Source organism: Amycolatopsis sp. MtRt-6 (genome assembly GCF_017308975.1).
In the GTDB taxonomy this organism is placed as follows: domain Bacteria; phylum Actinomycetota; class Actinomycetes; order Mycobacteriales; family Pseudonocardiaceae; genus Amycolatopsis.
The window spans coordinates 1-109247 of record NZ_JADWPD010000002.1 but is presented as its reverse complement, the minus strand read 5'-3'; the positions used below and the strand labels follow the sequence as shown (position 1 = coordinate 109247).

The 109247-nt window shown below is 71.5% G+C and carries 125 protein-coding genes and 1 tRNA gene (1 of these 126 running past the window's edge); 78 read left to right on the top strand and 48 right to left on the bottom strand.

Annotated elements, in window-relative coordinates; genetic code table 11:
- Window positions 1-119, top strand: partial view of a hypothetical protein gene (locus tag I4Q55_RS04180; protein ID WP_206784665.1) — the 3' portion only. The gene continues 412 nt to the left of window position 1, outside the view; the window shows 119 of its 531 coding nt (coding positions 413-531); its start codon lies off the left edge, out of view; its stop codon occupies window positions 117-119.
- On the opposite strand, the gene I4Q55_RS04175 is transcribed toward I4Q55_RS04180, so the two are convergent.
- Window positions 120-806: a Crp/Fnr family transcriptional regulator gene (locus tag I4Q55_RS04175; RefSeq protein ID WP_206784664.1), complete on the bottom strand. Its 687-nt coding sequence runs from the start codon at window positions 804-806 to the stop codon at window positions 120-122.
- Window positions 807-939: 133 nt separating this feature from the next.
- Between I4Q55_RS04175 and I4Q55_RS04170 the strand changes: the two genes are divergently transcribed.
- The 4 genes from I4Q55_RS04170 to I4Q55_RS04155 are packed head-to-tail and all read left to right on the top strand — an operon-like array spanning window position 940 to window position 5185.
- Entirely contained in the window at window positions 940-2613 is a 1674-nt protein-coding gene (locus I4Q55_RS04170) for a peptide-N4-asparagine amidase (RefSeq protein WP_374194444.1), read from the top strand.
- A gap of 9 nt (window positions 2614-2622) precedes the next feature.
- Entirely contained in the window at window positions 2623-3198 is a 576-nt protein-coding gene (locus I4Q55_RS04165; RefSeq protein ID WP_206784663.1) for a hypothetical protein, read from the top strand.
- Window positions 3199-3209: 11 nt separating this feature from the next.
- Window positions 3210-3854, top strand: coding sequence for a class I SAM-dependent methyltransferase (locus I4Q55_RS04160; RefSeq protein WP_206784662.1), 645 nt, complete (start codon window positions 3210-3212; stop codon window positions 3852-3854).
- A 53-nt stretch (window positions 3855-3907) separates the two neighbouring features.
- Entirely contained in the window at window positions 3908-5185 is a 1278-nt protein-coding gene (locus I4Q55_RS04155) for a cytochrome P450 (protein WP_206784661.1), read from the top strand.
- Window positions 5186-5187: 2 nt separating this feature from the next.
- On the opposite strand, the gene I4Q55_RS04150 is transcribed toward I4Q55_RS04155, so the two are convergent.
- Together I4Q55_RS04150 and I4Q55_RS04145 are read right to left on the bottom strand one after the other, a co-directional pair.
- On the bottom strand, window positions 5188-5814 hold the full coding sequence (locus I4Q55_RS04150) for an alpha-ketoglutarate-dependent dioxygenase AlkB (protein ID WP_206784660.1): 627 nt from the start codon (window positions 5812-5814) through the stop codon (window positions 5188-5190).
- A 57-nt stretch (window positions 5815-5871) separates the two neighbouring features.
- Window positions 5872-6447, bottom strand: coding sequence for a dihydrofolate reductase family protein (locus tag I4Q55_RS04145; RefSeq protein WP_206784659.1), 576 nt, complete (start codon window positions 6445-6447; stop codon window positions 5872-5874).
- Window positions 6448-6687: 240 nt separating this feature from the next.
- On the opposite strand from I4Q55_RS04145, the gene I4Q55_RS04140 reads away from it, so the two are divergent.
- Window positions 6688-7266: a hypothetical protein gene (locus I4Q55_RS04140; protein WP_206785012.1), complete on the top strand. Its 579-nt coding sequence runs from the start codon at window positions 6688-6690 to the stop codon at window positions 7264-7266.
- Window positions 7267-7286: 20 nt separating this feature from the next.
- Here I4Q55_RS04140 and I4Q55_RS04135 read toward each other — a convergent pair whose 3' ends face one another.
- Window positions 7287-8222, bottom strand: coding sequence for an RluA family pseudouridine synthase (locus tag I4Q55_RS04135; RefSeq protein WP_206784658.1), 936 nt, complete (start codon window positions 8220-8222; stop codon window positions 7287-7289).
- A gap of 15 nt (window positions 8223-8237) precedes the next feature.
- Complete coding sequence (locus I4Q55_RS04130; protein WP_206785011.1) at window positions 8238-8615, bottom strand: DUF5313 domain-containing protein; 378 nt, start codon at window positions 8613-8615, stop codon at window positions 8238-8240.
- Between the two features lie 85 nt (window positions 8616-8700).
- On the opposite strand from I4Q55_RS04130, the gene I4Q55_RS04125 reads away from it, so the two are divergent.
- Complete coding sequence (locus I4Q55_RS04125; protein WP_206784657.1) at window positions 8701-9138, top strand: MarR family winged helix-turn-helix transcriptional regulator; 438 nt, start codon at window positions 8701-8703, stop codon at window positions 9136-9138.
- Between the two features lie 53 nt (window positions 9139-9191).
- Window positions 9192-10073, top strand: coding sequence for a TIGR03854 family LLM class F420-dependent oxidoreductase (locus tag I4Q55_RS04120; RefSeq protein ID WP_206784656.1), 882 nt, complete (start codon window positions 9192-9194; stop codon window positions 10071-10073).
- Here the strand turns inward: I4Q55_RS04120 and I4Q55_RS04115 are convergent.
- Together I4Q55_RS04115 and I4Q55_RS04110 are read right to left on the bottom strand one after the other, a co-directional pair.
- A complete protein-coding gene (locus I4Q55_RS04115) occupies window positions 10070-10849 on the bottom strand; it encodes a hypothetical protein (RefSeq protein ID WP_242545290.1) in 780 nt (259 codons plus the stop codon). The genes I4Q55_RS04120 and I4Q55_RS04115 overlap by 4 nt on opposite strands.
- A gap of 62 nt (window positions 10850-10911) precedes the next feature.
- Window positions 10912-12420 carry an MDR family MFS transporter gene (locus tag I4Q55_RS04110; RefSeq protein WP_206785009.1) on the bottom strand — a complete coding sequence of 503 codons (1509 nt, stop codon included), beginning with the start codon at window positions 12418-12420 and terminating at the stop codon, window positions 10912-10914.
- Between the two features lie 121 nt (window positions 12421-12541).
- Between I4Q55_RS04110 and I4Q55_RS04105 the strand changes: the two genes are divergently transcribed.
- The gene (locus tag I4Q55_RS04105; RefSeq protein ID WP_206784655.1) at window positions 12542-13702 is read left to right on the top strand and encodes a DUF1015 family protein; all 1161 of its coding nucleotides are present in this window, start codon (window positions 12542-12544) and stop codon (window positions 13700-13702) included.
- Here the strand turns inward: I4Q55_RS04105 and I4Q55_RS04100 are convergent.
- Window positions 13699-14622 carry a squalene cyclase gene (locus tag I4Q55_RS04100; RefSeq protein WP_206784654.1) on the bottom strand — a complete coding sequence of 308 codons (924 nt, stop codon included), beginning with the start codon at window positions 14620-14622 and terminating at the stop codon, window positions 13699-13701. The two genes, I4Q55_RS04105 and I4Q55_RS04100, sit on opposite strands and share 4 nt — an antisense overlap.
- Window positions 14622-15128, bottom strand: a complete 507-nt coding sequence (locus I4Q55_RS04095; RefSeq protein WP_206784653.1) for a DinB family protein — start codon at window positions 15126-15128, stop codon at window positions 14622-14624. Before I4Q55_RS04095 ends, I4Q55_RS04100 begins: the two co-directional genes overlap by 1 nt.
- 55 nt (window positions 15129-15183) lie before the next feature.
- On the opposite strand from I4Q55_RS04095, the gene I4Q55_RS04090 reads away from it, so the two are divergent.
- Window positions 15184-16263, top strand: a complete 1080-nt coding sequence (locus I4Q55_RS04090; protein WP_206784652.1) for an ATP-dependent DNA ligase — start codon at window positions 15184-15186, stop codon at window positions 16261-16263.
- Entirely contained in the window at window positions 16260-17264 is a 1005-nt protein-coding gene (gene ligD, locus I4Q55_RS04085; protein WP_206784651.1) for a non-homologous end-joining DNA ligase, read from the top strand. Before I4Q55_RS04090 ends, ligD begins: the two co-directional genes overlap by 4 nt.
- On the opposite strand, the gene I4Q55_RS04080 is transcribed toward ligD, so the two are convergent.
- On the bottom strand, window positions 17265-18392 hold the full coding sequence (locus I4Q55_RS04080) for an MFS transporter (protein ID WP_206784650.1): 1128 nt from the start codon (window positions 18390-18392) through the stop codon (window positions 17265-17267). It lies immediately after the preceding gene.
- Window positions 18393-18482: 90 nt separating this feature from the next.
- Here I4Q55_RS04080 and I4Q55_RS04075 point away from each other — a divergent pair, with 90 nt between their 5' ends.
- Complete coding sequence (locus I4Q55_RS04075; protein WP_206784649.1) at window positions 18483-19031, top strand: TetR/AcrR family transcriptional regulator; 549 nt, start codon at window positions 18483-18485, stop codon at window positions 19029-19031.
- On the opposite strand, the gene I4Q55_RS04070 is transcribed toward I4Q55_RS04075, so the two are convergent.
- Window positions 19028-19282 (bottom strand): hypothetical protein, encoded by a 255-nt coding sequence (locus I4Q55_RS04070; protein WP_206784648.1) that lies wholly within the window; start codon window positions 19280-19282, stop codon window positions 19028-19030. The two genes, I4Q55_RS04075 and I4Q55_RS04070, sit on opposite strands and share 4 nt — an antisense overlap.
- Window positions 19283-19352: 70 nt before the next feature.
- Window positions 19353-20381, bottom strand: a complete 1029-nt coding sequence (locus tag I4Q55_RS04065; RefSeq protein ID WP_206784647.1) for a GTP-binding protein — start codon at window positions 20379-20381, stop codon at window positions 19353-19355.
- Window positions 20382-20810: 429 nt separating this feature from the next.
- Between I4Q55_RS04065 and I4Q55_RS04060 the strand changes: the two genes are divergently transcribed.
- The 3 genes from I4Q55_RS04060 to I4Q55_RS04050 all read left to right on the top strand — a co-directional run bounded on the left by I4Q55_RS04060 (window position 20811) and on the right by I4Q55_RS04050 (window position 23936).
- Complete coding sequence (locus I4Q55_RS04060) at window positions 20811-21938, top strand: nitric oxide synthase oxygenase (RefSeq protein ID WP_374194443.1); 1128 nt, start codon at window positions 20811-20813, stop codon at window positions 21936-21938.
- A gap of 117 nt (window positions 21939-22055) precedes the next feature.
- Window positions 22056-22562 carry a flavodoxin domain-containing protein gene (locus tag I4Q55_RS04055; RefSeq protein WP_206784646.1) on the top strand — a complete coding sequence of 169 codons (507 nt, stop codon included), beginning with the start codon at window positions 22056-22058 and terminating at the stop codon, window positions 22560-22562.
- Between the two features lie 171 nt (window positions 22563-22733).
- Window positions 22734-23936: an MFS transporter gene (locus I4Q55_RS04050; protein ID WP_242545350.1), complete on the top strand. Its 1203-nt coding sequence runs from the start codon at window positions 22734-22736 to the stop codon at window positions 23934-23936.
- 1 nt (window position 23937) lies between these two features.
- On the opposite strand, the gene I4Q55_RS04045 is transcribed toward I4Q55_RS04050, so the two are convergent.
- Complete coding sequence (locus I4Q55_RS04045) at window positions 23938-24597, bottom strand: response regulator transcription factor (RefSeq protein WP_206784644.1); 660 nt, start codon at window positions 24595-24597, stop codon at window positions 23938-23940.
- Window positions 24598-24606: 9 nt separating this feature from the next.
- On the bottom strand, window positions 24607-25806 hold the full coding sequence (locus tag I4Q55_RS04040) for a sensor histidine kinase (RefSeq protein WP_206784643.1): 1200 nt from the start codon (window positions 25804-25806) through the stop codon (window positions 24607-24609).
- 169 nt (window positions 25807-25975) lie between these two features.
- Between I4Q55_RS04040 and I4Q55_RS04035 the strand changes: the two genes are divergently transcribed.
- The gene (locus tag I4Q55_RS04035; RefSeq protein ID WP_206784642.1) at window positions 25976-26578 is read left to right on the top strand and encodes an MmpS family transport accessory protein; all 603 of its coding nucleotides are present in this window, start codon (window positions 25976-25978) and stop codon (window positions 26576-26578) included.
- Window positions 26579-26629: 51 nt separating this feature from the next.
- Here I4Q55_RS04035 and I4Q55_RS04030 read toward each other — a convergent pair whose 3' ends face one another.
- Both I4Q55_RS04030 and I4Q55_RS04025 read right to left on the bottom strand, forming a co-directional pair.
- A complete protein-coding gene (locus tag I4Q55_RS04030) occupies window positions 26630-28123 on the bottom strand; it encodes an exo-alpha-sialidase (protein ID WP_206784641.1) in 1494 nt (497 codons plus the stop codon).
- Between the two features lie 113 nt (window positions 28124-28236).
- Window positions 28237-29205, bottom strand: coding sequence for a YeiH family protein (locus I4Q55_RS04025; protein ID WP_206784640.1), 969 nt, complete (start codon window positions 29203-29205; stop codon window positions 28237-28239).
- A 70-nt stretch (window positions 29206-29275) separates the two neighbouring features.
- Between I4Q55_RS04025 and I4Q55_RS04020 the strand changes: the two genes are divergently transcribed.
- The 3 genes from I4Q55_RS04020 to I4Q55_RS04005 all read left to right on the top strand — a co-directional run bounded on the left by I4Q55_RS04020 (window position 29276) and on the right by I4Q55_RS04005 (window position 33044).
- The gene (locus I4Q55_RS04020; protein WP_206784639.1) at window positions 29276-30175 is read left to right on the top strand and encodes a LysR family transcriptional regulator; all 900 of its coding nucleotides are present in this window, start codon (window positions 29276-29278) and stop codon (window positions 30173-30175) included.
- Window positions 30176-31141: 966 nt separating this feature from the next.
- The gene (locus I4Q55_RS04010) at window positions 31142-31951 is read left to right on the top strand and encodes a PadR family transcriptional regulator (protein WP_206784637.1); all 810 of its coding nucleotides are present in this window, start codon (window positions 31142-31144) and stop codon (window positions 31949-31951) included.
- Between the two features lie 61 nt (window positions 31952-32012).
- Complete coding sequence (locus I4Q55_RS04005; protein ID WP_206784636.1) at window positions 32013-33044, top strand: trans-aconitate 2-methyltransferase; 1032 nt, start codon at window positions 32013-32015, stop codon at window positions 33042-33044.
- Window position 33045: 1 nt separating this feature from the next.
- Here the strand turns inward: I4Q55_RS04005 and I4Q55_RS04000 are convergent, their stop codons facing one another.
- Entirely contained in the window at window positions 33046-34368 is a 1323-nt protein-coding gene (locus I4Q55_RS04000) for a M14 family zinc carboxypeptidase (RefSeq protein WP_206784635.1), read from the bottom strand.
- A 178-nt stretch (window positions 34369-34546) separates the two neighbouring features.
- Entirely contained in the window at window positions 34547-36520 is a 1974-nt protein-coding gene (locus I4Q55_RS03995; protein WP_206784634.1) for a M6 family metalloprotease domain-containing protein, read from the bottom strand.
- Between the two features lie 384 nt (window positions 36521-36904).
- On the opposite strand from I4Q55_RS03995, the gene I4Q55_RS03990 reads away from it, so the two are divergent.
- The 14 genes from I4Q55_RS03990 to I4Q55_RS03925 all read left to right on the top strand — a co-directional run bounded on the left by I4Q55_RS03990 (window position 36905) and on the right by I4Q55_RS03925 (window position 48851).
- Window positions 36905-37555, top strand: coding sequence for an L-threonylcarbamoyladenylate synthase (locus I4Q55_RS03990; protein WP_091317420.1), 651 nt, complete (start codon window positions 36905-36907; stop codon window positions 37553-37555).
- Window positions 37556-37629: 74 nt separating this feature from the next.
- Window positions 37630-38787, top strand: a complete 1158-nt coding sequence (locus I4Q55_RS03985; RefSeq protein WP_206784633.1) for a glycosyltransferase family 4 protein — start codon at window positions 37630-37632, stop codon at window positions 38785-38787.
- Between the two features lie 49 nt (window positions 38788-38836).
- A complete protein-coding gene (locus tag I4Q55_RS03980) occupies window positions 38837-39280 on the top strand; it encodes a hypothetical protein (RefSeq protein WP_086840678.1) in 444 nt (147 codons plus the stop codon).
- Window positions 39281-39823: 543 nt separating this feature from the next.
- Window positions 39824-40609, top strand: coding sequence for a F0F1 ATP synthase subunit A (gene atpB, locus I4Q55_RS03975; RefSeq protein ID WP_206784632.1), 786 nt, complete (start codon window positions 39824-39826; stop codon window positions 40607-40609).
- Between the two features lie 55 nt (window positions 40610-40664).
- Window positions 40665-40922 (top strand): ATP F0F1 synthase subunit C, encoded by a 258-nt coding sequence (locus I4Q55_RS03970; RefSeq protein WP_043777226.1) that lies wholly within the window; start codon window positions 40665-40667, stop codon window positions 40920-40922.
- 30 nt (window positions 40923-40952) lie between these two features.
- Complete coding sequence (locus I4Q55_RS03965) at window positions 40953-41513, top strand: F0F1 ATP synthase subunit B (protein WP_206784631.1); 561 nt, start codon at window positions 40953-40955, stop codon at window positions 41511-41513.
- Between the two features lie 6 nt (window positions 41514-41519).
- Complete coding sequence (locus I4Q55_RS03960) at window positions 41520-42344, top strand: F0F1 ATP synthase subunit delta (protein ID WP_206784630.1); 825 nt, start codon at window positions 41520-41522, stop codon at window positions 42342-42344.
- A 57-nt stretch (window positions 42345-42401) separates the two neighbouring features.
- Entirely contained in the window at window positions 42402-44039 is a 1638-nt protein-coding gene (gene atpA / locus I4Q55_RS03955; protein WP_206784629.1) for a F0F1 ATP synthase subunit alpha, read from the top strand.
- Window positions 44040-44050: 11 nt separating this feature from the next.
- Window positions 44051-44989, top strand: a complete 939-nt coding sequence (locus tag I4Q55_RS03950) for a F0F1 ATP synthase subunit gamma (RefSeq protein WP_206784628.1) — start codon at window positions 44051-44053, stop codon at window positions 44987-44989.
- Window positions 44989-46416: a F0F1 ATP synthase subunit beta gene (atpD, locus tag I4Q55_RS03945; RefSeq protein ID WP_086840690.1), complete on the top strand. Its 1428-nt coding sequence runs from the start codon at window positions 44989-44991 to the stop codon at window positions 46414-46416. Before I4Q55_RS03950 ends, atpD begins: the two co-directional genes overlap by 1 nt.
- 114 nt (window positions 46417-46530) lie before the next feature.
- Window positions 46531-46896 carry a F0F1 ATP synthase subunit epsilon gene (locus I4Q55_RS03940; RefSeq protein WP_003102658.1) on the top strand — a complete coding sequence of 122 codons (366 nt, stop codon included), beginning with the start codon at window positions 46531-46533 and terminating at the stop codon, window positions 46894-46896.
- A gap of 25 nt (window positions 46897-46921) precedes the next feature.
- A complete protein-coding gene (locus I4Q55_RS03935; RefSeq protein WP_003102655.1) occupies window positions 46922-47356 on the top strand; it encodes a DUF2550 domain-containing protein in 435 nt (144 codons plus the stop codon).
- 104 nt (window positions 47357-47460) lie between these two features.
- On the top strand, window positions 47461-48699 hold the full coding sequence (aroA, locus tag I4Q55_RS03930) for a 3-phosphoshikimate 1-carboxyvinyltransferase (protein ID WP_206784627.1): 1239 nt from the start codon (window positions 47461-47463) through the stop codon (window positions 48697-48699).
- Window positions 48699-48851, top strand: coding sequence for a hypothetical protein (locus I4Q55_RS03925; protein ID WP_206784626.1), 153 nt, complete (start codon window positions 48699-48701; stop codon window positions 48849-48851). The genes aroA and I4Q55_RS03925 overlap by 1 nt, the downstream gene beginning before the upstream one ends.
- Here the strand turns inward: I4Q55_RS03925 and I4Q55_RS03920 are convergent.
- On the bottom strand, window positions 48848-49420 hold the full coding sequence (locus I4Q55_RS03920) for a cob(I)yrinic acid a,c-diamide adenosyltransferase (RefSeq protein WP_206784625.1): 573 nt from the start codon (window positions 49418-49420) through the stop codon (window positions 48848-48850). The genes I4Q55_RS03925 and I4Q55_RS03920 overlap by 4 nt on opposite strands.
- A 61-nt stretch (window positions 49421-49481) precedes the next feature.
- Between I4Q55_RS03920 and murA the strand changes: the two genes are divergently transcribed.
- Window positions 49482-50756 (top strand): UDP-N-acetylglucosamine 1-carboxyvinyltransferase, encoded by a 1275-nt coding sequence (gene murA / locus I4Q55_RS03915; protein ID WP_206784624.1) that lies wholly within the window; start codon window positions 49482-49484, stop codon window positions 50754-50756.
- Between the two features lie 63 nt (window positions 50757-50819).
- Here the strand turns inward: murA and I4Q55_RS03910 are convergent, their stop codons facing one another.
- Window positions 50820-51410, bottom strand: a complete 591-nt coding sequence (locus I4Q55_RS03910) for a TetR/AcrR family transcriptional regulator (protein ID WP_206784623.1) — start codon at window positions 51408-51410, stop codon at window positions 50820-50822.
- Window positions 51411-51508: 98 nt separating this feature from the next.
- Between I4Q55_RS03910 and I4Q55_RS03905 the strand changes: the two genes are divergently transcribed.
- Genes I4Q55_RS03905 through I4Q55_RS03895 form a run of 3 tightly spaced genes read left to right on the top strand, consistent with a single transcriptional unit; the run spans window position 51509 to window position 53920 of the window.
- Window positions 51509-51922: a nuclear transport factor 2 family protein gene (locus tag I4Q55_RS03905; protein WP_206784622.1), complete on the top strand. Its 414-nt coding sequence runs from the start codon at window positions 51509-51511 to the stop codon at window positions 51920-51922.
- On the top strand, window positions 51915-52733 hold the full coding sequence (locus I4Q55_RS03900) for an NAD(P)H-binding protein (RefSeq protein ID WP_206784621.1): 819 nt from the start codon (window positions 51915-51917) through the stop codon (window positions 52731-52733). Before I4Q55_RS03905 ends, I4Q55_RS03900 begins: the two co-directional genes overlap by 8 nt.
- Window positions 52730-53920 carry a S9 family peptidase gene (locus I4Q55_RS03895; RefSeq protein ID WP_206784620.1) on the top strand — a complete coding sequence of 397 codons (1191 nt, stop codon included), beginning with the start codon at window positions 52730-52732 and terminating at the stop codon, window positions 53918-53920. Before I4Q55_RS03900 ends, I4Q55_RS03895 begins: the two co-directional genes overlap by 4 nt.
- Here I4Q55_RS03895 and I4Q55_RS03890 read toward each other — a convergent pair.
- On the bottom strand, window positions 53917-54540 hold the full coding sequence (locus I4Q55_RS03890) for a LysE family translocator (protein WP_206784619.1): 624 nt from the start codon (window positions 54538-54540) through the stop codon (window positions 53917-53919). The two genes, I4Q55_RS03895 and I4Q55_RS03890, sit on opposite strands and share 4 nt — an antisense overlap.
- Window positions 54540-55166, bottom strand: a complete 627-nt coding sequence (locus I4Q55_RS03885) for a LysE family translocator (RefSeq protein WP_206784618.1) — start codon at window positions 55164-55166, stop codon at window positions 54540-54542. The genes I4Q55_RS03890 and I4Q55_RS03885 overlap by 1 nt, the downstream gene beginning before the upstream one ends.
- Window positions 55167-55324: 158 nt before the next feature.
- Here I4Q55_RS03885 and I4Q55_RS03880 point away from each other — a divergent pair, with 158 nt between their 5' ends.
- The 4 genes from I4Q55_RS03880 (at window position 55325) to I4Q55_RS03865 (ending at window position 59118) form a co-directional block, all read left to right on the top strand.
- On the top strand, window positions 55325-55846 hold the full coding sequence (locus I4Q55_RS03880) for a PH domain-containing protein (RefSeq protein ID WP_206784617.1): 522 nt from the start codon (window positions 55325-55327) through the stop codon (window positions 55844-55846).
- Between the two features lie 134 nt (window positions 55847-55980).
- Complete coding sequence (locus tag I4Q55_RS03875) at window positions 55981-56124, top strand: hypothetical protein (protein ID WP_206784616.1); 144 nt, start codon at window positions 55981-55983, stop codon at window positions 56122-56124.
- 164 nt (window positions 56125-56288) lie between these two features.
- Window positions 56289-58307, top strand: coding sequence for a protein meaA (locus I4Q55_RS03870; protein ID WP_206784615.1), 2019 nt, complete (start codon window positions 56289-56291; stop codon window positions 58305-58307).
- Between the two features lie 37 nt (window positions 58308-58344).
- Window positions 58345-59118, top strand: a complete 774-nt coding sequence (locus tag I4Q55_RS03865; RefSeq protein WP_206784614.1) for an enoyl-CoA hydratase-related protein — start codon at window positions 58345-58347, stop codon at window positions 59116-59118.
- On the opposite strand, the gene I4Q55_RS03860 is transcribed toward I4Q55_RS03865, so the two are convergent.
- A complete protein-coding gene (locus tag I4Q55_RS03860; RefSeq protein WP_206784613.1) occupies window positions 59119-59664 on the bottom strand; it encodes an NUDIX hydrolase in 546 nt (181 codons plus the stop codon).
- 36 nt (window positions 59665-59700) lie between these two features.
- Here I4Q55_RS03860 and nucS point away from each other — a divergent pair, with 36 nt between their 5' ends.
- The 10 genes from nucS to I4Q55_RS03810 all read left to right on the top strand — a co-directional run bounded on the left by nucS (window position 59701) and on the right by I4Q55_RS03810 (window position 69219).
- Window positions 59701-60360 carry an endonuclease NucS gene (gene nucS / locus I4Q55_RS03855; RefSeq protein ID WP_206784612.1) on the top strand — a complete coding sequence of 220 codons (660 nt, stop codon included), beginning with the start codon at window positions 59701-59703 and terminating at the stop codon, window positions 60358-60360.
- A 1-nt stretch (window position 60361) separates the two neighbouring features.
- On the top strand, window positions 60362-60577 hold the full coding sequence (locus tag I4Q55_RS03850; RefSeq protein ID WP_307793103.1) for a DUF1653 domain-containing protein: 216 nt from the start codon (window positions 60362-60364) through the stop codon (window positions 60575-60577).
- A 383-nt stretch (window positions 60578-60960) separates the two neighbouring features.
- Window positions 60961-61737 (top strand): hypothetical protein, encoded by a 777-nt coding sequence (locus tag I4Q55_RS03845; protein ID WP_206784611.1) that lies wholly within the window; start codon window positions 60961-60963, stop codon window positions 61735-61737.
- Between the two features lie 199 nt (window positions 61738-61936).
- Window positions 61937-63634 (top strand): sodium:solute symporter family protein, encoded by a 1698-nt coding sequence (locus tag I4Q55_RS03840; protein WP_206784610.1) that lies wholly within the window; start codon window positions 61937-61939, stop codon window positions 63632-63634.
- Window positions 63635-63643: 9 nt separating this feature from the next.
- Window positions 63644-63928 (top strand): hypothetical protein, encoded by a 285-nt coding sequence (locus I4Q55_RS03835; RefSeq protein WP_206784609.1) that lies wholly within the window; start codon window positions 63644-63646, stop codon window positions 63926-63928.
- 47 nt (window positions 63929-63975) lie between these two features.
- Window positions 63976-64968 carry a DUF3558 domain-containing protein gene (locus I4Q55_RS03830; protein WP_307793102.1) on the top strand — a complete coding sequence of 331 codons (993 nt, stop codon included), beginning with the start codon at window positions 63976-63978 and terminating at the stop codon, window positions 64966-64968.
- Between the two features lie 67 nt (window positions 64969-65035).
- A complete protein-coding gene (gene dhaK / locus I4Q55_RS03825; protein WP_206784607.1) occupies window positions 65036-66037 on the top strand; it encodes a dihydroxyacetone kinase subunit DhaK in 1002 nt (333 codons plus the stop codon).
- Window positions 66037-66666, top strand: a complete 630-nt coding sequence (dhaL, locus tag I4Q55_RS03820) for a dihydroxyacetone kinase subunit DhaL (RefSeq protein ID WP_206784606.1) — start codon at window positions 66037-66039, stop codon at window positions 66664-66666. Before dhaK ends, dhaL begins: the two co-directional genes overlap by 1 nt.
- Entirely contained in the window at window positions 66663-67334 is a 672-nt protein-coding gene (gene dhaM / locus I4Q55_RS03815; protein WP_206784605.1) for a dihydroxyacetone kinase phosphoryl donor subunit DhaM, read from the top strand. Before dhaL ends, dhaM begins: the two co-directional genes overlap by 4 nt.
- A 118-nt stretch (window positions 67335-67452) precedes the next feature.
- Window positions 67453-69219, top strand: coding sequence for a 3-hydroxyacyl-CoA dehydrogenase family protein (locus I4Q55_RS03810; protein ID WP_206784604.1), 1767 nt, complete (start codon window positions 67453-67455; stop codon window positions 69217-69219).
- Here I4Q55_RS03810 and tsaA read toward each other — a convergent pair whose 3' ends face one another.
- The 3 genes from tsaA to I4Q55_RS03795 are packed head-to-tail and all read right to left on the bottom strand — an operon-like array spanning window position 69220 to window position 70891.
- Window positions 69220-69630, bottom strand: coding sequence for a tRNA (N6-threonylcarbamoyladenosine(37)-N6)-methyltransferase TrmO (gene tsaA / locus I4Q55_RS03805; RefSeq protein WP_307793101.1), 411 nt, complete (start codon window positions 69628-69630; stop codon window positions 69220-69222).
- The gene (locus I4Q55_RS03800) at window positions 69627-70055 is read right to left on the bottom strand and encodes a nucleoside deaminase (protein ID WP_206784603.1); all 429 of its coding nucleotides are present in this window, start codon (window positions 70053-70055) and stop codon (window positions 69627-69629) included. Before I4Q55_RS03800 ends, tsaA begins: the two co-directional genes overlap by 4 nt.
- Window positions 70052-70891 (bottom strand): LLM class flavin-dependent oxidoreductase, encoded by an 840-nt coding sequence (locus I4Q55_RS03795; RefSeq protein WP_206784602.1) that lies wholly within the window; start codon window positions 70889-70891, stop codon window positions 70052-70054. The genes I4Q55_RS03800 and I4Q55_RS03795 overlap by 4 nt, the downstream gene beginning before the upstream one ends.
- 93 nt (window positions 70892-70984) lie before the next feature.
- Here I4Q55_RS03795 and I4Q55_RS03790 point away from each other — a divergent pair, with 93 nt between their 5' ends.
- Together I4Q55_RS03790 and I4Q55_RS03785 are read left to right on the top strand one after the other, a co-directional pair.
- Complete coding sequence (locus tag I4Q55_RS03790; RefSeq protein ID WP_206784601.1) at window positions 70985-71449, top strand: Lrp/AsnC family transcriptional regulator; 465 nt, start codon at window positions 70985-70987, stop codon at window positions 71447-71449.
- A complete protein-coding gene (locus I4Q55_RS03785) occupies window positions 71433-71957 on the top strand; it encodes an adenylate kinase (protein ID WP_206784600.1) in 525 nt (174 codons plus the stop codon). The genes I4Q55_RS03790 and I4Q55_RS03785 overlap by 17 nt, the downstream gene beginning before the upstream one ends.
- A 2-nt stretch (window positions 71958-71959) precedes the next feature.
- Here the strand turns inward: I4Q55_RS03785 and I4Q55_RS03780 are convergent, their stop codons facing one another.
- Window positions 71960-72436: an Lrp/AsnC family transcriptional regulator gene (locus I4Q55_RS03780; RefSeq protein ID WP_086840754.1), complete on the bottom strand. Its 477-nt coding sequence runs from the start codon at window positions 72434-72436 to the stop codon at window positions 71960-71962.
- A 58-nt stretch (window positions 72437-72494) separates the two neighbouring features.
- Between I4Q55_RS03780 and I4Q55_RS03775 the strand changes: the two genes are divergently transcribed.
- Complete coding sequence (locus I4Q55_RS03775) at window positions 72495-73613, top strand: PLP-dependent aspartate aminotransferase family protein (RefSeq protein WP_206784599.1); 1119 nt, start codon at window positions 72495-72497, stop codon at window positions 73611-73613.
- Here I4Q55_RS03775 and I4Q55_RS03770 read toward each other — a convergent pair.
- The gene (locus tag I4Q55_RS03770; RefSeq protein WP_206784598.1) at window positions 73610-73819 is read right to left on the bottom strand and encodes a zinc ribbon domain-containing protein; all 210 of its coding nucleotides are present in this window, start codon (window positions 73817-73819) and stop codon (window positions 73610-73612) included. The two genes, I4Q55_RS03775 and I4Q55_RS03770, sit on opposite strands and share 4 nt — an antisense overlap.
- 45 nt (window positions 73820-73864) lie before the next feature.
- Between I4Q55_RS03770 and I4Q55_RS03765 the strand changes: the two genes are divergently transcribed.
- The 3 genes from I4Q55_RS03765 (at window position 73865) to I4Q55_RS03755 (ending at window position 76706) form a co-directional block, all read left to right on the top strand.
- A complete protein-coding gene (locus I4Q55_RS03765; RefSeq protein ID WP_206784597.1) occupies window positions 73865-74989 on the top strand; it encodes an alkaline phosphatase family protein in 1125 nt (374 codons plus the stop codon).
- Window positions 74990-75111: 122 nt separating this feature from the next.
- Window positions 75112-76212: an NAD/NADP-dependent octopine/nopaline dehydrogenase family protein gene (locus tag I4Q55_RS03760; RefSeq protein WP_206784596.1), complete on the top strand. Its 1101-nt coding sequence runs from the start codon at window positions 75112-75114 to the stop codon at window positions 76210-76212.
- A 188-nt stretch (window positions 76213-76400) separates the two neighbouring features.
- Window positions 76401-76706, top strand: coding sequence for a hypothetical protein (locus I4Q55_RS03755; RefSeq protein WP_206784595.1), 306 nt, complete (start codon window positions 76401-76403; stop codon window positions 76704-76706).
- A gap of 36 nt (window positions 76707-76742) precedes the next feature.
- On the opposite strand, the gene I4Q55_RS03750 is transcribed toward I4Q55_RS03755, so the two are convergent.
- Window positions 76743-77282 carry a GNAT family N-acetyltransferase gene (locus I4Q55_RS03750; RefSeq protein ID WP_206784594.1) on the bottom strand — a complete coding sequence of 180 codons (540 nt, stop codon included), beginning with the start codon at window positions 77280-77282 and terminating at the stop codon, window positions 76743-76745.
- On the opposite strand from I4Q55_RS03750, the gene I4Q55_RS03745 reads away from it, so the two are divergent.
- Window positions 77281-78042 carry an alpha/beta fold hydrolase gene (locus I4Q55_RS03745; protein WP_206784593.1) on the top strand — a complete coding sequence of 254 codons (762 nt, stop codon included), beginning with the start codon at window positions 77281-77283 and terminating at the stop codon, window positions 78040-78042. The two genes, I4Q55_RS03750 and I4Q55_RS03745, sit on opposite strands and share 2 nt — an antisense overlap.
- Here the strand turns inward: I4Q55_RS03745 and I4Q55_RS03740 are convergent.
- The gene (locus tag I4Q55_RS03740; protein WP_206784592.1) at window positions 78030-78842 is read right to left on the bottom strand and encodes a phosphotransferase family protein; all 813 of its coding nucleotides are present in this window, start codon (window positions 78840-78842) and stop codon (window positions 78030-78032) included. The genes I4Q55_RS03745 and I4Q55_RS03740 overlap by 13 nt on opposite strands.
- 135 nt (window positions 78843-78977) lie before the next feature.
- Here I4Q55_RS03740 and ctaD point away from each other — a divergent pair, with 135 nt between their 5' ends.
- The 4 genes from ctaD (at window position 78978) to I4Q55_RS03720 (ending at window position 83310) form a co-directional block, all read left to right on the top strand.
- Window positions 78978-80765 (top strand): cytochrome c oxidase subunit I, encoded by a 1788-nt coding sequence (gene ctaD / locus I4Q55_RS03735; protein WP_206784591.1) that lies wholly within the window; start codon window positions 78978-78980, stop codon window positions 80763-80765.
- 118 nt (window positions 80766-80883) lie between these two features.
- Window positions 80884-82113 (top strand): phosphoserine phosphatase SerB, encoded by a 1230-nt coding sequence (gene serB / locus I4Q55_RS03730; RefSeq protein ID WP_206784590.1) that lies wholly within the window; start codon window positions 80884-80886, stop codon window positions 82111-82113.
- Window positions 82110-82889: a peptidyl-tRNA hydrolase gene (locus I4Q55_RS03725; RefSeq protein ID WP_206784589.1), complete on the top strand. Its 780-nt coding sequence runs from the start codon at window positions 82110-82112 to the stop codon at window positions 82887-82889. Before serB ends, I4Q55_RS03725 begins: the two co-directional genes overlap by 4 nt.
- Before the next feature lie 16 nt (window positions 82890-82905).
- Window positions 82906-83310 (top strand): OsmC family protein, encoded by a 405-nt coding sequence (locus I4Q55_RS03720; protein WP_206784588.1) that lies wholly within the window; start codon window positions 82906-82908, stop codon window positions 83308-83310.
- Here I4Q55_RS03720 and I4Q55_RS03715 read toward each other — a convergent pair.
- The 3 genes from I4Q55_RS03715 to I4Q55_RS03705 form a co-directional block, all read right to left on the bottom strand.
- On the bottom strand, window positions 83307-83648 hold the full coding sequence (locus I4Q55_RS03715; RefSeq protein ID WP_086864223.1) for a hypothetical protein: 342 nt from the start codon (window positions 83646-83648) through the stop codon (window positions 83307-83309). The genes I4Q55_RS03720 and I4Q55_RS03715 overlap by 4 nt on opposite strands.
- Window positions 83649-83706: 58 nt before the next feature.
- Window positions 83707-85755: an ATP-dependent DNA helicase gene (locus tag I4Q55_RS03710; protein ID WP_206784587.1), complete on the bottom strand. Its 2049-nt coding sequence runs from the start codon at window positions 85753-85755 to the stop codon at window positions 83707-83709.
- 137 nt (window positions 85756-85892) lie between these two features.
- Window positions 85893-86480: a biotin transporter BioY gene (locus I4Q55_RS03705; protein WP_206784586.1), complete on the bottom strand. Its 588-nt coding sequence runs from the start codon at window positions 86478-86480 to the stop codon at window positions 85893-85895.
- Window positions 86481-86690: 210 nt separating this feature from the next.
- On the opposite strand from I4Q55_RS03705, the gene I4Q55_RS03700 reads away from it, so the two are divergent.
- Window positions 86691-87308 carry a choice-of-anchor P family protein gene (locus I4Q55_RS03700; RefSeq protein WP_206785005.1) on the top strand — a complete coding sequence of 206 codons (618 nt, stop codon included), beginning with the start codon at window positions 86691-86693 and terminating at the stop codon, window positions 87306-87308.
- Window positions 87309-87405: 97 nt separating this feature from the next.
- Here the strand turns inward: I4Q55_RS03700 and I4Q55_RS03695 are convergent, their stop codons facing one another.
- Genes I4Q55_RS03695 through I4Q55_RS03685 form a run of 3 tightly spaced genes read right to left on the bottom strand, consistent with a single transcriptional unit; the run spans window position 87406 to window position 89957 of the window.
- Window positions 87406-88050 carry a bifunctional 4-hydroxy-2-oxoglutarate aldolase/2-dehydro-3-deoxy-phosphogluconate aldolase gene (locus tag I4Q55_RS03695; RefSeq protein WP_206784585.1) on the bottom strand — a complete coding sequence of 215 codons (645 nt, stop codon included), beginning with the start codon at window positions 88048-88050 and terminating at the stop codon, window positions 87406-87408.
- Window positions 88047-88625, bottom strand: a complete 579-nt coding sequence (locus tag I4Q55_RS03690; RefSeq protein ID WP_206784584.1) for an isochorismatase family protein — start codon at window positions 88623-88625, stop codon at window positions 88047-88049. Before I4Q55_RS03690 ends, I4Q55_RS03695 begins: the two co-directional genes overlap by 4 nt.
- 30 nt (window positions 88626-88655) lie before the next feature.
- Entirely contained in the window at window positions 88656-89957 is a 1302-nt protein-coding gene (locus I4Q55_RS03685; protein ID WP_206784583.1) for a nicotinate phosphoribosyltransferase, read from the bottom strand.
- A 74-nt stretch (window positions 89958-90031) separates the two neighbouring features.
- Here I4Q55_RS03685 and clpS point away from each other — a divergent pair, with 74 nt between their 5' ends.
- The 7 genes from clpS (at window position 90032) to I4Q55_RS03650 (ending at window position 94341) form a co-directional block, all read left to right on the top strand.
- Window positions 90032-90331 (top strand): ATP-dependent Clp protease adapter ClpS, encoded by a 300-nt coding sequence (clpS, locus tag I4Q55_RS03680; RefSeq protein WP_004560461.1) that lies wholly within the window; start codon window positions 90032-90034, stop codon window positions 90329-90331.
- On the top strand, window positions 90328-90885 hold the full coding sequence (locus tag I4Q55_RS03675) for a DUF2017 domain-containing protein (protein WP_043776746.1): 558 nt from the start codon (window positions 90328-90330) through the stop codon (window positions 90883-90885). The genes clpS and I4Q55_RS03675 overlap by 4 nt, the downstream gene beginning before the upstream one ends.
- On the top strand, window positions 90882-91847 hold the full coding sequence (locus I4Q55_RS03670) for a P1 family peptidase (protein ID WP_206784582.1): 966 nt from the start codon (window positions 90882-90884) through the stop codon (window positions 91845-91847). The genes I4Q55_RS03675 and I4Q55_RS03670 overlap by 4 nt, the downstream gene beginning before the upstream one ends.
- A 63-nt stretch (window positions 91848-91910) precedes the next feature.
- Entirely contained in the window at window positions 91911-92318 is a 408-nt protein-coding gene (locus tag I4Q55_RS03665; protein WP_206784581.1) for a Mov34/MPN/PAD-1 family protein, read from the top strand.
- A 66-nt stretch (window positions 92319-92384) separates the two neighbouring features.
- On the top strand, window positions 92385-92657 hold the full coding sequence (locus tag I4Q55_RS03660; protein ID WP_020640924.1) for a MoaD/ThiS family protein: 273 nt from the start codon (window positions 92385-92387) through the stop codon (window positions 92655-92657).
- A 3-nt stretch (window positions 92658-92660) separates the two neighbouring features.
- Complete coding sequence (locus I4Q55_RS03655) at window positions 92661-93611, top strand: PLP-dependent cysteine synthase family protein (protein WP_206784580.1); 951 nt, start codon at window positions 92661-92663, stop codon at window positions 93609-93611.
- A gap of 13 nt (window positions 93612-93624) precedes the next feature.
- Complete coding sequence (locus tag I4Q55_RS03650; RefSeq protein ID WP_206784579.1) at window positions 93625-94341, top strand: aspartate/glutamate racemase family protein; 717 nt, start codon at window positions 93625-93627, stop codon at window positions 94339-94341.
- A gap of 2 nt (window positions 94342-94343) precedes the next feature.
- Here I4Q55_RS03650 and I4Q55_RS03645 read toward each other — a convergent pair whose 3' ends face one another.
- A complete protein-coding gene (locus I4Q55_RS03645; protein ID WP_374194442.1) occupies window positions 94344-95186 on the bottom strand; it encodes an arylamine N-acetyltransferase in 843 nt (280 codons plus the stop codon).
- Window positions 95187-95278: 92 nt separating this feature from the next.
- Here I4Q55_RS03645 and I4Q55_RS03640 point away from each other — a divergent pair, with 92 nt between their 5' ends.
- From I4Q55_RS03640 to rdgB, 5 genes are read left to right on the top strand one after another with little or no spacing between them, the layout of a single operon-like run.
- Window positions 95279-95908 (top strand): rhomboid family intramembrane serine protease, encoded by a 630-nt coding sequence (locus I4Q55_RS03640; RefSeq protein WP_206784578.1) that lies wholly within the window; start codon window positions 95279-95281, stop codon window positions 95906-95908.
- Window positions 95905-96711, top strand: a complete 807-nt coding sequence (gene murI, locus I4Q55_RS03635; protein WP_206784577.1) for a glutamate racemase — start codon at window positions 95905-95907, stop codon at window positions 96709-96711. The genes I4Q55_RS03640 and murI overlap by 4 nt, the downstream gene beginning before the upstream one ends.
- A 29-nt stretch (window positions 96712-96740) precedes the next feature.
- Complete coding sequence (locus I4Q55_RS03630; RefSeq protein WP_206784576.1) at window positions 96741-97508, top strand: MBL fold metallo-hydrolase; 768 nt, start codon at window positions 96741-96743, stop codon at window positions 97506-97508.
- Window positions 97509-97532: 24 nt separating this feature from the next.
- On the top strand, window positions 97533-98309 hold the full coding sequence (rph, locus tag I4Q55_RS03625; protein ID WP_093948149.1) for a ribonuclease PH: 777 nt from the start codon (window positions 97533-97535) through the stop codon (window positions 98307-98309).
- Window positions 98306-98914, top strand: a complete 609-nt coding sequence (gene rdgB / locus I4Q55_RS03620) for an RdgB/HAM1 family non-canonical purine NTP pyrophosphatase (protein WP_206784575.1) — start codon at window positions 98306-98308, stop codon at window positions 98912-98914. Before rph ends, rdgB begins: the two co-directional genes overlap by 4 nt.
- Here the strand turns inward: rdgB and I4Q55_RS03615 are convergent.
- From I4Q55_RS03615 to I4Q55_RS03590, 6 genes are all read right to left on the bottom strand, one after another.
- The gene (locus tag I4Q55_RS03615) at window positions 98911-99375 is read right to left on the bottom strand and encodes a VOC family protein (protein ID WP_206784574.1); all 465 of its coding nucleotides are present in this window, start codon (window positions 99373-99375) and stop codon (window positions 98911-98913) included. The two genes, rdgB and I4Q55_RS03615, sit on opposite strands and share 4 nt — an antisense overlap.
- Window positions 99376-99408: 33 nt before the next feature.
- Complete coding sequence (gene bcp / locus I4Q55_RS03610; protein WP_206784573.1) at window positions 99409-99882, bottom strand: thioredoxin-dependent thiol peroxidase; 474 nt, start codon at window positions 99880-99882, stop codon at window positions 99409-99411.
- A 23-nt stretch (window positions 99883-99905) separates the two neighbouring features.
- Entirely contained in the window at window positions 99906-100451 is a 546-nt protein-coding gene (locus I4Q55_RS03605) for a hypothetical protein (protein ID WP_206784572.1), read from the bottom strand.
- 191 nt (window positions 100452-100642) lie between these two features.
- Window positions 100643-100825: a hypothetical protein gene (locus tag I4Q55_RS03600; protein ID WP_176175272.1), complete on the bottom strand. Its 183-nt coding sequence runs from the start codon at window positions 100823-100825 to the stop codon at window positions 100643-100645.
- A 130-nt stretch (window positions 100826-100955) separates the two neighbouring features.
- Window positions 100956-101843, bottom strand: coding sequence for a hypothetical protein (locus I4Q55_RS03595; protein WP_206784571.1), 888 nt, complete (start codon window positions 101841-101843; stop codon window positions 100956-100958).
- Between the two features lie 50 nt (window positions 101844-101893).
- Window positions 101894-102841, bottom strand: coding sequence for a saccharopine dehydrogenase NADP-binding domain-containing protein (locus I4Q55_RS03590; protein ID WP_206784570.1), 948 nt, complete (start codon window positions 102839-102841; stop codon window positions 101894-101896).
- Between the two features lie 70 nt (window positions 102842-102911).
- Here I4Q55_RS03590 and I4Q55_RS03585 point away from each other — a divergent pair, with 70 nt between their 5' ends.
- A complete protein-coding gene (locus tag I4Q55_RS03585; protein WP_206784569.1) occupies window positions 102912-103829 on the top strand; it encodes a helix-turn-helix domain-containing protein in 918 nt (305 codons plus the stop codon).
- 6 nt (window positions 103830-103835) lie between these two features.
- On the opposite strand, the gene I4Q55_RS03580 is transcribed toward I4Q55_RS03585, so the two are convergent.
- Window positions 103836-103909: transfer RNA gene (locus tag I4Q55_RS03580), tRNA-Leu, on the bottom strand.
- Window positions 103910-104027: 118 nt separating this feature from the next.
- On the opposite strand from I4Q55_RS03580, the gene I4Q55_RS03575 reads away from it, so the two are divergent.
- Complete coding sequence (locus I4Q55_RS03575) at window positions 104028-104249, top strand: DUF3618 domain-containing protein (RefSeq protein WP_004559246.1); 222 nt, start codon at window positions 104028-104030, stop codon at window positions 104247-104249.
- Window positions 104250-104253: 4 nt separating this feature from the next.
- Here I4Q55_RS03575 and I4Q55_RS03570 read toward each other — a convergent pair whose 3' ends face one another.
- Both I4Q55_RS03570 and I4Q55_RS03565 read right to left on the bottom strand, forming a co-directional pair.
- Entirely contained in the window at window positions 104254-104676 is a 423-nt protein-coding gene (locus I4Q55_RS03570) for a hypothetical protein (protein ID WP_206785003.1), read from the bottom strand.
- Between the two features lie 204 nt (window positions 104677-104880).
- Entirely contained in the window at window positions 104881-105438 is a 558-nt protein-coding gene (locus I4Q55_RS03565) for a TetR/AcrR family transcriptional regulator (protein WP_206785002.1), read from the bottom strand.
- Between the two features lie 113 nt (window positions 105439-105551).
- Between I4Q55_RS03565 and I4Q55_RS03560 the strand changes: the two genes are divergently transcribed.
- A complete protein-coding gene (locus I4Q55_RS03560; protein WP_206784568.1) occupies window positions 105552-107009 on the top strand; it encodes an NAD(P)/FAD-dependent oxidoreductase in 1458 nt (485 codons plus the stop codon).
- A gap of 41 nt (window positions 107010-107050) precedes the next feature.
- Here the strand turns inward: I4Q55_RS03560 and I4Q55_RS03555 are convergent, their stop codons facing one another.
- Together I4Q55_RS03555 and I4Q55_RS03550 are read right to left on the bottom strand one after the other, a co-directional pair.
- Window positions 107051-107521, bottom strand: coding sequence for a helix-turn-helix domain-containing protein (locus I4Q55_RS03555; RefSeq protein WP_206784567.1), 471 nt, complete (start codon window positions 107519-107521; stop codon window positions 107051-107053).
- Between the two features lie 179 nt (window positions 107522-107700).
- On the bottom strand, window positions 107701-109247 hold a 1547-nt coding region (locus I4Q55_RS03550), incomplete at its 5' end, for an LCP family protein (RefSeq protein WP_242545285.1).

The following is a 109247-nucleotide window of genomic DNA, read 5'->3' as shown; positions in this document are numbered from 1 at the left end:
CGCGGCTCCTGGCGGACCTGGCGATGGTCAAGCACCGCCACGTCCGGCGGGCCCTGGCCGGCACCGCCGTCCTGTTCCTGTGCGGTCCGCTGCTGCTCGTGGTCAACGCGCTCGCTTGATCACCCGTCGGCAACGGCTTCCAGCCGCGCGCGGTCGATCACGGTGATCCGCCGGTAGCCGGTGCCGACGAGACCGGCGTGCCGGAACCCGGCGAGCGCGCGATGCACCGTCGGCTCGGCGGCGCCAACCAGGCCGGCGAGCTCGGGCTGGGTGAGGTCCACGCCGATTTCGACACCGGCGCAGGCGGCCGAGCCGTACGCGGCGGCGAGCTCGAGTAGCACCCTCGCGAGCCGGATCCGCACTTCGCGGCTTCCGAAATCGACCCGGCGCCGGGTGGCCCAGCGCAGCTTGCCGGCCACGCTGCTGCCGACCGCGAGGGCCACGTCGGGGTGGCTGGTGAGGAAGCGGCGGAACTCGGGCTGGGGGACGAGCCGGGCGCGGACCCGCCCGGCACAGGTGACCGTCGCGACCCGGGGTTGCCCGTCCATGCTCGCGAGCTCACCGATCAGCTCGCCGGCGGCACGGATCGCGAGCAACGCCAGGTGGCCTTCGGGCGTCGTGGCCGTCACCTTGACGAATCCGGTCACCAACACAAAGGCGTGGGCGGTCGGTTCGCCCTCCCGGAGCAGCACTTTGCCCGGGGAGTACTCGCGCAACGTGCCCAGGCCGAGCAGGCCGGTTCTCGACGTTTCCGGCAGCTTCGCCAGGAAGCTACCCGGGGGAAATTCTCCGGTCAGGCTGCTCACGCCGACCTCCCTCGCCCGCCGAGCATGCTACGGACGTGGGTGGCCGGGACCAAGGGTTCAGGCCCGGGTGACCGGGCTTTGTCCGCTGGATGTCCAGCCGTTCGTCGGGGATCCGCAGGGATAGGGTGGCCGCGTGCGGAATCGACTGGTGTTGATCGGTGCGATCCTTTCGTCCCTGGTGCTGACGTGGGTGTTCGCCGGGGCGGTCGCCTCGGCTTCGCCCGTGGTGGAAGGCGATACGGACAATCCCGTCGCCATCGCGCCCGGGGTCACGCGGCCGGACACGCCGCACTGCAGCGTCACGCTGGCCGACGGCTTCCGCTCCAACGCCGCCGACGGCAGCCCGCAGTACTACGAAGGCACGCTGGCGCCGCCGAAGGCCTGCCCCGGGCCGTGGGCGAAGGTCGTCATGGACCAGACCGTCACCGTGAGCGGGCGGCAGTACGACCGGATCGGCGACCTGCGGATCGGCGGCACCGAGGTGTGGTGGGGCACGACCCAGGAGCCCAGCGGCGAAGGCCGCCGCGCGATCACCTACCACTTCGACAAGGACCTCACGCCCTACAGCGCGCTGCTGCGCACCCCGCAGCCCTTCCACGGCGGTGTCGAGAACTACACCTCGCCGATCTACACCGGCGTCTACGCCCAGACCGTGACGCTCACCTACTACCAGGCCGACCGCACGCACCCCGCGCCCGAGACGCCCGGCCACGTCGCCGGGTTCGGGCACGCCGACGCGACGCCGGCCGCGCCCACCGTGCACTTCACTGCCCGGGACCTGCCGCGCAACATCACCCGCGCCTACCTCGAGGTGACGCTCGAAGGGCACGGCTGCGACGAGCAGTGGTTCGACGACGTCCCGGACGAGGTCGCCGCGAAGTACCCGGCGGCCGGTCTCTGCGGGAAGGGCCCGTACCGCGAAGCGAATTTCGCGATCGACGGGACTGCCGCCGGGAGCGCGTTCACCTTTCCGCACATCTACTCCGGCGGGATCGTGCCGCAGCTGTGGCGGCCGATCGTGGCGATCGACACCTTCAGCCTGCACGCCGAAACCTACGACGTGACGCCGTTCGCGGGCCGGCTCGTCGACGGCGGTACCCATGATCTCTCCTTCTCCTTCCCGGACATCGGCGGTGAGTTCACCGTCGTCCCGACGTTACTGCTCTACACCGACAAAAACGCCGCGCGGACGTCCGGCGCCCTGACCCGGCACGACGTCGCCGCGGCGCCGGCCCGGCAGACGACGGTCAAGGACATCGCCGGCGGCGTGAACGTCATGGTCACCGCGAAGCGCGACGACGTGACGGCCGGCTACGTCGACACCTCCGCCGGCCGCGTGTACACGCGCGTCGAGCGCACCCGCGACTACCGCAACAGCGACGACGTCACCGGCGGCGGCTTCACCCAGCACGTCGTGCAGGCCGACTCCGGCCAGCAGACGTCGGTGTCCACAGTGGACGGCCACGTGCGCTCGGCGGCCCGGCACACCTGGTCGTACCCGCTGACGACCGACGCGACCGCGAACGTCACCGACGACCAGAACCTGCGGATCTCGGGGTCGGTGGAGATGACCCAGGTCCTCGGCGACTTCACCGGCGACGGCCGGAACTGGCGGCCGGTGCGCGCTTCGCGCGAGTGGCTGGCCTCATCCGGCGTGCTGGCCCGCACGAACGGGGTGAACACCGAGGCCGACGGCCGCTCGAAGACCCTGTTCACCGGCTCGGACGACCTGGGGCGGCCGTACCTCCACTACGTCGCGACCGAGCACGGGCTGATCACGGAGAACCGGGAGCTGCCGCCGCACTAGTCTTCCGGCATGGCTTCCGGTCAGGTTTCGGTCTGGGTACCGATCGTCGTGGGGATCATCGGCCTGGTCGGGGTCGTCACCGGCCAGCTGATCAACAGCCGCCGGGAAGACCGGCGGTGGGAGCGGGAGGCCGCGCGGGAGGAGCTGCGGCACCGGCGGGAGACCGAACGGCTGGCCGCCGAGCGCGCGCACGCGATGACGCTGCACTGGTCGCAGGAGCGCAGGGACGCTTACGCCGGTCTGCTCAAGGAGTCCGACGAGTGCCTGCGCGCTTTGCTCGAGTGGGTGGAGGCGCTGGACCGCAAGAAGCCGACCGGCGAGATCGAGGCACGCTTGAGCGAGCACGCGCGCGCCCTCAGGTCCTTCCACGCGGCCGTCGACATCCTCGGCTCGCCCGGTATCCGCGAGATGGCCGAGGAGCTGGTGCTGACCACCGTCGGCGCGCGGATCACCATCACCTCCGACGGGGTGGACGGCAGCTCCCGGGACTCGGCCCTGCGCAAGGCCGACCGCGCCAGGGACGCGTTCCTCGGTGAAGTCCGTGCGGAACTCGGCGTCGACACGCCGGCCGGGACGCGGCGATAGGGTCCGGGCCCATGACCGAACCCGCCTTCGTGACCGAGACCCGGCTCGCCTACGACACCGTCGCCGACTCCTACGCCGAGGAGCTGCGGGACCTGCTGGACGCCAGCCCGTGGGACCGGGCGGTGCTGAGCACGTTCGCCGAACTGGTCGGGAAAACCGGGCCGGTCGGTGATCTCGGCTGCGGCCCGGGCCGGTTGACCGGGTACCTGGCCTCGCTCGGACTGGACGTCTTCGGCGTGGATCTCTCGCCCGGCATGGTCGAGGTGGCCCGGCGGACGCACCCGGGGCTGCGCTTCGAGGTCGGCTCGATGGCCGCCCTCGACATCGGCGACGGTGCCCTGGCGGGGGCGGTGGCGTGGTACTCGCTGATCCACACGCCGCCGGCGAATCTGCCGCCGGTGGTGGCCGAGCTGGCGCGGGTGCTGGCGCCCGGCGGCCGCCTGCTGACCGGGTTCCAGGTCGGCGACGAGCGCCGCCGCATCACGCGCGGCTACGGCCACGACGTCTCCTTCGACGCGTACCGGTTGCAGCCGGACTTCGTGGCCGAGCTGTGCGTCGCCGCCGGGCTGGTCGTCGAGGCGCGGGTGGTCCGGGAACCGCAGCCGCCGTACGAGAAGGTGCCCCAGGCGTACCTGCTGGCTCGCAAGCCGGGGTGAACCCCGTCTCGCTGCCCGTCACCCGATCGGGCTAGTGCGGTAGTGTCGGTGCCATGGGGAGTCTCCGCTCACGGGTCCTGGGCTGGGTCGGCCGGCGTTACCTCGCCCGGCAGTCGAAAAAGGGATTCGACCTCGAGAAGATGTCGGCCATCCTGCCCGATTCGGCGCTGCTGCCGCTGAAGCGGGACGGCCTCGACCCGGTACCGGACATGGCCGCACGGCGGAGCGAGGCGCCGATCGGCAAGCTCGACCTGCCGTTCGGGATGAACGCCTGGCTCGTCACCGGCTACGACGAGGCGAAGGCCGTCCTCGGGAAGGCCGCCGGGTTCTCCAGTGACTTCGGCAACCTCGTCGGCAACGCCGGCGTGACCGCCGACCAGAACCCGGGCGGGCTCGGCTTCGCGGACCCGCCGGTGCACACGCGGCTGCGGAAGCTGCTCACGCCGGAGTTCACCATGCGCCGGCTGAGCCGGCTGGCCCCGCGCATCGACGAGATCGTCGCCGAGCAGCTCGACGCGATGGCCGCCGCCGACGGCCCGGTCGACCTGTGGCAGGCGTTCGCGCTGCCGATCCCGTCGCTGACCATCTGCGAGCTGCTCGGCGTTTCCTATGAGGACCGCGAGGACTTCCAGCGGCTGAGCACCGCCCGCTTCGACCTCTTCGGCGGCGCGGGCGCGTCGCTCGGCGCGATGTCGGAATCGCTGACCTACCTGCTCGACATCGTCAAGAAGCAGCGCGAACAGCCCGGCGACGGCCTGCTCGGCATGCTGATCAAGGAACACGGCGACGAGATCGACGACCGCGAGCTGGCCGGCCTGGCCGACGGCGTGCTCACCGGCGGCCTGGAGACGACGGCGAGCATGCTGGCACTCGGCGCGCTGGTGCTGCTGCGCGACGAGAAGGCGATGGCCGCCGTCCGCGGCGACGACGAGTCCGTGCACCGCTTCGTCGAGGAACTGCTGCGCTACCTGACGGTGGTGCAGATGGCGTTCCCGCGGTTCGCCAAGGAGGACATGGACATCGGCGGCGTCCACATCGCCGAGGGCGACATCGTGCTGGTGTCGCTGTCGGCCGCGGACCGCGACCCGAAGCTGGGTCCGGACATGGAGAAGTTCGACGCGACCCGCGAGCCGACGTCGCACCTGGCGTTCAGCTACGGCATCCACCGCTGCATCGGCGCGGAGCTGGCCCGCATGGAGCTGCGCACGGCGTACCCGGCCCTGATCCGCCGCTTCCCGAACCTGCGGCTCGCGGTGCCGGAGGACGAGCTGTCCTTCCGCAAAGTGTCCATTGTGTACGGTCTGGATGAGCTTCCGGTGCTGGTGGACTGACCTCAGCGCACCCCGCGCGGCCGGAACTGGATGCTGATCCGCGGTCCGGCCGCCCGGTTCGTCTTCGGGACCGCGTGCTCCCACGTGCGCTGGCACGAGCCGCCCAGCACGATGAGGTCGCCGTGGCCGAGGGCGTACCGGTGTGACTCGCCGCCGCCGCGGGGGCGCAGTGCCAGGTGGCGGGCCGTGCCCACCGAAAGGATCGCGACCATCGTGTCCTCGGTGCTGCCGCGGCCGATCGTGTCGCCGTGCCAGGCGACGCTGTCGCGGCCGTCGCGGTAGTAGCACAGGCCCGCCGTGCGGAACGGCTCGCCGAGTTCGCCGGCGTAGTGCTCGCTCAGCGCCGTGCGGGCGTCGGCCAGCACGGGATGGGGGAGCGGTTCCGCTTCGCGGTAGAAGCACAGCAGCCGCGGGACGTCGACCACCCGGTCGTACATCTTCCGCCGCTCCGCCTGCCAGGGGACGCCGGTGACGAGGTCGGCGAACACCTCGTCGGCGCCGGCGAGCCAGCCCGGCTGCACGTCGACCCACGCGCCGGAGCCGAGTTCGGTCCGGCGCGGGGCCAGGGCGTGCAGCGTGACGGGGCCGGACTCGCCGAACAGCGAGGCCTGCAGTGCCGGGGTCGTCATGGCCCCGACCGTACACGATGTTCGAACAGATGTTCTACGTGAAACAATGCCCAGTGGTCAGTGCTTGACTTCGTAGACCAGCTTCTGGATCCCGTTGCCGTACGCCTCGCTCTCGAGGAGCTTCAGGTTCTGCTTGTCCTTGTCGGTGTCGCTGAACAGCCGCTTGCCGGCGCCGAGCAGGACCGGGAAGACGAGCAGGTGGTAGCGGTCGATCAGGCCCGCGTCGGCCAGGGCGCGGTTCAGGGTGGCGCTGCCGTGGACACTGATCGGGCCGCCCTCGGTCTCCTTCAGTGCCGCGACTTCGTCGAGTGAACGGAGGATGGTGATCTCGCCCCACGTGTCCACGAGGTCCTCGGCCTTGAGCGTGGTCGACACGACGTACTTCGGCATCGCGTTGTACCCGGCGAACTCTTCGGTCATGTTCGGCCACACCGGCGCGAACGCCTCGTAGCTGACCCGGCCCAGCAGCAGTGCCGTCGCTTCCTCCTGCTCGCTGTTCTTGATCGCGTAGGCGGCCGGGTCGAACTCGATGTCCCTGAACGTCCAGCCCGAGCTGCGGTGGCCCGGTTCCCCGCCGGGCGCCTCGACGACGCCGTCGAGCGAAACGAACGAGGTGGAGATCAGGGTGCGCATGCGGTGCTCCTCGGTGGTCGATCCTGGTTCTGCAAGTCTGTCGAACGGGGCAAGCCGGATTCGACACGGCGTCCGGGAAAACTTCCGACGCACCGCGCGGACGCCAGGTGGGTCTTGCCCGGCGCGGCCGGGGCTCGTACAGTCGGTCCCACGCCGGATAAAGGTCTGGACCTTTTGCCGAGCCACCGCCGCCTCGAGTGACACAGGAGGTTGACGGTGCGCAGACTTCACGGTGCGGGCGTGCTCGCGGCGGTGGCACTGGGGCTCGCGGTGCTCACCCCGGCGGCGGACGCCCAGGTCGGCACGGGTCCGTGGACCCCGGAATCGCCGGGCTACTCCGAGCAGGAGCGGGGGTGCGGCCAGATCTCCGGGCTGACCTTCCAGCTCACCTGCTCGACCGGTAGCGGCGACCAGCGCGCGGAACGCCGCTACACCACCTACACCGGCGGCACCCACCAGTTCGAGGGCTCCTTCAAGATCACCAGCATGACCGGCTCCCGGATCAGCCTCAAGCAGACGTTCCGGGACGGCTCCAACGCGGGGCCGTACTTCATGCTGGCCGTCGAGAAGGGCGGCCGGCTGTACGCGGTGGAGGGCGGGGCGACGCTGGGCAGCGGCGCGACCGTCGGCACGTCGGTCCGGGTCAACACGATCAACCAGGTCGGCAGCTCGCACAAGGTGTACCTCAACGGCTCGCTGAAGCAGACGATCCCGAGCGCGAGCGGCAGCTACTACGACAAGTTCGGCAGCTACCGCACGGCGAGCGGCGCGGGACCGGTCACGGTGCAGTGGAGCGGCGTCAGGTTCTGGCGCAAGTGAGGCAGGGGGCGTCCCCGGAGTCACGCCGGGGACGCCGCCCAGGCCTCGGGGTCGTGCCAGGCGGTCAGCCGCCGCCCGCTGGTGAACCGGCGGTGCGCGCCGGTCAGCGGGTCGTCGAAGTCGAGGACCTTGGCCAGCAGCTGCAACGGCTTCGTGAAGTCGCCCAGCGGTTTCTCGCGCAGCCGCGGGTAGAAGTCGTCGCCGAGGATCGGGACCCCGAGGCCGCTCAGGTGCACGCGCAGCTGGTGGGTCCGGCCGGTCGACGGGACCAGCCGGTACCGGCCCAGGCCCCCGCGGTGTTCGAGCAGCTCGACGTAGGTCTCGGCGTTCGGTTCGCCCGGCACCTCCTGGGCGGCCAGCACCCCGCGGTCCTTGACGATCCGGCTGCGGACGGTCCGGGGGAGTGCGAGCGACGGGTCGTGCGGCGCGATCGCCTCGTACTCCTTGTGCACCCGGCGGTCGCGGAACAGCGTCTGGTACCTGCCGCGCAGCTCGGGCGTGATCACGAACATGACCAGCCCCGCGGTGACGCGGTCCAGCCGGTGCGCCGGCGACAGGTGCGGCAGGTCGAGCTCGCGGCGCAGCCGCACGAGCGCCGTCTCCAGGATGTGCTGCCCGCGCGGGATGGTCGCGAGGAAGTGCGGCTTGTCGACGACGAGCAGGTGCTCGTCGCGGTGCACGACGTCGATCGCGAACGGCACCGGCACCTCGTCGGGCAGGTCGCGGTGGAACCAGATGAACGAGCCGGGCGCGTACGGCGTGTCGACGCCGAGCGGGCCGTCGGTGCCGTGGATGCGTTCTTCGCGCAGCATCTGTTCGAGGCGATCGGGCGTGACACGCGGGAGCCGGTCGACGAGGTGCGCCAGCAGCGTGGGCCATTCGCCGTCGGGCAGCTTGAGCCGGGCGGGGTCGAGCCCGTGGCGGGGCGGGATCGGCGGGCGGAGCTTGCGTCTCATCGTCCCCGACTCTAACTAACCCTCCGACGGCGTCCGGTAGCGCGCGAGGTAGCGGGCGGTCGCCTCGGCGTTCTTCGCTTCGGCGGCCTCGGCGCGGATGCGGCGTCCGGTGCCGTGCGGGAAGCCCTGCCGGCCGAGCCGGTGCTCGACGCTCTCCTCCATGTACGCGCACGAGTAGAAGTACGCGACCAGGGCGGCCATCAGGACCAGCGAGAGCCGCAGCCAGATCGAACCGGGCAGCAGCAGCCACACGGCGCACAGCGGCAGGATGCCGATCGACCGCTGGAGCACGTACCGCGCGCGCCAGTGCTTCGACGTCGCGTCGTGCAACGCCCAGTCGTTGTGGCGTTCGGGGAGCCGCACGCCCACCGCGTAGCCGAACCAGCGGAGCACACTCGGTCGTTCCATGGCTTCGACAGTACACTAATGCTTAGTACGCTAATCATTAGCGCGAGCGACGACACAGTAGGATCGGGACATGATCGACCTGGGTGAGGACCCCCTGAAGCTGGACCGGCAGGTGTGCTTCGCGCTGTCGGTGGCTTCGCGCAGCGTGATCGCGATCTACCGGCCGCTGCTGGAGCCGTACGGCCTGACCCACCCGCAGTACCTGGTGATGCTCGCGCTGTGGGAGCGGTCGCCGCGCTCGGTGAAGGACCTCGGCGCGGCTCTGCGGCACGAACCGGCGACGCTGTCGCCGCTGCTCAAGCGGCTGGAGGCGCTCGGGTACGTCACCCGCACCCGCAGCCGCTCGGACGAACGCCGGTTGACGGTCGAGCTGACGGAATCGGGCCGGGCGCTGCGGGCCGAGGCGGAGAAGATCCCGTACAAGGTGGTCGAGACGCTCGGCATGGACGTCGCCGAGCTGGAAGCCCTGCACGGCGTGCTGACCCGGGTCATCGACGCGACGGCCTGAGGAATTCCCGGCCGCCCGGCGCGTTGCTCCCGGAGAGCATTCCGGGAGGAACCGTGCTGAAGATCAGGCTGGGCGTCGCGCCCGCGGCCGGCGCCGGGCCGGCGGAGTTCGCCGGGCTGGCGCCCCGGCTGGAGGAAGCCGGCGTCGACTCGCTGTGGCTGTCCGAGCTGGTCTACTCGCCCGAGGTCGACCCGATGATCGGCATGGCGCACGCGCTGGCGCGGACGGCGAAGCTGAAGGTCGGCACCGGCGTCGCGATCCTGCCGGGCCGGCACCCGGTGCTGGTCGCCAAGCAGCTGCGCACCCTGGCCGGGCTCGCGCCCAAGCGGGTCCTGCCGGTGTTCGGCCTCCGCCCGGCCCGCGCGGCCGAAACCGGCCTGTTCCCGGTGCCGCCGGGTCGCCGCGCGGCGGTGTTCGACGAGTCGCTCGTGCTGCTGCGCCGGCTCCTGGAGGAGGACGAGGTCTCCTTCGACGGCGAGTTCTTCCAGGTCGACGGCGTCCGCCTCGGCCCGCGGCCGCCGAAGCGCCTCGACGTCTGGCTGGGCGGATCAGCCCCGGCGGCCCTGCGCCGCACCGGCCGGCTCGCGGACGGCTGGCTGGGCAGCTTCCACACGCCGGCGCAGGCCCGCGACGCCCGCCTCGCCATCCAGCGGGCCGCGGCGGAGGCGGGGCGCGAGATCGAAGAGGACCACTTCGGCCTCAGCCTGGTCGTGGCGGATCACGGGATCCCGGACGAACTCGCGGCCGTGGCGGCCCGCCGGAATCCGGACGCACCGGTGACGGACCTGGTGGCGACGAGCTGGCCGGCGGCCCGCCGGCTCGTGGAGCAGCACATCGAAGCCGGCCTGTCGAAGTTCGTGATCCGCCCCGGCCACGCCGATTTCGACGGCTTCCTGGAGAAGTTCCAGGCGGAACTGGTGCCGCTGCAGAACTAGGGGCGCAGGTCGCCGTGGACCTGGCCGATCTGGAAGGCGGTGCCGCGCACCGTGCCGTTGATGGTGTTCGTCGTGCTTCCCGGGGCCGGCGGCGGGACCTCGGCCTCGGCCAGGTCCGCCGCGTAGCCGCCGCCGGCCCCGTGGCGTAGCAGGTCGCCGCTCGGGTTCGGGGTGTAGAGGTAGACGGTGCCGCGGTACTCCTTGATCCGCACCTCCGCCGGGACGACCTTCGACGCGGGCAGCGTCGCGTACCGGCCGGCCAGCACGTCGTCGAAGATCCGCTGGGACAGCGCCACCGCGAGGAAAGTTTCGTCGGGGTCGGAGCGCTCGAGCGCCGCGCGCACCGGGGTGGCGTCGAGCAGCCGGTGCGTCGTGATCACGGTACTGCCGATGGCGGCCGCCGAGGTCGTGCCCGGCGCCGGTTCGAGGATCGGGCCGACGTTCAGGGCGGCCCGCATCCGCAGGCGCACCGACCGCGCGACCGACCGCAGGCGCGCGTCCCGCTCGGCGAGCACGGCCTGGAGCTCGTCGAAGAACCGCGTCACCACGGCGGGCAGGAACCGCGGGTCGAAGCCGAGCCCGTAGCCGTCGCCGGTGCCGTGCGGGAACAGGGCGGTTTCCCAGACTTCCCGCAGCCCGGCGCGGGCGAAGGCCTGGGAGAGCACGTCGGGGATGGCGGCGGACACCGTCGCCTGCGTGGCGCTGGGGTTGCTGCCGAACCCCACGGTGTCGACCCCCAGCAGGGCGCGGTACGGCGGGAGCTCGTCGATGGTCAAAGCCGGGCCTTCCTGGTTGCCGGTGGCCCCTGATTCTGACGGACGGGCCGCGCTTCCGGGGCTCAGAACTCCAGCTGCTCGGTCTTCCGCGGCATCAGCAACAGCGCCCCCACCGACAGCACGGCCACGGCCAAGAGCCCCAGGAACACGTAGTGCGTGGCATCCGCCAGCGCCCCGCGCACGAACACCGCCGCCGGGGAGTCGTCCGTGTGCCCGCCGAGCACCAGGCTCGTCGCGTCCACCGAAGGCGGCAGCGGCCCGGCCTCCGCCGGCGGGTTGGCGAACCGCGAAGCCAGCGTCGCGTTCGCGATCGCCCCGAACACCGCCGCCCCGACCGCGCTGCCCAGCGACCTGCTGAACAGGTTCGTCGCCGTCACCACGCCGCGGCGGTCCCAGCCGACCACCGACTGGATCGCCACCAACGTCGGGCTGGCCGCCAGGCCCAGCCCGACCCCGAGGACGAACGCCGCGAACGCCGCCGCCCAGAGGGACGACTTCGCGCCCAGCATGGCCACGAGGACGCCGCCCGCGATGATGAACACACTGCCGATCAACGCCGTGTCGCGGAAGCCGATGCGGAGGTAGATCCTGCCCGCCAGGGAGGCCGAAATCGGCCAGCCCACCGTCAGCGCCGCCACCGCGAAGCCCGCCACCAGCGCGCCCGCGCCGAGCACGCCCTGCGCGTACGTCGGCAGGTACGACGTCAGTCCCATCAGGACCGCGCCGACCACCAGCGCCACCAGATTGCCGCCCACCAGGACGCGCCGGGTGAACACCCACAGCGGCAGCACCGGCTCCGCCGCGCGCTTCTCCACCAGCACGAACGCCACCAGCAGCGCCGCGCCGGCGACGAAGATCGCCACGCTCGGCAGCGAGCCCCACGCCCACGCGACGCCGCCTTCGAGCAGCCCGAGGATGATCAGGGAGCAGCCGATCGTCAACAGCGCAGCGCCGAGGTAGTCGACCTTGTGCGGCTTGCGCTCCACGCGCTCGGTGAACCCCCGGAACAGCATCCACGCCGCGATCGCGCCGAGCGGCAGGTTGATGAAGAAGATCCAGCGCCAGTCGAGGTACTCGGCGAACAGGCCGCCGAGCGTCGGGCCGACCACCGAAGCCGCGCCCCAGACGCTGGCCACGTAGCCCTGCACGCGCGCGCGTTCCTCCACCGTGTACAGGTCGCCGATGATCGTCATCGACATCGGCTGGATCGCGCCGGCGCCGATGCCCTGGACCGCCCGGGCCGCGATCAGCACCGGCATGCTCCACGCCACGCCGCACAGGACCGAGCCGACCAGGAACGCCGCGATGCCGAAGAACATCACCGGCCGCCGGCCGAGTACGTCGGCGAACTTGCCGTAGAGCGGCACCGTCACGGCCTGGGTGAGCAGGTAGATCGAGAACAGCCACGGGAACTGCGCGAACCCGCCGAGGTCCTGCACCACCGACGGCACGGCGGTCGCGATGATCGTGCTGTCCAGCGCGACCAGCGCCGTGCTGAGCATGACCGCGATCAGCACCGGGCCGCGCTCGGATCGGAAGCCGACCCCCTTCGTGGCGGCGGACGTCGTCATCGGCGGGGTGCTCCTCGGAACGGTCATGACCGGAGTCAACTACTTTGCAGTCCTAAGCATTCCACCCTGGGCGTACCGGCCCCAGCGAATTTCCCGGCATCCGTGGCGGAAGATGGTCAAGATGAGCGACTGGATCCGGCCGATCGGGCGGGGCTGGGTGGTCCGCGACGCGGTCCCCGGCCCCGACGTCGACGAGTTCGCCGAGCCCGAGCGCGTGGTCGCGGCGCTGGCCGCGCCCGGTGCCGCGGACAGCCTCCTGGCCGTGCAGCACCCCGCCCGCACGCCCGCCGCTCTGGCCCGCGGTCTGGACCTGACGGCCGCCGTCCCGGTCGCCCGCGCCGTGCTCGAACGGCTGCGCAAGCGGTTCTACCGGCCAATCCGCGACGTCGTCGCGCCCTACCGGATCGAAGGGCCGGACGGCGTGGCGCTCGGCCTGCTCTGCCTGGTCGACCCGGCGGCGGTGACCGATGACGGCGCGGCGCGCGTCCGCCACACCGAGGACGTCTACCCCGACGTCGTCGCCGAACGGGCCGCCGTGCTCGCCGGGCTGGGCTGCGCGACCAGCGCGGCGCTGCTCGTCCCGGCCGCCGGCGGCCCGGAGCTGACCGAGCAGGTCGAACAGGCCTGCGCCGGCCTCGGCCTGCCCGATCTGTCCACTTCGGACGCGGCCGGGCGGCGGCACGACCTGTGGGTGGTGCCCGAAGGACCGCTGCAGAGCCGGCTGCTGGCCGCGGTCGCCGGCACGGACCTGCTGGTCGCCGACGGCAACCACCGCGTGGCCGCCGCGGCGGCGGCCGGCCACGGCGCGCTGCTCGCCCTGGTCACCGCGGGCCCGGCTTTGCGGATCGGCGCGATCCACCGCGTGCTCACCGGCACCGGCCTCGGCCCGGAGGACCTGGTGACGCGCTGGTGCGCGGCCGGCCTGGACGTCCGCTACGACGACCACGCCGTGCCGGTGCCGGGCGAGGTCGTGGTGCGCGCCGGCCCGGCCGTGCTGCGGGTGCCGCTCCCGGCCCCGGACGGGCCCTGGCCGGTGATCGACCACGAGGTCGTCGAGCAGGTCCTGTTCGCCCGCGCGCTCGGCGTGGACCCGGACGGGCCGTGCGTCCGCCCGCTCCCGGCCGGGCGCCCGCTGCCGCCGGACGCCGACGCCGTGGTGCTGCTGGCCCCGGTGAGCTACGCCGATGTCCTGGCCGTGCACTCGGCCGGGCGCCGGATGCCGCGGAAGGCCACCTACTTCACGCCGAAGCCGCGCAGCGGGCTCGTGCTGGCCGGGCTCTAGCGGGCGTCCCACCAGGTCAGGACCCGGGTGGCGAACAGCGTCAGCCACTTCGACGGCTGCCCGGCGCCGGCGTCGACCGCGAACCACACCCGGCCGGCGTCCGTCCGCCGCTGCAGCCACGTGCCGTCCGGCTGCCGGGCGGCGCGGACCAGGCCGATCGCCTCGCTCAGCCGATCGTCCGGGCGGCCGGCGTCGCGGAAGTACGCGGCCGCGTTCAGCACGTCGTAGCGCCAGCGGAACGGGTAGCCGAACTCGCGCACCCACGGCCCGATCGGCTCGCCCGTGGACCGGCGGCGGAACAGCCCGCGTTCCAGCAGGTATTCCTCGCCGGAGAGGTGTGCTTCCCGGGACGCCGGGGTGCCGCCGGTCGCGGTTTCGTACGCGAGCAGGCCCTTGAGCGCGTTGAGCGTCGAATGGACCGACGAGCGGGTCGAGCCCTCGACCCACGCGCAGTTCCAGCCGCCGTCGGGGAGCCGGTGCTCGACGAACCAGTCCGCGATGCCGGCGACGTCCGCGCCGAGCCACACCCCGTTGGCCAGGGTCCAGGCGTTGATGCAGCAGTCGACTTCGCCGTCCCAGTACGGCAGGTCGTCGTACTCCCAGCGGCAGTTCCGGGCGAGCAGTTCGGCCGTGCCGCGCAGGACCGCGGCGTCGAGACCCCATTCACGCAGGGCGTTCAGCGACCACGTCGTCGCCGTCCACGGCTGGTCTTCGTCCCCGCGGAAGCCTGCCGGGAAGTACGCGCCGCCGGCCCAGCGGCCGTCGGGGTCCTGTGCGGCCAGCAGGCGGGCGCCGAACCCTTCGGTGGCGACCCGTGCCCGGGTCGCTTCCCAGACCTCCGGCGGCTCGCCCGTCAGGTCGCGCTCCACCTGCCAGCGCAGCGCCGGATCGGCGTCGCGCAGCCAGGCGAGCACGTCCATCAGGCCCCCGTGACGCCGTCGATCGCCTCGCGCAGGAAGTCCGCGTGGCCGTTGTGGCGGGCGTACTCGTGGATCATGTGCAGCATCACCAGCCGCAGCGAGACGTCTTCGCCCCAGCGCGCCTGGTGGCCGGTGACGTCCAGGGACTCGGCCGCTTCTTCGATCGTGCGCGATTGTTCGACCTCGGCCTGCCACGCCGCGAAGGCCTCCGACCGCGTCGAGGAGCTCGCGTCGTAGGCGGCCTGGAAGTCGCCCTCAGTCGACCACACCAGCGGGATGTCCTCGGCGTTGATCACCCGGCGGAACCACGTGCGTTCGACCTCCGCCATGTGCCGGACCAGCCCGAGCAGGGACAACGTCGACGGCGGGCTCGACGCCCGGCGGAGGTCCTCGTCGGACAGTCCGTCGCACTTCATCGCGAGGGTGGCGCGGTGGAAGTCGAGGAAGGTGCGCAGCATTTCGCGCTCGCCCCCGGTGAGGGGCGGTGCGGGGCGTTCGGTGGTCACGCGGGAGTGTCTATCACGCCGAGAATTTGTCGTACCCGTGTTTTAAGCTCGCGCCGTGGACTTGCCCGTCATGCCGCCGGTGCGGCCGATGCTCGCGAAAGCGGTGCACGACGTCCCTCGTGCCCCGGGGCTGCTGTACGAGCCCAAGTGGGACGGGTTCCGCTGCATCGTGTTCCGCGACGGGGACGAGATCGAGCTCGGCTCCCGCAACGACCGCCCGCTGACCCGCTACTTCCCGGAGCTGGTGGAGTTGCTGGCCGCCGCGCTGCCGCCCCGCTGCGTCGTCGACGGCGAGATCGTGCTGGTCACGCCGGCCGGGCTCGACTTCGAGACGTTGATGCTGCGGCTGCACCCGGCGACTTCGCGCGTGCGCAAGCTGGCCGAGGAGACGCCGGCCAGCTTCATCGCCTTCGACCTGCTCGCCCTCGGCGACACCGACCTCACCGAGCAGCCCTTCCGGGAGCGGCGCAAGCGGCTCGAAGGCGTGCTGAGCAGTGCCGCCGAAGGGCTGCAGCGCGTCCACCTGACCCCGCTGAGCGAAGATCCGGCCCAGGCCGAGGACTGGTTCACCCGCTTCGAGGGCGCGGGCTTCGACGGCGTCATGGCCAAGCCCGGCGACCTGCCGTACGAGCAGGACAAGCGGGTGATGCTGAAGGTCAAGCACGAGCGCACGGCCGACTGCGTGGTCACCGGGTTCCGCTGGCACAAGGACGGCGTCGGCGTCGGTTCGCTGCTGCTCGGGCTGTTCGACGACGAGGGCGTGCTGCACCACGTCGGCGTGGCCAGCAGTTTCACCAAGGCGCGGCGGGCCGAGCTGGTCGAGGAACTGGCACCGCTGCGGGAAAACGCGCTCGAGAACCACCCGTGGCGCTCCTGGGCCGAGTCCGAGCCCGCGCCCGGCCGGCAACCGGGCGCGAACAGCCGGTGGGCTCCGCAGAAGGACCTCTCGTGGGAGCCGCTGCGTCCGGAATGGGTGGCGGAGGTCCGCTACGAGCACCTGGAGGGCGGCCGGTTCCGGCACGGCGGGCGGCTGGTCCGGTTCCGGCCCGACCGCACGCCGGAGTCGTGCACGTACGCCCAGCTCGACGAGGCGCCGCCCGCCGAGCTGGCGAAACTGTTCGGGGAGGCACGGTGAGCGCGGCGGTCCTGCTCGACGTCGACGGCGTCGAGGTCAAGATCAGCAGTCCGGACAAGGTCTACTTCCCCGAGCACGGCGAGACGAAGCTCGACCTCGTCGAGTACTACCGGGCGATCTCCGGGCCGCTGCTGGCCCGGCTCGGCGGGCGCCCGCTGATGCTGGAGCGCTACCCGGACGGCGCCGGCGGCAAGAACTGGTTCCAGAAACGCGTGCCCAAGGGCGCGCCGCCGTGGCTGACCACCACCGTCGTCTCGACGCCGAACGGCACGACGAGCGACGCGCTGGTGGCCAAGGACCTGGCCCACATCCTCTGGGCGGTGAACCTCGGCTGCCTGGGCTTCCACGTCTGGCCCTACCTCGCCGACACGCCCGAGGTCACCGACGAGCTGCGTGTCGACCTCGACCCGTCGCCCGGGATCGGCTTCGACGAGCTGCGCGAAGCCGCGGTGCTGACCAAGGAGTTCCTGGCCGAGCACGGCATCGAGGGGCACCTGAAGACGTCGGGTTCACGGGGGCTGCACCTGTACGTGATGCTGGAGCCGCGCTGGGACAGCTTCCAGGTGCGAGCCGCCGCCGTCGCGCTGGCGCGGGCGCTCGAACGGCGGCACCCGAAGAAGATCACCGCGCAGTGGTGGAAGGAAGAACGCGGCGCGCGCGTGTTCGTCGACTTCAACCAGAACGCCCCGCACAAGACCGTGTTCGGCACCTGGTGCGTGCGCCCGCGCGTCGGCGGCCAGGTGTCCACGCCGATCGGCTGGGACGAGGTGGACACCGTCGAGCCCGACACGCTGACACTGAGCACGGTGCCCGCGCGCGTCGCGGAGCGAGGCGATCCGTGGGCCGGCGCGGGGGAGCGGCCGCAGTCGATCGAGCCGCTGCTGGAGATGTCCGAACGGGACATGGCGGCCGGCCTGATGGACGCGCCCTGGCCGCCGGTGTACCCGAAGATGCCCAACGAGCCGCCGCGGGTCGCGCCGAGCCGCGCGAAGAAGGCGTGATCAGGGCGGGCCGAGGCGGGGGTGGAGCTGGGTCCAGGCGGTGAGGGCGACCAGCGCGGTCAGCCCGAACACCGCCGCGGACCCGATCCCGGCGGCGGCCGCGCCGGCCAGGGGTGAGGCCACGGTCTGGCCGGCGCCGAGCCCGGCGAACGACCACGTGATGCCGCGGGCGGGCCGGTCGGGGAACAGGCGGGCCGCCCAGAGGATGCACAGCCCGGTCAGCGCCATGTAGGTGACGCCGAACAGCGCGCCGGAGAGCAGGGCGACGGGCACGCCCGGGTGCGGCAGCGCGAGGAGCGCGATGCCCGCGGCCGCGAGGGTCCACGTCGCCAGGTTGACCGCGCGCAGGCCTGCCCGTCCGGCTGCCCGGCCCGCCAGGCCGCCGAGCAGCCCGGCCACGCCGATCGCGGCCCAGCACCAGGTCGCGGCCACCGGGCCCAACCCGGTTTCGGCGAGCCGGGAGGTGGAGAACGTCCAGTACGGCGCGCTCGTCACGCCGATGAGGACGGAGTTGACCAGGAGCGGAACCATCCCGCGGACCGGGCCGGCGGCGTCGGGCACGCCGGGCGATCGTGGCAGCGCCCGCCACGCGATCAGCGTCACCACCACGCCGAGGGCGGCGAACGCCGCCCAGATGGCCGGCCAGCCGAACGCCAGCAGGGGAGTGAACGCCGACGCGGCCAGCCCGAGGCCGGTCCCGGTGTTGGCCCAGGTCTGCGCCCGGTCGCGGGTGCGCGCCCCGACCGTCTCGCCGATCAGCTGCGCCACGCCCGGGGAGACAAGTCCGGCGCCGGAGCCCGCGACGGTGATCCCGGCGCCGAACACCACGACGTGCGGGGCCAGTGCCATCAGGCCGAGGCCGAGCGTGGCCGCCGCCGCGGCCAGCAGCACGGTGCCGCGCGCCGACCGCGCGGACGTCCGCGGGGCGAGCAGCAGCCCGAGGCCGTACCCCGCGGTGGAGAGGCCGCCGAGCACGCCGACACCGACCGTCGTCAGCCCGAACGTCTCGCTGAACCGCGGCACGAACGGCCCGTACGCGTAGCGCGCGAACCCGTAGCAGAGGGCGATCACCACCGCGCCGAGCGCGGCCGTGGACCACCAGCTGTCCGTCTTCGTCCGCGTCACCATCACCTCCACCAAACAGACAGGTCTGTATGGTGTCAAGTGAGGCTGGAATCATCGCAGGTAACCGGCCATACCGATCTGTTCGGAGGTGTCGTGGCGCGAACCCGTCCCGGCGATGCGGGCGCGAAGGTGCTCAAGGCCGCGTCGGCGTTGTTCTACCGCGACGGCATCCACGCCGTGGGGGTCGACACGGTGGCGGCCGAAGCCGGGGTGACGAAGGCGGCCCTCTACGGCAACTTCGGGTCCAAAAGCGGGCTGGTGGTCGCGTACCTGCGCGAACGCGACCGGCGCTGGCAGGAGGAGATCGACCGGATCACCGCCGCGCACTCCGATCCGCGGGCGCGGGTGCTGGCGGTGTTCGACGCCTACGAAGCCTGGCTCGCGCGCGACGGCTACCGTGGCTGTGCCTTCCTGAACGCGACTTCGGAGTTCCCCGATCCGGCCGACCCGGTCCGCGAAGTGGTCCGGCACCACAAGACCGCGTTGCACGGCTACCTGCGGGCACAGCTCCGGAACAGCGAACCCGGGCTCGCCGACGAGCTGATGCTCCTGCTGGAAGGCGCCGCGGTCACGTCGGTCGTCGTCCAGAGCCCCCAGCCGTTCGACACGGCGAAGCGGCTCGCGCGGACGTTGACCGCCTAGACCCGCAGGTCGAGGGCGAGCTGGCCCCGGTCCTCGCCGACGCCGGACAGCGTGGCGAGGCACGCCGGGCACGGCGTCACCTCGGACGTGGCCGGGTCCAGCAGCTTCCAGCTGCGGGACTCCCGCTCACCGCAGGCCGAACGCCGGTAGCGCAGGTCGCCGGAGCGGGTCATCAGGTGGGCCAGCGGAACGTCTTCGGGCAGCACGCCGACCAGGTACCAGCGTGGCGCGCTCACCGCGGTGGTCGTCATGGCGGTCAGTGTCCGTCGCGCCGGCCGGACCGGCGCCGCATTTGCCGATCTTCGGCGTGGCGGGACGCGGTCAGGCCTCGTCGGGCAGGTAACGCAGGACGTGCAGCAGGCCGCGCTCGTCCACGGTGCCCGGGTCCTCGGCGAGGCAGCGGCCCAGGTCGGCGAGCACGGCGTCGGTGTCGATACCGGCGCCGATCAGCACCAGCTCGGTCCGCCGCGGCTCGCCCGGCGGCCAGGCCGATCGCTCCAGCTGCACGAACCCGCCGACGGTGTGCAGGTGGAAGCGCGCTTTCGGGCCGGTGGGACCGAAGTCGGCCTGCCCCTTCATCCGGTAAAGTCCGGCCGGCCGCCGCTCGAGGAACTCGACGAAGGCCCGCGGCGCGAGCGGCGTTTCGGCGGTGAAGGTGACCGTCTGGTACTCGGCGTGCAGGTGGTGCGCGTGGTCGTGGTGGTCGTCCTCGCGCAGGTCGTCGAACGACAGCTGCCCGGCCCGCTCGCCGCGGGGTTCCGGGTCGAAGAACAGCCGCGGGTCGACCCGGCCGTGCTCGGTGACCAGCAGCGGGCGGCCGGGCGCCAGCTCTTCGACGGTCGCGGTGAGCTTCGCGAGCGCCTCGGCGGGCACCCGGTCGGCCTTGTTCAGCACCACGAGGTCGGCCAGCCGCAGGTGGTCGGCCAGTTCCGGGTGGCGCTCGCGCGCGGCCTCGAACTCCGCGGCGTCGACGACCTCGGCCAGCCCGCCGTAGCGGATGTCCGGGTTCTCGCTGGCGATCATCAGCCGGATGAGGTCGCGGGGCTCGGCGATGCCGCTGGCTTCGACGACGATGACGTCGATGCCCGCCTCGGCGCTCGACAGCCGCCCGAGCATCGCGTCCAGCCCGCTCGCGTCGACCGCGCAGCAGAGGCAGCCGTTGCCGAGCGAGACCATCGTGTCGACCTGGCCGGCGACGGCGAGCGCGTCGACGTTCACCTGGCCGAAGTCGTTGACGACGACGCCGACCCGGGCGCCCTCGCGGTTGGCGAGCAGGTGGTTGAGCAGCGTCGTCTTGCCCGCGCCGAGGAACCCGGCGACGAGGACCACGGGGATCCGCCTGGCCTTCACGAAACGTCCTCCTCTGCCGGTCACCGCGACTCTAACGCGGGCGCGCGTACCCGGGCGGCCGCCCCCGGTGAAGGCCGTTCGGCGAATGCCCACGAAAAGACGTATGCCGCCACCCGGAAAAGGATCACGGTGCTTTTGCGGCGCGGCGTGATCGATTGACGGAAAACGCGCTGCGCCATGTCCGAATAACGCTTGGTGACAGTTGTTTTTTCAGCTCGACCCGGTGTGCCCTGGCATTCCGGGATCGCCGGGACGTCGTTCCCGACTGGTGGAGTCCACCTCGCGAAACGTGGGGTATCCTCCCCCGTCTGGCCGGAGTTCCCAGGGCAGTGGGGACTTCCGGCCGGCAGTGTCGACGGCGACCTTCGGAGGAACGGTGGACCTTTTCGTCGGGATGCAGATCGCGATTTCGGAGAGTGGGGAAACGCGGTGACCGTTACCCCCGACCGGGTGACGCCCCCGCTGCCGGTTTACCCCCAGCGCGTCTCGGAGGAGCAGAGCGTCGATTCCGCGGAAGCGGAGGAATTCCTGGACCGGATGTTCGCCGAAGGCGCCGCGGAAGCGGGCGAGCGGTTCGAGACCCGCCTGGCGCGGGTGCGCGCCGAAATCATGGAAACCGGGACGTACCGGCACACCCCCGCCGAGCTGGCGTACGGCGCGCGCGTCGCGTGGCGCAACTCGGCGCGCTGCATCGGCCGGCTGTACTGGCGCAGCCTGCGGATCCGCGATCGCCGCCGGGTCACCGGCGCGGCCGCGATCGCCGGCGAGTGTGTCGCCCACCTGCGCCAGGCGACGCGGGGTGGCCGCATCCGGCCGACGGTCACCGTCTTCGCGCCCGACACCCCGGCGGTGCCGGGACCGCGCATCCACAACGAGCAGCTCATCCGGTACGCCGGGTACCGCTTCGAGGACGGCTCCGTCCTCGGCGACCCGCGGTACGCCGAGTTCACCGAGCAGGTGCGAAGACTCGGCTGGCGGCCGCCGGAGCGAAGAGGCTCCTTCGACGTCCTGCCGCTGCTGATCGAGGCCGAGCCCGGCGAGCCGCGGCTGTTCACGGTGCCGCCGGACGCCGTCCTGGAGGTGCCGCTGACCCACCCGGACCACCGCTGGTTCGCCGGGCTGGGGCTGCGCTGGCACGCCGTGCCGGCGATCAGCAACATGCCGCTGGAGATCGGTGGCGTCACCTACCCGGCCGCGCCGTTCAACGGCTGGTACCTCGGCACCGAGGTCGGCGCCCGCAACCTGGCCGACGAGCAGCGGTACGACCTGCTGCCGGTGATCGCCCAGCTGATGGGCCTCGACACCGCGTCCGAGCGCACGCTGTGGCGGGACCGGGCGCTGGTGGAGCTGACGCTGGCCGTGCAGCACTCCTTCGACGCGGCCGGCGTCACGATGGCCGACCACCACACGGAGTCGCACCGGTTCCTGTCCCACCTGGAGCGTGAGGAGCGGGCCGGGCGCCGGTGCCCCGCGGAGTGGAGCTGGATCGTGCCGCCGTTGTCCGGCGGGCAGACCGCCGTTTTCCACCGCTACTACGACGAACCGGACCCATCATAGCGACCCGCGTTCCTGCCGCCGCCGTGAGAACCGCGGAGAGTAGCGTGGAAGCGCCCGTTCGGCGGATCGTGCGCGACCCACGGGGCAGTCCGGTCCGCGAGGGCCAACAATGGACGCATGACCGCAGTCCTCGTCGCCTACGCCGGGCGCCACGGCGGAACCCGGCAGATCGCCGAGGTCATCGCCGCCGAGCTCGGTGAAGCGGGCCTCACCGTCGACGTGCGCGACGCCGCCGACGTGGCCGGCGTCGAGCACTACGCCGCGGTCGTCGTCGGCAGTGCGCTGTACTACCACCGGTGGCGGCCGGAAGCCGTCCGGCTGCTGGAGCGCAACGCCCGGGCACTCGCCGAGCGTCCGGTGTGGTTGTTCCACAGCGGACCGTGCGGCCCCGGCGCGGCCACGCACCAGGTCAGCCTGCCGGCGAACGTGGCACTGCTGGCCGCGCGCGTCGACGCCGAGCGCACGGCCACCTTCGGCGGCAGGCTCGACCCGGCGACCGTGCGCGGCCTGATCCCGAAGCTGCTCGCGTCGGGCCGGCGGGCCGGCGACTTCCGCGACTGGGACCGGATCCGGGCCTGGGCCCGGGACGTCGGCCGCCGGGTCCGCACCCGCGTCGCGCTCTGATCCCTTGCCCGCCCGGGGTGGTGGGTGCTAAACCGGGCCCGAGGTCTTCCCGTGGGAAACCGACGGAACGGGGCGAACGTGACGGAACGGCAGCCGAATCGGACGACGCGGAAGAAAGCGCTTACATCGGACCAGCGCAACGCGTTCCTCGCGGCGCTGCTCGGCTGGAGCATGGACTCGTTCGACTACTTCCTCGTCGTGTTCGTCCTGGCGGACATCGCGAAGGACGCCTCGTTCGGCGCGACGGCGACGCAGCTGGCGTTCATCACGACGGCGACGCTGGTGATGCGCCCGGTCGGCGCGCTCCTGTTCGGCCTGTGGGCCGACCGCGTCGGCCGCCGGATCCCGCTGATGGCCGACGTCGTGCTGTATTCGGTGGCCGGCCTGCTGTGCGCGTTCGCGCCGAACTTCACGGTGCTCCTGGTGCTGCGGTTCGTGTACGGCATCGGCATGGGCGGCGAGTGGGGCCTGGGCGCGGCGCTGGCGATGGAGAAGATCCCGCCGGAGCGCCGCGGGTTCTTCTCGGGCCTGCTGCAGGTCGGCTATTCGATCGGCTACCTGCTCGCGGCGCTGGCGTACCTGCTGTTCCACTCGGCGCTGGACCTGCCGTGGCGCTGGATCTTCGTGCTGAGCATCTTCCCGGCGCTGATCAGCCTGCTGATCCGCGCCCGCGTCCGCGAGTCGGAGGTGTGGGAGGCGGCGCGCGAGAAGCTGAAGGTGACCCGCACGTCGGTCACGGACATCCTGCTGAACCCCAAGGTGATCCGCCGCTTCGGGTACCTGATCCTGCTGATGACGGCGTTCAACTGGATGAGCCACGGCACCCAGGACGTCTACCCGAGCTTCCTGAAGGCCCACGACAACGGCGGCGCGGGCCTGAGCGCGGCGACGAGCACGTGGATAGCGGTGCTGTACAACATCGGAGCCATCATCGGCGGCCTGACGTTCGGGGCGTTGTCGGAGCGGCTGGGCCGCCGCCGCACCATCGTGACGGCGGCGGTGCTGGGCTTGCCGGTGATCCCGATCTTCGCGTTCGACCACGGGGCGGGGATGCTGGCGCTGGGGTCGTTCCTGATGCAGATCATGGTGCAGGGGGCGTGGGGCGTGATCCCGGCGCACCTGACGGAGATGTCCCCGGACGCCATCCGCGGCTTCTACCCGGGAGTGACGTACCAGCTGGGCAACCTGCTGGCGGCGCTGAACCTGCCGATCCAGCAGGCGATCGCGGAGTCCCACGGCTACACCTCGGCTCTGGTGTGGACGGTGGTCCCGGGACTGGTCGCGGTGGCGGTGCTGACGGCGATCGGGAAGGAGGCGAAGGGCATCCGGTTCGGCGAGTCCGCGGTGGCCACCGCGCCGGCGGGGTCGAAGTAGCTCACGGCGTCACGAGCGCCGCTTCGTAGGCGAAGATCGTCAGCTGCACCCGGTTCGACACGTCGAGCTTCGCGAACGTCCGCGTGATGTGCGTCTTCACCGTGGCCTCGCTCAAGAACAGCTCCGCCGCGATCTCCGCGTTCGGCTTGCCCTGGGCCACCGCCGTCACGATCTGGCGTTCGCGGTCGCTCAGCAGCTCAAGCCTCGCCTGGGCCCGGGCTCGCCGCGGGTTGGCCCGCGCCGCCACGAACTGGCCGATCAGCTGCTTCGTCGTCCGCGGTGACAACATCGCGTCGCCGTTCGCCACCACGCGGACGCCGTCGATGATCTCCTGCGGGGAGCCTTCCTTCAGCAGGAATCCGCTTGCTCCGGCCGCCAGTGCCTCGAACACGTACTCGTCCAGGTCGAACGTCGTCAGGATCAGGACCTTCGGCGGCCGCGGCTGGGCCAGCACCGCCGCCGTCGCGACCAGGCCGTTCATCCGGCGCATGCGGATGTCCATGATGACCACGTCCGGCGCGTGGCGGGCGACCTGCTGGACCGCTTCGTCGCCGTCGCCGGCTTCGGCCACCACCCGCAGATCGGGCGTGCTGCCCAGGATCATCGACAGTCCGGTGCGGACCAGCGGGTCGTCGTCGACGAGCAGTACGCGCACGCTCACCCGCCCATGCTAGGGCGCCGGTGTCACCCACGGCAGCCAGGCCCGCAACGCGAACGTCCGCTCGTCGACCGGGCCCGCCGACAGGGAGCCGCCGAGCAGGGAAACCCGCTCGTTGACGCCGGTGAGCCCGGTGCCCGACCCCGGTGACGGCACCGGGGTCGGCGGCAGCGGGTTGAACACCTCCAGCGACAGCCCGGCGCCCGGGCCGCCGCGGACCAGCACCTCCGCCGGTGCTCCCGGGGCGTGCCGCAGGACGTTGGTCAGCGCCTCCTGGAGGATCCGGTAGGCCGCTGTGCCGAGCGGGGGCGGGGCCGTCGACGCCTGGTCGAGCAGGATCGTCACGTTGACCGCCAGACCCGCCTGGCGCGCGCCGGTGACGAGCTCGGGGATGTCGGACAGCGCCGGCTGGGGCGGCTCCGCGGGCCCGCCGGGCGCGCGGTCGGCGAAGCCCGAGCCACGCAGGACGCCGATCACCTGCCGCAGGTCGTCGAGCGACTGCCGCGCGGTGGTCCGCACCGTCTTGGCCGCTTCCGCCGCATCCGGTGTGGTGCCTGCCGTGACCTCCAAAGCGCCTGCCTGCAACGAAAGCAGGGACAGCCGGTGCCCGAGGACGTCGTGCATCTCGCGGGCGATCCGCGCCTGCTCCTCCCGGCGCGCCATCTGGTCGCGCAGCGCCTCCTGCTCGGCGATCCGGCGGCGCGTCTCGGCGAGGCTGTGCCGGACGATCCCGACGGTGAGCGGGACGGCGGTGAACAGCAGCGCGGTCACCACCACCCCGACGAGCTTGGCCGCGGTGCTTCCGGTCGACAGCCAGGCTTCGGCGATCGACGCCCCCGCGAAGCGGCTGGCATCGTTCCAGACCGCGACGCCGGTCGCCGCGAACACCAGCGTCGCCGCGCTCCACCGCCACCAGCCGACGTACCGGGCCGTGAACGCGGCGAGGGCGATCAGCGCCGCCATCGCGTCGCCGGTCAGCAGCAGCGGCGGCACCAGCGCGATGCCGGTCACGAGCAGCGGCCAGCGATGCCGCCAGACCAGCATCACCGCGGCGCCGACCCCGGCGAACCAGCCGAACAGCCCCAGCACCGGGATGTCCGTGGTGGTGCTCCCGGGCACGGCGCTGGCCAGAGAGATGTTGACCGTGCTGCTCAGCACGCCCGCCGCGACGGCGAGCACGGTGTACATCGTGCGAAGCACGGACTGTCCCATGAGGAAAGCCTACGAGGCGGCATCCGCGCGACCATCAGCCCTTCCGCTCGGAGACCCCGCCGCCGGTGACGACTTTCGTCGTAACAGCTCAAGGCTTGCGGATGACGCGGGCCGCCCCGCGGCGCTGGTTTCCTTCTCGCCGTCAAGCAGAGGTGAAAGGAAAACCCCGATGACCGACTACACCCCGATCCAGCAGTACCCGGCCCCCCAGGCTGCTCCGCCGCGCAACGGCCTGGGCACGGCCGGCTTCGTCCTCGGCCTGGTCGGGCTGGTGTTCTCGCCGATCCCGTTCGTCGGCGTGGTCGCGTGGCCGCTGGTCGTGCTGGGCCTGATCCTGTCCGCGGTCGGCCTGGCGCGGGTGCGCGCCGGAAAGGCGACCAACAAGGGGCTTTCGATCGCGGGCATCATCGTTTCGGTGCTCGGGCTGGTCGTGAGCATCCTGTGGGTGGTGGTGATCGGCAGCGCGATCAGCGACGTCAAGGAGCAGGCCGACCAGAAGCACACCATCGTCTACTCGGTGAGCGGGACGGCGAAGACCGCCGACATCGACTACAGCACCTTCGAGCAGGCGGCCTCGGTCAAGAGCGAGGCCGGCGCGGCCGTGCCGTGGACCAAGACGGTCGAGGCCACCGGCATCTACGTCGGGGCGTTCACCGCGACCACCGGCGAGAACGGCGGCTCGGTGACCTGCAAGGTCGTCGTGGACGGCAAGGAGGTCAAGACGGCGACCGCGTCCGGGGAGTACGCGGTGGCCAGCTGCACCGGCTTCTGACGCCCACGCCGCCGAACAGGGACCCGCCCACGGGGCGGGTCCCTGTTCGGTTCAGCCGCAGTGCTCGAACTCGCTGTTGTAGGCCTGGCCGCCGGCCGAGCCGCCCCACTTCACGCACTTGTTCGCCGCCGTGGCCTTGACCGGGCCGGCGAAGTAGGAGAACGAACCCGAGTCCGTCTGCCGCGCCGAGCCCTGGACCTCCAGGTAGCTCGAGGTCGCGGTGGCCGTCCCGGCGGAGGCGTTCTTCATGGTGCTGACGCAGTTCTGGCCGTTGGCCGCGTTGTACGACAGGTAGACCGTGCCGGCCGCGCCGCCGGTGCCCAGCGGGGCGGAGTCGATGACGCTGTAGCCGCCACCGCAGGCCGGGGCGCCGAGCGCGGCCTCGCTGACCGAGGCGTACCGGATCGTGTCGTTCGCGTGGAACTCCGGGCCGGCCTCGAACAGCACGCCGACCGACGACTGCGACAGCTGGACCATGTCGGAGTACGCCGCGTCCTGGCCCCACACGAGCAGGCTGCCCGCGGTGCCGGTCCAGTTGGCGCCCTCGTCGAAGGACGAGTGGATCCGCAGCTCCTTGCGCCGGTCGCAGACGGACGGGGCCGCGAAGACGATGCGGTTGTACTTGCCGCCGGTGTCGGTCGCGCTCATCCGCGCCGTCGAGCCCTCGACGGTCGGCGCGACGAGGTCGGTGGCGTAGGTGAACTTCTGGCTGAAGGTCTCGGCGCCGTCCGAGCTGATCGCGAAGGCGCGGTTGCGCGTGCCGCCCTCGAGGCACTTGTTGCCGTCGTTGGCCTGGTTGCGCGCGGCCGCGTAGACCCGGCCGTCCAGCAGCTCCGTGACGCTGATCTCCTGCGGGTTCAGCGCACTCGTCGTCGGCTTGTCGGTGGCGCCGAGGTGCCAGGTACTGCCCTGGTCGTCGCTGTAGATCAGCGCGCCGATGTTCGAGTAGCTCATCCCGGCGACGAGCCGGCCCTTGTGCGCGCCGCGCGTCAGCACGATCCCGTGCGAGGGCCCGGTGGCCAGCCAGCCCGGCGCCGACGAGAAGCCGAGCTCCGTGGTCAGCGTCTTCGGCGCGCCCCACGTCTTCCCGTTGTCCTCGCTGATGGACACGCGCGGGATCCGGCCGCAGTCGGGACTGGTGAAGCACTGCATGGTCGACAGCAGCACGATCCGGTTGCTGCCCGGGATGACGATCGGCGCGGGGTTGCCCTTCACGTCACCGAACGCGGTGATGACGGTGTTCAGCGCGCCCCACGTCTTGCCGCCGTCGGTCGAGCGCTTCATGACGAGGTCGATCTTGCCGAGGTCGTTGCAGAAGGTGGCGCCGCCGTTGCGGCCCTCGGCGAAGGCGAGCAGGTCGCCGTTGTTGGCCTTGACGATGGTCGGGATGCGGTAACAGTCGTGGCCCTCGGTGTTCTTGGTGAACACCAGCGTGCTGGCCACGTCGGCCTGGGCGGTCGCGGCGCCGACGGCCGCCGGGACGGCCAGGGCGGCGCACCCCAGCAGCCCGGCCAGCAGCCCCTGGGCGAGTCGGGTGATCTTCACGGTTCGAGCTCCCTACGGATTCGTTCTTCGTCTCGCCAGCAGCGTCGACACGATCCGTACAAGAGCCGTACAACCGCTCGTATAACGAACTATACGTGAACGGGAGGAGGATTTCAGGTGAACGCGGCCAGGGTCCCGAATCCGGTCGCCAGCACGAGAAGCGTCGACAGGAGACCGAGGAGCAGGGCGCGCCCGCCGCCGCGCAGCAACGCGCCGAGCCGGACGGCGCAGCCGAGGCCGAACAGCGCGCCCGCGAGCAGGAGCGTCGACACCGTCTTCGCGACGTCGAGTACGAACGCCGGGACCAGGCCGGTGCTCCGGACGGCGACCATCGCGAGGAAGCCGAGCACGAACAGCGGGACGAGCGGAGCCCGCCCGTCGCGGCGGCCGCGTTGGGTGGCGCCGACGAGCGCGACCACCGGGGCGAGCAGGACGACCCGGCTCAGCTTCACCACGACGGCGATCCCGACCGCGGCGGCGCCCGCGGGCCCGGCCGCCGCGACGACCTGGGCGACCTCGTGCACCGAGATGCCGGCCCAGCTGCCGGTCCGCGTGGCGTCGAGGCCGAGCGTGTGGGCGAGCAGGGGGAGCGCGGCCAAGGCGACGCTGCCGTAGCAGGTGACGAGCGCGACGGCGGTGGCGACGTCTTCGTCGTCGCGCTCGATCACGCCCTCCACGGCGGCGATCGCCGAGGCGCCGCAGATCGAGAAGCCGGTGGCGACCAGCAGCGCGAGCCCGCGCGGCACCCGGACCAGCCGGGCGAGGCCGAGCGTACCGAGGAAGGTGACCGCGACGGTCAGCACGACCGCGGCCAGCGTGCCGGGGCCGAGCGCGAGCACGCTGGGGACGGCGAGCTGCAGCCCGAGCAGGACGACACCCGCGCGCAGCAGGCGTTTCGTGAGGCGGGCGATGGCCTGGCGGTGCTCGCCGGTCAGGACGGGCGTGCTGCCGGCGGCCACGCCCAGCACCACGGCGACGGTGAGGGCGCCGGCCACCGGCCACACCGAGCTGAGCGCGTACGCCGCGGCGACGCCGAGCCCCGTGATCGCGAAGCCGGAAGTTCTCGCCGTCGTCAGTGCCATGCCGCCAGCGTCGCCGGGCCGGCGTCTTCGCGGTAGCCGCCGGTTCGCGGGGAGGTCATAGACTGAGGCTATGACCGGACCGGATCTGGACTCGCTGCGCCTGCTGGTGCTCGTCGACGACCTCGGCAGCATCGGCCAGGCGGCCGGGGCGCTCGGCATCGCCCAGCCGTCGGCGAGCAAACGGCTGTCTACTTTGGAACGCCAGCTGGGACTGTCCCTGGTGGACCGCACCCGGCGCGGCTCGGCGCTGACCCCGGACGGCCGGGTGATCGCGGGCTGGGCCCACCGGGTGCTGACCGAAGTGGACGGACTGCGCACGGGAGCGGAGGCCCTGCGCACCCAGCGCGGCGCCCAGCTGCGGGTGGCGGCGAGCATGACGCTCGCCGAGCACTTCGTCCCGGCCTGGATCGGGGAGGTCAAGCGGACCGGGCCGGACACCTACGTCGGGCTCGAGGTGGTGAACTCCGAGCAGGTCGCCGACCTGGTCGCGCGCGGCCGGGTCGACCTGGGGTTCGTCGAGTCGCCAGGGCCGTGGCCGGGCCTGGCGACGCGCCGCGTCGCCGCCGACCGGCTCGTGGTGGTGGTCCCGGCGGGGCACGTCTGGGCCCGGCGCCGTCGTCCGCTGACGGCCGCGGAGCTGGCCGCGACCCCGCTGGTGGTGCGCGAGCCGGGCTCGGGAACGCGCGAGACGGTCGAGGCGGCGTTGCGCCGGGCCGGCGCGGGGCCGGTGACGCCGCTGCTGGAGCTGGGCTCGGCGTCGGCGGTCCGCAACGCGGTGATCGCCGGGGCGGGCCCGGCGGTGATCAGCGAACTCGACGTGGTCCGCGAGGTGGCGGGCCGCCGGTTGGTCCCGGTCCCGGTGGCGGGCGTCGAGCTGGGCCGGGTGTTGCGCGCGGTGTGGCCGGCGGGCCGGCGTCTGACGGGCCCGGCGGCGGAGCTGCTGACGCTGGCGGTGAAGTCCGGTTCCTAGTGCGCCGGGAGGCCGGCCGTGGCCGGGACCACCTGGCACGGCTCGGCAGCCGCCGGTGGAAAGATCGTCACCTCGGGCCGGGAGTGGTCCGGCGCTCGGTTCCGGCCCGCCACGATCTCGAATGCTGCTCGAAGGCCGCGGGTGTTCAGGGCGGGGTCAAGGGTGCTAGGTGGCTGTGACTGCGAGTTTCATGCCGGACTGGCAATCCCCCGGGACGGTGCTGATAAAGTAATTGTTTCCCTTTCTGAGGGTGACGCGGTCGTTCCCGCTCCGCAAGATCTTTGTTCCCTTCGGGGCCGAGCAAGATTTGTATCCAGGAGCGCTCACCAGGCCCACGTTGTGAGCGTCGGCGCTGTAGTTGAACACGAGTACATCGCCTGCCCTGAAACGCTTCCCCCTTGGCCACGAAGACACGTTGAAAGACCAGCCGCTTCGGTCGCCGACGGTGTACACGGCACTGACCGCAACCTGGTCCGCAGGAGTCGCACCCGACCGTGCCTGAGCGTCGGCGGAGCTGACCCCTCCGCCTTGATGGGCCAGGGCAACTGCGGCGGCGCCCAGCATGGCGGACGCACTGCGGACAGATGTGAACACGACGCCTCCTGCTGGAAAAGATCTGCGTTGTCACGCAGTCGCAGTGTCCTCCTGCCGGTAGTGACTTACCATCGGATCGACTGGATTCACTCGATGGAGAGTGCCGTCTGATTTCACCCTTCTCGGTAAACCTCCACCTTTTCCGGGAGCTGGAGGACGGCTTCTCCCACGGTTCGTCAAGATCGGCAATCGCCGCGTCGCGGGCATCCTGTCGGCTCAGTGTGCGTACCTGCGGCGGTGAAGTACCGCAGGGACGGCCTCCGCGCGGCGGCGGCCCGACGGCCGGGCACCACTTCGGGTGACGGCCGCCTTGCCGTCGATCGAGCGGCGATATATCGTGCGAGTGTCGCCGATACGATTTGGGAGGACATCATGGAGATGAGCGCGGGAGCGGGCCGGATCTTCGCCGGGTTCGGGCACCACGGCCTGGGGCACGCCGGGCACGACGAGCTGCCGGACGCTCGGCACGCCGGGTTCGGACATGGCCACTTCGGGCGTGAGCACGGCGTGCCGGGTCACGAGGACTGGGAAGACGGGCCCGAGCTGGCGCGCGGCTTCCCGCCACCACCGCCCCGTCCGCCGCACCCGCCGCAGCCCCCGGGGGGACCGGGTGCCTTCGGCTTCCCGGGCGGCCCGGGTTCATTCGGCGGGCCGGGCGGCTGGTTCGGCGGCGGCGGAGCGTTCCAGCGGGTACGCGAGTTCCGCGGCGGCGGCCGCCCACCGGCTCGTCCGGTGCGGCCGGCGGTGCTGGCGCTGCTGGCCGAGGAGCCGATGCACGGCTACCAGCTGATGCAGGAGATCCGCCGCCGCACGCGCGACCGCTGGCGGCCCAGCCCGGGCTCGGTGTACCCGATCCTGCAGCAGCTGGAGGACGAAGGCCTGGTCCACACGGTCGAGACGGCCGGTCGCCGGGTCGCGGAACTGACCGACGCGGGCCGCGAGCACGTGGCGGGCCGCGAGGAGGAGTTCGCCGCCCTGTGGGAGGAACCCGCGGAGGAGCCGGGCGCCGACCGCTTCGCGGCGCTGTGGCACGCGCTGGGCGAGCTGTCCGGGGCGGCCGCGCAGGTGGGGTACAGCGGGAACGAGGCCCAGGTCGCGGAGGTGAAGAAGATCCTGGCGGACGCCCGCCGCCGGGTGTACGCGGTGCTGGCCGACGCGGGCCTGGAGGAAGAGGACGCCTGACGGCGGGCCACCGGCTGGATCGTCCACATCGGACGGTCCAGCCGGCGGGTATCCTTCCGCCATGCAGGAGAAGGACTTCGCCGCCCACCTGACCGCCACCATGACCGGCAGCGCCCTCACCATGCTCCTCGGTGTCGGCCACCGCACCGGCCTGCTCGCCGCCGCCGCGCGGGGGCCCGCCACCAGTGCCGGCCTCGCCGAACGCGCGCAACTCCGAGAACGCTACGTCCGCGAATGGCTCGGCGCCATGGTCACCGGCGGCATCTTCACCTACGACGGCCGCGAATACACCCTCCCGCCCGAACACGCCAAGTTCCTGCTGGGCGAAACCGCGGCGAACCTGATGCCGTCACTGCTGACCCTGTCCGCCTTCACGGGCATCCTGCCCGACCTCGAACGCGCGTTCGGCGAAGGCGGCGGCGTCCCGAGATCGGCCTACGGCCCCCACCTCGAAACCCTCGGCGCGAAAACCGGCGACAGCTGGAAGCACATCTACCGCGAGCACCTCGTCGACGGCTTCTTCGGCGCCGTCCCCGGCCTGAAGGAACGGCTGGCCGCCGGCGCGCGCGTCCTCGACCTCGGCTGCGGTACGGGGAACGCCATCGCCGTCGCCGCCCGCGCCTTTCCCGCCTCCCGCTTCACCGGCCTGGACATCAACGCGAGTGTCGTCGAACAGGCGCGAGAACACGGCCTCCCCAACACGGACTTCATCGTCGGGGACGCCGCCGAGCTGACCGCCGATCCGCCCTACGACGTCATCACCGCCTTCGACGCGATCCACGACCAGGACCGCCCGGACGTCGTGCTGCGGCGGATCCACGGCGCGCTTGCCCCGGACGGGCTGTTCTTCATGGTGGACACCAACTTCTCCAGCCACCTCGAACAGAACATCGGGAACCCGCTGGCGGCCCTCACCTACTCGATCAGCCTGATGTACTGCACGACGACGTCGCTGGCCGAAGGCGGCGCCGCGCTGGGTGCCGTGTGGGGCACCGAAAAGGCGTCGGAAATGCTCGCGGACGCGGGGTTCCGGCACGTCGACGTGCTCGAATCCCCGCGTCCACAGAACTGCATCTACGTCTGCCGGCCGTGACTCACTGCTGGTACGGCGCCGCCGCGGCCTTGGCGGCGGTGATGAACGCGCCCTTGTTCTTCGGCCAGAACGTGCTGTCCACGCAGGTGTAGCGCGGCAGGAACCCGCCGCACGTGCCGCTCGAGCTGCCGACCTCGAACGTCACGCTGGCGACGCCGAGCTCGCCGTAGGTGAAGTCGTCCGTGGTGCCGGTCGTGTCGTAGCCGACAGTCTCCTTGTTGGTGCCGACGAGGTAGCCGTTCGACGCCGCCATCTTCGCGCCGTACTTGCGGTACTGCGCGTCGTTCGGCGAGGTCGCCTGCGTGAAGCCCCACGGGATGATGATGTCGTTGCCGTAGCTGTGCAGCGTGATCATCGTGCCCGTGGCGGTCGACGGCGCCGGGTCGTTGTTGCCCGTGCCGCGCTGGTCCGGGAAGATCGCGCGGGCCAGCTTCTCCAGCGCCTGCACCTCGGGCTCGGAACCCGCGCTCACGCCCTGGTAGGTCTCGGAGCAGGCGGAGTTGGAGTCGCCGCCCCACTTGAACGTCGAGTTCCGGTTGAGGTCGACGCCGATGCTCGTGCCGGTGCAGCTGCCCCGGGAGTTGTTCGCGTTCTTGCGCTGCAGCTTCGGCGAGTTCCCGCCGGAGGCGACGATGTCGACGCCGTCGGGGTTGGCGATCGGCACCACCCACACCTCGGTGGTGTCCAAGATGGACTTCGCGGTCGCGTCGGTGGCGTAGCCGTCGGCGAGGTAATCGATCCAGCGCCAGGCGAGCTCGCCGGTCGACAGCTCACGGGCGTGGATCTGGCCCAGCAGGAGGAACTTCGGCTTCTTCGACGTCGTCGAGAGCGTGCAGTCGCCGGCCTGCTTCTTCGTCAGGCAGACGGCCTGGATGTCGTGGCCGCCCTGGCCCTTCGTCTTCTTCCACGACTGGCCGATCGTGTACTTCGTGGCCAGGTCGGGGTGCGCCGAGGCGACCTGAGCGAGGTGGTTCTCGTGCGCGGTGACGGTCCGGTACCCGCCGTAGTAGGTGTCCGCCGCCAGCCTGTTCGTGTCGGCGGGCAGTGCCTTGTAGACGGTGTCGAAGAACGAGGGCCGGTAGCCGAGCGCCCGCAGCTTCGCGGCGACAGCCCGCCCGCCGACGACGTTGACGCTGACGGCGTCGTCCCCTTCCTCGACGTCGAACCCGGCTTCGGTCAGCGCGTGCGCCTGCGCGGCGGTGGCCGGAACGCGCCAGAACACCGGCGTGTCCACGGCCGCCGCGGTGGCGGTGCCACCGAGCAGGGAGGTGAGCAGGACCCCGGTCGCCGCGAGGGCGAGCCGGGACAGGGACCTTGACGCCATCGGGTGATCTCCTCACGCAGCACGGATGGAGTCCGGTCGGAACCCGTGGTCACCGTACCGGCACGCACAGTGTGTCGGCCCGCCGCAATCGGGCCACACCCCCGAAAGTCGCGAAACCGGTCGAGCGCCCCAATGTGGCCTTCGGTGCGTTCAACGCACCGAAGGCCACCTTGGGGCGCTAGAAGCCGAACGCCGTGCAGCTCGCCGTCGCGGTCTTCGACGGGTCGCTCACCGAGGTCGCCGTCAGCTTCACCCTTGCCGCCAGGTCGCCGCCCTGGCTGCGCTTCGCGTAGGCCGGCACCTTCGCGTGGCCGCCGAACTTCGCCGTTGCCAGCTCGTTCGGGAGCCTGACCTCCCAGCCGCGGGCGTCCGTCGACACGCTCAAGCGGTACGTGTCCGTGTCGTACGGGGCCTTCGCGCCGCGGGCCGAGCCCGTGTTGAGCAGGCCGAAGTCGCAGGTGGCGAGGCCGCCGCGGGCGATGGCCGGGAGGGCCGGGGTCAGGGCCGCGCCGCGGGACTGGCTGCCCGCGCCGTCCAGGGACGCCACCGTCACCGTGTACGACAGGATGCCGCGGCGGTCCCTCGCCAGATCCGTGATCAGGAAGCGCAGGCGGTTCGCCTCGTCGGTGTACTCGTATGGGCTCGCCGCTTCGGTGCCCGCCTTGAACAGGGCGTCGTTGAGCTGGCGGTAGTCACCGATGGTGATCTTCACCGGCGTCCCGTCCGGCTTCGTGTAGTCGGTGATGCCGATGTCCTGCGGGTTCGCGTCGATCACCCAGTCGAACGGGGCGTTGTCCTTGTTCTTCGTCTTCGTGATCAGCACGCCCGAATCGGGCGTGAACGAGTCCGCGCCCATCCGGTCGACGACCTCGACCGTGTAGTTGTCGTAGCCGCCGCCGTCGCAGAACGGGTCCGTCGCCCGGTCGCACTTCGGCGCCTTGTCGCCGCCGGTGAGCTTGATGTTCAGGCCGGTGAACGCGCCCGGCTGCGCTTCGGTCTCGCGCGCGGTGAGCCGGACCGACACCGGGCCGGTCGACGCGAGCTCGTCGCGGTCGAGCTGCAGCACGTCCGCCGGGTCGATGATGCCGAGCTTCAGCTTGTTGCGCAGCTGGTGCTGGGCGCCCATCGAGCTGCCCTGCGTCGCCGGGATCTGCCAGCGCGTGTGCGGGCCGCCCGGCCCGTTGAACGTGCCGCGCGACAGCATGTCCCACGGCCCGCTGTAGGAGCGCGACGGCGGGTTCCCGAACGGGTTGTTGTAGTTGTCGCCGATGCCCAGGATGTGGCTGAACTCGTGGGCGTAGGTCGACTGCCCGGAGCTTTCGGCCTGCACCGAGCTGCCGTTCTGGGCGTTGGGCCAGATGCTGGCGGCCGACGCCCACGACGTCCACGGCACGTACCGCGTCGCCGCGTAGTTGGGCAGGTCGTGGTTCGGCGGGCCGAAGGCGTCGGGCACGTTCTCCTTCGTCCCGAACTTCATCTCGCCGAACTCCTGCCAGGTCGCGCTCTCGTCCTGGCCGGCGGAGAGGTAGAAGACGAAGTCGAACTGGTTCGCGGTGTCGCCGACGTCCGCGCGCCAGGCGTCGCCGGCGTCCTTGCGGATGTCGCGGGTGCAGTTCGCGCCGGGCGGGCAGGCGTTCGGCTGGAACTCCATGCCGTACTCGTAGGACTTCCCCGGCATCCGGTACGGCCCGAACGCGGTCAGCTGCACGCCGAACCGGCCGCCGGAGTCCTCCATCCAGTACTCGTTGATCGTGTGGCCGTTGTTGAGGGCGATGGGCTTGTTGAGGAAGTCCTCGTAGTACTGCGCGACGTCGTCGCGCGGGATGTTCGCGGCGGTGGGCGCGGGGTTGCCGAAGACGGTCGAGCGCGCGGGCCGCGTGACGACGAAGTCCTGGTCCGGGTAGTCGGCGAGGACGACGGCGCCCTTGAAGGTGCGCTGGGTCGGCTTGAGGTTCGGATCGGCCCAGTTCGTGCCGGGGATCTTCCGGTAGTCGGACCAGGTCATGTGGTCCTGGTTCTCCCAGCGGGCGGCGTCGATCGGGGCGGGCCAGCCACGGGTCAGCGGTTCCGCGGCGGCGGTCCCGGTCCCGACCCCGGTCAGGACGGTGACGGCGGCGAGCAGGGCGAGCGCTTTCGGGGTTCTGGGGCGCATGTGCGGCTCCTTCACTGGGAACCCACGGGGGTGGTGGTTCCCGAAGATCGACCGTATTGAGCCGCACTGCCGGAGTTCTGCCACGGCGGGAGGTTTACCCGCTTGCCCCACAACGAAAGTCTGGCCGGTTGTCAGTGCCGGGCGTCCGTTCCTGACGCCCGGCGAGGTGACCGGGTGGTGCACGGCGGTCGGGCCGGGCGTTGTGGACAAGTCCGGCGGCAGGCGCCGGGAGCGCCGGGAACTGTCGGTGGTCGCCGGTAGCGTGGAAGACGGGGGGCGCCCCCGAGGCGCCAAGCCGCGTTGGACCAAGCCGCGCCGAGCCGAGCCGAGCCGGGTGTGACGCGGCGAACGCCCCCGCAACCGGCGGGACTACCCTTGGCCCCCATGAGCGTGGTCTACGACTGCAGCAAGCGGGAGACCCGGGCCGACGGGCTCGCCGCCGCGGCCGGGGCCGTCCGGTCCAGCCGGCTGGTCGTCCTGCCGACCGACACCGTGTACGGCATCGGTGCCGATGCCTTCGACGCCGGTGCCGTCCAGGCGCTGCTGCGCGCCAAGAACCGCGGGCCGGACATGCCCGTCGGCGTGCTCGTCGGCTCCTGGTCCACTGTGGACGGCCTGGTGCTCGGCGTTCCGCCGCAGGCGCGCGCGCTCATCGAAGCCTTCTGGCCCGGCGACCTCTCCATCGTGCTGCCGCACGCGCCCAGCCTGCAGTGGAACCTCGGCGACGCCCGCGGCACCGTCATGCTCCGGATGCCGCTGCACCCCGTCGCCCTCGAGCTCCTTCGGGACGTCGGGCCGATGGCCGTCTCGAGTGCGAACGTCTCCGGGCGGCCGCCCGCCAGCACCGCGCAGGAGGCGCAGGAACAGCTCGGGGACTCCGTCGCGGTGTACCTCGACGGCGGGTCGAGCGGCGCGCCCGTCGCGTCGAGCATCGTGGACCTCACCGGCACCGAACCCGTCGTGCTGCGCGAGGGCGCGGTGGGCAAGGAAGCCATCGCGGAGGTGCTGGGTGTGCCCGCGGAATCGTTGGCGTGAAGCCGGATCACGACAAAAACCGCGGCACGATAGCGTGTCGCGGGTGACCCCGACCCCGCGAGCGTGACGTCCCCGTGCCGCCCACATCCGGTCTCCTCCCCATCCGGGAATACATCCTCGTCGCGCTGACCGCGACGGCCGTGACCTACCTGCTCACCGGCGTCGTCCGGCGGGTCGCGATCCGCGTCGGCGCGATCGCCAACCCCCGTGCCCGCGACGTCCACGTGGCCCCGATCCCGCGGATGGGCGGGGTCGGCATCTACCTCGGCGTCGCCGGCGCGATGGGCCTCGCCCACCAGCTGCCCGCGCTGTCGCACGGCTTCGACGCCTCCTTCGACTCGGTCGGCGTGCTGTTGGCGGCCGGTGTGATTTCCCTGATCGGCGCGCTCGACGACCGGTTCGAGCTGGACGCCTGGACGAAGCTGGCCGGCCAGGTCATGTGCGCCGGGATCCTCGTCATCTTCGGTGTGCAGTGGGTGTCGTTCTGGGTGCCGTGGGGCGGCACCGGCGGCTCGTTCGGCTCGGTGCTCGTGCTCGACAAGAACCAGGGCGCGCTGCTCACCGTCGTGATGGTCGTGGTCATGGTCAACGCGATGAACTTCGTCGACGGCCTCGACGGGCTGGCCGGCGGCCTCGGCTTCATCGCGGCCGCCGCCACGTGCTCGTTCTCCCTCGGCCTGCTCGACAGCTCCGGCGGCGACGTCGGCACCTACCCGCCCGCGCTGATCGCGGCCACCCTCGCCGGAGCCTGTCTGGGCTTCCTGCCCTACAACTTCCAGCCCGCGAAGATATTCATGGGCGACTCGGGCTCGATGATGATCGGCCTGATGCTCGCAGGCGCCACGACGTCGGCGTCCGGGCGTGTGCCGTACACGCAGTTCAGCGCCAAGGACGCCATCGCGCTGCTCTCGCCGCTCGTGGTCGTCGCGGCGGTGCTGTTCGTGCCGATGCTCGACCTGATCATGGCGGTGGTCCGCCGCACCCGCCGCGGCGAAAGCCCGTTCGCGGCCGACAAGATGCACCTCCACCACCGGCTGCTCGAGATCGGCCACTCCCAGCGCCGCGCGGTCATGCTGATCTACCTGTGGGCGGGTCTCCTCGCCTTCGGCGCGGTGTCGGTGACGCTGTTCGACGACGCCGCGGCGCTCTGGTTCATCGGGATCGGCCTGGTCTTCGCGGCGGTGGTCTCGGTCGTCCCGCGGCTGCGCTCGCGCAACCAGCCGGGCACCTGACCCGCCGGTGTCTCTACACTCGGGGTGGTAACCGAGCAGGGAGCCAGGTGTGAGCGAAGCCGAAACGCACGAGCAGGAGAACCCGCACGCCAAGGTGGTGCTGCAGGCGGCCCGCGCGATGACGAAGGCCTCGCTGCTGGTGACCCCGCCCGCGGTCCTGGTGTGCATCGCCCTGTTCAGCATCCTCAACGGCCTGCCCGGCTTCCTGGGCTCGCTCGTCGGCGGGGTGCTCGCGATGCTGGCGTCGCTGTCGACGCTGGGCATGATGAAGTTCAGCGCGGGGCAGGACCCGATGTTCGTCATGGTCATCGCCCTCGGCGGGTACGTCGTGAAGGTCGTACTGCTGTTCGGGGCGCTGACGCTGCTGAAGGGCGTCACCGCGCTGCACCCGATGTCGCTCGGCATCACGATGATCGTGGCGATCATGCTCGCCGCCGCGGCCGAGTTCGCCGCCTTCCGCAAGACGAAGATCCCGACGATCATCCCGTCCTGACGTCGTCCGTTTTGTCGTGGGCTTCCGTTACTCTTCGTGAACCGGGCTGCGGCCAGCTGAGTGTGACCGGGGCCACAAAAGTGCGCTTTCGTGCGCGGCTGCGAACAGTGACCGGGACCCCGCCGAGGCCGGTGCCTGCGACGTTCCGGACGCGGTCCCGGCTCGCGCCGGACCTGGGTCCCGGGACGACCCGGGACCTAAGTCCTGGGCTGATCGGTTGGTTAGGAGTACGCCTGTCCGGCACTGATTGACCTGCTGGTATGGTCCGCGTCAAGGGTGGCGGCCTCGACCGCGCACTCCCTCAGACGAACCGCGATCAGCAGTGTGGCGACCGTGTAGTTCCGCCTTCCGGCCGCTGGTCCGAAGTAGACCGCAGGGCAGTGTTCACACGAGACAACCCCGTGTGCAGAACGTGAAGCCGTGTTCGTCGCACAGTGGGGCAGCCGCCTCCGACGTCCCGATACGTATCGGGTACGTTAAGTCCAGATCGTGACGATTCCCCCGGCGGAGTGAACGCCGGCCGGGAGAACCGGAAGGAGCCCAGTGGGCGCGCTGGTATTGGCCGAGGGTGCGACGTTCGCGCCGCCCGGCGCCGAAAGCTTCATCTTGCCGCCGATTTTCGGCGCGGTCACCAAGCCGATGCTGCTCGTCGTGCTTTCGGTTGTCATCATCGCGGCGTACTTCCTGCTGGCGACTCGCAAGCTGCAGGTCGTCCCGGGCAAGGGGCAGTTCGTCGCCGAGTCGATCTACGACTTCAGCCGCAACAACATCGCGCGTGAGCAGATCGGCTCCAAAGACTTCAAGCCGTTCGTGCCGCTCGTTTTCGCATTGTTCACCTTCATCCTGGTGAACAACCTCTACGGGATCATCCCGCTCCTGCAGTTCCCGACCATGGCGCGGTTCGGTTTCCCGCTCGCCCTGGCGGTCCTCGTGGTTTACCCGGTGTACCACTACGTGGGCTTCAAACGGCACGGTTTCAAGGGGTACTTCAAGAAGGAACTCGCGCCGCCGGGTGTGCCCAAGCCGGTTCTGCCGCTGTTCGCGCTGATCGAGTTCGCGGAGAAGTTCCTCCTCAACCCGCTCACGCTCGCCATCCGTGTTTTCGCCGCCATGTTCGCGGGTCACCTGATCCTGGCGGTGTTCACCCTCGGCGGCACCTTCCTGCTGACCGAGACCTCGAGCTGGGCGCTGAAGCCGGTTTCCGTGGTGGCGTGGCTGTTCGCCATCGCGATGACGTTCCTCGAGGCCTTCATCCAGGTGCTGCAGGCCTACATCTTCGCCCTGCTGTCGGCCGGGTACATCGGCGCCGCGCTGGCGTCGGAGCACTGAGAACACAAGCCCCCGATCCACGCGAGCGCGTGGACCGAAGTGAAGGGAAATGCACGTGAGCAACATCGTTCTGGCCCAGGCCGCGGAGCAGGCCGTCAACATCAACCCCGGTCTCGCCGCCATCGGTTACGGCCTGGGCGCGATCGGCCCGGGCATCGGTGTGGGTCTGATCTTCGCCGCCGTCATCAACGGCACCGCGCGTCAGCCGGAGGCGCAGGGCAAGCTGCAGGGCATCGGCTTCTCGACCTTCGTTCTGACCGAGGTGCTCGCCCTGATCGGCATCGTCATCTACTTCATCGCCTCCGCAGGCTGAGTCGACGCTCATCTCGCTTAAGGAGACGCCGTGCTGAACAGTGCCTTGGTCCTCGCCGCAGAGGGCAAAGTTCACAACCCGATCATCCCCGACATCTCGGAGCTGATCCTCGGCATCGTCGCCTTCCTGATCCTGCTGTTCATCCTCAAGAAGTACGTCGTCCCTCGCTTCGAGGCCGCGTACGAAGAGCGTGCGCAGAAGATCGAGGGAGGCATCGAGAAGGCCGAGCGGGCCCAGGCCGAGGCCGAAGAGGCGCTGGCCAAGTACAAGGCCCAGCTGGCCGAGGCCCGTACCGAAGCCGCGAAGATCCGCGACGACGCCCGGCTCGAAGCCGAGCAGATCAAGGCGGAGCTGCGGGCCGAGGCGGAGGCCGAGTCCCAGCGCATCGTCGCCCAGGGCCAGGCCCAGCTGCAGGCCCAGAAGGCGCAGATCATCGCGGAGCTGCGGGCCGACATGGGCCGCAACGCCGTCGAGCTCGCCAGCCGGATCGTCGGCGAGTCGCTCGAGGACGAGGCGCGCCGCCGCGGCACCGTCGACCGGTTCCTGGCGGAGCTGGAGACCGCCGGTGCCTCCAACGGAGCGGGGAAGTAACCAGAGATGACGCTGCATGCTGCGAGCCGTGAAGCGCTCGGCCTCGCCGAGGAACGCCTCGGCGAGGTTCTGGCGGACGCGGGAGCCGACGCCGCCACGGTCGGCGACGAGCTGCTCTCGGTCGTCGACCTGCTGGACCGGGAAATCGGCCTGCGCCGGGCAGTGAGCGACGCCTCGGCGACGTCGGAGGCGCGCACCGCGCTGGTGCGCCGGCTGTTCGACGGCAAGCTGTCCGAACCGGCCCTGAAGGTGCTCGACGCCGTGGCGGGCAGCCGCTGGTCCAGCCCCCGCGAGCTGACCGACGGCCTCGAGTCGCTCGGCCGCTCGGCCCTGCTCACCTCGGCGGAGAAGACCGGGAATGTCGACACCGTCGAGTCCCAGCTCTTCCAGGTCGCGCGGGTCGTGGCCAACCACCCCGAGCTCGAGAAGGCGCTGTCGGACCTGACTGGTTCCGCCGACGCGAAGCGCACGCTGGTGCGCGGGCTGTTCGCCGACAAGGTGGACGTGGTCACCGAGACCCTCGTCGAGCAGGTCGTGCGCCGGGCCAAGGGCCGCGGCGTCGGCATCGGGCTCGACAAGCTGGTGAAGCTGGCCGCGGAGCGGCGTCAGCGCTCGGTGGCCTACGTGACCAGCGCGAACGCCCTGTCCGACGAGCAGGTCGCCCAGCTGGGCGCGAAGCTCGACGCCCTCTACGGGCGGCCGATCGCCCTGCACGTCGAGGTCGACCCCCGGCTCGGCGGCGGTCTCGTCGTCCGCGTCGGCGACGAGGTCATCGACGGGAGCGCGGCGGGGCAGCTCGCGGCGTTGCGCAGGCGGCTGGCCCGGGCATAGCCCCAGGTCACACAAGACTTTGCATACTGGCAAGAACGAAGCGAGAGCGGGAAAGACATGGCCGAGCTGACGATCTCCTCGGATGAGATCCGTAGCGCGATCGAGAACTACGTCTCGAGTTACGCCCCGGACGTGAGCCGGGAAGAAGTTGGCACCGTGGTGGACGCCGGTGACGGCATCGCCCACGTCGAGGGCCTGCCCTCGGCCATGGCCAACGAGCTGCTCGAGTTCCCCGGCGGCGTCCTGGGCGTCGCCCTGAACCTGGACGCGCGCTCCATCGGTGCCGCGATCCTCGGTGACTTCGAAAGCATCGAAGAGGGCCAGCAGGTCAAGCGCACCGGCCAGGTCCTGTCGGTGCCGGTCGGCGACGGCTACCTCGGCCGCGTCGTCAACCCGCTGGGCCAGCCGATCGACGGCCTCGGCGACATCGAGACCACCGAGCGCCGCGCGCTGGAGCTGAAGGCCGCCTCGGTGGTCGAGCGCCAGCCGGTGTCGGAGCCGCTGCAGACCGGCATCACCGCCATCGACGCGATGACGCCGATCGGGCGCGGCCAGCGCCAGCTGATCATCGGTGACCGCAAGACGGGCAAGACCGCCGTCGCCGTGGACACGATCATCAACCAGAAGGCCAACTGGGAGACCGGCGACCCGAAGAAGCAGGTCCGCTGCATCTACGTCGCGGTCGGCCAGAAGGGCTCCACGATCGCCGCCGTGAAGAAGTCCCTCGAGGACGCCGGCGCGCTGGAGTACACCACCATCGTCGCGGCCCCCGCGTCCGACTCGGCCGGCTTCAAGTGGATCGCGCCGTACACCGGCTCGGCCATCGGCCAGCACTGGATGTACGAGGGCAAGCACGTCCTCATCGTGTTCGACGACCTGACCAAGCAGGCCGACGCCTACCGCGCGATCTCGCTGCTGCTGCGCCGCCCGCCGGGCCGCGAGGCGTTCCCCGGCGACGTCTTCTACTTGCACTCCCGCCTGCTGGAGCGCTGCGCGAAGCTGTCGGACGAGCTGGGCGCCGGCTCGCTCACCGGTCTCCCGATCATCGAGACCAAGGCGAACGACGTGTCGGCCTACATCCCGACGAACGTCATCTCGATCACCGACGGCCAGTGCTTCTTCCAGTCGGACCTGTTCAACGCCGGTCAGCGCCCGGCCATCGACGTGGGTATCTCGGTGTCCCGCGTGGGTGGTGCCGCGCAGGTCAAGGCGATGAAGTCGGTCTCCGGTTCGCTCCGGATCGACCTGTCGCAGTACCGCGAGCTGGAGGCCTTCGCGGCCTTCGCCTCGGACCTCGACGACGCGTCGAAGGCGCAGCTCGAGCGCGGTGCCCGCCTGTACGAGGTGCTCAAGCAGCCGCAGTACTCGCCGATCCCGGTCGAGGAGCAGGTCTGCACGGTGTGGCTGGGCACGAACGGCCACTACGACTCGGTCCCGACCGAGGACGTCCGCCGCTTCAACCACGAGTTCCTGGACTCGGCCCGCCGCAAGCACGACGACATCCTGGGCGCGATCCGCGACTCCGGGAAGTTCGAGGACGAGACGGCCGACAAGCTGGTCGCCGCGGTGAACGAGTTCAAGAAGGAGTTCACCACCTCCGAGGGCAAGCCGCTCGAGGAGAACGCGGACGCCATGGAAGCCGACAAGGTCGGGCAGGAGACCGTCAAGGTCAACAAGCCCGCGCCGAAGAAGTGAGCTGGTAGCTCATGGCCGCACAACTCCGGGAACTCCGGTCGCGCATCAAGGCGACCAAGTCGATCGGCAAGATCACCAAGGCGATGGAGCTCATCGCCACCGCGCGCATCACCAAGGCGCGGGCTCGGGTCGCCGCTTCCCGGCCGTACGCGGACGAGATCACCAAGGTGCTCTCGGCGCTGGCCGGCGCGGCCACCACGCTCGACCACCCCATGCTGGTCGAGCGCCCGAACCCGAAGCGGGCCGCCGTCCTGGTCGTGACCAGTGACAAGGGCCAGTGCGGTGGGTACAACTCCAACGTGCTGCGCGCGACCGAAGAGCTGCTCGCCCTCCTTCGCGAGGAGGGCAAGGAGCCGCAGGTCTACGTCACCGGCAGCAAGGGGCTGAACTACTACCGGTTCCGGGGCCGCGAGGTCGTGGACGGCTGGACGGGCTTCTCCGACCAGCCGGGCTACGCGAACGCGGTCGCGGCCGGCGACGCCCTGGTCGAGTCGTTCATGCGGGGCGTCGACGACGAGGACGGCAACGCCGACGGCATCACGGGTGTCGACGAGATCCACATCGTCTACACCGAGTTCGTGTCGATGCTGACGCAGCGGCCGACGGCCAAGCGCGTCGCGCCGCTCGAGGTCGAGTACTCCGAAGGCGAAGAGGAGAAGCCCGCCGGGCTGCTCCCCAGCTACGAGTTCGAGCCGAGTGCCGACAAGCTGCTGGACGCGATCCTGCCGAAGTACATCAACACGCGGCTCTACGCGGCCCTCCTCGAGTCCGCGGCGTCCGAGCTGGCCGCCCGCCGGACGGCGATGAAGGCCGCGTCGGACAACGCGAACGAGCTGGTCGGCAACCTGACGCGGGAGATGAACCAGGCTCGCCAGGCGCAGATCACCCAGGAGATCTCCGAAATCGTCGGTGGCGCGAACGCGCTCACCGCAGCAGGAAGTGATGATTGATGACCAGTACTGAAGCCCCGCGCGCCAAGGGGCGCATCGTGTCGGTGACCGGTCCGGTCGTCGACGTCGAGTTCCCGCGCGGTTCCGTGCCCGACCAGTTCAACGCGCTCAAGGTCGAGATCGAGTTCGAGCAGCTGCGCAAGACGGTCACCCTCGAGGTCGCCTCCCACCTGGGTGACAACCTCGTCCGCACCATCTCCCTGCAGCCGCAGGACGGCCTGGTGCGCGGCGCCGAGGTCACCGACACCGGCGGCCCGATCACGGTCCCGGTCGGCGACAAGGTCAAGGGCCACGTCTACAACGCCCTCGGCGAGTGCCTCGACGAGCCCGGCTACGGCGAGGACCTCGAGCGCTGGGGCATCCACCGCAGCGCCCCGTCCTTCGACCAGCTCGAAGGCAAGACCGAGATGCTGGAGACCGGCCTCAAGGTCGTCGACCTGCTCACCCCGTACGTCCAGGGTGGCAAGATCGGCCTGTTCGGCGGTGCCGGCGTCGGCAAGACGGTGCTCATCAAGGAGATGATCACCCGCGTCGCCCGGAACTTCGGTGGTACCTCGGTGTTCGCCGGCGTCGGCGAGCGCACCCGTGAGGGCAACGACCTCTTCCTGGAGATGTCCGAGGACGGCGTCATCAACGACACCGCCCTCATCTTCGGCCAGATGGACGAGCCGCCGGGCACGCGTATGCGCGTCGCGCTGTCCGCGCTGACCATGGCGGAGTACTTCCGCGACGTCCAGAACCAGGACGTGCTGCTGTTCATCGACAACATCTTCCGGTTCACCCAGGCCGGCTCGGAGGTGTCGACCCTGCTGGGCCGCATGCCGTCCGCCGTGGGTTACCAGCCGACGCTGGCCGACGAGATGGGGCAGCTGCAGGAGCGGATCACCTCGACCCGTGGCCGTTCGATCACCTCGATGCAGGCGATCTACGTCCCCGCGGACGACTACACCGACCCGGCCCCGGCCGCGACGTTCGCCCACCTGGACGCCACCACCGAGCTCTCCCGGTCGGTGTTCCAGAAGGGCATCTTCCCGGCGGTGGACCCGCTGGCGTCGACGTCGACGATCCTCGACCCGGCCATCGTCGGCGAGGACCACTACCGCGTCGCCTCCGAGGTCATCCGGATCCTGCAGAAGTACAAGGAGCTGCAGGACATCATCGCGATCCTCGGTATGGACGAGCTCTCGGAAGAGGACAAGCTGACCGTTCAGCGCGCGCGCCGCATCGAGCGGTTCCTGTCGCAGAACATGCTGGTCGCCGAGGCGTTCACGCAGATCCCGGGCTCGACGGTGCCGCTGTCGGAGACGATCGAGTCGTTCGACCGCATCACCAAGGGTGACTTCGACCACTACCCCGAGCAGGCGTTCCTGGGCATCGGTGGCCTCGAGGACCTCGAGAAGAAGTACAAGGAAATCACCAAGAAGTGATTTTCCGGGAGCGGCGGGGGCAGTGTCCTATATGGACCAGCGCCCCCGCCGTTCTCATAGCAGGGGACAGACCTATTACACTCGGTGGTAACACCCCGAGCGAAGGAGTGCTACGTGGCTGAGATGTCCGTGGAGCTGGTGGCCGTCGAGCGCCGTCTCTGGTCGGGTACTGCCACTTTCGTGGTGGCCCAGACCACCGAGGGTGAGATCGGCATCATGGCCGGTCACGAACCCGTGCTCGGGCAGCTGGTCGAGGGTGGCGTGGTCAAGGTGACGACCACCGACGGCGAGACGGTCTGCGCGGCCGTCCACGGCGGGTTCCTCTCCGTGACCGGCACCGGGGTGAGCATCCTCGCCGAGAGCGCCGAGCTCTCCGACGAGATCGACGTCGAGGCGGCCAAGGCGGCCCTGACCGGGGACGACGAGACCGAGCGGGCGAGGGCCTCGGCCCAGCTCCGCGCAGCGGGTCAGTCGGCCTGAGCGCGAGACGGGCAGGAGCCGGGCCGTGAAGATCACCGTGGTCGTAGTCGGGCTCCTGATCGTGCTCGCGGTGCTGGCCGCCTGGTACGGCCAGCGGTGGATCCGGATGCGCCGCGGTGGCGGCGTGAGCGTCGCGCTGCGGTGGCGTCCGGACAACCCGCGGTCCAGCTGGCACCTGGGGCTGGGCCGCTACGAGGGCGACGAGTTCGTCTGGTACCGGGTGTGGAGCCTGCGCACCGGCGCCGACCGCGTCTTCCAGCGGGAAAGCATGCAGATCGCCGACCGCCGCGACCCGTCCGGCACCGAGGCCTACGCCGTGCCCGAGGGTTCGACGGTCCTGCGCTGCGAGTCGGAGACCCAGGAAGCGATCGAGATCGCGATGGGTCCGGGCGCGTTGACGGGCTTCCTCTCCTGGCTCGAGTCCGCCCCGCCCGGGCGGCGCCTTCCGCGCGCTTCTTGAACCCTATGGATAACTGTCTCAAACTTGGGACAGTTATCCATAGGGTCTTGGATGCCTCCGACTGGGGCCCGATGGCCGAGATCTCGCCGCATTAAACTCACTGCGTGACCCTCGTCGAGATCCCCGGCTCCAAGTCCGTCACCGCCCGCGGCCTGTTCCTGGCCGCCGCCGCGCACGGCACCACGACCCTCGGCCGTCCGCTGCACTCGGATGACACCGAGGGCTTTGCCGAGGGCCTGGTCAAGCTCGGCTACCGCGTCGACCGGCAGCCGGACGCGTGGACCATCGAGGGCCGGCCGTCGGGGCCCGGCGTTGCCGAAGCCGACGTCTTCTGCCGGGACGGCGCCACGACGGCCCGGTTCCTGCCCGCGCTGGCCGCGGCCGGCACCGGGACGTTCCGCTTCGACGCGTCCGGCCAGATGCGCCGCCGTCCGCTCGGGCCGCTGACCGACGCCCTGCAGGAACTGGGTGTCGACCTCGAGTTCGGCGGCGAGCCGGGGCATCACCCGCTGACCGTCCGCGCGAACGGCGTCAAGGGTGGGGAGCTGACCCTCGACGCGGGGTTGTCGTCGCAGTTCCTGACCGCGTTGCTGCTGCTCGGGCCGCTGACCGCGGAGGGCCTGCGGATCACGGTGACCGACCTCGTGTCGGTGCCGTACGTCGAGATCACGCTGGAGATGATGCGCCGCTTCGGCGTCGACGTCCGCCGCGAGGGGCAGACGTTCGTGGTCCCGCCCCAGCCGTACCGCGCGTGCGAGTACCCGGTGGAGCCGGACGCGTCGACAGCGAGCTACTTCCTGGCCGCGGCGGCGGTCACCGGCCGCACGGTGACCATCCCGGGCCTCGGCTCCGACGCCCTGCAGGGCGACGTGCGCTTCGCCGACGTCCTGCGTGAGATGGGCGCGCACGTGGAGCTGACGCCGGACTCGGTGACGGTCGCGGGCCCGTCGGGCGGCCTGCGCGGGATCACAGTCAACATGCGTGACATCTCGGACACGGTCCCGACCCTGGCGGCGATCGCGCCGTTCGCTTCGGGCCCGGTGCGCATCGAAGACGTCTACAACACGCGCATCAAGGAGTGCGACCGGCTCGACGCGTGCGAGGAGAACCTGCGCGCGATGGGCATCGAGGTCGTCACCGGCCGCGACTGGATCGAGATCCAGCCGGGCCGGCCGACGGGCACCCTGGTGGCGTGCCGCCGCGACCACCGGATCGCGATGGCGTTCAGCATCACGGGCTTGCTGATCGACGGCATCACGCTGGATGATCCGGAGTGCGTGAAGAAGACCTTCCCCGGCTTCCACCAGGCACTGGGGACCCTGCGGGAGAGCTGGGGGATCTGATGACCGAAGAAAACCGCTTCGCGAAACTGCCGGAGCGCGTGAAGCCGGAGGACATGGTCACGACCCAGGCCGTGGACCCGGCGTTCGACGGGACACCGGACGTCGACCTGGAGCGCCACTGGGCGGCGCAGGAGCAGGGCCGGCTCGGCTAGGGCTGCCCGCCCGGCTGCCACAGGACGTCGCCGTCCGGGTTGGCCAGCCGGGCCAGGATGAACAGCAGGTCCGACAGCCGGTTCAGGTACTTCACCGCGATCGGGTTGGTCGCCTCGGGCTCGGCCTCGTGCAGGGCCCAGGCCGACCGCTCGGCCCGGCGCGCCACCGTCCGCGCCTGGTGGAGGAACGCCGCCCCCGGCGTGCCGCCCGGCAGGATGAACGACGTCAGCTTCGGCAGGCGCTCGTTGAACTCGTCGCACCAGCCTTCGAGCCGCTCGACGTACTTCTCGGTGATCCGCAGCGGCGGGTACGGCGGGTCGTCGGAAATCGGCAGGCAGAGGTCGGCGCCGACGTCGAAGAGGTCGTTCTGGACCGTGCGCAGTACGTCCGTGACCTCGGCGGGCAACGAGCCCATCGCGATCGCCAGGCCGAGCACCGAGTTCGCCTCGTCGGTGTCCGCGTACGCGCCCAGCCGCGGAGACGTCTTCGGCACGCGGGACCCGTCGCCGAGCGCGGTCGTGCCGTTGTCGCCGACCTTCGTGTACACGCGGTTGATGCGAACGACCATGGATCCACCATAGCGGCCCCCGCCCGGGCCGAATCCGGGCGAGAGGGCATGATTGGCGGCCATGAGCGAGCACTTCGACGTGCATGGCGGAGCCCGGCTGGTCGGCGAGGTCGACGTGGTCGGCGCCAAGAACAGCGTGCTGAAGCTGATGGCCGCGGCCCTGCTGGCCGAGGGCACCACGACCATCACGAACTGCCCGCAGATCCTCGACGTCCCGCTGATGGGCGACGTGCTGCGGAGCGTCGGCTGCGAGGTCGTCATCGAGGGCGACACGGCCACCATCACGACGCCGGCCGAGCTGTCGCACCGCGCGGACTCGGCGGCGATGGGCAAGCTGCGCGCGTCCGTCTGCGTGCTGGGGCCGCTGGTCGGCCGGCTGAAGCAGGCTGTCGTGGCGCTGCCGGGCGGCGACGCGATCGGCTCGCGCCCGCTGGACATGCACCAGAACGGCCTGCGCAAGCTGGGCGCGACGAGCACGATCGAGCACGGCTGCGTCGTCGCGAAGGCCGAGACGCTGGTCGGCGCGCAGATCTGGCTGGACTTCCCGAGCGTCGGCGCGACCGAGAACATCCTGATGGCGGCCGTGCTGGCCGAGGGCACCACGGTCATCGACAACTGCGCGCGCGAGCCGGAGATCGTCGACATCTGCACGATGCTGACCGAGATGGGCGCGAAGATCGAAGGCGCCGGCACGTCGACTCTGACGGTGCACGGCGTGGAGCAGCTGCACCCGACGACGCACAGCGTGATCGGCGACCGGATCGTGGGCGCGACCTGGGCGTTCGCCGCTTCGATGACCCGCGGCGACATCACCGTGCGCGGGGTCAACCCGCACCACCTCGACCTGGTGCTGAACAAGCTGCAGCTGGCCGGCGCGGACGTCGAGACGTTCGGAGACAAGGGTTTCCGCGTGGTCCAGCCCGAGCGCCCGAAGGCCGTCGACTGGGTGACGCTGCCGTACCCCGGCTTCGCGACCGACCTGCAGCCGTTCGCGGTGGCGCTGTCGGCGGTGTCGGAAGGCACGTCGATGATCACGGAGAACGTCTACGAGGCGCGCTTCCGCTTCATCGAGGAGATGGTCAGGCTGTCGGGCGACGCCCGCACGGACGGCCACCACGCGGTGGTCCGCGGCGTCGAGAAGCTGTCGAGCGCACCGGTCTGGGCATCGGACATCCGCGCCGGCGCCGGGCTGGTGCTCGCGGGTCTGTGCGCGGACGGTGTCACCGAGGTCTGGGACGTCTTCCACATCGACCGCGGCTACCCGCACTTCGTCGAGAACCTGAACCGCCTGGGCGCGAACATCCAGCGCGTCGCGGGTGAGCCGGACAGGAGCTGATCACACCCGCTTTGGGGGGTCCGGGTGGCGGAGCCCCCGGCCCGGGGCGGAGCCCCGGTTGTTTCAGCCCTGCGCGCCCAGTGCGCGCAGGGCGTATGCCACCAGCCGGTCCAGGTAGTCCGGTTCGGCTTCGGCCTGCCGGACCACCAGGCGCCAGTAGATCGGCGCCGCCAGGACGTCCAGCGCCATCTCCATGTCGAGGTCCTCGGGCAGCTCGCCGCGGGTGATGGCCCGGCGCAGCATGGCCTCGCCGACCTCCCGTCGCGGCCCGCCGATGTTCTCGCGCGTGCTGCGCCCGCGGTCCGGATTTCGCGCGTCCTCGGCGACCAGGTCCGGCAGGATCCGCGAGAACAGCGGGTGCGTCAGCCAGTCGATCAGCGCCTGCATCGTCTCCCGCAGGTCGCCGCGCAGTGAGCCGGTGTCCGCCTCCGCCGCGCGCGTCACGCTGAACTCCGTGACGACCGCGGCGATCATTTCGTCCTTCGACCGCCAGCGCCGGTAGAGCGCGCTCTTGCCGACCCCGGCGCGCTTGGCCACCGCTTCCATGGACAGCCGCCCGTAGCCCTGTTCGGCGAGTTCGTGCAGGACGGCGTCGGTGATCGCCTGCGTGACCTCGGGCTGCAGGACCGCGGCGCCGGTGGGGGTGCGTGCCATGGAGCGCAGTCTAGCGGGTGGACGAGACGGTCCCGTCCCGTCTATGGTGGCTTACGTCGGGACGGTACCGTCTCGTCCAACCGTCGAAGGGGGCCGCGATGCGCGACTTCGCCGAGCACGCGCTCGATCTGCTGCTGAAGCACGACATGGCCGGGTTCGCCGGGCTCTGGGCCGAGGACGGCGTCCTCGAGTTCCCGTTCGCCGGCCCGGGCTACCCGAAGCGCGTCGAAGGGCGCGACGCGATCCGTGAGTACCTGCGCGACTACCCGAACCTGCTGGACATCCGGGAAGTCACCGCGAAGACCGTGCACGAGACCGCCGACCCGGGCGTGGTCGTCGTCGAGTTCACCGTCGCCGGGGTCGTGGTGGCGTCGCGGAAGCCGTACGAGCTGTCGTACATCGCCGTGATCACCGTCGAGGACGGCCGGATCCGCCACTACCGCGACTACTGGAGCCCGCTGGCCGCCGCGAAGGTCCTCGGCGGCGAACTGACGGCGGCGTTCGGTGGCTGACGCCCTGGTCCTCGGTGGCACCGGCACGACCGGCCGCCGGGTCGTCGCGGGCCTGCGCACGGCAGGATTCACCGCCCGGGCGGCCACACGGAAGCCGGCAGAACCCGGTCAGGTCCGCTTCGACTGGGCGGACTCCTCGACCCACGCGGACGCGCTGCGCGGGGCTTCGGCGGTCTACCTGCTGGCGCCGGTCGGTGAGGCTTCGCCCGCCGGCTCGGTCGCGCCCTTCCTGGACGACGCCTTCGCGGCCGGTGTCCGCCGGGTCGTCCTGCTCAGCTCGTCGGCCGTCGCCGACGACACCCCGGGCCTGGGCGACTTGCAACGGCTGGTGCGCACGGCACCGGAGTGGGCCGTGCTGAAGCCGTCCTGGTTCATGCAGAACTTCGCCGGCGAGCACCTGGTCGCCCAGGGCGTCCGGAACGGCGAGATCGTCACGGCCACCGGCGACGCCCGGGTCGCGTTCGTCGACGCGGGCGACATCGCGGCGGTCGCCGTCCGCGCGCTGACCGACCCCGTGCCGCACAACACCGAGCACGTCCTGACCGGACCGGCCGCCTTGAGCTACACCGAAGCGGCCTCGATCGTGTCCGCGCACCTCGGCCGCCCGGTACGGCACCGCGCGGTGAGCACCGCCGAGTTCGCCGCGTTGCTGACGTCGTCCGGGCTGCCCGAGCCGTTCGCGGCGGTGCTCGCCGCCCTCGACGAGGACATTCGCCGCGGCGCCGAAGACCGCGTCACGCCGACCGTCGAGCAGGTCACCGGGCGGCCGGCCCGTTCGTTCGAAACCTTTGTGCGGGAGGAGATCCGATGAAGCAGCTGATGTTCGAAGACGACCCGCAGTTCTGGTTCGAGACCCTGCGCCTGTTCGGCCACGCGGCCTACGGCGGCTCCGACTTCGGCGAGGTCCTCGCGGCGGCGTCGACGGTGACGCCGGGGGACTACGACAGCTGGCACGACGCCTACCGCGCGTTGGCCGACCGGCTGTACGCCGAGGCGGCCGACGCGGGGCCGGTCACCGCACGCGACCTGCTGCTGCGCGCGTCGACGTACTACTTCTCGTCGGAGTTCTTCCTCCACGGCGACCCGGCGGACCCACGCATCGCGGCGGCGTACGACCGGAGCGTCGAGTGCTTCCAGCGCGCGGAGGTGGCCGAGCCGGTCGAAATCCCTTATGAAGGAACGGTTCTGCACGGCTACCTCTACCGCGCGCCAGGCGACGGCCCGAAGCCGTTGCTGATCATGCACAACGGTTTCGACGGCAGCGCGGAAGAGTGCCACTACCTCGGCGCAGGGGCGGGCGCCGCGCACGGCTACCACGTCCTGACGTTCGACGGCCCGGGCCAGCCGAGCGCGATCCGCCACGAGAAGCTCGTGTTCCGGCCGGACTGGGAGCACGTGGTGACGCCGGTGGTGGACTTCGCGCTGGCGCTCGGCGGAGTCGACCCGGCGCGCATCGCGCTGCTCGGCGTGAGCCTGGGCGGCATGCTGGCCCCGCGCGCGGCGGCGTTCGAGCGCCGGCTGGCGGCGGTGGTGGCGGTGGACGGCGTGTACGACGCGGGTGCGGCGGTGACCGGGCTGTTGCCGTGGCCGCGACAGGAGATCCTGGCCCGCGCCCGGGCCGAGCGCGACGAGGAGTTCGACGCCCTGCTCGCGGCGGGCCGCGAGGCGAGCCCGACGCTGCGCTGGGCGTGCGACCACGGCCGGTACGTGCTGGGCGCGGCGACCGATCGCGAGTTCATCGCGAAGTACCTGGAGTACACGCTGGCGGACGGCGTGGCGGAGAAGATCGCCTGCCCGGTCCTGGTCTGCGAAGCGGCGGACGACCTGTTCTTCGGCGGCGACCAGGAGACCGAGCCCCGGCGGCTGTACGCGCACTTGACGGCACCGAAGACACTGCTGACGTTCACGGCGGAGGAGGGCGCGGACGCGCACTGCCACGTCGGCGCCCAGCGGCTCGCCGCGGGCCGGATCTACGACTGGCTGGACCGCACGCTCTAGCCTTCGAGGGCGAGCACCGCGCCGAAGCCCACGAGCGCGGTGCCCGTCGCGCCGTCCATCACCCGCCGTACCTTGCGCTGCCGCAACCAGCCCCGCACCCGGTGTACGAAGAACAGCAGCACCACCTGCCACACCACGCCCAGGGCCGCCACCGTGTACGCCAGCAGCAGCGAGTCCCCGAGCGTCGACGACGGCGTCAGGAACTGCGGCAGCACCGACAGGTACAGCACGATCACCTTCGGGTTGGTGATGTTGGACAGGAACCCTTCGCGGAACCGCCGCCCACGGGACGCGCGGGCCTTGCGGACGTCGTCGAGAGCTTCGTAGTTCCCGCGCCAAGCACCGCGCAGCGCCTGGATCCCCAGGAAGACCAGGTACGCCGCGCCGAGCCACTTCACCGTCTCGAACACCGGGCGGTAGCGGGTGATCACCGCCCCCAGGCCGAGCGCCGCCGCCGTGCCCTGCAGGAAGTTCGCGACCGTGATGCCCGCGCACGCCCAGCCGCCACCGCGGGCGCCGCCGGTCAGGGCGTTCTTCAGCACCACCATGGTGTCCGGGCCCGGCATCATCGCCAGGAACGCCATCATCCCGGCGAAACCCGCGTACGTGCTCCAGGTCATCAGGATTCCAGGGCCAGGGCGGCGCCGAAGCCGACCAGGGCGGTGCCGGTGACGCCGTCCAGGGTGCGCCGGACCCGGCGGCGCTCCAGCCACGCGCGGACGCGGTGCACGAACACCAGCAGCACCACCAGCCACAGCACACCGAGCACGGCGACGGTGTAGGCCAGCGCGAGCGCGTCCCACGTCGTCGTGCGCGCCGGGTCGAGGAACTGCGGCAGCACCGACAGATACAGCACCAGCACCTTCGGGTTGGTGATGTTGGAGAGGAAGCCCTCGCGGAACCGCCGGAAGCCGCCGCCGCGGCGTCGCTGGGCCTCCTCGACCGCCTGGTAGTCACCGCGGAACGCGCCGCGCAGCGCCTGGACACCGAGGTACACGAGGTAAGCCGCGCCGGCCCACTTGAGCGCGGTGAACACCGGCTGCGACCGGGCGATGAGGACGCCGAGCCCCAGCGCCGCGGCACTGCCCTGCACGGCGTTGCCGGCGAAGATGCCGAGCGACGCGAGCAGCCCGCCCCGGAACCCGCCGGACAGCGCGTTCTTGAGCATCACCATCGTGTCGGGCCCCGGCGCGACGACGATCAGGACCACGATGACCAGATAACTGCCGTACGAACTCCACGTCACGGCTTTCCACGCTAACGGACGGACCGGGCGTGGTCTCGCGGATTTCGGTCACAGCGCCCCACACGCGACTTGGTGCGCCGCGCGATCAACCACGCACAGAGGGTGTCCGACCACGTGCGCCGCGCGCGGGAGACGCTCCGGCAGAGTAGTGTTCGGCCATGTCAGCAGGCGAAATCGATCTTCTGCCCGGTGAACGCGTGCTCTGGGCGGGAGAGCCGGTCCAGCGCCCGCTCTACGTCGCCGCGGACGGGGTGATCGCCCCGGCCGGGCTCGTCCTCGCCGCCGCCGCGCTCTGGTTCCTGCTCACGCGCGAGCCGAGCGGACCCACGATGGTCGCCGCCGTTGTCGTGCTGGTGGCCGGCCTCTACGGCGCGGTCGGCCGCTCGATCCTCCGGTACCTCGCGCTCGGGCGCACGACCTACGCCGTGACGGACAGCCGGATCATCGCGCGGTCGGGCCTGTTCCGGCAGAAGGAACGCTCCAGCGAGCTGGCCGGTCTGCCGGCGCCGGTGCTCAAGGCGGGCCCGTCCCGCACCGGGACCATCGCCTTCGGCGGGTCGGGTTCGGTGACGCTGATCGGCATCGGCGAGCCCAAGCGGGTCCGCGACCTGCTCACCAAGGCCATCGACGAGGCCAAGGCGCGCCAGGCCCCGCCGGAAGCGAACAGCTCCGCCGCCTGAAGGCAACCGGCACGGCCCTCCCGAGCGTCACCCGGCAAACAGGACTGGGGAGGCCGCCGTGGACATGCCGAGGAGCGCCCTGCTGCCGGGTGAGCGGTTGCTGTGGTCGGGACGGCCGCAGCGGCGTCGGCACGGTGACCTTCGGGGAGCCGGAGGGGCTCCTCGGCGTCATCGGTGGCGCGCGGACGAAGTCCCCGCAGGTCACGATCGTGCTGGCGGCGGTGCCGGAGGCCGAGCGGGTCCGCGACCTGATCGCGCGGGCGCAGAGCGCCGCCTGAGCCGGCACCGGGGCACCCCGGGCGGCCCGCGCGCGCGTGGCTGTGCGATCTGATCGGCCGCGAGCAGGCCGCGGGCTGACGTCACCCGGACGTGGCCGATTCCACTGCCCACCTATGTTACCGGTCGGTACACTCGACGAAACGTCCACCGCCGGAGGTGTCCAGTGCCGTATCCAACGGACCGCGAGCGAGACCGACCGTGGGTGATGCGAACCTACGCGGGGCACTCCTCCGCGGCCGCGTCGAACGAGCTCTACCGGCGCAACCTCGCGAAGGGGCAGACCGGCCTCTCGGTGGCGTTCGACCTGCCGACCCAGACCGGCTACGACCCGGACCACCAGCTCTCCCGCGGCGAGGTCGGCAAGGTCGGCGTGCCGGTGTCGCACATCGGCGACATGCGGCTGCTCTTCGACGGCATCCCGCTCGCCGAAGCCAACACGTCGATGACCATCAACGCGCCGGCCATGTGGCTGCTCGCGCTGTACGTCTCCGTGGCGCGCGAGCAGGCCGAGGCCGAGGGCCGGGACGTCGACGAGGTCCTCGCCAAGCTCGCCGGCACCACGCAGAACGACATCATCAAGGAGTACCTGTCCCGCGGGACCTACATCTTCCCGCCGGGGCCGAGCCTGCGGCTGATCACCGACGTGATCGCGTGGACCGTGCACCACGTGCCGAAGTGGAACCCGATCAACATCTGCAGCTACCACCTGCAGGAAGCCGGGGCGACGCCGACGCAGGAGGTCGCGTACGCGCTGTGCACCGCGATCGCCGTGCTCGACGCCGTCCGCGACTCGGGGCAGGTCGACGCGGCCGACATGGCGAAGGTCGTCGCGCGGATCTCCTTCTTCGTCAACGCCGGTGTCCGGTTCGTCGAGGAGATGTCCAAGATGCGCGCGTTCACCGCGCTCTGGGACGAGCTCACGCGCGACCGTTACGGCGTCACGGATCCGAAGGCCCGCCGGCTGCGCTACGGCGTCCAGGTGAACTCGCTCGGGCTGACCGAGGCCCAGCCGGAGAACAACGTCCAGCGGATCGTGCTGGAGATGCTCGCGGTGTCGCTCTCCCGCGGCGCCCGCGCCCGCGCGATCCAGCTGCCGGCGTGGAACGAGGCCCTCGGCCTGCCGCGGCCGTGGGACCAGCAGTGGGCGCTGCGGATGCAGCAGGTGCTCGCCTTCGAGACGGACCTGCTGGAGTACGAGGACATCTTCGACGGCTCGCACGTCATCCAGGCCAAGGTCGACGAGATCATGGCCGGCGCCCGCGAGGAGATCGCCCGCGTGCAGGACCTCGGCGGCGCGGTCGCCGCGGTCGAGAGCGGGTACATGAAGTCGCAGCTGGTCGCCTCGCTGGCCGAGTACCGCCGCGAGATGGAGAACGGCGAACGGATCCTGGTCGGCGTCAACAAGTTCGGGACGACCGAGCCGTCACCGCTGCAGGCCGAAGGCGCGAAGGCGATCGAAACGATCGACCCCGCCGTCGAGAAGGCCGCCGTCGCCGCCATCGAGGACTGGCGCGCCCGGCGTGACAACGACGCCGTCGAGCGGTCGCTGGCCGCGCTGAAGGAGCGGGCGCAGACCACGGAAAACCTCTTCGAGGCCACTGTGGACTGTGCGCGGGCCGGCGTGACCACCGGCGAGTGGGCCGGCGCGCTGCGCGAGGTGTTCGGCGAATACCGGGCGCCCACCGGCGTTTCCGCCTCCGCGGTCGCCGGCACGGGCGACCCCGAGCTGGAGCGGGTGCGCACGCGCGTCCGGGAAACCGAGGCGGAGCTGGGCGAGCGGCTGCGGATCCTGGTCGGCAAGCCGGGCCTGGACGGGCACTCCAACGGCGCCGAGCAGGTCGCCGTCCGGGCGCGCGACGTCGGCTTCGAGGTCGTCTACCAGGGCATCCGGCTGACGCCCGAGCAGATCGTCGCGGCCGCGGTGCAGGAAGGCGTGCACGTCGTCGGGCTCTCCGTGCTGTCCGGCTCGCACCTCGAGGTCGTCCCGCACGTCGTCGACGGCCTGCGTGCCGCCGGCGCGGGCGACGTGCCGGTGATCGTCGGCGGCATCATCCCGCCGGACGACGCCGCGCTGCTCACCGAACGCGGCATCGCCCGGGTGTTCACGCCGAAGGACTACGAGCTCACCGGGATCATGGACGGCATCGTCAGCCTGATCCGGGAGCGGAACGGCCTCGGCTGAGCTCCACTGGCCCGCTCCGAGGGGCTACCGTCGGGGCATGACCGAGTACGAGCACATCCTGGTCAAGCGCGACGGCGACACCGTCACGATCACCATGAACCGGGCGGCCCGGCGCAATTCGCTCTCCGCGGACCACCTCGCCGAGCTGCTCGCCGCGTTCCACGAGGCGGGGACCTCCGACGCGACCGGTGTCGTGCTGGCCGGCGACGGCCCGGTGTTCTCCGCCGGCCACGACTTCGCCGACGTCGCCGCGCGGGACCTGACCGGCGTGCGCGAGCTGCTGACCCTGTGCACCGACCTGATGAAGACGATGGAGTCGATCCCGCAGGTCGTCATCGCGCGGGTGCACGGCCTGGCCACCGCGGCGGGCTGCCAGCTGGTGGCGTCGTGCGACCTGGCCGTGGCGGCCGAGTCGGCGGGCTTCGCGCTGCCGGGCGGCAAGGGCGGCTGGTTCTGCCACACGCCGGCGGTCCCCGTGGCGCGCTCGATCGGCCGCAAGCGGCTGATGGAGCTGGCGCTGACCGGCGACGTCGTCGACGCGGCGACCGCGCTCGACTGGGGTCTGGTCAACCGGGTCGTGCCCGATGAGCGGCTCGACGACGCCGTCGCCGAGCTGCTGGCCCGGGCTACCCGCGGCAGCCGCGCCAGCAAGTCGATGGGCAAGGTGACGCTCTACGCCCAGCTCGACCGGCCCGAGGCCGACGCGTACGCGATCGCGCTGGAGGTCATGGCGGCGGCGTCCCAGCTGCCCGGCGCCCGCGAAGGCATGGCGGCGTTCCTGGAGAAGCGCAAGCCCTCCTGGCCCGACTGATCAGCCCTGGGTGCGCTCGTACAGCATGAGCTGCGCCCACGCGGCGATCGACTGCGCGTCGGTGATCTCGCCGGCGAGGATCATCTTCTCGACGTCCGCGCGCGCGAACCACGCGCTGCGCATGTCCTGCTCCTCGTGCTCGCGCTCGGGCTCGCCCTCGGTGATGTCCGTGGCGAGGAACACCCAGCCGCGCTGGCTGCTCATGCCGGCGGCGACGTCGAGCCTGCCCAGCGGCACCATCGAGCCGGCCCGCAACCCGGTCTCCTCGCGCAGTTCCCGCACGGCGAGCTCGTCCGGCGGCACGTCGGCCAGGTCCGGCGCGGTGCCCTGCGGGAACTCCCAGCGCCGCTCACCGAGCGGGTAGCGGAACTGCTCGACCAGCCGGAACCGGTCGCCGTCCTGGGCGACGACCAGCGCGTACGCCGGCTTGTCGATCACGCCGTAGATGCCCGCCGAGCCGTCGGAGCGGCGGATTTCGTCCTCCCGCACGGTCATCCAGTTGTTCCGGTACACCTCGCGGGACGCGACACGCTGAATGGGGTCCACCCGTCCAGTATCCCGAACCTGTCCTACCCTCCTCGGGTGCGTCTCGTGATCGCGCGGTGCCAGGTCGACTACGCCGGCCGGCTGACCGCCCACCTGCCGATGGCCACCCGCCTGCTGCTCGTCAAGTCCGACGGCTCGGTGTCGGTGCACTCCGACGACCGTGCGTACAAGCCGTTGAACTGGATGAGCCCACCCTGCTGGCTGATCGAGGACGGCAACCTCTGGATCGTCGAAAACAAGCAGGGCGAGAAGCTGGTGATCTCGATCGAGGAGGTCTTCCACGACTACTCGCAGGCCCTGGGCGCGGAACCGGGCCTGCAGAAGGACGGCGTCGAAGCGCACCTGCAGGAACTGCTGGCCGAGCACATCAAGACCCTCGGCGACGGCTACACGCTGGTCCGCCGCGAATTCCCCACGGCGATCGGCCCGGTCGACATCATGGCCCGCGACGCCGAAGGCCGTTCGGTGGCGGTCGAGATCAAGCGCCGCGGCGAAATCGACGGCGTCGAGCAGCTCACGCGCTACCTGGAGCTGCTCAACCGCGACCCGCTGCTGGCGCCGGTGCAGGGCGTGTTCGCGGCCCAGATCATCAAGCCGCAGGCCCGCACGCTGGCCGAGGACCGCGGCATCCGCTGCCTGACCCTGGACTACGACGAGCTGCGCGGCATCGAGTCCGACGAGTTCCGGCTGTTCTGACGTGTCCGACGTGGAGCCCGGGCGGTACGTCCACCACAAGGGCGCGGAGTACGAGGTGGTGGGCGTCGCCCGGCACAGCGAGACCGAAGAGGAGCTCGTGGTGTACCGGGCGCTCTACGGCGAGCACGGGCTGTGGGTGCGGCCGAAGGCGATGTTCGTCGAGACCGTCGAGACACCCGGCGGCCGCGTGCCGCGCTTCCGCCGGGTGGCGGACTGACGCGGGTCGTTGAAAAATTGACCCCTCAGCTGCCCGAAGGGGCGGTATCCGGGGCGATACCGAATCGATGCCGAAATCGACGTATCTGATTCGATGATTCTCGCTCCGCCAGGAAATCGTTAACCCGATAGGCCCGTGCGCAGTGGGCGGTTACTTTTTCAACGCCTTTTATGCGCTGTTCGGGTGAGTTCGGGTTCTTATTCGAACGTGCTGTGCCACACTCGATTCGAGGGGTTCCGCCGGTGCGTCCGGCGTGGCCGGAGGGTGGTGCGCTCGGCCGTCACTTTTTCGTCGTGCCAACGTTTCAATCCGCCTTCGAGCTCGGGGTGTGCATGCCATCCGGCCGGTGTGCGCGCATTTTGGCCTGCACGAAGGAGGAAGTCATGCGTTATCGCCCACTCGGTTCCGATCCGGCCGACCCGCGCCTGGGCCGGTTCATTCCGGACGACTGGCGGCACGTGGAAAGGTATCCGCTCGGCGCGCTCGCCGACGACGACAAGCCCACCCGCGCGCCGGTCGTGATCGGGGTCAACTGGTACTCGGCGTTCGACCAGCCGGAACAGGACGAGACGTCCGGCGAGTTCTTCATCGCGAAGGCCGGCGTCAAGCACCTCGGCCGGATCCGCGGCGGCCACGCCGTCTGCCTCGAGCCGGGCGGCACCCCGGACACCGACGCCTGGTACGCGTTCTACGACCAGGGCCGCGAAGGCGCCTGCGTCGGCTTCGCCTGGTCGCGCTGCATGTCGATCTTCAACGGCAGCGAGTACTCGGCCCGCTGGCTCTGGGACCAGGCCAAGAAGCGCGACGAGTGGCCCGAGACCAACCCCGGCGACGAGAACGGCACGTCGTGCCGCGCCGCGGCCGAAGTGCTCAAGGACACCGGGCACGTCCTGTGGGACGAGTCCTACGCCGACGACGACTGGCGCACCCGCGAGAAGTACACCGCCGAGGCCAAGCAGGGCATCAAGGCGTTCCGCTGGGCGAAGTCCGTCGACGACGTGCACTCGGTGCTCGCCAACCCGCGGGCCGACGAACTCGGCGCCGTGCCGATCCTCAACTCGTGGGGCCCGGGCTACCCGCACCGGACCTACCTGCCCGACGAGGTGCTGGCCCACCTGATCGACGAGGACGGTGAGATCGCCGTACCGACCGACCGCTGATCGTCAGCCGCTCCCGCGGCGCGTGAAACGAGGGCGCGTCTCCCCTGGTCCAGACCGGGGGAGCGCGCCCTTCGGCCATTGTGGACGAGTCGGCGTGCCGACCCTGAATCCATGCAGTACTGTCCGGATCTGACGGGATGCTGGTGATTCCTGTCGGTTGTTGTCCTGTTTGCAGAAGGAACTGCCGGAGGTGGGTCGGGTGCTCGTACTGGCCGATGCGAACCTGCGACTCGACGCGAGCGCGATCGACTACATCGAGCTGGCGTTCTATTTCGCGCTCGTGCTCGGCATCGGGTACCTGGCGCGGCGGCAGGTGTCGAGCAGCCTCGACTTCTTCCTGTCCGGCCGGTCGCTGCCCGCCTGGGTCACCGGCCTCGCGTTCATCTCGGCGAACCTCGGCGCGGTCGAGGTCATGGGCATGTCGGCCAACGGCGCCCAGTACGGCCTGCCGACCGTGCACTACTTCTGGATCGGCGCCATCCCGGCGATGCTGTTCCTCGGCATCGTGATGATGCCCTTCTACTACGGCTCCAAGGTCCGCAGCGTCCCGGAGTTCATGCGGCGGCGCTTCGGCAGGCCGGCCCACCTGGTCAACGGCGTCAGCTTCGCCGCCGCCCAGATCCTCATCGCGGGCGCGAACCTCTTCCTGCTGGCCAGCGTGGTGAACCTGCTGCTGGGCTGGCCGCTGTGGGTGTCGATCATCGTCGCCGCCGCCATCGTGCTCTCCTACACCGCGCTCGGCGGCCTCTCCGCCGCGATCTACAACGAGGTCCTGCAGTTCTTCGTCATCGTCATCGCGCTGGTGCCGCTGACGATCGTCGGCCTGGTCAAGGTCGGTGGCTGGGAGGGCCTGGTCGACAAGGTGACCAACAGCCCCGGTGGCTCCGCGCAGCTGCACTCGTGGCCCGGTGACAACCTGACCGGCTTCGGCAACAGCCTGCTTTCGGTGCTGGGCATCGTCTTCGGCCTCGGCTTCGTGCTCTCCTTCGGTTACTGGACGACGAACTTCGTCGAGGTCCAGCGCGCGATGGCGTCGAAGAGCATGTCCGCCGCGCGGCGCACGCCCATCATCGGCGCGTTCCCGAAGATGCTGGTCCCGTTCATCGTGATCATCCCCGGCATGATCGCCGCGGTCACCGTGTCCGAGTACGTCCGGGACAAGCAGGTGCTGCTCGACGGCGGCACGGCCGAAAGCGGCGTCACCTTCAACAACGCGCTCCTGCTGCTGATGCGCGACCTGCTGCCGAACGGCATGCTCGGCATCGCCATCGCCGGTCTGCTGGCGTCCTTCATGGCCGGCATGGCGGCGAACCTGAGCTCGTTCAACACGGTCTTCACGTACGACATCTGGCAGACGTACGTGAAGAAGGACAAGCCGGACCACTACTACCTGAACCTCGGCCGCGTGGTGACTTCGCTCGGCACGATCGCGGCGATCGGCACGGCGTTCATCGCGTCGAACTCCGGCAACATCCTGAACTACCTGCAGGACCTGTTCTCCTTCTTCAACGCGCCGCTGTTCGCGACGTTCATCCTGGGCATGTTCTGGAAGCGGATGACGCCGCACGCCGGCTGGGTCGGCCTGGTGCTCGGCACCGGCTCCGCCATCACCGTCTGGGGTCTCTCGCAGGCCGGAGTGCTCGGCCTCACCGGGCAGGGCATCAGCTTCGTCGCCGCCGGGACCGCGTTCGTCGTCGACATCGTGGCGAGCGTCGTGGTGTCGCTGGCGACCAAGCCGAAACCGGACGAGGAACTGGTCGGGCTCGTCTACTCGCTGACCCCGCGGGAGTCGCTGAAGCACGACGACACCGGCGAGAACGCGGGCTGGTACCGCAAGCCGGGCCTGCTCGCGGGCATCGTGCTCGTCCTGACCATCGCCCTGAACATCATCTTCTAGGAGGTCGGAATGGCTACCGAGTCGCAGCCGCGCGCGCACAAGGCAGGCGCCTTCGACATCCGGCTGATCATCGCCCTGCTGATCGGCGTCTACGGCGTCATCCTGACCGTCATGGGCATCGGCTTCACCTCCGACGAGGAGATCGCGAAGGCCGCCGGCGTGAACATCAACCTGTGGGCCGGGATCGGCATGCTGGTGGTCACCGCGCTGTTCGTCCTGTGGGCCGTGCTCCGCCCGCTCGTCGTGCCGGCCGAGCCCGAGACCGGCGACACACCGCCGGCAGCGGGCGAATAGCCGGGTTGTCCGGACAGCGGCGCTCGGCTGCCGCTACCGTGCATCGCGTGTTCCCAGACGTTCGGCGCCGCCGTCTCCCGAAGCTGTTCCTGCTGGTCACCGCCCTCGCGCTGCCGCTGACGGCCTGCGGGCAGGACCTCGGCAAGTCCAACTTCGCCCGGACGACGGTGCCCGCGGCGGCCGGCTCCGGCCAGGTCGCCGACGGCCCCATCACCGACGCCGCCGTGGCGGTGGACGTGCTCCGCACGATCCAGCCGTGCCAGTTCCTGACCAAGGCCGCCCTCGGCGCGCTGGGCCTCGGCACGGTCGATGACGACCCGTCGCCGTCTTCGATCGCCTTCGACACCTGCAGCAACAAGGTGAAGGACCCCGGCGGCAAGGAGATCCGGCTCGAGCTGGAGATCGGCAGCACGGTGGTGCCGCGGGCCGACAAGACCACCGGGGTGGCCGGCGGTCTGCCGCTGCGCGTGAACAAGACCGGCGACACCGACTGCACGGTCGCGGTGATGACGGCGCTGAAGCCGGATTCCGCGCTCGCGGTGTCGGTCACCTACGCCGGTGACCCCTGCCGTCCCGGGCAGACGTTCGCCGAGGCGGTCGTCCAGAAGCTGCACAGCTCGCCGGAGAAGTACTCGACCCCCGCGGGCACCGTGCTGACCGCCGATCCGTGCGCGATGGCCGACACTTCGGCGGTGACCGCGGTGGTGCCGTCCGCCAAGCCCGCGGCCTCGGGCCTGCACTCGTGCGAGTGGAAGGACCGGGGCCCGTCGGTGTCGGTCGCGTTCCGGCCGGGCCTGCCCCCGTTGGTCGGCGACGGCAACTCCAAGGTGGACCTCGGCGGCGGCGTGACCGCCTTCCAGAAGCAGGCGACCGGGGGTTCGGCCCGCTGCAAGGTCGAGTGGCAGCACCGGCCGTGGCAGGGCGACGACGTCGAACTGGCCCAGGTGGACTACCAGGGCTATGTCGGCAACGACGCCGATCCGTGCGGCAAGGCGGTGACCGTCGCGAAGAACGTCGTCACCAAGCTCCCCAAACCTTGATCTGGCGGCGCGCCGCGCGGAGAGGTAGGAAGGGGGCACCCCACCCGCCGATGCGCCGGAGGCTGCCGTGAAGAAGATCATCAACGATCCGGCGAACGTGGTCGCCGAGTCGCTGCGGGGACTCGCCGCCGCGCACGCCGACATCCTTCGCGTCCAGTACGACCCGGATGTCGTGATCAGAGCCGGCGCGCCGGTCGCCGGCAAGGTCGCCGTCATCTCCGGCGGCGGGTCCGGGCACGAGCCGCTGCACGGCGGCTTCGTCGGCCACGGCATGCTCGCCGCCGCCGTGCCCGGTGCGGTGTTCACCTCGCCGACGCCGGACGCGGTGCAGGCCGCCGTCACCGCGACCACCGGCGAGGCGGGTGCCCTGCTCATCGTCAAGAACTACACCGGCGACGTGCTCAACTTCGAGACGGCCGCCGAGCTGGCCGCCGCCGAGGGCCTCGAGGTGCGCAGCGTCGTGATCGACGACGACGTGGCGGTCAAGGACTCGACGTACACCGCGGGCCGCCGCGGGGTCGGCGGCACGGTGCTGCTGGAGAAGATCACCGGCGCCGCCGCCGAGCGCGGCGACTCGCTCGACGCCGTGACCGCGCTGGCGCAGAAGGTGATCGGCCAGGTCCGGTCGATCGGCGTCGCGCTGACCGCGCCGACCGTGCCGCACGCCGGCACCCCGAGCTTCGACCTCGAGGAGAACGAGATCGAGTTCGGCATCGGCATCCACGGCGAGCCCGGCCGCGAGCGGCTCCCGGCCGAGCCGGCCGACGCACTGGTGTCGCGGATGGTCGACGCGGTCGTCTCGGACCTGCCGTTCGCCGCGGGCGACCGCGTGCTGCTGTTCACCAACTCGATGGGCGGCACCCCGCTCGTGGAGCTCTACCTGGCCCACGGCATCGCCGAGCGGCTGCTGGCCGACCGGGGGATCGTGGTCGAGCGCCGGCTGGTCGGCCCGTACATCACCAGCCTCGAGATGCAGGGGATGAGCCTGACGTTGCTCAAACTGGACGACGAGCTGACCGAGCTGTGGGACGCCCCGGTCAACACCGCGGCGCTGCGGTGGGGGCTCTGATGGCCTGCACCGCCGAGGGGGTCGCGGCGGCCGTGCGCGCCGCCGCCGCGGTGGTCGCCGAGCACCGCGCCGAACTGATCGACCTCGACCGCGCGATCGGCGACGGCGACCACGGCGAGAACATGAACCGCGGCTTCGCGGCCGTCGTGGCGGCGCTCGACGCGGCCCCGCCGGACACCCCGGGCGGAGTGTTGAAGCTCGTCGCGACGACGTTGATCTCCAAGGTCGGCGGGGCGGCGGGCCCGTTGTACGGCACGGCTTTCCTGCGTGCCTCGGCCAAGCTGGGCCCCGCCGCCGAGCTCGACGTCCCGGCGCTGCTGGACGCCCTGCGCGCCGGCCTCGAAGGCGTCCAGGCCCGCGGCAAGGCCGTGGGCGGCGACGCGACCATGGTCGACGCCCTGATCCCCGCGGTGGCGGCCGCGGAGAAGACGGCCGGGGACGGCGGCGACGTCGCCGCGGTGCTGACCGCGGCCGCCGACGCGGCCGACACCGGCGCGCAGTCCACAGTGGACCTGATACCGCGGAAGGGCCGGGCGTCCTACCTCGGCGAGCGCGCGGTCGGGCACCTGGACCCCGGCGCCCGCTCGTCGGCGCTGCTGCTGCGCGCGTTCGCGGAGGCCGCCCGGTGAGCGTGGGAATCGTGCTCGTGTCGCACAGTGCGAAGCTTGCCGAGGGCCTGGCCGAGCTGGCCGCCCAGATGGCACCGGACGTGACCATCCTGCCGGCCGGCGGCCTCTCCGACGGCTCGATCGGCACGGACTACGACGAGGTTGTCGCCGCCACCCAGCGCGCCGACTCCGGCGACGGCGTCGTGCTGCTCTACGACCTGGGCAGCGCGCAGATGACGGCCGAGCTCGCCGTCGAATCCCTGGCCGACCCCTCGGCCGCGATCGTCGCGGACGGCCCGCTGGTCGAGGGCGCGATCGCCGCGGCGGTCGCCGCCCAGGCCGGACGCGACCGCAAGGCGGTGGCGGAAGCCGCCGCGGCGGCCGGGATCCCCGAGGACCTGGCGCCCGCCGAGAGCGAGGACGACGCGGCCGAAATCGAACTGGAGCTGCGCAACGACGTCGGGTTGCACGCCCGGCCGGCCGGGTTGCTGGTGCGCACGCTCAGCGGGATCGACGCCGAGGTCACCGTGCGGCTCGGCGACCGGGAGGCCGACGGCCACAGCGTCCTGGCTCTGATGTCGCTCGGCGCCCGCCAAGGCGACCGGCTCCGCGTGCGGGCCAGCGGGCCGCACGCGGAAACCGCGTTGGCCAAGGTCAAGGAGCTGGTGGAGAGCGACTTCGGCGAGTGAAGCCGGCGGCCCGGCCGGGTGACTTGAGCGGTACTGACTCGATTCCGTCTGGGCTCCGGCGGTGCCGCGTGGCAGTATCGAGGCCAATTACCAGCGAGTAACATCTCTGGAGGCCTCGATGGCGCGGGACATTTCGACGGTCGGTGTGGTCGGTCTGGGCACCATGGGGGCCGGAATCGCCGAAGTGCTCGCGCGCAGCGGGCTCGACGTCGTCACGGTCGAGCTCGACGAAGCCGGCGTCGCGCGCGGCCGCGGCCACCTCGAGCACTCCACCGAACGGGCGCTTTCCGGCGGCAAGCTGGACGCGCCCGGACGCGAAGCGCTGCTGGGCCGGATCCGGTACAGCACGTCGCTGTCGGATCTGTCCGAAGTGGACTTCGTGATCGAGGCGATCCCGGAGAGCTTCGAGCTGAAGGCCGACGTCTTCGCCGAGCTGGACAAGATCACCCGGCCCGAGGTCGTGTTCGCGTCCAACACGTCGTCGCTGTCGATCACCGAGATCGGCGTGCACACCGCGCGCCCCGGCAAGGTCGTCGGCATGCACTTCTTCAACCCGGCCCCGGTGCTGAAGCTCGTCGAGATCGTCAAGACGGTGGTGACCGAGCCGAATGTGGTCGCCGAAGTCGTCGAGTTCGCCGAGCGGCTCGGCAAGGTGCCGGTGGTGATCGGCGACCGCGCCGGGTTCATCGCCAACGCGTTGCTGTTCGGCTACCTCAACCACGCGGTGCGGATGTACGAGCAGCGCTACGCCACGCGCGAGGACCTGGACGCGGCCATGCGCTTCGGCTGCGGCTACCCGATGGGCCCGCTCGCGCTGCTCGACCTGATCGGGCTGGACACCGCGAACGAGATCCTCGACACGATGTACCACCAGTCCCGCAACCGGCTGCACGCGCCCGCGCCGCTGCTCAAGCAGATGATCACGGCCGGCCTGCTGGGTCGCAAGACCGGCCGCGGCTTCTACACCTACGACGCCCCGGACTCGCCCAACGTGGTCCCGTCCGACGTGGTGTCCACAGTGGATTCCGTGCCGCCGCGGCCGGTGGCGCGGGTCGGCGTGGTCGGGACGGGCACGATGGCCACCGGCATCGCGGAGGTGTTCGCCAAGCGCGGCCTCGACGTCGTGCTGCGCGCCCGCAGCCTGGAGAAGGCGCAGGCTTCGGTGGCTCGCGTCAAGAAGTCGCTCGACAAGGCCGTGGTCAGGGGCAAACTGTCCGAAGAGGACGCCGCGGCGGCGCTGGCCCGCATCACCCCGGTCACCGACTTCGAGGCATTGGCCGACGTCGACCTGGTCGTCGAGGCGGTGGCCGAGGAGCTGCCGGTCAAGCAGGCGGTGTTCGCCGCGCTGGACGAGGTGGTCCGCCCCGGCGCGGTCCTGGCAACGACGACGTCTTCGCTGCCGGTGATCGAGTGCGCGGCCTCGACGTCCCGCCCGGCCGACGTGGTCGGCCTCCACTTCTTCAACCCGGCCCCGGTGATGAAGCTCGTCGAGGTGGTGTCGACGATCGCGACGGCGCCGGACGTGGTGGCGACGGCGAGCGCGGTCTGCCAGGAGGTGGGCAACCACGCGGTGCACTGCGGCGACCGCGCGGGCTTCATCGTCAACGCGCTGTTGTTCCCGTACCTCAACGACGCGGTGAAGATGCTCGAAGCCCACTACGCGGGCGCGGACGACATCGACACGGCCATGAAGGTCGGTTGCGGCCTGCCGATGGGCCCGTTCGAACTGCTGGACGTCGTCGGCTTGGACGTGTCGCTGGCCATCCAGCGGACGCTGTACAACGAGTTCCGCGAGGAGGGCTTCGCGCCGGCGCCGCTGCTGGAGCACCTCGTGACGGCGGGGCGGCTGGGCCGGAAGACCGGGAAGGGCTTCAAGGACTACTGATCAGCGCTCGGCCACCTCGCCGAGGACCGGCTTCACGTCGAGCACCGGGGTGCCGTCGATGGCTTCCAGTCCGGTGACCGTCAGCGTGCCGCCTTCGGCTGCCGTCACCGTGACCGTGTGGAGGCCGATCGGGTTCGGACGGTCCGGCGAGCGCGTCGAGAAGACCCCGGTGCGCGGGCGGTCGCGGTCGCCGCGGGGGTGGACCGCCTGGACTTCGCGGTCGGCTTCGTGCAGCCACGTCAGCAGCACCAGGCGGTCGCCCGGCCGGAGGTCGGCCGCCGCCGGGGCGAACTCGGGGGAGAACACCACCCGGGCCGGTGGCGCGCCCTCGTCGCCCTGCTTCGGGGCCGTCGTGCGGTCCGTCAGGGGCGACTCGACGCGCGCCACCGGGCGCACCCGGTAGTCCGTCACCGGTAATAGCCCTCGACCGGCACGCGGGCCTCGTCGAAGAGCGCGGGGCCCTCCATCTTGTGCGTGCTCCCCGTGAGCGGCGGGCGCAGCGTGAGGAACTGCTCCGTCGACAGCGCGTAGACGACGCGGCCGAGCCCGGACCGCTCGATCGCACCGGTGCACATGCCGCACGGCTGCGTGCTGGTGAACATCGTCGTGGCCGCCGCTGCTTCCGGGTCGAGGTTCTGTGCCGCCCAGCGGGCCAGCTTCAGCTCCGGGTGAGCCGTGATGTCGTTGTCCGTCAACGACGTGTTGCGGTCCTCGGCCAGGATCTTCCCGTCGGCGTCGGCCAGCAGCGAGCCGAACGGCGGGTTGCCGTGTTCCTCGCGCGCCTCGCGGGCGAGCTCGATCGCCCGCCGCAGCAGGGCTTCTTCGGTGTCCTTCACAGGTTCTCCCTCCAGGATGCGGCCACGGCCGCGAGATCCCGCCACGCCACCTCCGGGCGCAGCGTTTCGGCCGGGTCCGAGTCGAACGGGTCCAGCACCACGGTGTCCGCCCCCAGCGCCCGCAACTGCGCCAGGTCGTCGAGGACCTGCTCGAGCGTGCCCTCGCCGGCCCGCCGGTCGGGCCCGGTCACCGGCGCCGCCGTGATCCGCAGCAGGATCCGCGGCGCGAAGGCGGGCACCGGCCGGTCGCCCGCCAGCTTTTCCAGGCGCCCCAGCGTTTCCCGGAACCCGGTCATCGTCAGCCGCAGCGGGTGCCAGGCGTCGCCGAGCTCCAGCGCCCGGCGCAACCCGGCGTCGCTGTGCCCGCCGAGCCACAGCGGGATCGGGCCCGCGCGGTAGTCGTCGCGCTCGGCCCACGCGGCGCGGATCGTGCGCAGGTACTCGGTGGTGAGCTTGCCGCGCTGCTCGAACGGCACGCCCAGCGCGGCGAACTCCTGCTTCGCCCAGCCGATGCCGGCCCCGAGCACGAGCCGGCCGCCGCTGAGGGCGTCGAGGTTCGCCGCCATCCGCGCGATCAGGAGCGGGTGCCGGTACGGCACCACCAGCACGGTGGTGCCCAGCCGCACCCGCCGCGTGACCCCGGCCAGCCACGACAACGTCGTGAACGGCTCGTAGAACGGCGCCGGGTACTGCCCGGCGACGTCCGGCGTGATGGCGACGTGGTCGGACACCATCAGCAGGTCGTAGCCGAGACCTTCCACCGTCTGCGCCCAGGCACGCAGGACGCCCGGGTCGGTGCCGGGCCCGAAATTGGGAACGTTCACGCCGATCTTCACCGGAAAAGGCTATCGACGTTTTGCCCGGATCCGGAAGGGAACGATCACGGCGTTCGGCACCTTCGGCCGTGGATCCCACGGTATGTTCGCCGAATGACCGAGAGTCTCGATCCGACCGACTGGGCCATCCTCGCCGAGCTCCAGCGCGACGCCCGGCTCCCGCTCACCGAGCTCGGCCGCAGGGTGAACCTCAGCGCGTCCGCGGCGACCGAACGGCTCCGGCGGCTCGAGACGGCCGGCGTGATCGGCGGCTACCGCGCGGAAGTCGACCTCGGCAAGGTCGGCTACCCGGTGCTCGCGGTGGTCCGGCTCAAGTACCCCGGCAGCAGGCACGAGCCGTTGCACAAGCTGCTCGAGGAGCGGTCCGAGATCCTCGAATGCCTGCGCACCACCGGCGACGACTGCTACGTGCTCAAGATCGCCGCCGCCTCCATGGCGCACCTCGAGCGCACGGCGGACGAGCTGGCCCAGTTCGGCAGCACGACGACGAACATCGTCTACACCCAGACCCTGCCATACCGCGGACCGCGGGAGCCCGCCCGTGACCTCGAGGCCTGACCGCATCGTCGTCGTCGGCGTGACCGGCTCGGGCAAGTCGACGCTCGCCGCGCGGATCGCCGCGCGGACCGGCCTGCCCTACCACGCCGCGGACGACATCGGCTGGCAGCCGGGCTGGGTCGGTACCCCCGACGAGGAGCAGCGCCGCCGGGTCGCCGAGGTGTGCGCGGAGGAGCGCTGGGTCCTCGACGCCGTCTACAGCAAGTGGCAGGACATCGTCCTGCCCCGCACCCAGCTGATCGTGGGCCTCGACTACCCGCGCTGGCTTTCGCTGGGCCGCCTGGTGCGCCGGACGTTCGTGCGGACGGTGACCCGGCGGCGGGTCTGCAACGGCAACGTCGAGTCGTTCCGGCAGGTGTTCTCCGCCGACTCGATCATCCGCTGGCACTTCACCTCGTTCGCGCGCAAGCGGGACCGCATCCGGGCGTGGGCCGCGCAGCCGCCCGGCCCGGCCGTCGTCCGGCTGACCTCCCCGCGCGAGACCCGCCGCTGGCTCGAGACGTTCTGAGGTCAGGCTCCCGGTGGCAGCAGCGGGCCGCCGCTCCAGTGCTGGAAGACGAGGTTCGTGTGGACGCGGGCGACCTCGTCCCGCGCGGTGAGCTCGTCGAGGACCAGCCGCTGCAGCTCCCCGGCGGAGCTGGTGGCGACGTGCGCGAGGAAGTCGTCCGGCCCGGTCAGGTGGTAGACCGCGCGCACCTCCGGCAGGGACAGCAGGTGCTCGATGAACGGGTCGACCAGCGGCCGCCGGTGCGGGCGGACCTGGACGAACAGGAACGCCTCCAGCGGCCGTCCGAGCTTCGCCGCGTCGACCGAGGCGTGCTGGCCGGTGATCACGCCGGTGTCCCGCAACCGGGCGACCCGGTCCAGGCACGTCGACGGCGCGATGCCGACCGCGGCCGCCAGGTCCTTGTTGGTGATCCGGGCATCGTTCTGCAAAAGGCGCAGGATCTCGAGATCAACCGGACTCAGTTCGACGGAAGCGGACATCGCCGAATGATATCCGAGACTGTTGCTCCAAGCCCGGGAAAAGCTCGACCATGGTGCCATGACTTCCTCGCTGCGCACGCGAGCCGTCCACGCCGGCCGTGACGATCTCACGGACCTCGGCGTGCACGCCGCTCCGCTCGACCTGTCCACGACGTACCCGTCCCGCGACAGCGCCGCCGAAGCCGCCCGGATCGACGCCTTCGCCGCCGGCGCCGAGCTCGACGGCCCGCCGATCTACGGCCGGGTGGGCAACCCGACCGTCGAACGGTTCGAGCGGGCGCTCGCCGAGCTCGAAGGCTTCGACCACGGCGTCGCGTTCGCCAGCGGGATGGCCGCCGTCTCGGCCTGCCTGCTTTCCGCGGTGGCGCAAGGGAAACGGCACGTCGTCGCGGTGCGCCCGCTCTACGGCTGCAGCGACCACCTGCTGGAGTCCGGGCTGCTCGGTACCGAGGTCACCTGGGCCGCACCCGACGCGGTCGCCGCCGCGCTGCGGCCGGACACCGGGCTGGTGTTCGTCGAGACGCCGGCGAACCCGACCCTGGCCGAGGCCGACATCGCCGCGCTGGCCCTGGCTTGCGGAGACGTGCCCCTCCTGGTGGACAACACGTTCGCGACCCCGGTGCTCCAGCGCCCGGGCCGCCACGGCGCCCGGATCGTGCTGCACAGCGCGACGAAGTTCCTCGGCGGCCACGGCGACGTGATGGGCGGGATCGTCGCGTGCGACGCGGAGGAAGCTGCCCGGCTGCGGCAGATCCGCTTCGCCACCGGCGGCGTGCTGCACCCGCTCGCCGGCTACCTGTTGCTGCGCGGGCTTTCCACGCTGCCGCTGCGCGTCAACGCCGCCTCCGCGACCGCCGCGGAGCTGGCTTCCCGGCTCGGCGAGCACCCGGCCGTGACCGCCGTCCACTACCCGCGGATCGGCGGGCCGCTGGTGGCGTTCGAGGTCGACGGCGACCCGCACGCCCTGATCAAGGCGGTCCGGCTGATCACGCCGGCCGTCAGCCTGGGCAGTGTCGACACGCTCATCCAGCACCCGGGTTCGATCAGCCACCGGATCGTCGACGAGGGCGACCGCCACGGCGCCGGGGTGTCCGACCAGCTGGTCCGGATGTCCGTCGGCCTCGAGGACGTCGAGGATCTCTGGGCCGACCTGGACCAGGCGCTGAAGGCGCTCTAGCCGCAGCAGCCGCCACCACAGCAGCCACCGCCGCCGGCCGGGGCCGCGGGACCGCTCGCGGCCCCGGTGAGGGCGACCGTGGTGAGCAGCTTGACGGTGTCGGCGTGCCCCTCCGGGCAGGTCGCCGGTGCGCCGGATTCGCTCATCGGGCGCAGGAGCTCGAACGTCTCGGTGCACTCGCGGCAGCGGTAGGCGTAGGTCGGCATGCCGCGATTATCGCCGGGAGCGCCCGGGGATGGGAAGCTGGGCGCGTGCAGCCGCCTTCGCTCGCCGACGTCCCGCACCTCGGCCAGGTCGTCCCGTCCCTGCTCGCGGCGCTCGGGGTGCCCGGCTGCGGGAACGCGCTGGCGTTGCCGGAGGCGCGGAGTGCCGGCGTGCTGCTGGTCGACGGGCTCGGCTGGGAGCTGCTCGCCGAGCACGCCGCGGACGCCCCGGTGCTGACCGAGCTCGCCCGCGAGTCGCTGCGCGTGGGCTTCCCGTCGACGACGGCCGCCGGCGTGGCCGCGATCGGCACCGGGCTCGCGTCGGGCGAGCACGGGATGGTCGGCTACACCTTCGAGATGCCCGGCACGGGCGTCCTCAACGCGTTGCGCTGGTGCAGCCACGAGGACGGCTCCGACCTCCGGGGCGCGCTTCCGCCCCGCGAGGTGCAGCCCCTGCCGACGACGTTCGAGCGAGCCGCCGCGGCGGGCATCGACGCCGCCGTGGTGTCTTCCGCCCAGTTCCGCGACACGGCGCTGACCCTGGCCACCCAGAACGGGGCGCGTTACGCCGGGGTGCACGCGCTGGGCGACCTCGCCGCGCGGACGTTGTCGGTGCTCGACGGGCGCGCGTTCTGCTACGCCTACCACAGCGAACTCGACCTGCTCGGGCACGTCTACGGCCCCGGTTCGACGGCGTGGCGGATGCAGCTGCGGCAGATCGACCGGCTCATCGAGTCCCTTGTGGACGGTCTGCCGCCCGGCGCGCTGCTGGCGGTGGTGGCCGACCACGGCATGGTGGCCGTCGACGACAAGCTCGACCTGGAGGACGCGCCCGAGCTGCTGGCCGGCGTCCGGACCTTCGGGGGCGAGGTCCGGGCCCGGCACGTCTACACCGAGCCGGGCGCGGCCGCGGACGTCCTCGCGGCCTGGCGGGAGGTGCTCGGCGAGCGGGCCTGGGTGCGTTCGCGCGAGGAGGCCGTCGCCGAGGGCTGGTTCGGGCACACGGTCAGCGACCGGGTGCTGCCGCGTATCGGCGACGTCGTCGCCGCGGCCCGCGACCGGTTCGGGATGGTGCGGGGGCTCGCGGAGGCCGTGGAGTCGTCGCTGATCGGCCAGCACGGCTCGCTCACCACGGCCGAACAGCTGGTGCCGCTGGCGCTGGCCCAGGGGTAGGCGTAGCCGGCACACGCGGGCCGGCTCGGGCGGCCCGTTTCCGGGAACGTGCTCTCGCGGGAACTTTCCCCGCGCCGGTGCCGACAAGTCCACTGCGTACCGGACTGACGGGAGTGGGCGGAATGAGCGTGCTGGACGGGATCGGGGTCGTCGGGGCGGGTGGTGAGGGACGGGCCGTGGCCGCGCACCTCGCCGCGCGGGGACTGCCAGTACACCTGTACACGCGGGATCTCGAGGCGGTGGGGGAGATCGCGCGCCGCCGGGAGATCGTCGCGCGCGGGGTGCTCGACGGGCGGTTCCCGCTCCGGGAGGTGACCGCGGACCCGGCCGGGCTGGCCGGGCAGGCCGTCGTCCTGGTGGCCACCGTGACCACCGCCTACCCGGAGGTCGCCGCCCGGCTCGCGCCGCACCTGCGCCCGGAGCAGGTCGTGGTGCTGTTCTCCAGCAAGCTCTGCGGGAGCGTCGAGTTCGCCCACGCGCTCGCCGCCGCCGGCGCGCCGGACGTCGACGTCGTGGAGACCGACGCGCTCTTCGCCGCTCGGCCGTCCGGGACCGACGGCGTCACCGTGCTCGGCGTCAAGGGCTGGAACCTGATCTCCGGCAGCAGCGCGGCCGCCGTCGCCCGGCGCGCCGGGCTGCTGCGCGAGTGGTTCCCGATGCTGGAGGTCGCGCGCAACCCGGTGGAACGTGGCCTGCACGACTTCGGCGCGGTCGCGCACGTGCCGATCGCGCTGGCCAACCTCGGCACCATCGACCGGGCGGAGGAGCTGCTGTTCTACGTCGAAGGCGTCTCGGCGCGGACGATCGCCCTGCTCGAACGCACCGAAGCCGAGTTCGCCGCCGTCGCGCGCGCCTACGGCGCCCGGCTGCTGCCCATGACCGAGGTCCTCGACCGCTACTACGGCTGCCCGGCCACGACGCTGCTCGACGCGTTGCGGACCGTGAAGCCGTACCGGACAATCGCCGCGCCGACCAGCCTCGACCACCGCTTTCTCACCGAGGACATCCGCTCCACGCTGGTGCCGCTGCAAGCACTCGCGCGGTGCGCCGGCGTCGCCACGCCCATGGTCGACGCCGCGATCACGATCATGTCCGTGCTCGGTGGCGAGGACTTCCGCCGCACCGGCCGCACCCTCCACCGGCTCGGCTGGGACGGCCTCGGCTACGACGCGATCGTGCACCGGCTGGGGGCCGGAGACCGGGTGACGGACCGGGCCGCCTGAGCTCCGGCTGGCATCACGGGTGATCGGCCGGGCATCTCGCGTGATTGAGGGGGCATCACGTGTGATCAGAGGGGCATCACGTGTGATTGGAGGGGCGACACGCGTGATTGGGGGGTCGGGTCGGGGGCCTGGCGGGTCGGGTTGCGTACCTGGAGGGGTCGTTGGTGGGGTGGCGGTTACCGTTGGGTGTGCCACGACGCAACCGTCCCGGCCGCCGCTCGGACGGTGGGCCGCCCGAGCGTGACCTCGGTGCCGCCACCGGGTGGGCGCGGGCCGAGTCCGGGGCGGACGGGGACTGGCTCGTGCGGACCGTGCCCGGGAGCCAGGCCACCAAGGTCTACCGCTGTCCCGGGTGCGACCACGAGATCCGGCCGGGGACGCCGCACCTCGTGGTCTGGCCCGCCGACGAGACCGGGTCGGTCGCCGACCGGCGGCACTGGCACCGCGCCTGCTGGGACGCCCGGGCCCGGCGGCGGCCGAGCCGGCGCTGGTGACTTCGCTCTGGAGTTGTCAAACATCGGCCCGGCGCGTCAGCGCCGGTAGTGCCGTGACATCGCGCCCTCGTACATCTCCTCCGTGTACTCGGTGAAACCGAGGCGCTCGGCCACCTTGAGCGACGGCTTGTTCGCGATGCTCACGCTCGCCAGCACCGGTACCGACGGCAGCTCGCGGGCGCACCACTCCAGCACCGCCCGCCCCGCCTCGACCGCGTAGCCCTTGCCCCACGCGGACGGCCGGAACCGGTAGCCGAGGTTGAGCACCTTCTCGCCGTGGAACTCGCGCAGCCGCACGCCGCACATCCCGAGCACCTCGGTGCCGCCGCGCTCGAGCACCGCGGGGTAGCCGAACCCGTGCTCGGCCCAGTGCGCCAGCCAGCCGGAGAACATCGCCGACGCGCGTGGGACGTCGGGCGGATCCGGGTGGAAGCGGTTGGTCCGCGGGTCGGTGTGGATGTCGACCATCGCCTGCCGGTCCGCCTCGTGGAGCGGACGCAGCAGGAGCCGGCCGGTTTCGATGTCAGTGAACACATCGGCGAAGCTAGCGAGGGGGTCCGACAAAATGAGGCGCATGACCGAACTGCCGCTGGTCCTCCTCCACGCCTTTCCCCTGGATTCCCGCATGTGGAACGCGGTGCGCGAGCCCCTCGCTTCACACCTTCGGGTGATCACCCCGGACCAGCGCGGGCTCGGCCGCTCGCCGCTGCCGGAGTCCGATCGCGAGCCGAGCCTCGAGGACGCCGCGCGGGACGTCGTCGCGCTGCTCGACCGGCTGGACCTCGACCGCGTCGTGCTCGGCGGCTGCTCGATGGGCGGCTACCTCGCCATGGCCGTGCTGCGGCTCGCCCCGGAGCGGGTCGGCGGGCTCGTGCTCGTCGACACCAAGGCCACGCCCGACACGGCCGAGGCCGCGCAGACGCGGCTGGACGTCGCGGCCCGCGTCGAGAGCGAAGGCACCAAAACCTGGCTCGCCGAGGCGAACCTGCCCAACCTGCTGGCCGCGTCGACCCGCGAACAGCGTCCCGAGCTGGTCGAGACGGTCCGGGAGATCATCGAGTCCCAGCCGCCCGCCGGGGTCTCCTGGACCGCACTGGCGCTGCGTACCCGGCCCGACTCGCTCGGCCTGCTGCGGGACTCCGGCGTCCCGGCGCTGGTCATCGTGGGCGAAGAAGACCCGATCACCCCGGTGGCGGCGGCGAGCGAGATCGTCGAGGTCATGGCCGGCGCGACGCTCGTCGTGCTGCCGGAAGCCGGGCACCTGACCCCGCTCGAAGCTCCCGCCGACGTCGTCGAGGCGATCCTCTCCTGGTACCCGGCGACTCACGAGAAGTAGGCGGCGAGCGCCGAGCGCGCTCCGGGAAGCCGGTGCGGGAACCGGATGGCGATGACGAACTGCCACACAACCGAGTACAGCTCGCGTAACCGCGTACACACGCGAAGTGCCTCTTCGTCCACTTCGCCCGGGTAGGCGGCCAGGAACTCCGGACCGCCCTGCCGGGCGAGGATGCTCAGGTCCCAGGCGAGCGGTCCGCGCCAGGTGTCCTCGAAGTCCAGCCAGCAGGGACCGGCGGGCGTGGCGATCAGGTTCCCGGGGTGGGCGTCGCCGTGCAGCGGCTGCGCGGCGGTCTCCGGCAGCGTCGCGGCGAGGCGGGCGGCCTCCACGCGCAACCGCGGGTCCAGGTCGTGGCGGTCGAAGACGCGGCCGAGGTCGTCCAGCGGGCCGCGCCGGGGTAGCTCGCCGGGGTACTCCCGCAGTGCCGCGTGCACCTCGGCGAGGGACCGCGCGACGACCTCCGGGGCGTACCGGTGGTCCGGGTCGTGCGGGGTGTGGTGCCAGAGCGTGACCGGGAGCCCTTCGGCGAAATGGGGTCCGGCCGGGGGATCCGTGGTGGGTGAGACGACGAGCACACCACGTTCGGTGAGGAACTCCGACACCGCCACGTCCCGCTCCTGCCACGCCGGTCCGGTCCGCGCCAGGCGGATCGTCGCCGGCACCCTGGCGACCAGCGGACCCAGCCTCACCAGCACGTTCGACCGTTCGTGGAGCACTTCGGGCTCGTGGGCGGGCAGGCCCAGCCGGGCGGTCACGGTGAGGGCCGCGCGCACCGCCGCGCGGGTGTAGTCGTCGGCCACGCCCCGATCTTGCCAGCCGGTGCGCGCGACTGTCGGTAGCGAGGGCTACGATCCCCCTAAGCCGCCGGATCGGGTCTTCCCGGCCCCCGGTGGCGCGACGATGACCACCACAAGGTTTCAGTGTTGGAGGCAGGAGTGACGGCCGTAGCCCCCAAGCCGATCGCGACGCGCCCGTACCCCGCGCGCGAGTCGGTCAAGGGTTCGTACCTGCTGCGGTTGTTCCGCACGACGGACCACAAGCAGATCGGGATCATGTACCTGGTCACGTCGTTCGCCTTCTTCATGGCGGGCGGCGCGATGGCCATGCTGATCCGCACCGAACTGGCGCGGCCCGGGCAGCAGTTCCTTTCGCAGGAGCAGTACAACCAGCTGTTCACCATGCACGGCACGGTGATGCTGCTGCTGTACGCGACCCCGATCCTCTTCGGCTTCGCGAACTTCGTCCTGCCGCTGCAGATCGGCTCGCCGGACGTCGCCTTCCCGCGGCTGAACGCGTTCTCGTACTGGCTGTACCTCTTCGGCGGCCTGATCGTGATGTCCGGCTTCCTGACCCCGGGTGGCGCCGCCGACTTCGGCTGGTTCGCCTACACCCCGCTGTCGGACGCCATCCACTCGCCGGGCGTCGGCGCCGACCTCTGGATCTCCGGTCTCATCATCGGTGGTCTCGGCACCATCCTCGGCGCGGTCAACATGATCACCACCGTGGTCTGCCTGCGCGCGCCGGGCATGACGATGTACCGGATGCCGATCTTCACCTGGAACATCCTGGTCACGAGCATCCTGGTCCTGCTCGCCTTCCCGATCCTGACCGCGGCGCTGTTCGGCCTGCTGGCGGACCGGCACCTCGGGGCGCACGTGTTCGACCCCGAAAACGGCGGCGTGATCCTCTGGCAGCACCTGTTCTGGTTCTTCGGCCATCCCGAGGTGTACATCGTCGCGCTGCCGTTCTTCGGCATCGTGTCGGAGATCTTCCCGGTGTTCAGCCGCAAGCCGCTGTTCGGCTACAAGAGCCTGGTCTGGGCGACGCTGGCGATCGCGGCGCTGTCGGTCGCGGTGTGGGCGCACCACATGTACGCCACCGGCGCCGTGCTGCTGCCGTTCTTCTCCTTCATGACGTTCCTGATCGCCGTCCCGACCGGCATCAAGTTCTTCAACTGGATCGGCACGATGTGGAAAGGCCAGCTGTCCTTCGAGACGCCGATGATCTTCTCGATGGGCTTCATCGTCACGTTCCTCTTCGGCGGCCTGACCGGCATCCTGCTGGCCGCGCCGGCCATCGACTTCCACGTGTCGGACAGCTACTTCGTCGTCGCGCACTTCCACTACGTGCTCTACGGCACGATCGTGTTCGCCACCTTCGCCGGCATCTACTTCTGGTTCCCGAAGATCACCGGCCGGATGATGGACGAGAAGCTCGGCAAGTGGCACTTCTGGACCACGTTCATCGGCTTCCACGGCACGTTCCTCGTCCAGCACTGGCTGGGCGCCGAGGGCATGCCGCGCCGGTACGCGGACTACCTGACCACCGACGGCTTCACCACGCTGAACACGATCTCCACGATCGGCGCGTACATCCTCGGCGCCTCGACGCTGCCGTTCATCTGGAACGTCTTCAAGAGCTACCGGTACGGCGAGATCGTCACGGTGGACGACCCGTGGGGCTACGGCAACTCGCTCGAGTGGGCGACGTCCTGCCCGCCGCCGCGGCACAACTTCACCGAGCTGCCCCGGATCCGCTCCGAGCGGCCCGCGTTCGAGCTGCACTACCCGCACATGATCGAGCGCATCCACAAGGAAGGCGAGATCGGCTTCTTCGGGAAGCAGAAGGTCAACAGCCACGCGGCGCCGTCGCAGCTGCTCACCGAAGCGGTGATCCCGGGAGACCACTCCAAGGACAACGCGAGCGAGCAAGGCGAGAAGTAGCAGCACCTGATCGAGTGAGCGCGTGCCCGGCTGATGTGAAGCCGGGCACGCGCTCTACTTATGTCCTAGCCCGGACCGGCAGACTGATCGTGCAGCGTTGCCGAACGAGGGATGACCAGTGACCCAGACTCCCGTCCTGATCACGACGACCGGTCCCGACAAGCCGGGTGTCTCGTCCGTGCTGTTCGCCGTACTGACCCGGCACGACGTCGACGTGCTCGACGTCGAGCAGGTCGTCATCCGCGGGCAGCTCGTGCTCGGCGTGCTCGCCGGGGTCTACCGCGACCCGGAGGGCCTGCAGGAGTCGGTCGAGCAGGCGATGGCCTCCGTCGGCATGGAGGTCGACGTGAAGATCGGCAGCGCGATCGGCGACGACCCGTTCGCGCTCGGCCGCCGCGACTCCTCGCACGTGCTGGTCATCCTGGGTCGCCCGGTCACCGCGCGGGGCTTCTCCGAGGTCGCGCGCCGGCTGGCCTCCCTCGGCGCCAACATCGACGCGATCCGCAGCGTCGCCGACTACCCCGTGACCGGGCTCGAGCTGTACGTCTCGGTCGACGAGGACACCCCCGAAGCCGACGCCGCGCTGCGTTCCCAGCTCGCCGACGCCGCCGTCGAGGCGGGCATCGACATCGCCGTGGAGCGCGCGGGCATCATGCGCCGGGCGAAGCGGCTCGTCGTGTTCGACGTGGACTCGACCCTGATCCAGGGCGAGGTCATCGAGATGCTGGGCGCGCACGCCGGCGTCGAGCCGGAGATCCGCGAGATCACCGAGGCGGCCATGCGCGGCGAACTGAACTTCACCGAGTCGCTGGAACGGCGGGTCGCGCTGCTGGCCGGCCTGCCGGCGACGGCGATCGAGCAGGTCGCCGCGTCGATCGAGCTGACGCCGGGCGCCCGCACCACGGTCCGGACGCTCAAACGGATGGGTTTCCGCACCGGTGTTGTTTCGGGCGGCTTCACGCAGGTCATCGCGGGCCTGGCGGAAGAGCTCGGGCTCGATTTCGCGGTGGCGAACGAGCTCGAGATCGAGGACGGCAAGCTCACCGGGAAGGTCGTCGGTGACGTCGTCGACCGCGCGGGCAAAGCGAAGGTGCTTCGCCGCTTCGCCGCCGAGTATGACATCCCGCTCGAGCAGTGCGTCGCCGTCGGCGATGGCGCCAACGACATCGACATGCTTTCGGCCGCGGGCATGGGCGTCGCGTTCAACGCCAAGCCCGCGCTGCGCGAGGTGGCCGACACCGCGCTGTCGCACCCGTACCTCGACGCCGTGCTGTTCGTGCTCGGCCTCACCCGCGGCGAGGTCGAAGCGGCCGACGCCGCCGACGGGCTCGAGCTGATGCGTCCGTGAGCAGCGTTCTCGACCCCCTGGGCGCCCGCTACGCCTTTTGGCTGGGGCTGCCGGCCGAAGACACTTCGGACACCTCCGACGAGCTCCCGGAGGAAGTCCGGGCGATGCCGGTGATCCTCCGCATCGAACGGGCCGAGCCGCCGGGCCGCACGCCGTTGCTGGAGGCGGCGGCCGCGGCGGCGCTGGCGGTGTGCCTCGACGAGCGTTCGCGGCCCGGCGGCGAGTGGGCAGAGCCGATGCACGCGTGGCTCGACAACCGGATCCGGAAGGTCGCGCGGCGGGCGGGGGGCGCGCACTGGGCGGCCGTCCAGGACCTGCCGGGCGTCACCGTCGAGGTCGACGGCGCCGAGGCGCGGGCCCTCGTCCCGGGCCTGGTGACCGAGACGCCCAAGGAAGTCGCGCGGCTGCAGATCTCCGGCAGCGAACTGCCGCCGGACGAGCCGGGCCCGCGCCCGGACGGCGTCCCGTTGCTGCTGCTCAACCCGCACGTGCCGATGACCGTCGGTAAGGGCGCCGCCCAGGTCGGCCACGCGACGATGATCCTCGCCGCGTTGCTGGGGGACGCCGAGCGGGCCGCCTGGGCCGCTCGGGGCTACCGGGTGGCCGCGCGCACGGCCACCCCCGTGCAGTGGAAGGAACTGCACCCCGGCGACGACCCGGAGGGCGCGTGGCGGCGTGACCGCGTCATCGCCGTGCGGGACGCCGGGTTCACCGAGGTCGACCCGGGCACGATCACGGTGCTCGCCCAGTGGGCGCCGGAACAAGGCGCCTCCTGACCCGGTTGGAGCGGGCATGACACTGGAAGTGGAACGCACGGGCGAGCACGCGTTCGTCGGGCGCAACGAACGCGGCGCCGAGGTGCTGGTGGGCCGCAAGGGCGCCGAAGGGGCGTTCTCGCCCGCCGAACTGCTGCAGATCGCGGTGGCGGGCTGCAACGCGGTGACCGCCGAAGAGCTGATCACGCGGCGGATCGGCGAAGACGCGAAGTTCCGCGTGACCGTCGACGCCGATCGGCGCGAGGGTGCTTCGGAGCTGGACGCCGTGCACGTCGCTTTCGACGTCGACGTGTCGGCATTGGCGGCGGATCAGCGGGCCGCGCTGGCCGGCGCCGTGGACCGCGCGATCGAGCGGCTCTGCACGGTGAGCCGCACCCTCAAGAAGGGGATCCCGGTGACGGAAACCTTCCCGCGGGCCTAGTTCTGGCTGGATTCCCAGACGACGTAGGCCTGGTCGGCGTCGGTCGTCATGGCTTCGATGAACTTCTCGTTGTCGAAGCCCGGCAGGGCCTGCAGCCGCTCGATGAGCGCGTCGGCCGCCGGGTCGCCGCTGGGGACCGCGGTGCCCTTGCCGTCGGTGCCCACGAGCATGAAGAAGACGTCTTCGTTCCACGGGCCGTCGGGGATGACCCGCACCATCACCGACGACAGGCCGGCCCACGTGACGGCTTCTTCGCTGCCGTCCGCGAGCCGCCGCCGCACTCCGGTGTCGTCGACGCTGACGGTCCGGGACTGGGCGCTGGACGAATCCTGGGTCAACCGGTGCTCCCTTGTTGCTTCGGTGGCTTCACCGTACCGGGCGCGGCGCCTGCGCGCGTCACGCGGGCGCGGCTGCGTCCAGCCGGCGCAGTGCGTCCCGCACCACCTTCGGGTCCATTGTCGGCCAGAACGGCGGCAGCGACGCCCGCAGGAACCCGCCATACCGGGCGTTCGCCAGCCGCGAATCCAGCACCGCCACCACCCCGCGGTCGCTGACCGCGCGGTGCAGCCGCCCGGTGCCCTGCGCCAGCAGCAGCGCCGCGTGCGTGGCCGCCACGGTGAGGAACCCGTTGCCGCCACGGGCTTCCACCGCGCGCTGCCGCGCCGAGGACACCGGGTCGTCCGGGCGCGGGAACGGGATCCGGTCGACCACCACGAGCTGCAGCGACGGCCCGGGCACGTCCACGCCCTGCCAGAGCGAAAGCGTGCCGAACAGGCACGTGCGGACGTCTTCGGAGAACTTCTGGACCAGCAGGGACGTCGCGTCGTCGCCCTGGCACAGGATCGGGAAGTCCAGCCGCTCGCGCATCTCCTCGGTGGCCTGCTTGGCCGCCCGCATCGAGGAGAACAGCCCGAGCGTGCGCCCGCCGGCGGCCTCGATCAGCTCGGCCAGTTCGTCCATTGTGGACGGAGTGAGGCCGTCGCGGCCCGGTGGCGGCAGGTGCTTGGCCAGGTACAGGATGCCGTTGCGCCGGTGGTCGAACGGCGAGCCGACGTCGAGGCCGGTCCACTTCGGGCCCGAGTCGTCCGACGGCGCTTCCTTCTCCGTCGCGGCGCCGGGTGCCTGCTCCACGCGGGCCGCGCCGGGCGGGAGGCCCCACTGGCGCGCCATGGTGTCGAACGTGCCGCCCAACGTCAGCGTTGCCGACGTCAGGATCGTCGTGTGCTGGTTGAACACCCGCTCGCGCAGCAGGCCGGCCACGCCCAGCGGAGCCACCTTCAGCGCCGGCGGCCGCGGGTTCGACGCGTACTTGTCGCCGGAGAGCCAGACGACGTCACGCTGGTGCGCCTGGTCGTCGTCGAACGCCTCCAGCAGCCGGACCGCGGTGTCGTGGACCTCGTCGAGCAGCGAGCGCGCCAGCTTGCGCGCGGTGGCGCCCTCGACGTCCTCCTTGCGGTCGCTGCCCAGCGCCGTGATGCACGCGTGCGCGGCGTCGCGGACCGCCGGGATCGCGCCCTTCAGCGGCCGCGGCAGCTCGTCGAGCCGGCCCGCGGGCAGGTCGTCGACGATCAGCGCCAGCCCGTCACCCGCCTCCAGCAGGCGGTCGGCGACGTCGGCGTCGATGAGCTTGCCGCAGCGGCGCGCGGCCGACGCGCACATCGCGCTGGTCAGCTCGCCGGTGGCGACCGAGGTGACCCGTTCGACCAGGTCGTGGGCCTCGTCGATGATCACCACGTCGTGATCCGGCAGGACCTGGTAGCCCTGCAAGGCGTCGATGGCCAGCAGCGCGTGGTTGGTGACGATGACGTCGGCCCGGCCGGCCTCGGCGCGGGCCTTCTCGGCGAAGCAGTCCGTGCCGATCGGACAGCGCGAAGCGCCGAGACATTCCTTCGCCGTGACCGAAACCTGACGCCAGGCCTGGTCGGTGACGCCGGGGACGAGTTCGTCGCGGTCGCCGGTTTCGGTGTCCGACGCCCACTCCCGCAGCCGCGTGACCTCCTTGCCCAGCCGGGACACCGCGAACGGGTCGAACAGCTGCGCGTCCTCCGGCTCGTCCGGCGCGCCGGAATCCAGCCGGTGCAGGCACATGTAGTTGCGCCGGCCCTTCAGGATGGCGAAGGTCGGTTCGCGGCCCAGCGGCTTCTTCAGCGCCTTCGCCAGGCGCGGGAGGTCGCGGTCGACGAGCTGGCGCTGCAGCGCGATCGTGGCCGTGGAGACCACCACCGTCGCTTCCTTCTCGACGGCGTGGCGGATCGCGGGCACGAGGTAGGCCAGTGACTTGCCGGTGCCGGTGCCGGCCTGCACGGCCAGGTGCTCACCGGTGCGGATGGCGCGGCCGACGGCGTCGGCCATCTGGACCTGCCCTGGACGTTCGGCACCGCCGACGGACTCCACCGCGTGGGTGAGGAGTTCGAGGACGCCGGGGAAATCGGTTCGGGCGGGCACAGCGACACATTAGCCGCCACCACCGACAGAGATCGGTGCTCCGTCGCGAACGGGCCACTCGCGTCGCCCCGGCACCGGGGGCGGGCACGGCGAAGGGGGCCCACCCGCGAGCGCGGGCAAGCCCCCTTCGGCGAGCGTCAGTCCTGGTTGCGGCCGGAGACCAGCTTCCAGGTCAGCGGCAGCAGGCCGGCGGCCACGACGATCTTGATCGCGTCCCCGATCAGGAACGGCGTGACGCCCTTGGCGAACGCGGTCGGCAGGTCGAACCCGGTCGACGCCATCAGCCACGGCACACCGAACGCGTAGATCACCAGGTTGCCGAGCACCATCGTGCCCGCGGTGCGCACCGGCGTCCGGTCGCCGCCGCGGCCGGCGAGCGCGCCGACCAGGGCGCCGGCGAAAACGAAGCCGACGATGTAGCCGGCGCTCGCGCCGGACAGGCCCGAGGTGCCGTGCTGGAACCACGGCACACCCACCGCGCCGACCAGCAGGTACACCAGCATCGAGGCGGCACCGCGCGACATGCCGAGCGACGCGCCGACGAGCAGCGCGGCGAACGTCTGGCCGGTCATCGGCACCGGGCTGCCCGGCACCGGGATCGTCAGCTGCGCGGCGGCGCCGGTGAGCACGGCACCGCCGGCGACCAGCGCGATGTCCCGCACGAGCGAGCCGGGCACCAGGTCGGCCAGCACGGGCCGCTTGCCGGCGAAGGACAGCGAAGACACGAAACCTCCCGAGGTGAACAGGCGACGCCCGAGGTTAACGCTCGTTACCGTCCCGTGGCGCCCCCTAGTTGCGTTCCTCACCGGCCACTCGTCCGGGTGGACCCGATCAGGGTGGGCGCCGGACCGGCCGATGACGAAGAGCACAGCTGCGATCTGTCACGGGACCGAGGAGGCCGGAGCATGCGGAACGCCAGGAAGAGGACATATCGGTTGCTGACCGTGACGGCGCTGGCCGTCCCGCTCCTCGGCGCGGCGGCCCCGGTGACGTCCACCGGATGGGCGTCGTCCGGCTCGGTGGACGTGACGATCGACAACGAGCACATCGTCACCGGTGAGCTGGCGAAATGCACTGTCGACGGGCCGTACAAGGGCTGGACGCAGGGGGGCGCCACGGGCGACATCGCCGCGTTCGGGGCGGGCGACACCGGCTGCGGCCGGTCCGGTGCGGTGTCGATCGCCCAGGCGTCCGGGCGCCGCTTCCGGGCGACCGTGCTGCAGCGCTACGGCGGTCCGATGATCACGGTGCGCACGTACTCGGCGAAGTGCGCGACGACGGCCACCGGCAGCCTCGGCGAGGTGGCGATCGGCGCGGTCGAGGGCATCGCCGTGCCGGCGGAGATCCCGCCGAACTACCGGATCGTCATCCCCGGCGGCGCCGCCGGCACCGCGCTGGCGACGGTCGTGCTCAACGAGACCGTGACGCCCCAGCCGCCGGACGGCAGCCTGGTGACGCACGCGGCGCACATCAAGCTGTTCCCGCAGGGCGGCCCGGCGAGCGGGGACATCTACCTGGGCACGGCCGCCTGCGACCCGTTCGGCAAGAAGTAGCGCCCCAAGGTGGCCTTCGGTGCGTTGACCGCACCGAAGGCCACCTTGGGTGCGTTCAACGCAACCAAGGCCACATTGGGGCGCTTGAGCCGGGTGGTCAGGAGGTGGCGAAGCGGGCGGTCGCGGCGACGAACTCGCCCGCCCGCGTGGCCAGGTCCGGCAGGCTGCCGCCGGACGACAGCGCGTCGCCCAGCAGCGGTGTCGCCGCGGCGACCGCGATCGCGCCCGCGCGCAGGTAGCCCTCGACGTCGGCCAGGTGGACGCCGCCGGTCGGCACCAGCGGGACGTCCGGCAGCGGCGCCCGCACCGCGCGCAGGTACGCGATCCCGCCCACCGCCGCGACCGGGAACACCTTCACCGCGGCCGCGCCGAGCCGCCAGGCCTGGTCGATCTCCGTCGGCGTCAGCGCGCCGCAGATCACCGGCGTGTCCAGGGCCGCGGCGCGGTCGAGGACCGCCGGGTTGACCGTCGGCGTGATCAGGTACGCGGCGCCGGCGTCCACCGCGATGTCCACATCGGACGGTTCGCGGACGCTGCCGGCGCCGATCAGCGCGTCTTCGCCCAGCGCCAGGCGCAGCGCCGTGATGGCCGCGGGCGCGCCCGGCGTGGTCAGCGTCGCTTCGAGCAGGCGGACGCCCGCCGCGTGCAGCACCATCGCGGCGTCGGCGAACCGTGACGCGTCGCCGGCCCGCAGGATCGCGACGAGCCGGTGTTCGGCCAGTGCCGCCCGCAGGTCCTTCACGCGGCCGGCGGCACGGGAGCGGTGCCGGTGTACGCGACGCCCGCCTCGTCGAAGTCCCTCAGCGTCGCGTCCACGGTGGGCTGTGAGCCGCCGACGGTCAGGTCCAGCAGCACCCGCACGCCGAAGCCGGCCTTCTTCGCGTCGAGCGCCGTCGCGCGGACGCAGAAGTCCGTCGCGATGCCGACGACGTCGACGTCGGTCACGTCGTGCTCGCGCAGCCAGGCTTCCAGGGACTTCCCGTCGCGGGCCGCGCCCTCGAAGCCGGAGTACGCGGCGGTGTACTCGCCCTTGGAGAACACCTCGCCGATCGGGACGACGTCGAGCGCGGCGTGGAACGACGCGCCCGCCGTGCCGGCCACGCAGTGCACCGGCCAGCTGTCCTTGAAGTCCGGCGTCTCGCTGAAGTGGTCACCGGGGTCGATGTGGTTGTCCCGGGTGGCCACGACGTGGCTGTACCCGCCTTCGGCGGCCTGCTTCGAGATGGCGGCGGCCGCGGCGGCCCCGCCCGGCAGGCCGAGCGAACCCCCTTCGCAGAAGTCGTTCTGCACGTCCACCACGATCAGCGCGGTACCCATCGGTCGAACTCCGTTCAGAGACAGCGGCGTTTACAAGAACAGCGTCGGAATAGCGGGCTCGCCGTGCGAGAGCTTGAGGCCCTCCCACGGCAGGCTGACCAGGCCGCGGCGCAGCCGCTGCCTGGCGTCGTCGAGCGTAGGCAGGCCGGGCTCCGGGCGGCCAGCGCGGATCAGCGGGATCTGCAGCGGCCGGTCGTTCGCCTCCGGCTCCGGCGCGGCACCCGAGGTCGCCCAGACGACCTCCTCGACCGCCGTGCCGGTGCCGCGGTGGCGCCGCAGCGCGGACTTGCGGCCGCCGCGGGACTCCTTGTGCGCACTGCGCTTCGCGACCGGCTTGCCGTCCACCTCGACCAGCTTGTAGACCATGCCGGCGGTCGGCGCGCCGGAACCGGTCACGACCGAGGTGCCGACGCCGTACGCGTCCACCGGCTCCGCGCGCAGCGCCGCGATGGCGTGCTCGTCGAGGTCGCCGGAGACCACGATCCGGGTGTCCTTGGCGCCGAGGGAGTCCAGCTGCTCGCGGGCGCGGCGGGCGAGCGGGCCGACGTCGCCGGAGTCGATCCGGATCGCGCCGAGCTCGGGCCCGGCGACGCGGACCGCCGTCTCGATGCCCGCGGTGATGTCGTAGGTGTCGACCAGCAGCGTCGTGTCCGCGCCCATCTTGTCCACCTGGGCGCGGAAGGCCGCTTCCTCGCTGTCGTGCAGCAACATGAAGGCGTGCGCGACGGTGCCGCGCGTCGGGATGCCGTAGCGGCGGCCGGCTTCCAGGTTGGACGTCGTCGCGAAGCCGGCCAGGTAGGCGGCGCGCGCGGCCGCGACCGCGGCGTACTCGTGCGTGCGGCGGCCGCCCATCTCGATGATCGGGCGGCCGTGCGCGGCGCCGGACATCCGGGCCGCCGCCGACGCGACGGCGCTGTCGTGGTTGAGGATCGACAGCACCAGCGTCTCCAGCAGCACGCACTCGCCGAACGAGCCGGTGACGGTGAGGATCGGCGAGCCGGGGAAGTACAACTCGCCCTCGGCGTAGCCGTCGATGTCACCGGAGAACTCGTAGTCCGCGAGCCAGGCGAGCGTCGCGTCGTCGACGACCGCGGTGGCCTCCAGCTGCGCCAGTTCGGCGTCGGTGAAGCGGAAGTCCGCGATCGCGTCGAGGACACGGGCGGTGCCCGCGACGACGCCGTAGCGCCGCCCGTCCGGCAGCCTCCTGGCGAAAACTTCGAATACGCAGGGCCGCTCCGCCGTCCCGTCGGCGAGCGCGCTGCCCAGCATGGTCAGCTCGTAGTGGTCGGTGAGCAGCGCAGTGCTGGCCGTGACCGGCTCCGGTGAACCCATGGGGTAAGCCTATTCACCCACATGGCCGGACCTGGCGCGGCGTACCCCGTCACCCCCGTGACACCATGGGGTGCATGTCCACGCCTGTCGCATCCGAACAGACGCAGGTCGAACCGGCCGGTGCCGAAGTCGCCGAGTCGGACACCCCCTGGCGGACCGTGGTCTGGAACGACCCGGTCAACCTGATGTCGTACGTGACCTACGTCTTCCAGAAGCTGTTCGGCTACAGCCGCGACCACGCCACCAAGCTGATGCTGGACGTGCACCACAAGGGCAAGGCGATCGTCTCGTCCGGCAGCAAGGAGAAGGTGGAAACGGACGTGGCGAAACTCCACGCGGCCGGCCTCTGGGCCACCATGGAGCAGCCCTCGTGAACGGATGGCGGCGCAAGGGCGCGGTGATCCACGCGGGGTTCGAGCAGCAGGAAGCGGCCGTGCTGCGCGGGCTGGTCAGCCAGCTCGAGGACATGCTCACCGCGCGCGCCGAAGAAGCGCCCCAGGACGAGCTCGCCGAGCTCACCGGCATCCGGACCGGGCCCACCGAGTCCCCGGACGACCCGGTGCTCTCGCGGCTGCTCCCGGACTTCCACAAGCTCGACCCGGACAACCCGTCGCGGGAGGACATCGACTCGGTCGCGGCGATGCGGTCGCTGCACGAGCCGGAGCTGCTCGACATCAAGGTCGGCGTGGCCAAGATCGTGCTCGACACGCTGCCCCGCGACGGCGGCCACGTCCGGCTGACCGAGGAGCAGGCCGACGCGTGGCTCGGCGCGCTCAACGACGTCCGGCTGGCGCTCGGCACCGCGCTCGACGTCACCGAGGACATGCCCGACGAGCTGCCCGAGGACGACCCGCGGGCGCCCCACCTGGGCGTCTACCACTGGCTGACGTGGGTGCAGGAGACGCTGATCCAGGCGCTGACGGGATGATCACCGACGTGCCGGGTGTCCTGGTCGGGCACCACGAGCGGGTCGGCGACGGCTGGGCCACCGGCACGACGGTGGTGCTGGTGCCCGAGGGCGCGGTCGGCGCGGTCGACCAGCGCGGCGGCGCGCCCGGCACGCGGGAGACGAACCTGCTGGAGCCGGAGAACCTGGTGCAGCGGGTCAACGCGGTGTGCCTCTCGGGCGGGTCGGCGTACGGCCTCGCCGCGGCCGACGGCGTGATGCGGTGGCTTTCCGAGCGCAACCTGGGCTTTCCGGTGGGCGCGCAGCCGCACGAGGTCGTGCCGATCGTGCCCGCGGCCGTGCTGTTCGACCTGCCGCGCAGCGAGTGGGGCAACCGGCCCGACGCTTCCTTCGGCTACGCGGCGTGCGAAGCGGCTTCGGAGTCCTTCGCTGTGGGGACGGTCGGAGCGGGCGCGGGGGCGGCCGTGGGGTCGTTGAAGGGCGGGATCGGCTCGGCGAGCGAGGTCGTGGGCTCGTACGTGGTCGGGGCACTGGCGGCGGTCAACGCGGCGGGCGAGGCCGTGGACCTCTCGACGGGCCGGGCGTACGCGGCCGACCACGGCGACTTCGGGGTGACGTGGCCTTCGCGGGCGGCCTCGCTGCCGTCCCGCCGGACGGGTCTGAACACGACGATCGGCGTGGTCGCGGTCGACGCGGCGCTGTCGAAGGCGGAGGCGCGGCGGATCGCGGTCGCGGCGCAGGACGGGCTGGCGCGGGCGGTGCGGCCGGCGCATTCGATGTTCGACGGCGACACGGTGTTCGCGCTGGCCACGGGAGCGCACGAGCTGCCGGCCGAGTTCCCGGCCCGCCCGGCGGCGCTGGACGCCCTGTGCTCGGCGGCGGCCCGGGTGTTCGCGCGGGCGATGGTGCACGGGCTCCTGGCGGCGACCACGGCGGGTGGGGTGCCTGCCTACCGGGACGTCTGGCCGGAGGCGTTCGCCTGAACCGCTGGTGAGGGCTGTGTCTCATCATCTGGACCGGCTTTGTCCACCACCTAAGATGTCGGTGTGCTCCGGATCCGCCGTGAACTCGTCGACGAGATCGTCGCCCATGCCCGTCGTGACCATCCCGACGAGGCTTGTGGGGTGATCGCCGGGCCGGAAGGCTCGGATTCCCCCGAGCGGTTCATCCCCATGCTGAACGCCGCCCGCTCGCCGACGTTCTACGAATTCGACTCCGGCGACCTGCTGAAGCTCTACCGCGAGATGGCCGCGAACGACGAGGTGCCCGTGGTCATCTACCACTCGCACACCGCGACCGAGGCCTACCCGTCGCGGACCGACGCGAGCATCGCCGCCGAGCCGGACGCGCACTACGTGCTCGTCTCCACCCGCGACCCCGAAGTGCACGAGTTCCGGTCGTACCGGATCGTGGACGCCGAGATCACCGAGGAGCCGGTCGAGATCATCGACTAGCCCGCCCGGAATAAACCGCCGCGCCACCGGCGTCTGCGTGTAAGAACCCACCGGAGGTAAGAACCCATGGCCGTGACCGTCTCCATCCCGACGATCCTGCGCACCCACACCGGCGGCGAGAAGTCCGTCGAGGCGAAGGGCGCGACCGTCCTCGAGATCATCGACGACGTCGAGTCCCGGCACGCCGGCATCAAGGCGCGCCTGGTCAAGGAGGAGAAGCTGCACCGCTTCATCAACGTCTACGTCAACGACGAGGACGTGCGCTTCTCCGGTGGCCTCGAGGCCGAGGTCAAGGACGGCGACACCCTGACCATCCTCCCCGCCGTGGCCGGTGGCTGATCGATGGCTCGCTTCGAGTCGCTGCTCGACGCGCTCGGCGGCACCCCGCTGGTCGGGCTGCCCCGGCTCTCGCCCACGCACGACGTGCGCCTCTGGGCCAAGCTGGAGGACCGCAACCCGACGGGCTCGATCAAGGACCGGCCCGCGCTGGCCATGATCGAAGCCGCCGAGCGTGAAGGCAAGCTGCGGCGTGGCTCCACCATCCTGGAGCCGACGTCGGGCAACACCGGGATCTCGCTGGCCATGGCCGCCAAGCTCAAGGGCTACGGGCTGGTCTGCGTGATGCCGGAGAACACCTCCACCGAGCGCAAGCAGCTGCTGCAGGCCTACGGCGCCCGGATCGTCTTCTCCCCGGCCGCGGGCGGCTCGAACAAGGCCGTCCGCCGGGCGAAGGAGCTGGCCGAGGCCAACCCGGACTGGGTGATGCTCTACCAGTACGGCAACCCGGCCAACGCCGACGCGCACTACCGCGGCACCGGCCCGGAGCTGCTCAAGGACCTGCCGACGCTGACGCACTTCGTCGGCGGCCTCGGCACGACCGGGACGCTGGTGGGGGTCGGCCGCTACCTGCACGAGGCCAAGCCGGACGTCCAGATCATCGCGGCCGAGCCGCGCTACGGCGAGCTGGTGTACGGCCTGCGCAACCTCGACGAGGGGTTCGTGCCGGAGCTGTACGACGCCTCGGTGCTCAACGGCCGGTACTCGGTGGGCGCTTACGACGCGCTGCGGCGCACCCGGGAGCTGCTGGAGCACGAAGGCATCTTCGCGGGCATCTCGACGGGCGCGGTGCTGCACGCGGCACTGGCGGTGGCCGAGAAGGCCGCGGCCCGCGGTGAGCAGGCGGACGTCGCCTTCGTCGTCGCGGACGCCGGGTGGAAGTACCTGTCCACGGGGGCTTACGCGGGTTCGCTGGACGAGGCGGCCGAACGGCTCGACGGGCAGCTCTGGGCTTAGGCATCCTGATGGCATGAAGGTCATCGGACTGCTCGGCGGGATGAGCTGGGAATCCTCGATCGAGTACTACCGGCTCGTCAACGAGCGGGTGAAGACCCTCCTCGGCGGGTTCCACTCCGCGCACACCGTGCTCTACTCCGTCGACTTCGCCGCCATCGAGCGGATGCAGGCCGAGGGCCGCTGGGACGACGCCGGAGCCGAGCTGAACCGGGCCGCCAAGGCGCTCGAGGCCGCCGGGGCCGACTTCGTCGTGCTCTGCACCAACACCATGCACAAGGTCGCCACCCAGCTCGAAGACGGCCTCGGCATCCCGCTGCTGCACCTCGGCGACGCCACCGCCGCGGCCATCAAGGCCGCCGGGGTCCGCCGGGTCGGGCTGCTCGGGACCGGCTTCACCATGGGCCAGCCCTTCTACCGCGACCGCCTGGCCGCGCACGGTCTCGACGTGCTCGTGCCGGACGCCGGAGACCGCGAGCTCGTGCACCGGATCATCTACGACGAGCTCGTGCTCGGCGTCGTCGAAGAGGCCTCGAAAGAGGCCTACCGCGGCGTGATCGCGCGGCTGGCCGGCGCGGGCGCCGAGGGCGTCATCTACGGCTGCACCGAGATCGAGCTGCTGGTCGGCCCCGAGGACTCCCCGGTGCCGACCTTCCCCACGACGCGCCTGCACGCCGAGGCGGCGGTGGACTACGCGCTCGGCACGACCCCGCTCCCGGTCCCGCCGGCCTGATTTCACACGCTGACCACCGCCTCGCCGCCCGTGTGCGCTTCGTGCTGCGCGACGACCTTCCGCCACAGCCGCTCGCGCTCCTCGGCGGTGAACTGCGCCGGCGGGATGCCGAACACGTCACCCGCCGCCGCCCACCAGTCCGCCGGGGACTCCACCAGCTCCTTGCTGCCGTGGCGGTTCAGGGTCAGCGCCCGCAGCGTGTCGACGCCCTGCGCGTCGCGCCGCTGGAGCACGCAGACCCGCACGAACCCGGACTCCGGCGCCGTCGACAGCCAGGCGTGCTTCTCGGCGAAGCCGGCCATCTCCGCGGGGCCGGGCGCGAAGTCGAAGCCGGCGAAGCTGCCCGACGGGTCGTGGTCGAACCGCCAGCCACCCGGCGCCACCTCCGACGGCCGGAGCCGGTAGGTGTGCGGACCCTGGGCGTAGGTGCCTTCCCGTAGGGGGAGCGGCTCGTGGATGCCGTCACCCAGCCCGGTGTCCACCAGCCAGGTCGCCGACGGGTCGGCCGGCAGGCCGGTGACAGTGAGCGCCAGGTGGTTGCGGTCGACGTTCGGCGCGTCGGCCGCACTGCCCTGCACCCCGCCGTAATGGCGCGTGACCTGGTAGCCGAGCGCGTGCAGCAGCGCCGAAAACGCCCCGTTCAGGTGGTAGCAGTACCCACCCCGGCCGCGCAGGATCCGCGCCAGCGACGCCGACGGCTCGAGCGGGGTCGTCCGCCCGAGCTGGATCTCCAGTGCCTCGTACGGCACGCGTTCGACATGCGCCGCGTGCAGCCGCCGCAGCGCGTCCAGGCCCGGCGGCTCGGGATCGAGGCCGAGCCGCGCGAGATAACCGATGACGTCCATGCCCGACAAGCTAGCGGTGACCACCGACAAAACCGGCGGATCAGGGATTTCACCCGAGGTGGAGCGCCGGTGACGCGCCTAGCCTCGAAGACGTGAGCACTGTGCACCCCGCCCCGGAAACCGACGTCGCCAAGCGCGTGCTGCCGCCGAAACCGGCGGCGGCCGCGATCGTCGCGCTGTCGTTCACCCTGCTGCTGTACCTGGTCGAGCTGGTCGACGTGATCCTCCCCGGCGACCTCGACCAGGGCGGTATCCACTCCCGCGCGCTGTCCGGGCTGGACGGCGTCCTGTTCGCCCCGGTCCTGCACGCCGGCTGGTCGCACCTGTTCGCGAACACCGTCCCCGTGCTGGTGTTCTCGTTCCTCGCGATGGCCGCCGGGATCGGCCGGTTCGCGCTGGTCACGGCCATCATCTGGGTGGTGTCCGGGCTCGGCGTCTGGCTGGTCGGGCCGTCGGACGGCGTCACCGTCGGCGCGTCCGGGCTGGCCTTCGGCTGGCTCGCCTACCTGCTGGTCCGCGGCCTTTTCAACCGCGCGGCCGGGCAGATCGTGGTCGCCGTCGTGCTGCTCGGCGTGTGGAGCGGCATGCTGGCCGGGCTGCTGCCGGGCAACCCCGGCGTCTCCTGGCAGGGCCACCTCTTCGGCGCGCTGGCCGGCGTCCTGGCGGCCTGGCTGACCACCCGCCGGTCGGGCAAGGCCGCCCCGGGTAACCTCGAAGCGTGACGTCTCCGCCCGCTGATGCCCCGATCGGCGTGTTCGATTCCGGCGTCGGCGGGCTGACGGTCGCGAGGGCCATCCTCGAGCAGCTCCCCGCCGAGCAGCTCCGCTACGTCGGCGACACGGCGCACAACCCGTACGGCCCGCTCCCGATCGCCACCGCCCGCAGCTACGCCCTCGCGGCGCTCGACGAGCTGGTCGAGAGCGGCGTGAAGGCACTGGTGATCGCCTGCAACACGGCGTCCGCGGCCTGTCTGCGCGACGCGCGCGAGCGCTACGACGTCCCGGTGATCGAGGTCGTGCTGCCCGCCGCGCGCCGCGCCGTCGTGGCGACGCACACCGGCCGCGTCGGGGTGATCGGCACCGAGGGCACCGTGCGGTCGCGGGCCTACGAAGACGCCTTCGCCGCCGCGCCGGACATCACGCTCACCAGCGTCGCCTGCCCGCGGTTCGTCGACTTCGTCGAGCGCGGCATCACGACCGGGCGCCAGGTGCTCGGGCTCGCGCAGGGCTACCTCCAGCCGCTGCTCGACGCCCAGGTCGACACGCTGGTGCTCGGCTGCACGCACTACCCCCTGCTGCAGGGCGTGCTGCAGATCGTGATGGGCCAGGAAGTCACCCTGGTGAGCAGCGCGGACGAGACCGCCAAGGACCTCGTCCGGGTGCTCACCGAGCGGGACCTGCTGGCCACCCGGGACACCGCGCCGCGGCACGAGTTCGTCGCCACCGGCTCGGCCGAGCCGTTCACCCGGCTCGCCCAGCGGTTCATGGGGTTCGCCCCGGGTGTCCTCGCTCCCACCACCGCGTGATCGCGGCGGTGGACGCTTAGGGTGTCGTCGTGCGACTGACCATCCTCGGGTGCTCCGGCAGCATCCCCGGGCCGAACGCCGCCGCGTCCGGTTACCTGGTCGAGGCCGAGGGTTTCCTGCTCGGCCTCGAACTCGGCAACGGCACGCTCGCGCAGCTGCAGGCCGTGGCCGACCCGTTCGACCTCGACGCCCTCGTCCTCACGCACCTGCACCCCGACCACTGCGCCGACGTCAGCGCGCTCACCGTCCTGCGGCGCTACCACCCGGCGCCGCCGTACCCGGCGCGCCCGCGGCTCCTGCCGCTGTACGCGCCGCCGGACGCCCCGACGCGGCTGGCCAACGCGTACGCGCCCAACGAGACCGAGCGGGCCGTCACGGACCTCTCCGACGTCTACGACTTCCACCCGCTGCGGCCGGAGCCGTTCCGGATCGGGCCGTTCGACGTCGTCGCGGTCGAGGTCGACCACCCGACCCCGGCGTACGGCCTGCGGATCTCCTACGGCGGCCGGATCCTGGCGTTCACCGGCGACACCGGGCCGTGCGCGGCGCTGAACGAGCTCGCCGACGGCGTCGACCTGCTGCTCGCCGAAGCGTCCTGGACCGACTCGGCGGAGCGGCCGGCGGGGGTGCACCTGTCCGGTAAACAGGCCGGCGAGCTGGCGCGCGACGCCGGTGTGGGGCGGCTGCTGCTGACGCACATCGCGCCGTGGACCGACGCCGGCGCGGTGCTGGCCGAGGCGTCGGCCGGGTTCCCCGGCGCCGAGGTCGTCAAGCAGGGTGCCGTCTACGACGTCTGAGCGGTGCGGTCATAGAGTGCACCTGTGGCTCGTAAAGATGGCAGGAACGACGACCAGCTCCGTGACATCAAGATCACCCGGGGGTTCCAGCAGTGGCCGGCGGGGTCGGTGCTGATCGAATTCGGCAACACGCGGGTGCTGTGCGCGGCGAGCGTCACCGAAGGGGTGCCGCGCTGGCGGGCCGGTTCGGGCCTCGGCTGGGTGACGGCCGAGTACGCGATGCTGCCGTCGGCGACCAACACACGCGGTGACCGCGAATCGGTGAAGGGTCGCATCGGCGGCCGCACGCACGAGATCTCGCGGCTGATCGGCCGTTCGCTGCGGGCCTGCATCGACCTGGCGGCGCTGGGCGAGAACACGATCGTCATCGACTGCGACGTCATCCAGGCCGACGGCGGCACCCGCACGGCGGCGGTCACCGGCGGGTACGTGGCCCTCGCGGACGCGATCACCTGGCTGGGCGCGGCGAACCGGCTCAACGACCCGCAGCCGCTGTCGTCCTCGGTGGCGGCGGTGAGCGTCGGTGTGGTCGACGGCCGGGTCCGGCTGGACCTGCCGTACGAAGAGGACTCGCGCGCCGAGGTCGACATGAACGTGGTGGCGACCGACGCGGGCACGTTGATCGAGGTCCAGGGCACCGGCGAGGGCGCCACCTTCGCCCGGTCCACTTTGGACACCATGCTGGACATGGCACTGGCGGGCTGCGCGGAGCTGACCCGGCTGCAGAACGAGGCCCTGGCGCTGCCGTACCCGGGCGAGCTGCCGGAGCCGCGTCCAGACAAGAAGAAGGGCTCGAAGTGACGAAGCTGCTTCTGGCCACGCGCAACGCGAAGAAGCTCGGCGAGCTTCGGCGGATCGTCGCGGCGGAGGGACTCACGGGTCTCGAGGTCATCGGTCTGGCCGACGTTCCCGAATTTCCCGAAGCACCCGAGACGGCGCCGGACTTCGAGGGCAACGCGGTGGCGAAGGCTCGTGACGCTGTCGCAGCGACCGGGTTGCCTGCCATTGCGGACGATTCGGGGATTGCCGTCGACGCGCTGAACGGGATGCCGGGGGTGCTGTCGGCCCGGTGGTCCGGGAAGCACGGCGACGACGAGGCGAACCTGGATCTGGTGCTGCGACAGCTTTCCGACGTGCCGGACGACCGCCGCGGGGCCCAGTTCGTGTGTGCGGCGGCCCTGGTGCTGCCCTCGGGCGAGGAGACGGTGGTCCGGGGCGAGTGGCGCGGCACGCTGGTCCGGGAACGGCGTGGGGTGAACGGGTTCGGGTACGACCCGATCTTCCGGCCGGACGGTGAGTCGCGGACGTCGGCGGAGATGGAGCCGGCGGAGAAGGACGCGGTTTCGCACCGGGGGCTCGCCTTGCGGGCGCTGCTCCCGGCGCTGCGCGAGCTGGCCAGGGGCTAGACCCCGAAAACACCCGGCGTGACGGCGTGCGGGGCGCCCGCGTCGGTCTGCGTGGCGACGTCCCGGGTCCACAGCTCGACGACGTGGCCGTCCGGATCCGTGACGTATGCCGAACGCTGGCCCGGGGCCGTGGGGTCGTCGCCGAAGTACACCTCGTCGACGTGCCCGCCCCGGGCGCGGGCCCGCGCCACCGCGGCCTCGTAGTCCGCTTCGGCGACCGTCATCGCGAAGTGGACGTTCTTCCCCGGCCGCGCGCCCGCGATGCCCGTGAACGGCTTCCACAGCCCGATCCGCGTGCGGTCGCCGGACTGCACCCAGATCGCCTCGCGGCCCGCCCACGCCGGGCCTTCCCAGCGGAGAACCACGGGCAGGCCCAGCACTTCGGTGTAGAAGCGTTCGGACGCCTCGAGGTCACGTGACTCGAGGACCAGCTCGGTCACGCCCTTCGTCAAGTCGGTCATGCACCCATGCTGGAACCTCGACCAACCTGGAGGTCAAGAAGCGAGGCCGAGGTCCCGGATGAGCTTCGCCACGTGGCCGGTCGCGCGGACGTTGTAGAAGGCGTGGGCGATCTTGCCGTCGGCGTCGACGACGAACGTCGACCGGATCACGCCCAGGTACGTCTTGCCGTAGTTCTTCTTCTCGCCGTACGCGCCCCACGCTTCGATGACGCTCTTCTCGGGGTCACCCAGCAGCGGGAACGTGAGGCTCTCGTTCTCGACGAACTTCGCGAGCTTGGCCTGCTTGTCCGGCGAGATGCCGATGACCTGGTAGCCGGCGTCGTTCAGCTCGGCGAGGTTGTCGCGGAAGTCGCAGGCCTGCTTGGTGCAGCCCGGGGTGCTCGCCGCCGGGTAGAAGTACACCACCACGGACCGGCCGCGGAAGTCGCGCAGCGACACCTCCTTGCCCTCGCTGTCGGGCAGGGTGAAGTCCGGGGCTGCGTCACCGGGGGAAAGGCGCTCGGTCATGGCCCGAGCCTAGCCGCGACGGCTCAGGCGGGGCCGCAGTAGGTGACCGCGACGGCTTCGGTCGCGCTCGGCCGGATCTGCAGGCGCAGCTGCGTCTGCTCGCGCGGGACCGCGAACGCCAGCGTGATGTGCACCGAGCGGCCCGGCTGCACGTCCTTGCCCGCGTCGGTGATGCCGGTGAAGCCCTGCGTGGTGTCCACGACCTGCTTGACCGCCGCGCCGCCCGCGGTGGCCGTGACGTTGAGGCCCGACAGCTTGTACGTCGTCGAGCCGTTGTTGGTCAGCTGGACGTCGAAGGCCGCGCCGCGCGGGCTCTGCGGGTACGCCGACGGGCTGGGCCGGAACGACTGCGGGGAGCCGACCGAGATGGTCAGGCCGCTGGCGAAGCGGTGGTCGGCACCGAACTTGAGGTCGTTGCCCGCGGGGGAGGCCGTGGCACCGGCACCCGCGGGGGAGCCGGCCGCGCCGAGTGCCGCGGTGCCGTCGTGTGCCGAAGGGACCCCGCACGCCACCGCCAGGCCGAGCAGTCCTGCGGTGAACATGATCTTGCGGGTGCGCGCGAGCGCCATTGCGGGTACTCCAGTCGGCGGGTCGGGGTGCCGTCGGCAACGGGGGATTGCCGGGGGAACCCGCTCCACTCTGGCCGTGATCGCGCGGGGTTACGAGGCGCAACCGGGGGTTGTCGCGCACCTGGTGCCACCCCGTGGCCAATCCGTGACCGGAACGGCACGGCTGGTGACAATCACTGCCTACATGCCACTTAAACCGCGAGCGCGAACAAGAGGATGAAGATCGCGACACCGGCCACCCACGCCGTCATCAGCCAGCCGAAATCCCGGACCGGGTCGACCGCGCGGCTCTCTTCGCCGGGCACGTACACGCCGCGCTCCTCGAACCAGTCCGCCCAGCGGGCGATCCAGCGCAACGGGTTGCGCGACGCCATGCTTCACCTCCGGGAGCCGGTTCCTCACCGTCACAGTACGCGTTCGGTCACGCACGCCGGAAGCCGCGGGCGGCCGTCCACTCCCGACTCACCACGGTCGGGTGAACCTCGACGCCGCCCGTGTAGAACCTCAGGCCAGACCGTGACGGCGCAGGACCGACACCGCGCGGACGGTCGCGTAACCGCGCCACTCGAGTGCCGCCGCGGGCGAGAAGCTCCCGAAGTCCACTCGCCAGCCGCCGTCGTCCTCCTGCGCGTCCGCGAGCCGCCGCAGTTCGGCATCGATGACGTCGCTGCCGAACAACGCGCGCGCCGGGCGGTCCGGCAGCGGGGCGAAGTCCAGCGCGCGGAGGGTTTCGCCCGCCGAACCGCCCTCGACCGGGACCAGGCCGTCGGCCGGGAGGAACCCGGCGAGGTGCGTCAGGAGCGCGGCCGCCTCCTCGTGGAGATCGTGCGCCGCGTCCACGAACTGCACCGTGAAGGACAACGCGATCGCGTGCGGCGGCGCGGAAAGCTCGCGGATGGCGCGGAAGCAGTACTGCGTTGCCGCGGCCAGCCACGGGTGCTCCCGCACGGCCCGGTCGTGCCGGGCGACGCGCAGGGCCACGCCGGCGGCGAACGCGGTGCTGTGCAGGGTGGCCGCCGCCGGATCGGCCTGGACCCAGAAGGGCGCGCAGCCGGCCGGGTCCGCCACGGGCAGGCCGAACGGCAGGCCGCCGTCCGGCCGGGACACCGTGGCGAGCCAGTCGCAGAGCCGCGCGGCGTGCGGTGTCGTCGCCGGGGCGACCTCTTCGAACACCTCGAAGGCGTGGAGGGCGCCGCCGGGCTGGCTTTCCGGGGCCCGCAGGTCCGGTTCGAGGCCCCAGCCGTAGCCGCCGTCGGGGTTGCGGTAACCGTCGACGGCGGCCAGCACCGCGTCGGCGTTCGTCGCGCCGCCGAGCAGCTCGAAACGGCGCCGGTCGAGGAGGCGGGCGTGCGTCGCCATGAAGGACGCCGCCGCGGAAAGGTTCACGGACATACCGCCAGCGTCGCACCCGGCGCGGGCGGCCGTCTTGAACGGATCGGACGTCAGGGCCGTTCCACCGTGATGTGCGGCGCCAGCGCGCGCAGGAAGCCGGCCGCGTCGAACATTTCCCCGGCCGTCGCGACGCCCTTCACCTTCGTGCGGCCGGTCAGGATGCGGTCGACCGCCTCCACCGCCAGCGGCGCGCTCACCGCGTAGATGTCCTCGCCGCGCGCGACGATCCGGCGCTCGTCGTCCCCCGCCCGCACCACGACGTCCACGACGAACGTCTCGGCCGCGTCGCGCTCGCCGGCCGCCGCCAAGCCCTGGGCGGCGTCGACGGTCATGTAGCTGGTGACGTCGCGGACCCGCAGGTGCCGCGGGATCGTGACGATGTCAGCCATCGAGAACTCGCCGAAGACGGGCCGGGTGCCGAGCGGCTCGGGGAACGCCCACTCGCTCGCCGGCAGGGCGTCGTCGCGGTGCTCCAGCCGCCCGCCCGCGTACCGGATGCGCTTGCCGCCACGGCGTTCGCGGGACACCTGGCCCGCGGCGAGGGTGCCGGCCGTCGGGCGCCAGCCGCTGAGCCCGTAGGCGACGTGCACCTCGTCGGCCGCCGTCCAGTCTCCCATCGCCGCCGTCGCCATCAGGTCGGCCAGGCCGCCGAAGAACGCCATCGCGGGGACCACCGCGGTGTCGGCGGTCAGCGCGAGGGTGTCGATGTTCGCCTCGATCTCCGCGGCGACGTCGACGTACGGGACGCCGGCGCGGATGGCCGCCTCGACGAGCGGGGGAGCCGTCTCGGCGAACGGGCCGGCGCAGTTGATCACCGCGTCGACGCCCTCGAACGCGCGGTCAAGGGCCGCCGGGTCGTCGGCCGAGGCCGGCCGCCCGCCCGGCAGCTTCGCCGCGTTCCGTCCGGAAAGGACGACGTCGTAGCCGCGTTCCCGCAGCTCAGCCACCACGAAGCGGCCAGTGTGGCCGTAAGCGCCGTAAACCAGTACCGAAGTCATGGGGCAATCCTGACGTCGGCCGAACGCCGTCACCAGTGTCCGGAACGACGTGCTGCGTACACTTTCGGACATGCACGCTGTCGCGCTCGCCGCCACCGACGGGATGCTGTCGTTCGAGCTGACGATCGCCACCGAGGTGTTCGGCGACGACCCCCGGTACGGCTTCGCGGTCTGCGGCTCGGCCCCGGTGCGGGTGGGCCGCTTCCTGCTGGAGCCGGACGACGGCCTCGACCGCCTCACGCGCGCGGACACGGTGATCGTGCCGGGCTGGGCCGACGTCGACAGCGCCCCGCCGGCCGACCTGGTCGACGCGGTGCGGGCGGCCCACGCCCGCGGCGCCCGGGTGGCGTCGCTGTGCACCGGCGCGTTCGTCCTGGCGGCCGCCGGCCTCCTGGACGGCCTGCGCGCGACCACGCACTGGGCCCACACGGACGTCCTCGCCGCCCGCTACCCGGCGGTGACGGTGGACCCGGACGTGCTCTACGTCGACAACGGCCAGGTCCTCACCTCGGCGGGCAAGGCGGCGGCCATGGACCTGTGCCTCCACCTGGTCCGCGCCGACCACGGCCCGGCGGCGGCCAACGCCATCGCCCGCCTCCTGGTGGTGCCGCCGCACCGGGCGGGCGGCCAGGCCCAGTTCGTCCCGGCACCGGTCCCGAGCCGCGACGACCACCCGCTGTCCGCGCTGCTCCCGTGGATCACGGCCCGCCTCGACCGGCCGCTGACGGTCGAGGACCTGGCCCGCCAGGCGAACATGAGCTCACGTCACCTGGGCCGCCACTTCCGCTCGGCCACGGGCACGACACCGTTGCAGTGGCTGCTGAACCAGCGCATCCGCCGGGCTCAGGAGCTGCTGGAGAACACGGACGCGAGCGTCGACGCGGTCGCGGAAGCGGTCGGGATGGGGACGGCGACGACGTTGCGGAGGCACTTCAACCGGACGGTCGGGGTGCCGCCGGACACCTACCGCCGGACGTTCCGCAGCTGAAGGGGGTGGGCCCGGAGAGACTCGAACTCTCACTGGCACGGACCTAAACCGTGTGCCTCTGCCAATTGGGCTACGGGCCCCCGGCACCCGTACGGGCCCCCGGCACCTGGCAGCCTAGCGTGCGGCGTGGCCGGTGCGGAGGCGGCGGGGCGGTCGACTAAGTTGGGCCGTGGAAGTCCCATGCGGCGAGGAGGACACGTGGCCCGCGATCCCGAGACGATCGAGCGTGAGATCGAGCAGGCTAGGACCGCCCTGGCGGCGACGCTCGACCAGCTCACCGTCAAGGCCGACCCGAAGAAGCTCGCCGACGCGGCCAAGGACGGCGTGCGCGCCAAGCTGGACAACCCCAAGGTGAAGTTCCCGCTGATCGGTGCGGGCGTCCTCGTGCTGGTCCTGCTGGTGCGCAAGCTTCTCAAGTAGCGGCTCAGGCCTGCTTCGCCGGCGCCTTGCTCTCCGCGGCGGGCGCCGGCGTTGCTGCCGGGCTCTTGCGGTCCTCGACCGCCTTCGGGAGCTGCTTGCTCGGCGGCAGCTGGGGCTTCTTGTCCGCCGAGGCCGGGGTCTGCTGCTTCGGCACGCTGCCGGGCGGGGGGACCTCGAGCGGCGGCAGCTTCGGGAGCGTCAGCCGGGCCGTCATGTAGGCGCTGGTGAAGTCCAGCGCGCTGCCGTTGAGCAGGTGCACCACCGTCGTCTTGACGTCGCCGGCGAGCTCCTCGACCAGCTGGTCGGCCCGGTCCCGCGCGGCGATGATGCCGGGCGCGCGGGCGGTCAGCTCCTTGCCCAGGCCGCTGACCTTGATGGCCCAGTCGGCGTCTTCCTGGACGTACGTCGCCGTGATCGTTTCCACCATCTGCCTCACACCCCTCTCCCTCGCCAACATCCTTACACAACCGTGACTCGGTCACCGCACTTTCGTGACGTGACTCCCGAGCCCCTCCTCCGGCCGTGAAAGTCCAGCACACTTTCTACCGTGTCATAAGAACAGTAGAGCAACTCTGTGTCACAAGACACGACAGCGCTGAGTAACGACCAGATGGCCTAATGCACGCGCAAGCTAACGTGCACGACCCCGCAGGCCGCTCCACAGCACGTCCATGGCGTATTCGGTGGCCATCTCGGGGCTCACTTCGGTGTGCCGTTCGCACCAGATCGCGAGCCGTTCGCACGCGCCGACCACGAATTCCGCGGCCGCCTCGGCCCGCAGGTCGTCCCCGCTGTCGAAGTGGCCGCTCATCAGCGCGGCGATCAGGTCGGTCTGCTGGCGGCGGGTCTCCTCGACTTCGTCCGCGGCCGTCGTGCCGATCAGCACCATCTCGTGCCGCAGCAGCGACCAGGCCTGGCGCCGCTCCCGGATGAAGACGAAGAAGGCCAGCAGGCCGCGCCGCAGCGCGTCCTCGGCGTCCACCGCGCCGACGGTTGCCTGCTCGGTGACCTCGCGCAGCACCGCCCGCGACTCCCGGATGCAGGCCAGCAGCAGGCCTTCCTTCGAGTTGAAGTACTCGTAGAGCATCGGCTTCGAGACGCCCACCAGTTCGGCGATCTCGTCCATCGACGCCGCCGCGTAGCCGCGGGTCGAAAAGACCTGTTCGGCGACCTCGATCATCTGCCGCATCCGGTCGGCCCTGGGCATGCGCTTGCGCTTCGCGGTCGTCACGGGTCACACTCTACCGCTGGTAACCTACTCCCAGTAAGATGGACGACGAGTAACAGGAACCCGGAGGCGTCATGGGCAACCGCACGGAGACCGGGGTCGTCATCGTCGGAACCGGGTTCTCCGGTCTCGGCATGGCGATCCAGCTGCGCAAGGAGGGCCGCGAGGACTTCGTCATCCTCGAAAAGGCCCACGACGTCGGCGGCACCTGGCGGGACAACAGCTACCCGGGGTGCGCCTGCGACATCCCGTCGCACATGTACTCGTTCTCCTTCGCGCAGAACCCGGACTGGTCGCGGGCCTACTCGCCGCAGCCGGAGATCTGGCGCTACCTGCGCGAGGTCGCCGACAAGCACGACCTGCGCCGGTTCGTCCGGTTCGGGCAGGAGATGACCGGCGCCCGCTGGGATGCCGAGGAGAACCGGTGGCACGTCGCCACGAGGGGCGGCGACGAGTTCACCGCGACCGCGCTGGTCGCCGGGGTCGGCGCGCTCCACCTGCCGATGATCCCCGAGCTGCCCGGGATCGAGCGGTTCGAGGGCCCGGCCTACCACTCCGCGCGGTGGCGGCACGACGTCGACCTCGCGGGCAAGAAGGTGGCGGTCATCGGCACCGGCGCCAGCGCGGTCCAGTTCGTGCCCGAGATCGCGCCCGAGGTGGCGGAGCTGACGCTGTTCCAGCGGACGCCGCCGTGGATCATGCCGAAGGCCGACCACGAGATGTCCGGCCGGACGCGCGCGCTGTTCAAGGCGTTCCCGCCGGCCCAGCGCGCCTACCGCACGCTGCTCTACTGGCTGCTCGAAGCGCGCGCGATCGGCTTCAACGGCCAGTCGTGGGTGATGAAGCTCGGCCAGCGGATCGCCCGGCGCCACATCCGCCGCGCGATCGCGGACCCGCGGCTGCGGCGCAAGGTCACCCCCGACTACACCATGGGCTGCAAGCGCGTGCTCGTCTCCAACGACTACTACCCGGCTCTGGCGCGGGACAACGTCGAGGTCGTGACCGAAGGCGTGCGGGAGGTCCGCGAGCGCAGCGTCGTCGACGCCGCGGGGATCGAGCACGAGGCCGACGTCATCATCTACGGCACCGGCTTCCACGTCACCGACGCCTTCGACGACCTGGAGATCGTCGGCCGCGACGGGCGCAACCTCGGCAAGGAGTGGGCGGCCGAGGGGATGCGGACGCACCTCGGGATCACCGTCGCCGGGTTCCCGAACCTGTTCTTCCTGCTCGGCCCCAACACCGGCCTCGGGCACAACTCCGTCGTGTTCATGATCGAGGCGCAGATCTCCTACGTCGCCGAGGCGCTGCGGCTGGCCCGCGGCCGGGCGATCGAGCCGAAACCCGAGGTGCAGGAGCGGTTCAACGCGCAGATCCAGCGCAAGCTCGCGAAGGGCGTCTGGACCCGCGGGGGCTGCAAGAGCTGGTACCTGGACGCGCGGGGCGTCAACCGGACGATCTGGCCGGGGTTCACCTGGCGGTACTGGCTGGACACGCGCAAGGTGCGGCGCGAGGACTTCCTGGTCGGCTGACGGAGCGGGTCCCTCGGGGAGGTGAGGGACCCGCCCCGGGATCAGCGGGAGGTGTAGCGGCGGAGGCGGGCGATCAGGTCGACGGTCGGCAGGCTGCACAGCTCGGCCATGCGCTCGAGCGCCGGCAGGTCGAGGGCGACCTCGCCGCCGCTCTGCTCGCCGGCCTGCCGCAGCCGGTCCTCGGCCCAGCGGCGCAGCGGCTGCAGGTCGGGCGGCGCGTCGGCGACGACCTTGCGCAGGTCGACGCGGACCCGGCCCGGCTCGTCGACGAACACCCGGCGGTGCACCTTGGCCAGCAGGTCCTGGGGCAGTTCGTCCATCGCGACGCACAGCTCGACCAGGCGCACGACGGAGCACTGTCTGGTGCCCAGCTCGTAGGTGGCCAGCGTCTGCAGCGAGATCTCGCTCTGCAAGTGCTGGTTCAGCTCCTTGCGCGTCCACCCTCGGCTGCGCCGGAGCTTGCGGAGCTCGTCTCCGAGGATCCGCTGGTACTCCTCAGCGTCGATCAGCACATCAATGTCCCCTGCCGTGCGCTCCCACGGCACCGCACGGGCGTGATAATTCCCGTGCAAGTGCACCCTCACGCGTATGTAAGTGCGCTGGGGGCGCGCCCTTACGCGATTTCGGGCATGTCTTTGATACCGATTGCGCGAGTTAGGCCGAACGGGTTAACGAGGTCCCGGCGACCGGCTCAGTTCACGCAGGGAACGCCCTCGGCGGTGATCGGCTTCTCGCTGTCGTTGGCGGCCGGCGGCGGCGCCGCGGCCTGCGACGTCGGACCCGCCGCGGCACCGGCACCCGCGCTCGCGTTGGAGCCCGTGTCCTCGTAGTCGGCGCCGAGGAACACCATCACGTGCCCGGACTGGACGCTCTTGTCCTCCTGGACGGTCGGCGAGCCGCCCAGCGCGTCCGCGACCGCCTCGCCCTTGTCCTTGGCGCCCTTCGGCACCCAGATCACCGTGGTCTTGCGCGCGGTCGCGTTGGCCGTCTCGCCGGGGGTGAAGCCCTTGGCCTCGAGGGTCTTGGCGACGTTCGCGGCGAGACCGGTGCGGCCGGAGGCGTTGCGGACGTCGACCGTGGTCGCCTTGTTGGCGGGGTCGGCCTGCTGGGCCGGCGGCGCCGACTCGCCCGGCGGCGGCCCGGTGAGCCCCTGCACGAACTGCTTCACCTCGGCGGGATCGACCTGGATCGCGACGCCGTCCTCGGGCGTCCGGTACTCGACGTTCTTCACCGGGATGGTGCGGAACTCGAGCTGGCCGCCGGTCAGGCCCTTCATCTGCTGGGCGAACCCGAAGATGTCCCAGTTCTGGTTGAGCACGACCGACTTCTTGATCGCCTCGATCAGGTCGTTGAGCTTGCCCGGGTTGGTCAGCGTGCCCGCCGAGAGCACCTTGCGCGCCATGCCGGCCATGAACACCTGCTGGCGCACGACGCGGTCGAGGTCGCCGTTCGGCAGGCCGTGGCGCTGCCGGACGAACTCGAGGGCCTCGACACCGGAGATCGTGTGCTGGCCCTTGGTGAAGTTCGCGCCGGAGTACTGGTCCTTGACGTTGTTGTTCAGGCAGACGTCGACGCCGCCGATGGCCTTGGTGATCTCGCTGAAGCCGAGCAGGTTGACCGCGGCGTAGTTGTCGATGGTCGACCCGGTGAGCTTCTCGACGGTCTGGATGAGCTCCTTCGCCCCGGCCTGGTTGGCCTTGACGTCGAGTTCCTTCGGGTCGGTGACGCCCTGCTTCTGCAGGTCCTTGCGCGCCTGCAGCATCGCCCGGGCGTAGGCGGAGTTGATCTTGTGCTTGCCGTAGCCGGGGATGTCGACGTAGGAGTCGCGCGGCAGGGACATCGCGACGGCCTTGCTGCCGTCGTTCGGGATGTGCACGAAGATCAGCGAGTCGGTGTTGAGCTCGCCGTCGGCGTCGCCGGCTCGCAGCTCGTCGAGCACCTCGCGCGGCAGCGGGTTGCCCTGGGCGTCGGTGCGGCTGTCGAGGCCGACCAGCAGGATGTCGCGGGCGCCGTCGGCGGGCTTGTCACCACCGCTGTCGCCGGTGCCGACGTCGACGTAGTTGAGCCCGTTGACCAGGCCCTGCATGGCCGCCCACGCGTACCCGGTCAGGCCCATGACCAGCAGTGAGACGACGGCCAGCGCGACCTTCGCGCCGCGGAAGGAGTTGCGGCGGGCGCGCGGGGCCGGCCGGGGCTGCGGGCGCCGGGCCGGCGGCGGGGCCGCGCGGCGCGCGTCGG

Excerpts from the sequence above, each read along its gene's own strand:
- I4Q55_RS04150 (WP_206784660.1), bottom strand. The coding sequence starts at position 5,814 with ATGACGACCCCGGCACTGCAGGCCTCGCTGTTCGGCGAGTCCGGCCCC.
- I4Q55_RS04100 (WP_206784654.1), bottom strand. The coding sequence starts at position 14,622 with ATGGACGTGCTCGCCTGGCTGCGCGACGCCGATCCGGCGCTGCGCTGG.
- I4Q55_RS03950 (WP_206784628.1), top strand. The coding sequence starts at position 44,051 with ATGGCCGCACAACTCCGGGAACTCCGGTCGCGCATCAAGGCGACCAAG.
- I4Q55_RS03760 (WP_206784596.1), top strand. The coding sequence starts at position 75,112 with ATGAGCGTGCTGGACGGGATCGGGGTCGTCGGGGCGGGTGGTGAGGGA.
- I4Q55_RS03660 (WP_020640924.1), top strand. The coding sequence starts at position 92,385 with ATGGCCGTGACCGTCTCCATCCCGACGATCCTGCGCACCCACACCGGC.
- I4Q55_RS04080 (WP_206784650.1), bottom strand. The coding sequence starts at position 18,392 with ATGGTGACGCGGACGAAGACGGACAGCTGGTGGTCCACGGCCGCGCTC.
- I4Q55_RS04000 (WP_206784635.1), bottom strand. The coding sequence starts at position 34,368 with ATGGCGTCAAGGTCCCTGTCCCGGCTCGCCCTCGCGGCGACCGGGGTC.
- I4Q55_RS03810 (WP_206784604.1), top strand. The coding sequence starts at position 67,453 with ATGGCGCGGGACATTTCGACGGTCGGTGTGGTCGGTCTGGGCACCATG.
- I4Q55_RS04005 (WP_206784636.1), top strand. The coding sequence starts at position 32,013 with ATGCAGGAGAAGGACTTCGCCGCCCACCTGACCGCCACCATGACCGGC.
- I4Q55_RS04155 (WP_206784661.1), top strand. The coding sequence starts at position 3,908 with ATGGGGAGTCTCCGCTCACGGGTCCTGGGCTGGGTCGGCCGGCGTTAC.
- I4Q55_RS03770 (WP_206784598.1), bottom strand. The coding sequence starts at position 73,819 with ATGCCGACCTACGCCTACCGCTGCCGCGAGTGCACCGAGACGTTCGAG.
- I4Q55_RS03920 (WP_206784625.1), bottom strand. The coding sequence starts at position 49,420 with ATGGTCGTTCGCATCAACCGCGTGTACACGAAGGTCGGCGACAACGGC.
- I4Q55_RS03560 (WP_206784568.1), top strand. The coding sequence starts at position 105,552 with ATGGGCAACCGCACGGAGACCGGGGTCGTCATCGTCGGAACCGGGTTC.
- I4Q55_RS03615 (WP_206784574.1), bottom strand. The coding sequence starts at position 99,375 with ATGACCGACTTGACGAAGGGCGTGACCGAGCTGGTCCTCGAGTCACGT.
- I4Q55_RS03650 (WP_206784579.1), top strand. The coding sequence starts at position 93,625 with ATGAAGGTCATCGGACTGCTCGGCGGGATGAGCTGGGAATCCTCGATC.
- I4Q55_RS04165 (WP_206784663.1), top strand. The coding sequence starts at position 2,623 with ATGGCTTCCGGTCAGGTTTCGGTCTGGGTACCGATCGTCGTGGGGATC.
- I4Q55_RS04110 (WP_206785009.1), bottom strand. The coding sequence starts at position 12,420 with ATGACGACGTCCGCCGCCACGAAGGGGGTCGGCTTCCGATCCGAGCGC.
- I4Q55_RS03670 (WP_206784582.1), top strand. The coding sequence starts at position 90,882 with ATGATCACCGACGTGCCGGGTGTCCTGGTCGGGCACCACGAGCGGGTC.
- I4Q55_RS03685 (WP_206784583.1), bottom strand. The coding sequence starts at position 89,957 with ATGGGTTCACCGGAGCCGGTCACGGCCAGCACTGCGCTGCTCACCGAC.
- I4Q55_RS03895 (WP_206784620.1), top strand. The coding sequence starts at position 52,730 with ATGAAGCAGCTGATGTTCGAAGACGACCCGCAGTTCTGGTTCGAGACC.
- I4Q55_RS03910 (WP_206784623.1), bottom strand. The coding sequence starts at position 51,410 with ATGGCACGCACCCCCACCGGCGCCGCGGTCCTGCAGCCCGAGGTCACG.
- I4Q55_RS03745 (WP_206784593.1), top strand. The coding sequence starts at position 77,281 with ATGACCGAACTGCCGCTGGTCCTCCTCCACGCCTTTCCCCTGGATTCC.
- I4Q55_RS03775 (WP_206784599.1), top strand. The coding sequence starts at position 72,495 with ATGACTTCCTCGCTGCGCACGCGAGCCGTCCACGCCGGCCGTGACGAT.
- I4Q55_RS03565 (WP_206785002.1), bottom strand. The coding sequence starts at position 105,438 with ATGCGGCAGATGATCGAGGTCGCCGAACAGGTCTTTTCGACCCGCGGC.
- I4Q55_RS03750 (WP_206784594.1), bottom strand. The coding sequence starts at position 77,282 with ATGCGCCTCATTTTGTCGGACCCCCTCGCTAGCTTCGCCGATGTGTTC.
- I4Q55_RS03990 (WP_091317420.1), top strand. The coding sequence starts at position 36,905 with ATGAGCGTGGTCTACGACTGCAGCAAGCGGGAGACCCGGGCCGACGGG.
- I4Q55_RS03655 (WP_206784580.1), top strand. The coding sequence starts at position 92,661 with ATGGCTCGCTTCGAGTCGCTGCTCGACGCGCTCGGCGGCACCCCGCTG.
- atpA (WP_206784629.1), top strand. The coding sequence starts at position 42,402 with ATGGCCGAGCTGACGATCTCCTCGGATGAGATCCGTAGCGCGATCGAG.
- I4Q55_RS03865 (WP_206784614.1), top strand. The coding sequence starts at position 58,345 with ATGACCGAGTACGAGCACATCCTGGTCAAGCGCGACGGCGACACCGTC.
- I4Q55_RS03845 (WP_206784611.1), top strand. The coding sequence starts at position 60,961 with ATGCGTTATCGCCCACTCGGTTCCGATCCGGCCGACCCGCGCCTGGGC.
- I4Q55_RS04145 (WP_206784659.1), bottom strand. The coding sequence starts at position 6,447 with ATGCGCACCCTGATCTCCACCTCGTTCGTTTCGCTCGACGGCGTCGTC.
- I4Q55_RS03880 (WP_206784617.1), top strand. The coding sequence starts at position 55,325 with ATGTCAGCAGGCGAAATCGATCTTCTGCCCGGTGAACGCGTGCTCTGG.
- I4Q55_RS04020 (WP_206784639.1), top strand. The coding sequence starts at position 29,276 with ATGACCGGACCGGATCTGGACTCGCTGCGCCTGCTGGTGCTCGTCGAC.
- bcp (WP_206784573.1), bottom strand. The coding sequence starts at position 99,882 with ATGACCGAGCGCCTTTCCCCCGGTGACGCAGCCCCGGACTTCACCCTG.
- I4Q55_RS03690 (WP_206784584.1), bottom strand. The coding sequence starts at position 88,625 with ATGGGTACCGCGCTGATCGTGGTGGACGTGCAGAACGACTTCTGCGAA.
- I4Q55_RS03595 (WP_206784571.1), bottom strand. The coding sequence starts at position 101,843 with ATGTCCGTGAACCTTTCCGCGGCGGCGTCCTTCATGGCGACGCACGCC.
- atpD (WP_086840690.1), top strand. The coding sequence starts at position 44,989 with ATGACCAGTACTGAAGCCCCGCGCGCCAAGGGGCGCATCGTGTCGGTG.
- I4Q55_RS04025 (WP_206784640.1), bottom strand. The coding sequence starts at position 29,205 with ATGGCACTGACGACGGCGAGAACTTCCGGCTTCGCGATCACGGGGCTC.
- I4Q55_RS04105 (WP_206784655.1), top strand. The coding sequence starts at position 12,542 with ATGAGCGACTGGATCCGGCCGATCGGGCGGGGCTGGGTGGTCCGCGAC.
- I4Q55_RS04055 (WP_206784646.1), top strand. The coding sequence starts at position 22,056 with ATGACCGCAGTCCTCGTCGCCTACGCCGGGCGCCACGGCGGAACCCGG.
- I4Q55_RS03645 (WP_374194442.1), bottom strand. The coding sequence starts at position 95,186 with ATGGACGTCATCGGTTATCTCGCGCGGCTCGGCCTCGATCCCGAGCCG.
- I4Q55_RS04035 (WP_206784642.1), top strand. The coding sequence starts at position 25,976 with ATGACCGACTACACCCCGATCCAGCAGTACCCGGCCCCCCAGGCTGCT.
- I4Q55_RS03585 (WP_206784569.1), top strand. The coding sequence starts at position 102,912 with ATGCACGCTGTCGCGCTCGCCGCCACCGACGGGATGCTGTCGTTCGAG.
- I4Q55_RS03925 (WP_206784626.1), top strand. The coding sequence starts at position 48,699 with ATGACCGAAGAAAACCGCTTCGCGAAACTGCCGGAGCGCGTGAAGCCG.
- I4Q55_RS04040 (WP_206784643.1), bottom strand. The coding sequence starts at position 25,806 with ATGGGACAGTCCGTGCTTCGCACGATGTACACCGTGCTCGCCGTCGCG.
- dhaL (WP_206784606.1), top strand. The coding sequence starts at position 66,037 with ATGGCCTGCACCGCCGAGGGGGTCGCGGCGGCCGTGCGCGCCGCCGCC.
- I4Q55_RS03790 (WP_206784601.1), top strand. The coding sequence starts at position 70,985 with ATGACCGAGAGTCTCGATCCGACCGACTGGGCCATCCTCGCCGAGCTC.
- I4Q55_RS03890 (WP_206784619.1), bottom strand. The coding sequence starts at position 54,540 with ATGACCTGGAGCACGTACGCGGGTTTCGCCGGGATGATGGCGTTCCTG.
- I4Q55_RS03720 (WP_206784588.1), top strand. The coding sequence starts at position 82,906 with ATGACACTGGAAGTGGAACGCACGGGCGAGCACGCGTTCGTCGGGCGC.
- clpS (WP_004560461.1), top strand. The coding sequence starts at position 90,032 with ATGTCCACGCCTGTCGCATCCGAACAGACGCAGGTCGAACCGGCCGGT.
- I4Q55_RS03780 (WP_086840754.1), bottom strand. The coding sequence starts at position 72,436 with ATGTCCGCTTCCGTCGAACTGAGTCCGGTTGATCTCGAGATCCTGCGC.
- I4Q55_RS03590 (WP_206784570.1), bottom strand. The coding sequence starts at position 102,841 with ATGACTTCGGTACTGGTTTACGGCGCTTACGGCCACACTGGCCGCTTC.
- I4Q55_RS03570 (WP_206785003.1), bottom strand. The coding sequence starts at position 104,676 with ATGGTGGAAACGATCACGGCGACGTACGTCCAGGAAGACGCCGACTGG.
- I4Q55_RS04010 (WP_206784637.1), top strand. The coding sequence starts at position 31,142 with ATGGAGATGAGCGCGGGAGCGGGCCGGATCTTCGCCGGGTTCGGGCAC.
- I4Q55_RS04050 (WP_242545350.1), top strand. The coding sequence starts at position 22,734 with ATGGACTCGTTCGACTACTTCCTCGTCGTGTTCGTCCTGGCGGACATC.
- I4Q55_RS03960 (WP_206784630.1), top strand. The coding sequence starts at position 41,520 with ATGACGCTGCATGCTGCGAGCCGTGAAGCGCTCGGCCTCGCCGAGGAA.
- I4Q55_RS03605 (WP_206784572.1), bottom strand. The coding sequence starts at position 100,451 with ATGGCGCTCGCGCGCACCCGCAAGATCATGTTCACCGCAGGACTGCTC.
- I4Q55_RS03905 (WP_206784622.1), top strand. The coding sequence starts at position 51,509 with ATGCGCGACTTCGCCGAGCACGCGCTCGATCTGCTGCTGAAGCACGAC.
- murA (WP_206784624.1), top strand. The coding sequence starts at position 49,482 with ATGAGCGAGCACTTCGACGTGCATGGCGGAGCCCGGCTGGTCGGCGAG.
- I4Q55_RS04135 (WP_206784658.1), bottom strand. The coding sequence starts at position 8,222 with ATGAGACGCAAGCTCCGCCCGCCGATCCCGCCCCGCCACGGGCTCGAC.
- I4Q55_RS03600 (WP_176175272.1), bottom strand. The coding sequence starts at position 100,825 with ATGGCGTCGCGCAACCCGTTGCGCTGGATCGCCCGCTGGGCGGACTGG.
- I4Q55_RS04125 (WP_206784657.1), top strand. The coding sequence starts at position 8,701 with ATGATCGACCTGGGTGAGGACCCCCTGAAGCTGGACCGGCAGGTGTGC.
- I4Q55_RS04070 (WP_206784648.1), bottom strand. The coding sequence starts at position 19,282 with ATGACGACCACCGCGGTGAGCGCGCCACGCTGGTACCTGGTCGGCGTG.
- I4Q55_RS03835 (WP_206784609.1), top strand. The coding sequence starts at position 63,644 with ATGGCTACCGAGTCGCAGCCGCGCGCGCACAAGGCAGGCGCCTTCGAC.
- I4Q55_RS03995 (WP_206784634.1), bottom strand. The coding sequence starts at position 36,520 with ATGCGCCCCAGAACCCCGAAAGCGCTCGCCCTGCTCGCCGCCGTCACC.
- I4Q55_RS04160 (WP_206784662.1), top strand. The coding sequence starts at position 3,210 with ATGACCGAACCCGCCTTCGTGACCGAGACCCGGCTCGCCTACGACACC.